Raw genomic sequence first — 98,957 nt, forward strand, 5'->3', positions numbered from 1 at the left:
TGGTCATCGCGACGATCAGCCTCGCTCTGGCGATCATCGAGGAGGCGACCCTCTCTTATCTTGGGGTGGGCGTGCCGCCGACCCAACCTTCGCTCGGGACGCTGATCCGCATCGGCCAGCGCTTCCTCTTCTCCGGCGAGTGGTGGATTTTGTTCTTTCCCGCTCTGATGCTCATTTTGCTCGCGCTTTCGGTGAATCTCCTCGGCGATTGGCTGCGCGACGCCCTGAACCCGAAGTTGCGCCAATGACAGAGACAGACGCCCAGACGCCCGTCCTTTCGGTGCGCGACCTCGTGGTGGATTTCCCCCTGAGGCGCGGGAATTTCCGCGCCCTGCATGGCGTGAGCTTCGACATCGCGCCCGGCGAAGTGCTGGGCGTGGTGGGGGAATCCGGCGCGGGGAAATCCATGACCGGCGCGGCGGTGATCGGCCTGCTGACGCCTCCGGGGCGGATCACCAGCGGCGAGGTCTATCTGCAAGGCCAGCGCATCGACCAGCTGCCCGAAGCGGAGATGGTCAAGCTGCGCGGCAAGCGGATCGGCATGGTGATGCAGGATCCGCTGACCAGCCTGAATCCGCTCTTCACGGTGGGCCAGCAGCTCATCGAGACCATCCGTCAGCATCTGCCGCTCAGCGAGGCCGAGGCTCGGGCGCGGGCGGTCTCGCTGCTGGAGGAGGCGGGGATTCCCCGCGCCGCCGAGCGCATCGATTCCTATCCGCATCAGTTTTCGGGCGGCATGCGTCAGCGGGTGGTGATCGCTCTGGCCATCGCGGCGGATCCTGAGCTGGTCATCGCCGACGAACCGACTTCGGCGCTGGACGTCTCGGTGCAGGCTCAGGTGATCAAGGTGCTGAAGAAGCTCTGCGAGAGCCGGGGCGCGGCGATCATGCTCATCACCCATGACATGGGCGTCATCGCGCAGATCGCCGACCGCATCCTCGTCATGAACGCCGGACGCATCGTCGAAAGCGGGCCGGTGGGGCAGGTGATCCGTCATCCGCGCGAGCCCTACACCATCAAACTCATCGACAGCATCCCGACCCTCAACCGCGAATCCGAGGCGCCCGTCCCCGCCGAAGCCGCGACGCCTGAGTCCGCTCAGGACGCTTATGTGCGCGTCGAGAACCTCACCCGCGATTTCAGTCTGGGCGGCGGCGGCTCCTTCTTCGGGCGGCTTTTCGGCGGGAAGGATAAGATCTTCCGCGCGGTGAACGACGTCTCTTTCTCCATCCGCCGGGGCGAGACCTATGGCCTTGTGGGGGAATCGGGCTCGGGGAAATCCACCTGCGCGAAGATGATCGCGGGGCTGATTCCGCCGAGTTCAGGCCGCATCTTCGTCGACGGCGCCGACGTCTGGTCCGCCGAGGGCGCGGCCTCGCGGCGGCGCAACGTGCAGATGATCTTTCAGGATCCCTACGCCAGCCTGAATCCGCGCTGGCGGGTGGGGAGCATCGTCGCCGAGCCGATCAAGGCGCTGAAGCTGACCTCCAATCGTTCCGAGATCGAGGACCGCGTGGCGGATCTTTTGCGCAAGGTGCGGCTGGATCCGGTGGCGATGCGCAAATATCCGCATGAATTCTCCGGCGGCCAGCGCCAGCGCATCGCCATCGCGCGGGCGCTCTCGACGCAGCCGGCCTTCATCGTCTGCGACGAGCCGACTTCGGCTCTGGACGTCTCGGTTCAGGCGCAGGTTCTGGACCTCATGAGCGGGCTTCAGGAGGAATACGGCCTGACCTATCTGCTCATCAGCCATAACCTCGCGGTGATCCGCCAGATGGCCAACGACGTGGGCGTGATGCGTCAGGGCGTTCTGGAGGAAAGCGGCCCGGTGGACGAGATCTTCGACCATCCCAAGGCCGAATACACCCGGATGCTGCTCGACGCCGTGCCGGATCTCGACAAGGTGGCCTGAGGCGAGGCGAGCCCCTTATTTTGGCAGGAAATCGCCCTTCATGGCGAGGATCTCGGCGCGGATGCGCGCCGTCGCCGGGCTGAGCGGCGCGGCGCGCGGCCGGACGAGCCGCCATTGCCGCACCAGAGGCAGGCCCGGCGCCCGCACCAAGGCGAGGCGTCCTTGGCGCAGCTCCTCCATGGCCGTATGCAGCGAGAGGAAGGCCATGCCCAATCCCGCCATGGCCGCCTGTTTGATGGATTCGTTCGAGCCCATTTCGATCAATTCGAAGCCGCGCCCGTCGGCCAGAGAATCCAGATAGCGCGCCATCAGCAGCCGCGTGCCGGAGCCCTGTTCGCGCGAGATGATCGGCTCGCGGAGCAGATCCTCCGCCCCGACCTCCTTCAGCTTCGTCAAAGGATGCTCCGGCGCGGCGATCAGCCCATGCGGATGAGGCCCGAGAATATCCTCCTCGATCTCCGGCGCCCTCGGCGGACGCCCCATGATCGCGAGATCCAATTCTTGGCGCTCCAGCCCCTCCAGCACCCTTTCGCGGTTGGATTCGCGCAGGACCACCTCGATCTCCGGCAGGATCTCCCGCAGGCGCGCCACCAGACGCGGCGCGAAATATTTCCCCGTCGAGACCGCCCCCAGCACCACGCGCCCGGTTTTCCCCTGAGCCTGAGCCGCCAGATCCGCGGCGAGGCGTCGCAGGATGTCTTCGATCCGCCGTCCGGCCTCTATGGCCATCTCGCCTTCAGGGGTGGGGGAGGAGCCTGCGGAATCGGCCCGCCTCTGCAAAAGCGCCACGCCTAAAACCCCTTCCAGAGCGCGGATTTGCGCATGAACGGCGGGCGGCGTCAGTCCGAGGCTCTCGGCGGCGGCGGCCAGAGATCCCCCCCGCGCCACGGCGGCGAGCGAGCGCAATTGACGCAAGGTCAGGGCTTCGGGACGGCTCATTCGATTTTCCTGAATGCGGCTTCTGATTTTTAAAATTTCTTTTTGGCCTCTCATCCGCAAGCTTAAAGGCGAGACGGGGAGATCGAAAAGGATCTTCTGAAAATCGCCTCTCAAAAGAAAGGCTTAGATCTTTTCTCCGAGCCCTCGGGCGCGGCGGGATGAGCTAAGCCCGAGAAGATCAAGGGACCGGAAAACCGGCCCGTCCATTGGTTTCCAGGGAGGAGACCCCCCATGCGCGACGCCCCTAGGCGCGATATGACGAGAATCCTCAGGGATTCCGCGATCCCCGAGGCTTTCGACGACCTCATCAACCGCATCGCCCTGGTGGCGACGGGGCTTTCCCGGCGGATCGCCCGCGGCGGGCTCGACGAGGATCTGGCCGGAGCGCGCGGCCAAAACGCGGGCGGCGACGGGCAAAAGGCCCTCGACGTGATCGCGGACGAGGCCTTCATGGAGGCTCTGCGCGGCTCGGCGGTGCGCTTCTACGCCTCCGAGGAGCAGGATGAGGCCGTGGACCTCAACGGCGCGGGCGAGTTCGCGCTGGCGATAGACCCTCTGGACGGCTCCTCCAACATCGACGTGAATCTCTCCATCGGCACGATCTTCGGCGTCTATTCCGCCGAGGCGACGGCTCAGGCGAGCTTTCTGCGGCCCGGCCGCGATCTTCTGGCCGCGGGCTATGTGGTCTATGGGCCGCAATGCCTGCTGGTCGCGACTTTCGGACAGGGCGTGCTGCATTTCCTGCTCGACCCCGAGGATGGGCGTTTTCATCGCCTCGACCGGAATTTCGACCTTTCGGGGAAATTCGGCGAATTCGCGATCAACGCCTCGAACCACCGCCATTGGCCCCGGCCCATCCGGGCCTATGTCGAGGATTGCCTCGCGGGCGACCAAGGGCCGCGCCGCCGCAATTACAATATGCGCTGGGTGGCCTCGCTCGTGGCCGAGACCCATCGCATCCTGACGCGCGGCGGGGTCTTCCTCTATCCCGGCGACGCCCGCAAGGGCTATGAGCGCGGGCGCCTGCGCTATCTCTACGAATGCGCGCCCATCGCCTTCCTCATCGAGCAATCGGGCGGCGCGGCCACCGACGGCGTGACGCCGATCCTCGCGCAGACCCCCGACGCCTTGCACGCCCGCACGCCCTTCGTCTTCGGCGGAGCGGCCAATGTGGCCCGCGTCGCGGCCTATCACGAGCTTTCGCATGAAGAAACCTCGGCGCTGTTCGGCGGCCGCGGCCTGTTCCGGAGCTGACCCCTATGAGCCGTCTGCATCCCATCATTTCGGTCACCGGGTCTTCGGGCGCGGGCACCTCCACGGTGAAGCACACCTTCGACCAGATTTTCCGCCGTGAGGGCGTCAAGGCCGTCTCCATCGAGGGCGACGCCTTCCACCGCTTCAACCGCGCCGAGATGAAGGCCGAATTGGCCCGGCGCACCGCCGCCGGAGACTTCACCTTTTCGCATTTCTCCTATGAAGCCAACGCCTTGGACGAATTGGAGCGGGTCTTCCGCGAATATGGCGAGACCGGAGAGGGCCGCACCCGCCATTACGTCCATGACGACGGCGAGGCCGAGCGTTTCGGCGTCCCGCAAGGCGAATTCACCGACTGGACGTCCTTCGACTCCGGTTCGGACCTCCTCTTTTACGAGGGGCTGCACGGATCGGTGATCAACGACGAGGTGAATCTCGCGGCTTTGGCGGATCTCAAGGTCGGGGTGGTGCCGGTGATCAATCTCGAATGGATCCAGAAGATCCACCGCGACCGCGCTCAGCGCGGCTATTCCACCGAGGCCGTCACCGACGTGATCCTGCGGCGCATGCACGCCTATGTCCATTGCATCTGCCCGCAATTCGCCGAGACCGACGTGAATTTCCAGCGCGTGCCGGTGGTGGACACCTCCAATCCCTTCATCGCGCGCTGGATCCCCACCGCCGACGAAAGCCTTGTGGTGATCCGCTTCAAGAATCCGCGCGGGATCGACTTCGCTTATCTCACGCAGATGATCTCCGGCTCCTGGATGAGCCGCGCGAACTCCATCGTCGTTCCCGGACCCAAGATGGATCTGGCGATGCAATTGATCCTCACCCCCCTCATCGAGCGGCTCGTCTCCGCCAAGCGGCGCGGCTGAAAGGAGAAATCCATGAACCTGCATGATCCTCGCGCCGCTCAGGAGAAGCTCATGGCCGACGCCTTGCGCGCTCTGGCGATGGACGCGGTGCAACAGGCCAATTCCGGGCATCCCGGCATGCCCATGGGCATGGCCGACGTGGCGGCGGTGTTGTTCAACCGCTTCATGAAGCTTGATCCGGCCGCCCCCGGCTGGCCCGACCGCGACCGCTTCGTCCTCTCGGCGGGCCATGGCTCGATGCTGCTCTATGGGCTGCATCATCTGCTCGGTTACGCCGACATGGACATGGCGCAGATCCGCGCCTTCCGTCAGCTCGGCGCCCGCACGGCGGGACATCCGGAATATGGCCACGCCCAAGGAATCGAGGTCACCACCGGGCCGCTCGGACAGGGGATCGCCACCGCCGTCGGCATGGCGCTGGCCGAGCGTCTGGAGGCGGCGCGCTTCCCCGGTCTGGCGGATCACTTCACCTATGTGATCGCCGGAGACGGCTGCCTCATGGAGGGCGTGAGCCAGGAGGCCATCGATCTCGCGGGACATCTGAGGCTCTCGAAGCTCATCGTGCTCTGGGACGACAACCGCATCACCATCGACGGCTCGACGGAGCTTTCGACCTCCGTGGATCAGGCGGCGCGCTTTCGGGCCAGCGGCTGGAACGCCCTCGAAGCCGACGGCCATGACGTCGAGGCCGTGGCCGCCGCTCTGGAGCAGGCCCGCGCCTCGGAGAAGCCGACCCTCATCGCCTGCCGCACGATCATCGGCTATGGCGCGCCGAATAAACAGGGCGGCCATGACGTCCATGGCGCGCCGCTCGGCGCGGAGGAGATCGCCGCCGCCCGCAAGCAGCTCGGCTGGAGCCATGGGCCTTTCGAGATCCCGGAAGAAGCCTACGTCGCCTTTCGCACGGCGGCGTCTCGCGGCGCCGAGGCGCATCGGATCTGGCGCGCGCGGCTGGAGGCTTCTCCCCAACGCGCCGCCTTCGAGGCGAACCGCGCGCAGGATCTCGCGCCTTTGACCAAGGCCATGGCCGCCCATAAGGCGAAGCTTCTGGCCGAGCGTCCGAAGATCGCCACCCGCAAGGCCAGCGAACTCGCCATTGGGGTTGCGAATGAGGCTCTGCCTTTCCTGATCGGCGGCTCGGCGGATCTGACCGGCTCGAACCTCACCCGCAGCAAGGGCCAGCGCTCGGTCACGGCGGAGGATTTCGGCGGAAGCTACGTCCATTACGGCATCCGCGAGCATGGCATGTCCGCCGCGATGAATGGAATCGCGCTGCATGGAGGCTTCCGGCCTTTCGGCGGCACCTTCCTCGCCTTCGCCGATTACGCCCGTCCCGCGATCCGCCTTGCGGCGCTGATGGGCGTCCCGACGATCTTCGTCATGACCCATGACTCCATCGGCCTCGGCGAGGACGGCCCGACCCATCAGCCTGTCGAGACCATCGCGAGCCTGCGCGCCATTCCCAATCTGACCGTGCTTCGTCCCGCCGACGCTCTGGAGACCGCCGAGGCTTGGGAGATCGCCTTAGCCAACCGCAACGGCCCGACGCTTCTGGCTTTGTCGCGGCAGAATCTGCCGCTCCTGCGCCGCGAGGAAGGGCCGAACCGCTCGGCGGAGGGCGCCTATCTTCTGCGCGGCGGCCCCGATGCAGGCGAAAGCCAGCGCGACGCGACGCTGATCGCCACCGGCTCCGAGGTCGAGATCGCCATGAGGGCGGCCGAACTCCTGAGCGAGCAGGGTTTGCGCGTGGCGGTGCTCTCCGTCCCGAGCTTCGAGATCTTCGCGGCGCGTCCCGCCGCCGAGCGCGCGGCGCTCTTGGGGGAGGCGCCCCGGGTGGGCGTGGAGGCGGCGATCCGCATGGGCTGGGATCTGCTGCTGCGGCCCGAAGACGGCTTCGTCGGCATGACGGGCTTCGGCGCTTCGGCGCCCGCCCCGGCGCTCTACCAGCATTTCGGGATCACCGCGGAAGCCGTCGCCGCCGAGGCGCTGAGCCGCCTGCGCAAAGCCTGAATCAAAAACTGAAAGGGAGGATCGCGCGATGGCGCTCATCACGCTGAGACAGCTTCTCGACCACGCCGCCGAACAGGGTTACGGCGTCCCCGCCTTCAACATCAATAATATGGAGCAGGGCCTCGCGATCATGGAGGCGGCCCGCGCCGTGGACGCTCCGGTGATCATGCAGGCCAGCCGGGGCGCTCGCGGCTACGCCGGAGACGTCATGCTCGCCAAGATGATCGAGGCCATGGCCGCGACCTATCCCGAGATCCCGATCTGCATGCATCAGGATCACGGCAATAATGAAGCCACCTGCCTGACCGCCATCCGCCATGGCTTCACCTCGGTGATGATGGACGGCTCGCTCGAAGCCGATATGAAGACCCCCGCGAGCTACGACTATAACGTGGCGATCACCGAGCGGGTGGCGCGCATGGCCCATTGGGTCGGGGCTTCGGTCGAGGGCGAGCTTGGGGTTCTCGGCAGCCTCGAGACCGGAGAAGGCGAAGCCGAAGACGGCCATGGCGCAGAGGGCAAGCTCGACCATTCCCAGCTTCTGACCGATCCGGATCAGGCGGTGGATTTCGTCGCGAAGACCGGCGTGGACGCTCTGGCCATCGCCTGCGGCACCTCGCATGGCGCCTATAAATTCAGCCGCAAGCCCGACGGCGAGATCCTCGCCATGGGCGTGATCGAAGAGATCCACCGGCGGCTTCCGAACACGCATCTCGTGATGCATGGCTCCTCCAGCGTGCCGCAGGAGCTTCAGGACGTCATCAACGCCCATGGCGGCGAGATGCCTCAGACCTTCGGCGTCCCCGTCGAGGAGATCGTGCGCGGCATCAGACACGGCGTGCGCAAGGTCAACATCGACACCGATTGCCGCATGGCCATGACCGCCGAATTCCGTCGGATCGCGACCAAGAATCCCCGCGAATTCGATCCGCGCAAATTCCTCAAGCCCGCCATGGACGCCATGGCGAAGCTCTGCACGGCGCGTTTCGAAGCCTTCGGAACCGCCGGACAGGCCCATAAGATCCGGCCCGTCTCCCTCGACGAGATGGCCAAAAGCTACGCCGCCGGAAGGCTGGCCCGGCCTCAGGCGAAAGCCGCCTGAGTCTCCCGCTTCCGACCTCATAAAAACGACTTCAGGAGGAGACCCCCATGGCCGACACCCCCATCTCCGACAATAAGGAGCTCCGCGGCAAAGAGCGTTATAAGGCCGGCGTGCTGAAATACGCCCAGATGGGCTATTGGGACGGCGATTACGAGCCCAAACCCACCGATCTTCTGGCGCTCTTCCGCATCACGCCGCAAGAGGGCGTGGACCCCATCGAGGCCGCCGCCGCCGTGGCGGGCGAAAGCTCGACGGCCACCTGGACCGTGGTCTGGACCGACCGCCTCACGGCCTCGGACCAATATCGCGCCAAGGCTTACCGCGTGGAGCCGGTTCCGAACAATCCCGGCCAGTATTTCGCCTATGTGGCCTATGATCTGATCCTCTTCGAAGAGGGCTCCATCGCCAATCTGACGGCCTCGATCATCGGCAACGTCTTCAGCTTCAAGCCGCTGAAGGCCGCGCGTCTGGAGGACATGCGCCTTCCCCCCGCCTATGTGAAGACCTTCAAAGGCCCGCCGACGGGCGTCGTCGTCGAGCGCGAGCGTCTGGATAAATTCGGCCGCGCCTTGCTCGGCGCCACCACCAAGCCGAAGCTCGGGCTTTCAGGCAAGAATTACGGCCGCGTCGTCTATGAGGGCCTCAAGGGCGGCCTCGACTTCATGAAGGACGATGAGAATATCAATTCTCAGCCCTTCATGCATTGGCGCGACCGCTTCCTCTACTGCATGGAGGCCGTCAACAAGGCCAGCGCCGAAACCGGCGAGGTCAAGGGCCACTACCTCAACATCACCGCCGGAACCATGGAGGAGATGTATCGCCGCGCCGAATTCGCCAAACAGCTTGGCTCGGTGATCGTGATGGTGGATCTCATCATCGGCTGGACGGCCATTCAGTCGATCTCCGAATGGGCGCGCCAGAACGACATGATCCTGCATATGCATCGCGCGGGACATGGCACCTATACGCGCCAGAAGAACCACGGCATCAGCTTCCGCGTCATCGCGAAATGGCTGCGTTTGGCGGGCGTGGACCATCTGCACACCGGCACGGCGGTCGGCAAGCTGGAAGGCGACCCGATGACGGTGCAGGGCTATTACAACGTCTGTCGCGAGATGCGGAACGAAGTCGATCTTCAGCGCGGAATCTTCTTCGAGCAGGATTGGGCCGACATCCGCAAGGTGATGCCCGTGGCTTCGGGCGGCATCCATGCGGGCCAGATGCACCAGCTGTTGAGCCTCTTCGGCGACGACGTGGTGCTTCAGTTCGGCGGCGGCACCATCGGCCATCCGATGGGCATTCAGGCCGGCGCCACGGCCAACCGCGTGGCTCTGGAGGCCATGACCCTCGCCCGCAACGAAGGCCGCGACATCGCCAATGAAGGCCCGGAGATCCTGCGCGCCGCCGCCAAATGGTGCAAGCCGCTGGAGGCCGCCCTCGACACCTGGGGCGACATCACCTTCAATTACGCCTCCACCGACAGCTCCGACTTCGCCCCCACTCCCAGCGTCTCCTGAAGGAGGATTCAGACATGCGCGTCACTCAAGGCTGCTTCTCCTTCCTGCCCGATCTGACCGACGAGCAGATCACCGCCCAGATCGAATATTGCCTCGGCAAGGGCTGGGCCATCGGCGTCGAACATACGGACGATCCTCATCCCCGGAATATCTATTGGGAGATGTTCGGCCATCCGATGTTCGACCTGCGCGACGCCAAAGGCGCGATGATGGAGCTGGAGGCTTGCCGCAAGGCTTTCCCCGATCATTACATCCGCATCAACGCCTTCGACTCGACCCGCGGCTTCGAGACGGTGACCATGAGCTTCATCGTCAATCGCCCGAAGACCGAGCCGGGCATCCGCATGACCCGCACCGAGGTGGACGGGCGCTCCATCCGCTACACGCACAGCGTTCAGCGGGCTTGAGCTCAGAGGCCGGGCGGCTTTTCCCCCGCCGCCCGGCTTTCCTTTATTCATCTTCGGGCAGGGAGGCCGCCCATGACCGACCATCCGACTGTCGAAGCTCCCCAAACCGCCCCGCAAACCATAGACCTGAAGGCCGAATATGAAGCCTCGGGCGTGCGCGAGGTGCTGGAGGAGCTGGATCGCGAATTGATCGGCCTCGCGCCGGTGAAGCAGCGCATCCGCGAGACCGCCGCGCTGTTGCTGGTGGATCGCGCCCGGCGCAGCCTCGGACTCTCACAGGAGACGCCTACGCTGCATATGTCCTTCACAGGCAATCCCGGCACGGGCAAGACCACCGTGGCGCTGAAGATGGCGGGCCTGCTGCATCGGCTCGGCTATGTGCGCAAGGGGCATCTGGTGAGCGTCACGCGCGACGATCTGGTCGGGCAATATATCGGCCACACCGCGCCCAAGACCAAAGAGATCCTCAAGAAGGCCATGGGCGGCGTCTTGTTCATCGACGAGGCTTATTACCTCTATAAGCCCGACAACGAGCGCGATTATGGGCAAGAAGCCATCGAGATCCTGCTGCAGGTGATGGAGAACAACCGCGACGACCTCGTGGTGATCCTCGCCGGATACGCCGACCGCATGGACCGCTTCTTTCAGGCCAATCCGGGCTTTCGCTCGCGGGTGGCCCATCACATCGACTTCCCCGATTACGAAGACGGCGAATTGCTCCGCATCGCGGATTCCATGCTGGACGGCCAAGGCTACGGCTTCTCGCCCGAGGCCCGCGAGGTGATGACCCGCTATATCGCGATCCGCCGCGCTCAGCCCCATTTCGCCAACGCCCGCTCGATCCGCAACGCCCTCGACCGCGCGCGCCTGCGTCAGGCGAACCGGCTCTTCAGCCGCGACGCCCCGGTGAGCGCGGCGGATCTCTCGACCATCCTGCCGGAAGACATCTCGGTCAGCCGGGTGTTCACGGGCGGGTTGAAGACCGGCAGGCCGGAGGAGGACGCATGATCTGGCCTGCGGCCCTCATCTTCGACGTCGACGGAACCCTCGCCGAAACCGAGCAAGCCCATTTGCAGGGCTTTAATCTGGCCTTCGCGGCGGCGGGTCTGGATTGGCGCTGGAGCCCTGAAGCCTATCGCGCTTTGCTGACCACCACCGGCGGCAAGGAGCGCATGGCGCGCTATGTTCGGGAGCAAGGCGGAGATCCGACGGCTTATCCCATCGCGGATCTGCATCGGGCGAAGACCCGCCTGTTCACGGAGATCGTCGCGGGAGGCGGCTTGCAGCCGCGGGCCGGAATCCGCGCCATCCTCGCCGAGGCCCGCCGCGATGGGATACGCCTTGCGGTCGCCACCACCACCTCGCCGGAGAACGTGGCGGCGCTCTGCCTCGCGCTCTTCGGCGCGCCCATGGAGACGGTCTTCGAGGTCGTGGCGGCGGGGGACATGGTCGCGGCCAAGAAGCCCGCGCCGGACGTCTATCTGCTCGCGCTGGAGCGGCTCGGGCTGCCCGCCTCCGCCTGCCTCGCGCTGGAGGATTCCCGCAACGGCGTCCTCGCGGCCAAGGGGGCGGGGCTCAAGGTCGCCCTGTCGCAAAGCTTCTTCACGCGGGGCGAGCCGACGGAATCCCCGGATCTTCAGGCGGCGGAGTTTTCGGAGCTGCTGCCTCTCGCGCGATTGAGCGCGGCTGTTTCGTGAAGCGCAGCAGAGAAAGATCATAGCCCAGAGCCTGAGCGCGTTCGAGCAGCAGCGCCCGCGTGGCGGCGTCAGGGCGCGGCTGACGGCAGAGCAGCCAGAGGAAGCGTCCCGAGGGCTCGCCGACGATGGACCAGCTATAATCCTCGGCGCGGTCCAGCACCCAGTAATTCCCGTAGAAGGGGCCGAAAAAGGCGACGCGCAGCTTGGCGTTCAGGCCGCTGGGCTCCTTGACGACATAAGCCCGGCCTATGGCGCTTTTGAGCGGCCCCTCAAGGCCGCCCTGACGCCCCGAATTCACCACCTTGACCTTGCCGCTCGGCTTGAGGCTGTAATGAGCGGTCACGGCCTCCATGCCGCGCTGAAAGCCGTTCTCATAGCGGGCGATCTCATGCCAGAGGCCCAGATAGCGCGTCAGATCCACGGGCTTCGTGGGTTCGGGGACGTCGTCGTTGCCCACCGGCCCGGCGTCAGGCCGCCGCACCGAGAGCCATGATGCTAAAGTCAGGCCGCCCGCCAGAAGAATCCGCGTCGTCAGCCGCATGACGAATCTCCTCTTGAAGGGGCGGCTTCATCCGCGCCCTTCAGGGATTTTGGGGCGGGAGACGCCAGCTTCAAGGGGCTCAGCCCACCTGTCGCAGGATCGCGCCCGAGAGTCCCGCCAAACGCAGCTTCAGCGACCAAGGGCGACCATCCGCCGGAATCGGCTCCGCCACGACGAAGCGCGCCGGACCTGCGCCGCCGCCCTCATAAACGGAGTCGTCCGTATTGATCACGGTCTCCCAGCGCCCCGGACCATCCACGCCCAAACGCCATTCGGGGCGCTCGACGGGGGTGAAGTTGAAGACGCCGATGGCGGAGGCGCCGTTTTTGGCCCAGCGCTGGAAGGCGTAGACGGATTCCGCGGCGCGGTCGGCCTGAATCCAGCGGAAGCCGCCTTCCTCGCAATCGCGCTCGTAAAGCGCGGGCGTGGCGCGATAGACGAGATTCAAATCCCGCACGAGGCGCCGCACGCCCTCATGAGCCGGCGCCCCGAGCAGATGCCAGTCCAGAGACCGATCCGCGTTCCATTCGTTCCGCTGGGCGAATTCGCCGCCCATGAAGAGCAGCTTCTTGCCCGGATGCGCCCACATGAAGGCGAAATAAGCGCGCAGATTATCGAATTGCGCCAGCCCTTCGCCGGGCATGCGGCTGAGCAGCGAGCCCTTGCCATGAACGACTTCGTCATGGCTCAGAGGCAGGATGAAGTTCTCGGAGAAGGCGTACATCATCCCGAACGTCATCTGATGGTGATGATGGCGCCGGTGGATCGGATCGCGCGACATATAGCCGAGCGTGTCATGCATCCAGCCCATGTTCCATTTATAGCCGAAGCCGAGCCCGCCCATGGAGGTCGGGCGCGAGACCATCGGCCATGAGGTGGATTCCTCGGCCATGGTGGTCGCGCCGGGGACGCGCCCGTAAACGGTCTCGTTCAGCCGTTTGAGGAAGGCGACGGCCTCCAGATTCTCGCGGCCGCCTTGGGCGTTGGGAATCCAGCCCCCCGCCGGACGCGAATAATCGCGGTAGAGCATCGAGGCCACGGCGTCCACGCGCAGCCCGTCGAGATGCATCTCGTCGAGCCAGTACAGCGCGTTGGCGATGAGGAAATTCGCCACCTCGCGCCGCCCGAAATTATAGATGTAGGTGTTCCAGTCGAGGTGATAGCCCTCGCGGGGATCCTCATGCTCATAAAGCGCGGTGCCGTCGAAGCGCGCGAGGCCATGGGCGTCGGTGGGGAAATGGGCGGGCACCCAATCGAGGATCAGGCCCAGATCCGCCTCATGGCAGGCCTCGACGAAGGCGCGGAATTCGTCGGGCGTCCCATAGCGCGAGGTGGGCGCGTAAAGCCCGATGGGCTGATAGCCCCATGAGCCGTCGAAAGGATGCTCGGTGATGGGCAGAAGCTCCAGATGAGTGAAGCCCATCTCCTTGGCGTAGCCGACCAATTGGCGCGCATGCTCCAGATAGGTCAGCGGGCGCCCGCCTTCCTCCAGATTCCGCCGCCATGAGCCGAGATGGACTTCATAGATCGACACCGGGGCGTCCAGAGCCTGAGCCGCCGCGCGCCCGGCCATCCATGCGCCGTCCTTCCATTCATGCCGCGAGGGCGCCGCGAGGACCGAAGCCGTCTCCGGGCGCATCTGAGCTTGCAGCCCCACCGGATCCGCCTTGAGGCGCAAGGCTTCGTCCGGCCCGACGACCTCGTATTTATAGGCCGCTCCGGGCTCGACGCCGGGAATGAAGATCTCCCAGATTCCCGTCGAGCCGCGCGGGCGCATGAGATGGCGCCGCCCGTCCCAGAGGTTGAAGCCGCCCACCACCGAGACGCGCTTGGCCGCAGGCGCCCAGACCGCGAAACGCGCGCCGCTCACGCCTTCATGTTCGGTCGGGCGTCCGCCCAAAACCTCCCAGAGCCGCCAATGGGCGCCCTCGGAGAAGAAATACTCGTCCCATTCGCCGAGCAAAGGCGCGAAGCGATAGGCGTCTTCAAAGCTCCATGCGTTTTCGCCGCGCCGCGCGCGCAGGCGATAGGCGGGGCGTTCGGCCTGAGGCCAGAAGCCTTCGAACAACTCGGGCGCATCGGGATGCGGCGTCAGACTCAGCAGGATTTCGCCGCTCTCCGGCGCGAAGGCTTCGAGGCTTTCGGCGCCGGGCTCGAAGACGCGGATGCGCCAGCCGCCCGCGACCGGATGCGCCCCCAGAGCCGCGAAGGGGGCGGCGTGGCGGCCCTCGACGAGGGCGCGGGCCTCGGGCGTCGGCAAAGGCGGCGGGGGGAGCCGCTCCGCGGACGTCTTCGGCGTCGCCTTCGCCTTGCGGGGCTTCGTCTCGGGCGTTTTGGCTGCGGCGGGCGGCTTCTTGGCCGCCGCCTTCGCAGGCGCGGCTTCAGGCGTCTTCGCCGCTTTGGCGGGCTTGGCCCGGGCTTTCTTCGGCGCGGCCTCGGCGGGCTTCTCCGCTTTGGGGGCCGCCTGCTTCTTCATGGGGGCCTCCGGAGTCTTGGCTTCCGGCGCGGCGCGGGCGGGGCGACGTTTGGACGTCTTCGCCTCGGGCTTATCCTCTGCGGTCATCTCGTCTCCCTCCCTGGATTGATTTTCGCTGGCCGCGCCCCCGGCTCGCAGGGGCGCGGCGGATTTGAGGCGGCTCAGAAAGCCGTGTCGGCCGTCCAGACCTCCCGCGCATAGCTGCGGATGGTGCGGTCGGAGGAGAACCAGCCCACGCGCGCGGTGTTGGTCGCGGCCATGCGCGCCCATTCCAGCGGCTTGCGATAGGCTTCGTCCACGCGGCGCTGAGCGGCGGCGTAATCGTCGAAATCCGAGCAGACGAGGAAATAATCATAGCGCCGCAGATTCTCCGCGATGGCGGAGAAGCGATGATGATCGTCCGGCGAGAAGACGCCGGAGGCGATCTGCTCGATGGCCTCCTGAAGCGCCGGGCTGGCCGAGATGGCCGCCGCCGCATGATCGGGGCGCTTGCGCTCCTCGACGGCCTCCTCGGCGGTGAGGCCGAAGAGGAAGAAGTCGTCCGCCCCGACCAGATCGCGGATCTCGACGTTCGCGCCGTCCAGCGTGCCGATGGTGGGGGCGCCGTTCATCGCGAATTTCATATTGCCGGTGCCGGAGGCTTCTTTGCCCGCCGTGGAGATTTGTTCCGAAAGATCGGCGGCGGGGATGATCACCTCGGCGGCGGAGACGTTGTAATTCTCCGGATAGGCGATGACCAGCCGCCCCCTCATCAGCGGATCGGCGTTGATGACTTTCGCCACGTCGTTGATCAGCTTGATGATCTGCTTGGCCAGAGCATAGCCCGGCGCCGCCTTGCCGCCGAAGATCCGGACGCGCGGAATCCAGTCGCGGTCAGGCTCGCGGCGGATGGCGTTCCAATGGGCGATGGCCTCCAGCAGGTTCAGATGCTGGCGCTTATATTCATGGATGCGCTTGATCTGCACGTCGAAGAGCGCGTCCGGATCGGCCTCGACGCCCGTGCGGATCTTCAGCCAATTCGACAGCCGGACTTTATTCTCGCGTTTAGCGGCGGCGAATTTCTCAAGGAAGGCGGAATCCTTCAGATGGGGCTCCAGATCCTCCAGCTTGCCGAGATCCTCCGTCCAGCCGTCGCCGATGGTCTCCAGCAGAAGATTGCGGAGCGGCGGATTGCAGGCCGTCAGCCAGCGGCGGGGCGTCACGCCGTTGGTCTGGTTGACGATGCGGTCGGGATGCATGACGTGGAAGTCGTGGAAGACGGTCTTCTTCATGAGGTCGGTGTGGAGCGCCGAGACGCCGTTGACCTTATTCGCCATGACGAAGGCCAGATTCCCCATGCGCGTCTCGCCATGGTCGATGAGCCAGGTCGAAGGCGGACGCTCCACGCCCCGCGCGCGGTTCTGGCGGATATGCCAATCGTCGATGCGCTCGATCAGGCGCATATGGCGCGGCAGAACGCGCCACATCAGGCTCGTGGACCAGCGCTCCAGAGCCTCCGGGAGGAGGGTGTGGTTGGTGTAGTTCAGCACGCCCCGGGCGGTTTCGATGGCCTCGTCCACCTCGAAGCCGTTCTCATCCACGAGGATGCGCACCAGCTCCGGCGCGGCGATGGTCGGATGGGTGTCGTTGAGCTGGATCGCCACCTTCTGAGGCAGCTTGCGCAGATCGTCGCCATGCTCGTCGCGGAAGCGGGCGAGGATGTCGCGCACCGAAGCGGCGGTGAAGAAATACTCCTGCTTCAGACGCAGCTCGCGGCCATGCTCGGTGGTGTCGTCGGGATAGAGCACGCGGGAGAGCGTCTGCGCGAGGCTGGCCTGCTCGGCGGCGCCGAGGAAGTCGCCGCGGTTGAAGCGCTCCAGATCGAAGATGCGGGTCGGCTTGGCCGCCCAGAGCCGGAGCGTGTCGGTCCAGCGGGCTTTCCAGCCGACGATGGGCGTGTCGTAGGCGGCGGCCATCACGGTCTCGCCGGGCGTCCAGACGGCGCGGCCGGAGGCGTCTTCGCGCATCTCGCCGCCGAAGCCGATGACCTGATTATCCTCCGGGCGCTCGAACTCCCAAGGATTGCGGCGCTTGAGCCAATCCTCCGGAGATTCGACCTGCCAGCCGTCATGGAAGCTCTGGCGGAAAAGGCCGTGGTCGTAGCGCACGCCGTAGCCCATGGCCGGAAGGCCGATGCTCGCCATGCTCTCCAGAAAACAGGCCGCCAGACGCCCGAGCCCGCCATTGCCGAGCGCCGCGTCCGGCTCCTCGGCGACCACGGCGTCGTAATCCTGCCCGAAGCTGGCCAGAGCCTGACGCGAAGCCTCCTCAAGCCCGAGATTGGTGATGGCGTCGGAGATCAGACGCCCGATCAGAAACTCCATCGAGAGATAATAGACCCGCTTCAGCCCCTCCTCGCGGACGCGGCGACGGCTGGCGAGCCAGCTGTCCACGATCCGGTCGCGCAGCGAGAAGGCCAGCGCCAGACGCCAGTCGTTGAGGGTGGCGCGTCCCGGTTCGCAGCCGATCACATAGCGCATGCGGCGGTCGATCTCGCGGCGCAAAAAGGCCACGTTGTCCACCAAGTTTCCTTGGCTCAGATCCTGCGGAGTCATCGGCTCTTCTCCTCTCTCGGTCCCCTCCCGGCGGGGAGGGCGTCCTTTTCAAATCGTCATGTGCGCACGTCCGGGCCCTCGCGCCCGGAGCTTGCGCGCAAATGGGTCAGGGCCTCCACGGCGGCGGCGAGATCCGCGAGGGCCTCTTGCGGGTCTTGGGCGTGGCGGGCCGGATCGGGCTCGAAGCGCTCCAGATAGATGCGGAGCGTGGCGCCCTCGGTGCCGGTGCCCGAAAGCCGCAGCACGGCGCGGGCGTCTCCGGCGAAATAAATCCGGATTCCCTGACGCTCGGTCAGAGAGCCGTCCACCGGATCGCGATAGGCGAATTCATCGGCCTTCTCGACGGCCAATCCGGCGAAGCTCTTCCCCGGCAAAGAGGGCAGGGCGGCGCACAGGTCGTTCATGAGGCCCTCGGCGAAGGCGGAATCCAGCGCCTCGTAATCATGGCGGGTGTAATAATCGCGGCCGAATTCGCGCCAATGGGCTTGCAGGATCTCCGCGACGGATTGGCGCCGCGCCGCGAGGATGTTCAGCCAGAGCAGCACCGCCCAAAGCCCGTCCTTTTCGCGGACGTGATCCGAGCCGGTTCCGGCGCTCTCCTCGCCGCAGAGCGTGACCTTGCCCGCGTCGAGCAGATTGCCGAAGAACTTCCAGCCGGTGGGAGTCTCGAAGAAATTCATCCCCCGCGCGGCGGCGACGCGGTCGGCGGCGCGGCTGGTCGGCATGGAGCGCGCCACCCCCGCCAGACCCTCGGCGTAGCCCGGCGCGAGGGGCGCGTTGGCCGCCAGAACCGCGAGGCTGTCGGAGGGCGAAACGTAGCAGCTCCGGCCGACGATCATATTGCGGTCGCCGTCGCCGTCGGAGGCGGCGCCGAAATCAGGGGCTGCGGGGCCATACATCTCATCCATGAGGGGCTTGGCCCAGACGGGATTGGGGTCGGGATGCCCGCCGCCGAAATCCGGCGAGGGCTCGCCGTTGATCACCGTCCCGGCGGGGGCGCCGAGGTCGCCTTCGAGGATCGCCTTCGCGTAAGGCCCGGTGACGGCGTGCATGGCGTCAAAGCGCATCTGGAAGCCGGAGGCGAAAAGCGCCCGGATCGCCTCGAAATCGAAGAGCGGCGCGACGGTTTCGCGCCAGCATTCGACGGGATCCACCACCTCCACGACCATCTCGCCGAGGCGGCTTTCGCCGAGCCGCGCAAGATCGACGTCGGGGGCTTCGAGGATGAGATATTCGGAAAGCTTCTTCGTGAGGGCGAAGATGGCGTCGGTGACGCTCTCCGGGGCGGGGCCGCCGTTGGCCATATTGAACTTGAGGCCGAAATCCGCGTCGAGGCCGCCGGGATTATGGCTCGCCGACATGATGAATCCGCCCTGAGCCCGACGCGCCCGGATCAGAGCCGAAGCGGCGGGCGTCGAGAGGAGCGCGCCGCGCCCGACGACCACGCGGGCCGCGCCATGGGCCGCCGCCATCTTGAGCAGAATCTGAGCGGCCTTGTCGTTGAAGAAGCGCCCGTCGCCGCCGAGGATCAGCGTCGCGCCTTTGACGCCGACCGCCTGAAGCGTGGCTTCGGCGTAATTCTCCAGATAGCCCGGCGTCATGAAGACGCGGGTCTTCTTGCGCAGGCCCGAAGTGCCGGGCTTTTGCCCTTCGATGGGCTGCGTCGGAACGCGGCGAACGGCGGTCATGTCAGGTCTCCTCCGCAGGACGTCCGGCTTTTTGCTCGGATCTTCCGGCCGCGGCCATGAGGGCGGCGGCCTGATTCACGCCGGGGGCTCCGGCGATGTCTTCGAGGCTCGCGGCGGAGCGGCGGCGCCAATTGGGATGGCGGTCCACGTCGCCGGGCAGATTGGGTTGTTCGATCTGGAGCAGCAGATCCTCAAGCTGGACCGCCGCCAGAGCGCAGGGCGTGCGCGCGAGGAAGCCATGGGCGCCCTCCGCCGCTTCGAGGTCATGGCCTTCCGGCTCCTCGCCGAGGACCGGGACGCGCTCCGGCGCGGCGACCGCCTCCGCGAAGCGCCAGCGCTCATGGGCGCGCTCCTCGCGCATCAGGGCGGCGGCCTCCGGGGTTATGTCGCCAAGCTTTGCGCGCCAGTCGATTTCGCGCCCCCGCCGCCAGCCCGCGAGGGTCGGCAGGTCATGGGTCGAGAAAGCCGCGAGAGCCGCCTCCGGATAGCTCTCGGGCGGCAGGAACTCGCCGCCCCGGATGGTCTCGCCGCGCTCGAAAAGCGCCAGCCGATAGCCCATCAGCCCCGCCCCCGCGAGGCTCTCGCGCAGGCCCTCCGGCAAAAGGCCGAGATCCTCGCCCACCACGGCGCAGCGCGCCCGATGGGCCTCGATGGCCACCACCGCCAGAAGCTCCGGCAGAGGCTGGCGCAGATAGGCGCCGGGCAGGCCGTCCGGCAGCCAGAAGCTGCGGTCGTAGCCGATCATATGGTCGATGCGCAGAACGCCCGCCCCCCGCATGGAGGCCCGCAGAGTCTCGGTCAGGGCGGCGTAGCCCGTGGCGCGGGCGCGCAGAGGATCGAAAGGCGCGAGGCCCCAGCGCTGACCCGTCGGGCCGAGGGCGTCGGGCGGGGCGCCGAGCGAGACGCCGCGCAGGAAGGACTCCGGATCGGCCCACACCTCGGCGCCGTCGGGGCGCACCCCCACCGCGAGATCCAGATAAAGCCCCAGAGCCATGCCCGCCGCTTTGGCTCGCGCCTGAGCCTCGGAAAGCTGGGTCTCCGCGATCCAGAGCCAGAAGGCTTGGCGCGAAACGACATGGGCGTGGGTGCGGGCGAAGGCGAGGGCCTCCGGCGAATCCGGGCGGCGCAGAGCCTCGGGCCAAGTCGGCCATGAAGGGCCATGGGTCTCGGCGAGAGCCTCGTAAAGCGCCATGCGCTCCAGAGCCTCGCCGCGCGCCTGACGCCAATCGGCGAAGGCTTGGCGCCGCTCGCCGGAGGCTTCGGCGGCGAAAGCCTTATAAAGCGCGGTCATGCGCGGCGCGCGCCAGGCGTGGACGGCGCGATAATCGATCAGCTCGCCGGAGGCGGGGGGCGGCTCGTTTTTCAAAGCTTCGGGCAAAGAGGCCCATTCGGGCGGAAGATCTAGCGCGACATGGGCGGCGTTGACCGCGCGGCGGCTGCTCGGGGAATAAGGCGCGTAAAGCCCGCCGTCGCTGGAGCCGAGCATATGGACGGGATTGATCCCGAGGAAGCTCGCGCCCTTCCCGGCGAGGATCTCGGCGAGGCGGCCCAGATCGGCGAAATCCCCGAGGCCGCCATTGCGCCCCGAGCGCAGCCCATAAAGCGCGCCCGTCGCGCCCCAGAGCCTTGCGCGGCCCGTCAGAGCTTTGACCGAGGGCGCGCCTTCGGGCGGCGGAACCAGCAGCCAGACGCGATCCTCGCGGCCCGCGCCTTCGAGCAGGATCTCATGACGCCCGACCGGCAGCCCCGAAGGCCGCACCGAGCCTTCGCCGCGCCGCTGCTCCCCGCTTTCGCAGAGGATGCGCCAGCGCCGCACGCGCGGATCCAGCGTCAGGGGGGCGTAGGCCGAAGCGAGCAGGGTCGGCGGCGCGAGCCGGGAAGCCTCCGCCGTCTCCAGCCCGGCGAGTTGGTCGCGGGCGTCGTCTTCGGTCTCCGCCGCCAGCCCCAGAGCCGCGAGGATCGCGCGGCGCGTCTCATCCGGCGCGACATGCTCCAGACCGGTGGAATCGGCGAAGCGATCCGTCAGGCCGATCCAGTCGCAAAGGGCGTCGAGGGCGGTGCGGCTCATGGGGCGGGGCTTTCAGGAAGGCGCAGGAGGGTCAGGGATTCGGGGGGCAGAAGCCATGGATCGGGCGGAGCGGGGTCGGCGGTCGAGATTTCGCGCCGCCAGTCCCCCGCCAAAGGCGCGAAGGCTGCGGCTTCGGTCGTTCCATTGATGAGAATGGCGATCTCCGGCCCCGTCTCCGCGCGGAGGATCAGGCCGAAAGCGCGGAAATCCGGCGCGTTCCAGTCCTCAGGCGAGGGCTCGGCGCCGTCGGGGCGCAGCCAAGAGACGTTGGGCGCGCCGTCTTTGGCGCGGGGCTCGCCATGGAGGAAGCGGCTCTGGCGCAGAGCGGGAGTCTCGCGGCGGAGCGCGGTCAGGCGGGCGATGAAATCCGCCATGGAGGCGTCTTGGTCTTCGGCCTCCCAATCGATCCAGCCGAGGGCGTTGTCCTGCGGATAGGTGTTGTTATTGCCCTGCTGGCTGCGGAGGATCTCGTCTCCGGCGAGGATCATCGGAACGCCTTGCGAGAGAAGCAGCGTCGCCATGAGCGCCCGCGCCCGCGCCTTGCGCCGGGCCGCAAGCTCAGGGTCTTGGGTCGGGCCGTCGGGGCCGATGAGGAGGTTGATTTCTCCGCTATTGCCGTCGCGGTTCTCCTCGCCGTTGGCGTGGTTGCGCTTGGCGGCGTAGCGCGTGAGATCCGCCAGAGTGAAGCCGTCATGAGCCGTGACGAAATTCACCGAAGCCTGAGGCGGACGCCTGCCGCGCGCATAGACGTCCGCCGAGCCGAGCAGCCGGGGCGCCAGACGCGCCGCGCCGACCTCTCCGCGCCAGAAACGGCGGGTTTCGTCGCGGAACTGGTCGTTCCATTCGGCGAAGGGCGCGGGGAAGCCTCCCACCTGATAGCCGCCCCACCCAATGTCCCAAGGCTCGGCGATGAGGCGAAGGCGGCTCAGAATCGGATCTTGCCTCAAGGCGGTGAGGAAAGGCGCATCCGGCGCATAGCCGCTGCCGGGCAGGCGGGCGAGGGTGGTCGCCAGATCGAAGCGGAAGCCGTCCACGCCCCAGACTTCGGCCCAATGGCGCAGAGAATCCAGCGCCAGCCGCGCCCCGAAAGGATGCGCGAGGTTCAGCGTGTTTCCGGTGCCCGCGTCGTTGAGGTAATAACGCGGATTCTCAGGGTTCAGGCGGTAATAGGCGGCGTTGTCGAGGCCGCGAAAGCTCAGCGTCGGGCCGAGTTCGTCGCTTTCGGCGCTATGGTTATAAACCACGTCGAGGATGACCTCGATCCCCGCCGTCTGAAGCGCCCGGATCGCGGCCTTGGCCGCCGGGACTCCGCCGGGGCCTAAATAACGCTCCATGGGCGCGAAGAAGCCGAGCGTGTTATAGCCCCAATAATTCCTGAGGCCCTTCTCGACGAGAAAACGGTCGTCGAGGAAGCTGTGCACCGGCAGAAGCTCCACCGCCGTCACGCCGAGCCTCAGAAGCCGCTCGATCAGCCGCGGATCGCCGAGGGCCTCGAAATTCCCCCGGAAGCGCGGCGTCACGCCCGGATCAAGCTGCGTCAGGCCCTTGAGATGGGCCTCGTAGATCACGCTCTCCGCGAAGGGCCGCAGCTTCGGGCGCTCGCCTTGGGCGGGGCGCTCCTCCTCCGGCGCGAGGATCACGCCTTTGGGGACGAAAGCGGCGCTGTCGCGGTCGTCGCGCCGGAGATCCGCCTCTGGTCCGCCATAAACATGGCCGTGAACCGCGTCGTTCCAGATCGCTTCGCCGTCCAGCCGCCGCGCATAGGGGTCGAGCAGCAGCTTGGCCGGATTGAACCGCAAGCCCCGCTCGGGCGCCCAAGGCCCAAAGGCCCGATAGCCGTAGCGCATCCCCGGAGTCGCGCCGGGAAGACGTCCATGCCAGACCTCGCCCTCGCGCTCGGGCAGATCGACGCGCCGGATCTCCGCGCCTTGGGCGTCGAAAAGCTGAAGCTCGATCCGTTCGGCGCCGGAGGAGAAGAGGGAGAAGCTCACGCCTTCCGGATCGGCCCAAGCGCCGAGGCGCTGCGGGTCGCCCGGCTCCATTCTCCCCAATCCCCCCCGAGCCTTGGTCATCCGCCGCGCAAGCCTCCTTGAGCGAGCCGCGCGTAATGCGCGGCGTAGATGGGCGCCGAATCCGTCCAGCCCACCGGATGCCCCATGGCCCGACGCACCGTCTGCGTCCAAAGCTCCGGCCGGGCGTAGAGGTCGCAGGCGCGGCCTATCGCGAGGGACAGAGCCTCCATGGAGTTCGGATCATGGGTGAAGCCCGTGGCGGCGCCCGCCCGCAAGGCGGCGTCGTTGGCGTCGATGACGGTGTCCGAGAGGCCGCCCGTGCGGGCCACCACCGGCAGAGTCCCATAGCGCAGGCCGTAAAGCTGGGTCAGGCCGCAGGGCTCGAAGCGCGAGGGCGCGAGCACCGCCTCGCCGCCGCCGAAGAGCCGATGCGAAAGATCCTCGTCATAGCCGATCCGCACCGCGACCCGCCCCGGATGGCGCTCTGCGAGGTCGCGGAAGGCGCGCTCCAATTCGCTCTCGCCCGAGCCGAGCAAGGCCAGCCTGCCGCCCCGGCCCAAAAGCCGCGGCATGGCCCCGAGCAGCAGATCGAAGCCCTTTTGCCAGGTCAGGCGGCTGACCACCACGAAGAGCGGCCCGCCCGTCTCTTGCTCAAGGCCGAGTTCGGCGCAGAGCGCCCGCGTGGCGGCGGCCTTGCCCTTGAGCTTGCGGAGGGAATAGGGCTCCGGGAGGCGCGGATCCGTCTCGGGATTCCATTCCTCCAGATCCACGCCGTTGAGGATGCCGAAGAGATCGGCCTCGCGGCTGCGGATCAGGCCCTCCATGCCCATGCCGAATTCCGGCGTGGTGAGTTCGCGCGCATAGGCCGGGCTGACGGTCATGACCGCGTCGGCGTGGACGATCCCCGCCTTGAGGAAGCTCAGGCGACCGTAATATTCAAGGTCGTCGGGGGTGAAGCGGGCCTCCGGCAGGCCGATGCGGGGCAGGATCTCGCGGTCGAAGATCCCCTGAAAGGCGATGTTGTGGATCGAGATCGCCGTCGCCGGACGCGGGCGTCCGTCGAAATCGAGATAGGCCAGCGCGAGGGCGCCTTGCCAGTCATGGGCGTGGACGACCTCGGGCCGCCAGCCGTCCGAGAGCGCGCCGAAGCCGATCTCCGCCGCCGCCTTGCCGAGCGCCGCGAAGCGCAGGGCGTTGTCCGGCCAGTCGCGGCCGTCCGGTCCGGCGTAGATCCCGCCCTGACGCGCGAAGAGGCCCGGGGCGTCGAGGAGCAGCAGATCCAGCCCCTTCGCCTTGCCGCCGAGGATGCGCGCCGCCTCGCCATGAAGCGCGCCGCTCCAGAGGACCGTCGCCCCCGTCAATTGCTCCGCGAGTCCCGGATAGGCGGGCATGAGGAGGCGCGTCTCGACGCCCAGAGGCTTGAGCGCCTTGGGCAAGGCCCCGGCCACGTCGGCGAGGCCGCCGGTCTTCGCGAGCGGCGCCGCCTCCGAGACGACGAAAAGGACTTTCCGGCTCATGAGCGCCTCCCCGTTCATGAGCGCCCCCGGGTCCAGCGGTCGACCATGCCCTGCGTGACGAGGCAGACGCCGGAATCGGTGCGCCGCCACCAGCGGGCGTCCTCCTCGGCGTCCTCTCCGACCACGAGCCCCTCGGGGATCTGCACGCCGCGGTCGATCACCACGTCGCGCAGCCGCGCATAGCGCCCGACGGTCACGTCGGGCAGAGCCACCACGCCCTCCATCCGCGCCCAGCTATGGACGTGGCAGCGCGTGAAGAGCAGCGAATTGCGCACCTGTCCGCCCGAGATGATGCAGCCGCCCGAGACCAGCGAGCTGATGGCTTCTCCGCGCCGCCCGCCCGGCTCGTCATGGACGAATTTCGCCGGAGGCGTGATCTCGGTGTGGGTCCAGATCGGCCAGTCGCGATGATAGAGATCCAGCTCCGGCTCAATGGAGGTGAGGTCGATGTTGGCGCGCCAGAAGGCGTCCACCGTGCCGACGTCGCGCCAATAGGGCTCCTTCTCGGAGCCGCTCATGATGCAGGATTCGGCGAAGCGATGCGCCACCGCCTTGCCTCCCGCCACGAGGGCCGGGATGAGATCCTTGCCGAAATCATGGCTGGAGTTCGCGTCTTCGGCGTCCTTGAGCAGCAGATCGCGCAGGAAGGGCCATGAGAAGACGTAGATGCCCATGCTGGCCAGAGAAACCTCGGGATTCTCCGGGGTGCCGGGGGGATCGGCGGGCTTCTCGACGAAATCGAGGATGCGGCCCGCGTCGTCGACCTTCATCACGCCGAAGCCGACGGCCTCCATGCGCGGCACTTCGAGGCAGCCGATGGTGACGTCGGCCTCGGTGCTCACATGCTGCTCCAGCATGATCTCGTAGTCCATTTTATAAATATGGTCGCCAGCGAGGATCACGAGGTAGAGCGGCGCGTAGGAATCGATGATGTCGATGTTCTGCGTCACGGCGTCGGCGGTGCCCGCATACCATTTCTCCTCGGAGACGCGCTGCGAGGCGGGCAGGATGTCCACGAATTCGTTGCGGCCCGAGACGAAGCCGCTCCAGCCGCGCTGAATATGCCGGATGAGGCTATGGGCCTTATATTGGGTCGCCACGCCGATGCGGCGGATGCCCGAATTCACCGCGTTGGAGAGCGCGAAATCCACAATGCGGCTTTTGCCGCCGAAATAGACGGCGGGTTTGGCGCGGTTGTCGGTCAGCTCCTTGAGGCGGCTGCCCCGTCCGCCGGCCAGCACGTAGGCCATCGAATGTTGCGCCAGTCTGCGGCGCGGCGCGTCGAGTTGCATGGGCATCCTCCCTGATCGCCCGCGCCTCGCCTGGGTCGGCTTCGGCGCGAAACGCGGGCTGAAGACGCGGCCGAGGCGCGCTTCGCTTGTTCCAAAGCGTTATGAGCTTCCGCACAATCGGGCGCCGCGCGAACGGCGTCAATGGGATTGTCGAAGCGGTTTGAGGCGGAAGGGCCGCGAATTCCCTCCCGGAAAACCCGGAAAGGGGGAAGCGGGCCCGACCGGAACCCTTGCTTTACGCTTTGAGCCTATGCCTGAAGCCGGAGACGGAGCGAGGACGCTTCTCCGCGCGCCCGCCGTCCAGCGGGCCAGCCCGCCGGACGACGATGAAGAAGACGAAACGCCGATCTTCTTTCCGCACGAAGATCCTCGGGGTGGCCATGCTCGCCAGCCTTCTGGCGGTGCTGTCCGCGACGGCGGCCATGAGCGTGCGCGACTACATCTCGCAGAATCTGAGCTTTCGCGACCATCACAACCGCCTCGCCCAGAGTCTGGCCCTGACGGCGGCGGTCGGCATGGCCGCCCGTCCCGACGCCCAGATGCACGAGGCCTTCGCCATGATGGCCCGCGCGCCGGGCGTGGACAGCGTCAAGCTGGCGGCGCCGGACGGGACGATCCTCTCCAGCTTCGTGCGCAATCCCGACGGCCTGAACGAAAAGCCGAGCGTGTTGTTCTATGCGCCGGTGATCTCGCCTGAAGGCCGGGTTCTGGGCTCGGTGCGGCTGATGGCGCGGCGCGTCCAGCCGATGACCCTGTTGCAGAATCATCTGATCGTGGCGGGGATCATCCTGACTCTGGCGAGCGGGCTGTCCTATCTGGCGGCCCTGCGGCTCTGGCCGACGGTGGGCGAGCCGCTGCGTGAATTGCGCCGGGCCATGCGGCGGCTGGCGGAGACGAAGGATTACTCCAGTCGGCTGGACCGCTCGCCGGACGGAGAAGTGGACGATCTGATTCAGGCCTTCAACGCCATGATCGCCGAAATCGAGCGGCGCGACCTCGCTTATGACGCGGCCATCGGCGAACTGGCCTCCGCCCGCGACGCCGCCAATCGCGCCAATCGCGCCAAGACGCAATTCCTCGCGGTGATGAGCCATGAGCTGCGCACGCCTCTGAACGCGGTGATCGGCTACGCCGAGCTCATCAAGGAGGAGCTGCGCCACGGCGCCGATCCCCATGAGCTGATCCCCGACGCCGACCGCATCCGCAGTTCGGCGCAGGGCCTGCTGGAGATGATCAACGGCATCCTCGACATGACCACCGCCGAGGGCGGCCGCATGCGGGTCAACTGGTCGCCGGTGGACGCCGGAGATCTCGCGCGCGACGTGACCGAAACCCTCGCGCCTCTGGCCGCCCGCAAGGGCAATCTTATGACCGTCGAGATTCTGGAGCAGCCGAAAGGCTTCGTCACCGACGAGCAGCGCCTGCGCCAGTGCCTCGTGAATCTGCTCGGCAACGCGGCGAAATTCACCGAACAGGGCGAGGTCGGGCTGCGGATCTCCATGCGCTACGTCCCCGGGGCCGCGCCGCGCGTGATCTTCGAGGTGGGCGACACCGGGCCGGGCATGTCGCAGCAGCAGGTGGAGAGCCTTTTTCAGCCCTTCGCCCAGCTCGACAGCTCCAGCGCCCGCAAGCATGAGGGCGCCGGGCTGGGGCTCGCCATCAGCCGCAAGCTCGCGCGGCTGCTCGGCGGAGACATCCATGTGCGCAGCGTCGTGGGGGTGGGCAGCGTCTTCTCGATAGACCTGCCCCTCGCGCCCCCGGGATACGCCGCCGCCTCGCGCGAAGAGCCCGAAGCCGCCGCTCCCGCGCGGAGTTCGGGCTTCGGGCCGGGAGAAGTCGAAGATGCGGCCTGATCCGCGCCATCTCCAGCCGCCGAGGGCTTCATGACGGCTTTCTCTCCCCAAGCCTCCAATCAGCCGGCGAGGCTGCTGGTGGTGGACGATTCCTTCGAAAGCCGCGACATGCTCGCCCGGCGCCTGCGCCGACGCGGCTACGCCGTGGCGGAAGCCGCCTCCGGCGCCGACGCTCTGGCGCTCATCGAGCGCTCGCCGCCGGACGTGGCGCTCTTCGATTATATGATGCCCGAGATGAGCGGGCTGGACGCTTTGAAGATCATCCGCCGCTCCTGGGGGCGTTCGGATCTGCCGGTGATCATGGTCACGGCGCGGGCCGATCAGGAAAGCATCGTCGAGACGCTGAACGCGGGCGCCAACGACTACGTGGCCAAGCCCGTCGAGGTGATGGTGGCGGTGGCCCGCATCGAGGCCCAGCTGGAGCGCCGTCGGGCGGCTTTGGCTCTGCGGAGCATGAACGCCCATCTTGAGGCCCTCGTCGCCGAACGCACCGCGGCGCTCAGCGCGGTCAACGCCGAATTGCGCCGCGAGATCGCCGCCCGGACTCTGGCGGAGCAGGCCCTCCGCGAGGCCAAGGCCCTCGCGGAGGAGGGCAGCGCCGCCAAGACGCGCTTCCTCGCCAATATGAGCCATGAGCTGCGCACGCCTCTGAACGCGGTGATCGGCTTCGCGGAATTGCTCTCGGACCAATCCCCGACCGACAGCCCTCAGGGCGAATATTCCGAGGCCATTCTGGAGAGCGGCCGTCAGCTTCTGGGCCTGATCAACAGCGTGATCCACTTCGTGCGGGTGGATTCGGGCGCCGATCCTCTGCATGAGGTCGAGACGAGCCTTGGCGATTTCCTGACCGACATGGCCCGCGCCGCGACTCCTTCGGCGATGCGGGCGGGCGTGGAGATCCGCACCCATCTGGCCGAGGGCCTGCCGCGGGCGCGGGTGGACGTGCGGCTGCTGGCGGAGGCTCTGGGCAAGCTGATCGACAATGCGGTGAAGTTCACGCCTCCGGGCGGCGAGGTGCGCCTCTGGGTGGGCTACGCCCGCGAGGGCGTGGAGATCCGGGTGGAGGACGACGGCCCCGGCGTGGATCCGGCTCTGGCGGAGCAGATGATGAAGCCCTTTTCGCTCGGGGATGAAAGCTACGCCCGGGCGCATGGGGGGCTCGGGCTTGGTCTGCCGACGGCTCTGCGGGTGATGGAGCGCCACGGCGGACGCCTGATCGTCGAGCGCCGCGAGGGCGGCGGCGGAGTGGCGCGGGCGATTCTGCCGATGGACCGGCTCAGCCCCTCGACCGAAAGCGCCGCCTGAGAGTTGTGGTTTCGGATCTTGAGGCGCTGAAAACTCCGCCGCCGGAGTTTTCGCGCCTGACGGAGTCGCAGGCGCTGATTCTCTCCTGCGCCTCCGTGAGCGACCTGACGCCTCTGGCCGGGCTGAGGGAGTTAAAAGAACTCAACCTTCCCGCCTCCGCGACCTGTGGCCTCGCGCCTCTGGAGCCGCTGGCCGCGCGAGGGCTCAGGATCGGAAGACGCGAACAACCCCATCCGCGGCTTTCGCGTCACATCGGGCGCCATATGGGGGGCGGCGGGCGGCGGGCGGGCCTCGACGCGCTGCGGAGAAAGGCGCATAGGGGGCGGCCTGTCCCTCCCCACTCGCCGGACCTCCTGAATCATGTTGATTCCGCTCATCATCGCCTGCGCGCTCTTCATGGAGAATCTCGATTCCGCCGTGCTCTCGACGGCCCTTCCGGCCATCTCGCAGGATCTCGGCGTCGATCCCATCGCGCTCAAACTGGCCTTCACGAGCTATCTGCTCTCCATCGCGGTCTTCACGCCGATCTCCGGATGGTGCGCCGACCGCTACGGCTCCCGCACCGTCTTCCGCACCGCCATCGTGATCTTCACGGCGGGCTCTGCGCTTTGCGGCTTCGCCAGCTCGCTGGAGGGCTTCATCGGCGCGCGCGTGGTGCAGGGGCTCGGCGGGGCGATGATGGTGCCGGTGGGGCGTCTGGTGCTGCTGCGCTCGGTGGAGCGCAAGGATTACGTCCGGGCGCTCTCATGGCTGACCATTCCGGGGCTGCTCGGGCCGGTGATGGGCGCGCCGCTCGGCGGATTCATCACCACCTATTTCGAATGGCGCTGGATCTTCTGGATCAACATTCCGATTGGAATCCTCGGCTTCGTTCTGGCCACGATCTTCATCCAGAATTTCCGCGAGGAGAACCCGCCGCCCCTCGACGGGACGGGCTTTCTGCTTTCGGCGCTCGGCATGACGGGGCTGGTCTTCGGCGTGGCGGTGAGCGGCGTCGGGATGCTGGCGGGCTGGATCGAGATGCTGATCATCTTCGGCGGCGCCGGATTCCTCGCGCTTTACGCGCGCCACGCCTTCCGCACGCCGCATCCTCTGGTGAATCTGCGGATTCTCAACGTCCAGACCTATCGCGTGAGCGTCACGGCGGGGTCGGTCTTTCGTCTGGCCATCGGAGGCTGGCCTTTCCTTCTGCCGCTGATGCTGCAGCTCGGTTTCGGCAAGACGCCCATGGAGAGCGGCCTTCTGACCATGGCCGGAGCGGCGGGCGCGCTCTCGATGAAATTCGCGGCGCCGCCTTTGCTGCGCCGTTACGGCTTTCGGCGGGTGCTGACGGTCAACGTCTTCCTGACGGCGATTTCTCTGGGCCTCTACGGCGCGATGAGCGTCGAGACTCCCGCCTTTCTGATCTTCGGCCTGATCTTCGCGGGCGGCTTTCTGCGCTCGCTGCAGTTCACGGCCTTCAACGCCATGGCCTACGCCGATCTGCCGAATAATCTGATGAGTCAGGGCACCAGCCTCTCCAGCGTGATGCAGCAGGTCTCCATCGCCTGCGGCGTGACGCTCGCGGCGCTGCTGCTGGAGACGAGCCGCGGCCTCGACGGGCGGACGGAGCTTGCGGTGTCGGATTTCTCCTTCGCCTTTGTGGTTTTGGCGGGGCTGGCGCTGCTCTGCGCGCCGATCCTGCTGCGTCTGCCGCCTTCGGCGGGCGAGAACGTGTCCGGGCATCAGGAGAATCCGCGCAACGCCAAGCTGCCCCATCTGCGCGAGCCGCCGCATTAGAGCGTTTTCCAGCGAAACCGATCAGGTTTCGCGTCGCGAAAGCGCGACAGAATAAAGAGTTGGAGCGTTTGAACGACCCGATTAGGTCGGAAAACGCGCTAAGAGGAGGCTTCGCCGATCTCGCCCTTCAGCGCCGCCCTGAGCGCCCGCACCCGAATGGCCGAAGAGAGATTGAGCTCTCCCTCTTTCAGGCGCTCGGCGTCGATGCGGGCGGCCATTTCGCCCAGACTCACGCCCTCGGCGGCGGCGAGCGCCCGGAAGGCCGCCCAGAAAGGCGCCTCCAGAGTCACGCTGGTGCGGTGCCCCCGGATGCTCAGGGAATGTTTGACCAGCTTCAGGCCGCCGCTCACGCCTTGAGTCCGATCCAGCGCCCGAAAGGCAGATGCGGAGTCGTGAAGGCCCAGAAACAAGAGGCGAGATAAAGCGCCATCGTGACCATCAGGCTCAGGGGCGGCAGTCCGGAGGAGGAGAGCGCCGCATCCGGCGAGACGTCGCCGCCCGACAGGAAGAGCAGCAGAAAGACGATGTAGTTGTTCATCGCGTGAAAGCCGACGGCGCCTGAAATCCCGCCTTCGGCGCGGGTCATGGCCAGAGTGATCGCGCCCATGCCCGCCGCGAACAGAATCTGGACCCAGACCATGCCGGCCTCCGTCTGAGAGCTCACGCTGGTGATGTGGAGCCCCGCGAAGAGGAGCAGCGGCAGGCTCGACCAGAGCCCGACCCAAGGCCGCCAGCGCGCCGCGAGAATTTGCGTCATATGCCCGCGAAAGAGCATCTCCTCCGCGCCGGATTGCAGGATCGCCATCGGAAAAAGCAGAACGGCGAACCAGAGAAGCCCGTCCGGCGGGCCGCCCGCCTGCGCCGGAGCGGCGCCCGTCGCCATCGCCGCCGCGAGATGTCCGGAGGCGAACAGATAGGCCCAGAGCAGAGGAAGGAAACCGATCCGCCCGAGCACGGCGCACAGGACTCCGCCCCAGAAGGGCCGCCATTCGAATTGGCGGCTCCAGCCCCAGATCGTCGAGGGCGTCAGGCCGTGCAGCCAGAAGCGCAGGGCGAAGACGCCGATCCAGATCCCCGCGAAGGAGAGCAGCAGAATCGTCGTGCTGGCGAAGCTGGAGAATTGTTCGAAGCCGCCGGGGCCTGCGCCCATCGCCAGCAACAGGGCGATGGTCAGCAGCATCTGACAGGTCAAGGCCGCGGCCAGCGACAGGATCACGCTGAGGCCGATCCTCCATCCGCCCCCCAGACGCGCCGCGCGGGCCTGATCCAGCCAGATGTCGAAACGGTCGCGCGCCATGGGCGGGCCTCCTGCGTTCAGGGCGGACCGCCTCGGGCGCGCGAAAACGCGCGGCCCGTGCAGGGCCGCGCGCCTTGTCGGTCCGCGTCTTATACTGAAGCTCGCTCCGCCTGAAAAGAGGCGGAGCCCAAGGCTCAGCCCAGAGCCTTCTCCAGCTTGGGCGCGATGTCGAAAAGGTCGCCCACAAGGCCGTAATCGGCGATCTGGAAGATGGGGGCCTCCTCATCCTTATTGATCGCGACGATGACCTTGCTGTCCTTCATGCCCGCCAGATGCTGGATCGCGCCGGAGATGCCCAGAGCCACGTAAAGCTGCGGCGCGACCACCTTGCCGGTCTGGCCGACCTGCTGGTCGTTGGGGGCGTATCCGGAATCCACCGCCGCGCGCGAGGCGCCCACCGCCGCGCCCAGCTTGTCGGCGAGGCTCTCGATGATGGCGAAGTTCTCCTTGGAGCCGACGCCGCGTCCGCCCGAGACGACGATCTTCGCCGCCGTCAGTTCGGGACGCTCGCTCTTGACCGTCTCGTCCGAGATCCATTCCGAGCCGCCGCCCGAAGCCGCGGCCGAAGCCGCCTCGCTCGGCGCGGAGCCGGTCGCGGGGGCGGGATCGAAGGCGGCCGTGCGGAAGGTCACGATCTTGATCTTGTCGGAGCTTTTCACGGTCTGGATCGCCGCGCCCGCATAGATCGGGCGCTCGAAGGTTTCGGCGTCCACCACGCCGATGGCGTCGGAGACGATCATCACGTCGAGCAGCCCCGCCGCGCGGGCGAGGATGTTCTTGCCGTTGGAGGTGGCGGCGGCCACGATATGCGTGTAGCCCGGCGCCAGAGCCGCCAGCAGAGCCGCCAGAGGCTCGGCGAGGCCATGCGCGTCTCCGGGGGCGGTCAGAACCTTGGCGACGCCCTGAAGCTTGGCGGCCTCGGCGGCCTCGCCCTGTCCGGCGACGAGGACATGGACCTCGCCTCCGAGCTTCTGGGCGGCGGTCACGGCCTTGGCGGTCGCGTCGAGCTGCGCGTCGGCGAGCAGAAGAACGGCCATGTCAGAGCACCTTCGCTTCGGTCTTGAGCTTCGCCACCAGCTCCTCGACGGAGCCGACCTTGATTCCGGCCTTGCGCGCGGGCGGCTCGGAGACCTTCACCACCGTCAGACGCGGCGCCACGTCCACGCCGAGATCGGCGGCGGTCTTGACGTCGAGCGGCTTTTTCTTGGCCTTCATGATGTTGGGAAGGCTGGCGTAACGCGGTTCGTTGAGGCGCAGATCCGTGGTGACCACGGCGGGCAGGGCCACCTTGATCGTCTGGAGTCCGCCGTCGACTTCGCGGGTGACCTTGGCCGCGCCGTCCTCAAGCTCCAGCTTGGAGGCGAAGGTGGCCTGAGGCCAGCCGAGCATCGCCGCGAGCATTTGTCCGGTGGCGTTGCTGTCGTTGTCGATGGCCTGCTTGCCCATGATGATCAGATCGGGCTTTTCGGCCTCGATGATCGCCTTGAGGATCTTGGCCACGGCCAGAGGCTCGACGTCCTCGTCGACGCTGGCGGCCGCCTGCACGAGGATCGCGCGGTCGGCGCCCATGGCGAGCGCCGTGCGGAGCGTCTCTTGCGCTTTATCCACGCCGATGGAGACGGCGATGATCTCCGTGGCCTTTCCGGCCTCCTTCAGACGCACCGCCTCCTCGACGGCGATTTCGTCGAAAGGATTCATCGACATCTTGACGTTGGCCAGATCCACGCCCGAGCCGTCGGCTTTCACGCGCGCCTTGACGTTATAGTCGATCACCCGTTTCACGGGCGTCAGAATCTTCATGACGGAGCCTCCCAATCGCAAGATTGCGTCTTGTCCCTTGCGCCTGTCACTAAGACGCGAGGCGCCGGGCGTCAATATCGACGCTGCGGCGCCCTGAAATCGAAGCTCACCACCAGCGGGCGGGCTTGGCCGAGAATTCCGAATCCCGCTCCAGAACCTCGGCGAGGGCCAGAAGGCCGGATTCGTCGAAAGGCCGCCCGATGAGCTGAAGCCCGAGCGGCGTGCCCTGCTGCGCCAGCCCGGCGGGCAGGCTGACGGCGGGCAATCCGGCGAGGTTCACCGGAACGGTGAAGACGTCCTCCAGATACATCGCCACCGGATCATTGGTCTTCTCGCCGAGCCCGAAGGCGGGCGAGGGGGTGGTGGGGGTCAGGATGGCGTCGACCTGTTTGAAGGCCTCGTCGAAATCGCGCTTGATGAGCGCGCGGACCTTCTGAGCGCGCAGATAATAGGCGTCGTAGAAGCCCGCCGAAAGGGCGTAGGCGCCGATCATCACGCGGCGGCGGACTTCGCGGCCGAAGCCCTCGGCGCGGGTCTTCTCATAGAGATCGGCGATTCCGTCGCCCTGCGCGAGCTTGGCCCGACGGCCATAGCGCACGCCGTCGTAGCGGGCGAGATTCGAAGAGGCCTCGGCGGGCGCCACGATGTAATAGGCCGCGAGGGCGTATTTCGTATGCGGCAGAGAAACCTCGACCAGCTCCGCCCCGGCCTCGCGCAATTTCAGCGCGCCATGGTCCCAGAGGCTCTGGACCTCGCCGGACAACCCGTCGACGCGATATTCCTTCGGGATTCCGATCCGCTTGCCCCGGATCGAACCGCCCAGAGCGGCCTCGTAATCGGGCACCGAGATCTCGGCGCTGGTGGAGTCCTTGGGATCGAAGCCCGCGAAGGCCTTCAGGAAGATCGCCGCGTCGCGGACGGTCTTGGTCATCGGCCCGGCCTGATCCAGCGAGGAGGCGAAGGCCACCACGCCCCAGCGCGAGACGCGCCCATAGGTCGGCTTGAGGCCCACGATGCCGGTCAGGGCGGCGGGCTGACGAATGGAGCCGCCCGTATCCGTGCCGAGCGCCGCCAGCGCCAGATCCGCCGAAACCGCCGCCGAGGAGCCGCCCGAAGAGCCGCCCGGAGTCAGAGGCTTGGTTTCGCCCTTGCGCCGCCAAGGCGAGATCGCGGGGCCGTAGACGCTGGTCTCATTGGAGCTGCCCATGGCGAATTCGTCCATGTTCAGCTTGCCGAGGAAGACCGCGCCCGCCGCCCGCAGCTTGGCCGTGACGGTGGAGTCGTAGGGCGGGAGGAAGCCTTCGAGAATCCGCGAGGCCGCCTGAGTCGGCACGCCCTCCACGGCGAAGAGATCCTTCACGCCGATGGGCAACCCGCAGAGGTCGGGCGCCTCGCCTTCGGAAAGGCGCGCGTCGGCGGCTTCGGCCATGGCCAGCGCCGATTCCGGCGTCGGATGGACATAGGCGTTGAGCGCCTTGGCCCCGGCGACGGCGGCGTTATGGGCCTCGGTCAGCTCGACGGCGCGGAAATCCTTGCGGCGCAGGCCGTCGCGGGCCTCGGCGAGGGTGAGCTTGGTCAGGTCGGTCATAACGCTCACTCCACCACTTTAGGCACGACGAAGAAGCCCTCGCGGGTTTCCGGGGCGTTCATCAGGATCTTCTCTTGAATATTCCCGTCGGTCACGACATCGGGGCGCTGACGGGCGTCGGCGACGTTGGGGGTGGTGAGCGGCTCGACGCCCTCCACGTCCACCTCGTTGAGCTGTTCGATCCAGGTGAGGATGCCGTTCAGCTCGGCGGCCAGAGGCTCCAGCTCCTCGGTCTTCACGGCGATGCGCGCGAGCTTCGCGGCGCGGCGGACGTCTTCAGCGTCGACGGACATTCAAAGGGTCTCCCAAGGAGGGCTTTTGCGCAGGCTGGGGTCTTTTAAGCCCATCGGGCGGCCTTTTCCAAGCCGCCTTATTCGTCTCGCCCCTGATCAGCCCAGCAAAGCCTTGCGCAGCATGTTCAGCGCGATCAGCCCGAGGAAGATCGCGAAGATCCGCTTGAGCGGCTTGACGTCGAGCTTATGGGCCAGCCGCGCGCCATAGGGCGCCAGAAGCGCCGTCAGAGGCGTGATCAGCAGGAAGGCGGGGATGTTCACATAGCCGAGGCTGTAGGGCGGGCGGTTGGGCTCGCCCCAGCCGGTGAGGATGAAGAGCAGCATCGAGGGCAGGGCGATGATGAAGCCGAAGCCCGAAGCCGTGCCGATGGCCCGATGGATCGCCACGCCGTACAGCGAGAGGATCGCCACCCCGAAGGCGCCGCCGCCGATGCCCATCAGCGCTGAGAGGAAGCCGAGCCCCAAACCCCAAGCCGCCCGGATTCCGCCGGCGGGGGGCGCCTCGCCGAGCCGGGTCTTGGGATTGCCGAGGCCCATTTGCGCGGAGGTCAGCAGAGCCAGCGAGCCGAAGACGATCATCAGCCCGCGCGTGTCGAGGCTCCCCGCGACCAGCCCGCCGAGCGCCGCGCCTCCGGCCACCCAAGGCGCCCAGGCCTTGAGCAATTCCCAATCCACCGCGCCCTTGCCGGAATGCGTCCGCACGGAGCGTTGCGAGGTGAAGACGATGGTCGCCAGAGAGGTGCCCACCGCCACATGCATCAGATGGTCCTGCGGAAAGCCGAGCGCCGAAAACACGTAATAAAAGGCGGGCACCAGAACCGCCCCGCCGCCGATGCCCAGCAGCCCCGCGATCAGCCCTGCGAAGACCCCCACCGCCGCCAGAAGCGCGAACAGCGGCGCCAGAGTCGCAAAATCCATCGTCATTCCCGCATCCCTTCGCAGTTGCGGGAAAAGATTCGGCCCAGCCGCGCGGATTGGCAAGCGAAAACCATAGGCCCTTTCAGGGCTCGGCCCGGAGCCGGTTTTTCGTGCGCCGCAAGACGAAAGGAGGGCCATGACGAGAAGATAAAATTCGAACGAAATGGATCGTGCCGCGTAATATGGCCGTCGTCCTAGAATTCAAGACGAGATTTATAAAATCCGGTGCGAAATTTGGCGGAATTTTGGCGAAGCCATAGGAAGTTCTCGGAAATTAACGGGTTTTCGCGCCGACTTGGGCGTATTCCATAAAATTGGAGCCAAGCATCTATAGTTTTACTTTGAAAAACTTCCGGCGTTTAGTTTCGATTGAGAGTTTCGGCCCAAGCTCCGGATCAAGACCTCGGGGGGAGGTCCCGCAAGGAGGGATCCATGTCGTTCAAGAAGGCTCTGGGCTTGGCCCTTGGCGCGAGCGTGTTGGCGACGAGCGCCGTTCAGGCGCAGTCCGCGCCGCGCTCCAGCCTCACCGGGCTCAACGCCTACGCCTGCGGCGCGCCCAATACGGGCCTGCGCACTCAGGCGGGTTCGTCGGAGGTCGGCCAGCGCTATCGCCGCGACCGTCCCGAGCGCATCGGCGAGCAGCGCGATCCGATGTTTCCCTGGATCGCGAAGCTCAACATCATCCATCGCGAGACCGCCAGCGCCGGGGGCGTCAGCACCGAGATGGTCAATTGCGGCGGCTCGATCATCGACTCGCGCTGGATCCTGACCGCCGCCCATTGCGTGGCGGAAGGCGGCTGGTCGCGCATCGAGATCATCTCCGGCTCGCATGACATCGAAAGCGGCGTGGTCATGCGCACCGCCGTGGACGCCGTCTGCCATGCGGGCGCCAATACGGGCACCCTCGACCATGACGTGGCGCTGATCCGGCTCAACGAGCCGCTGCCGCAGACTCTGGTGGACACCGCCGCGAAGCTGCCGCCGCAAAGCGCCGAAGTGGTGCGCGCGGGAGATCTGGCCCACGCCGCGGGCTGGCGCGTTTCGGGTCCGGTCGATCCGGCCCATACGCTCCGCCGCGCCGAGGTCAAGGTCACCGAGGTCGAGCCGCGCGGCTTCGTCACGGTCTCTTCGGTCAACGGGGCTTTGCGGGGCATCTGCCGCGGCGAGAGCGGCGGCCCGCTGCTCACGCGCAAGAACGGCGTCGCGCTGACCATCGGCGTCTTCTCGGGCGTGGATCCGGGCGGCCGCGACGCGCGCAGCGGCGCTGCGCTCGGCCCCTGCTCCGCGCCGGGCTACAACATGTATTTCACGCCGGTCTCGCGCTATCGCAACTGGATCGACCAAGTCCGCCTGCATTGCGACGCCGATCCCGACAGCTGCCGCGCCCAAGGCCGGTATCAGGCCGCCGCCGAGCGCAGCTTCCCGTAATCATTCAGAGGTCTTGGGGGAGGAGGAGGCGCGGCCCGGACCGATTCTGCGGCGCGCCTCCTCCAGAAGACCGTCGGCCGCCGAAGCGCAGAGGTCGAAGACCTCGGCGAAGCCTTCGGGGCCGCCGTAATAAGGATCCGGGACTTCGCGCGCGACAGAGGAAGCGCCCGGGAGGAAATCCAGAAATAACTTCAGCTCCGCCATCGCGCTCGGCGGAGCCTTTTCTTTGAGGTCGCGCAGATTGGCTGCGTCCATGGCGAGGATCAGGTCGAAATCCTGAAAATCCGCCGCCCGGACCTGACGCGCCCGCAATCCCGAGACGTCCACGCCGCGCCGCAAGGCTTCGGCCTGGCTCCGCCGATCCGGCGGATGGCCGACATGATAGCCCGCCGTCCCCGCCGAATCCGTCTCGACGCGGCCCAGAAGCCCCGCCTCCCGAAGCTTATGGCGAAAGACGCCCTCCGCCGTGGGCGAGCGGCAGATGTTGCCGAGGCAGACGAACAACACCCGAAAAGCCGGAGCCATGGCGCTCACTCCAGAATCTTGCTGAGAATCTCATAGAGATTCTTCGAAGGCTTGCGCTCGGCGCGCAGCATGTCGTTCATGGCGGCGCGGGCTTGAGCCTGACGCGTCTCGTCATAGCGCTGCCAGGTCTCGAAGCCCTTGGCGATGCGGGCGGAGATCTGCGGATTGAGCAGATCCATCCGTCCGATCCAATGGGCCGCGAAGCGATAGCCCGAGCCGTCGGCGGCGTGGAAGCGCCAGTGATTCGCCATGAAGCCGCCGATCAGCGCCCGGAAGCGGTTGGGCGTGCGCCATTCGAAATCCGGATGGCGCGTCAGAGCCTCCATGCGCTCGACGAGATCGGCGCGCGGCGCCAGAGCCTGACGCAGAAACCAATCGTCGAGCAATTGCGGATCCTTGCGCCAGCGCTCATGGAAGCGGGCGAGGGCGGCCTCCGCCTGAGGCGCTCCGGCGGCGACGAGGGCGCTCAGGGCGGCGGCTTCGTCGGTCATATTGGCGGCGGAGTCGAATTGACGGGCGGCGAAATCGCCGTCGAGCGCGGCGAGATAGCCGAGCGCCGCGTTCTTCAGCGCCCGACGTCCCGCGCTGGCGGCGTCGGGGGAATAGGGCTCGGGCGCGCCGAATTCGGCGTAGGCCGCGCGCAGCTCCGGCTCCAAGCGCCGCGCCAGAAGCCGCGCGAGGCGGGTCTTGGCGGCGTGGATGGCCTCGGGATCGGCGGTTTCGCCGCGCTGGGCGGCCTCGGAGGCCATTTCTTCGGCGGGGGGCGTGGCGAGGAGCAGAGCCTTATAAGCGGGCTCCAGCCGCGAATCGGCCAGAGTCGCGCCGAGCGCCCGCGCGTAATCCTCTCCGCCGGTCGGGTCTCCGCCCGCCTGAATCTCGCGAATCAGGCCGCGCAGGGTGGAGCGGGCGAAATCGCGCCCCGCCTCCCAGCGGTTGAAGGGATCGGGATCATGAGTCAGCAGAAAGGCGCGCTCGGAATCCTCGACCTCGCGCTCGACGATGACCGGCGCCGAGAAATCCCGCAGGAAGGAGAGGGTGGGCTTTTCGGCGATCTCCTCAAAGACGAAGACCTGCTCCGGCGCCGTGAGTTCGAGGATCTTCGTCTGAGCCTCGCCCTCGCCGCCGATCTCCAGAGGCGCGCCGTTCGCGCCGAGCAGCCCCACCGCAAGCGGGACATGCAGCGGCTCTTTCTTCGGCTCGCCGGGGGTGGGCGGAACCTGCTGCGCCACGGTCAGCGCATAGCGCCGGGCCTCGGGATCATAGGCTTCGGAGAGCTTCAGGCGCGGCGTTCCGGCCTGAGTCCACCAGCGGAAGAATTGCTGGAGGTCGCGGCCGGACACCTCCTCGAAACAGGCGAGGAACTGCTCCAGCGTGGCGGCCTCGCCGTCATGGCGGCTGAGGTAAAGATCAGTGGCCTTGCGGTAAAGCTCCGGCCCGAGCAGCCGATGGAGCATGCCCACGATCTCGGCGCCTTTCTCATAGACGGTCGCCGTATAGAAGTTGTTGATCTCCAGATAGCTGCGGGGGCGCGGCGGATGGGCCAGAGGTCCGGCGTCTTCGGCGAATTGCCGCCCGCGCAGCGCGATGACGTCGGCGATGCGATGGGCCGCCCGCGAGCGCTGATCCTGCGTGAAGCATTGATCCCGAAAGACGGTCAGGCCCTCTTTCAGCGTGAGCTGGAACCAGTCGCGGCAGGTCACGCGGTCGCCGGTCCAATTGTGGAAATATTCATGCGCCACGATGGATTCGATATTGACGTAAGTCGCGTCCGTGGCGGTCTCGGGGCTGGCGAGGACATATTTCGAATTGAAGATGTTGAGGCCCTTATTCTCCATGGCGCCCATGTTGAAGTCGTCCACGGCGACGATCATGAAGAGCCCGAGATCATATTCGCAGCCATAGGCCTCTTCATCCCATCTCATCGCGCGTTTCAGCGAATCCATGGCGTAGGCGCATCGGTTCTCGTCGCCGGGGCGGACGTAGATCCTGAGGTCCACCGGCTTGCCGGAGGCGGTCGTGAACCGATCCTCATGCGCGATGAGATTCCCCGCCACCAGAGCGAAGAGATAGCTCGGCTTGCGATGGGGATCGCGCCATTCGGCGAAATGGCGGCCTTCCGGCAGATCGCCCCGCGCGAGGGGATCGCCGTTGGAGAGCAGCGCCGGACAAGAGGATTTATCCGCCTCGATCCGCACCTCATAGGCGGCCATGACGTCGGGGCGATCGAGGAAATAAGTGATCTTGCGAAAGCCCTGCGCCTCGCATTGCGTGCAATACATGCCCTTGGACATATAGAGCCCTTCAAGGGCGAGGTTGTCCACAGGCGCGATCTCGGTGACGCATTCCCAGAGGAAGGGCGCATCTTGAGGGACCAGCGCCGCCGGGACGCTCAGGCTCTCCTCGTCGATCCGCAGATTGGCGGCGGGCAGAGGCCGCCCGTCGAGCGAGGCGGCGATCAGCTTGAGGCTTCTTCCGTCGAAGCGCAGATCCTGCGGCGCCTCGACCAAGGCCGCCGGATTGCGCCGCATGGCCAGAGCCGCCGTCACGCGGGTCGCCTGAGGCTCCAGCTCGAAGGTCAGGCGGACCGTGTCGATGAGATAGGGCGGGGGCGCGTAATCGGCGAGCAGGACCGGAGCGGGCGTCGGGGCGGAGTCGTCGGGGCGCATGGCGGCTTCCTCAGCTGGGGGCCTTCGAGCCATAGCGCCCGCCGTCCGGAAAGAAAAGCGCGGGGGCTCCTCCCGGCGCGATCACGAAGCGCGGAGGCGGGATGTTCGGCGGCCGGAGAATCCGATAAGGAGACTCGGATTTCTTGTCCTTGGAAAAACTAAGGTGGCCCTATGAACGATCTCGCCCTGAAGCTCAACGGATTCCGCCCGCAGGTCTTGAGCCTGCTGCGCATCATGGCGGGGCTGCTGTTCCTCGCCCATGGCACGGCCAAGCTGCTCGGCTTTCCCGCGACCGGGATGAGCCCTTCGATCACGTCGATCTATGGGATCGCGGGCGTGATCGAGCTGATCACCGGCGTCTTGCTGACTCTCGGCCTGTTCACGCGCCCGGCGGCCTTCCTCGCTTCGGGCCTCGGCGCGGCCGCCTATTTCATCGGGCATCAGACCCCGGAGAAATTCTTTCCGATTCAGAACGGCGGCGACGCGGCGGTTCTTTATTGCTTCGTCTTTCTCTATTTCGTCTTCGCCGGCCCCGGCCCCTGGAGCGTCGATGCGGCGCGCGGGCGGGAATAAGCCTCGCCCCCTCTGCGGCGAAGCCTGATCTTTCCTTCGCCAAAGCCTTGAATTTTCAGAGCCTCCGCCGCAGAGCCCTTGCGGCGGGGGCGTTTTTTCGACCTCAAGGTTTGACGCGGGCCTCTTGAGAGGTTACATCTCCGTCATCTTTCAGCGCGCCCTACGCCGGGCGTCGCTCTGGAGCCGCCTGCGCCGACGCGCGCAAAGGCGGCTTTGGTTCTCGCCTTCCTTCGTCTTTTCGGAACGGGCGAGGCCGCTTCGCTCGGGCGTCGGCGATTCCGTCTTGCGTCCAGACCCTCAACGAGCGTCGGTGTTGTCGTCAGCGCCGGCTCTTGAGCTTCGCTTAGGCGGGGCGACGGAGTTCACAATGCGATTTTCTCACAAGGCCGGCGCGCGCGTCGCGCTGGGCTTCTTCTCTATTCTGGGCGTCTCCGCGGCTTCTCAGGCCGAGGCCTGCGAATTGAACCGCCCCATCGTCTTCGCGGGGCTGGACTGGGATTCCAACGCCGTCCACACCGAGATCGCCCGGTTCATCTTTGAAAAGGGCTATGGCTGCCGCACCGACGTTCTGCCGGGCACCACCGTGCCTTTGCTCAACGGGCAGATCCGCGGCGACGTCGACGTGACCATGGAGATGTGGCGCGACAACGTGCGCGACATCTACGACCCCGCCATCGAAAAGGGCGAAGCCGTGGATCTCGGGGTGAATTTCCCCGATGCGATTCAGGGCTGGTTCGTGCCGAATTACCTCACCGCCGAGGGCGCGCCCGCCGAGGGCCTGAAGTCGGTGGAGGATCTGCCGCGCTTCAAGGAGGTCTTCCGCGATCCCGAAGAGCCCGGAAAAGGCCGCTTCTACAACGGCGTGCCCGGCTGGGGCGCCGAAGGCGTCTCGACCAAGAAGCTCCACGCCTATGGCCTGACCGAGGATTATGTGAATTTCCGTCCCGGCTCGGGCGCGGCGCTCTCGGGGGCCATCGAGGCGGCGGTCCTGCGCAAGCGGCCCATCGTCTTCTATTACTGGGGCCCGACTTGGCTGCTCGGCAAGCTGGGCGATCAGGTGACCATGCTGGAGGAGCCGCCCTTCGATCAGGCGATCTGGGACGCCATGCAGGCCGAAGAGGATCCGGAGAAAGTGACCGCCGCCACGGCCTTTCCCGTGATCGAGGTGACGATCAGCGCCAATCCGAAATTCGTGGAGGCCGCGCCGCAATTGGTCGAATTCCTCCGCGCTTATGAGACGACCGGACAGCAGGTCTCGAACCTGCTCGCCTGGATGCAGGAGACCGACGGATCCGCCGAGGAGGCGGCGCTCCAGTTCCTGCGCGAGAACAAGGACCAATGGCGCGCCTGGACGCCTGAGGAGGTCGCGGCGCGGGTCGAGGCGGCGCTCTAAAAGCGTCCTTCTCTCCTCGCCGGGATGCGACGCGGAGCAGGGTCCGGCCTGCTCCGCGCCGTTCCTTTTGCTTCTCCGCAGGCCTCGGAAGGATTCCTCCATGTTCGTCGATCTGGGCAAACCCATCGCGGATGGCGTCAATCAATTCGTCCGCTATCTGATCGTCAATTACGGGGACGGCTTCGAAGCCGTCTCCAATTTCATTCTCAAGATCCTGTTGTTCATTGAAACGGGCTTGCGGGATCTGCATCCGGCGATCCTGCTGATCGTGGTCTTCGGGCTCGCTTGGGCGAGCTCGCGCCATTTGCTCATGGCGGCGGGGCTGACCTTCCTCATGTGGCTGATCGGCTGCTTCGGGCTCTGGGAGCAGGCGATGCAGACCCTCGCCATCGTGCTGGTGGCGGTGTTGATCTCCGCGCTGATCGGCTTGCCGCTCGGAGTCTTTTCGGCGCGTTCGGCGCGCTTCCGGGCCGTTCTGAGCCCCATCCTCGACCTCATGCAGACCATTCCGAGCTTCGTCTATCTCATTCCGGCGGCGATGCTTTTTGGTTTGGGCAAGGTGCCCGCCGTGCTGGCCACGGTGATCTACGCCGCGCCGCCGCTGATCCGTCTGACGGAGTTGGGAATCCGGCAGGTCGACGCCGAGGTGGTCGAGGCCTCGCGGGCCTTCGGCGCGACCCGCTGGCAGATGCTGCGCGGGGTGCAATTGCCTTTGGCTTTGCCCTCGATCATGGCGGGTCTCAACCAGACCATGATGATGGCTCTGGCCATGGTGGTCATCGCCTCGATGATCGGCGCGCGGGGCGTGGGCGAGACGGTGCTGCTCGGCTTGCAGCGCAACGACGCCGGACGCGGATTGATCGGCGGCTTGGTCATCGTGATCCTCGCCATCGTGCTGGACCGTATCACGCAGAATTTCGGGCGGCGGATGCAGATCCGCAGCGGAGAGGGCTGACGCCATGAGCATGATCGAAGTCAAGAACGTCACCAAGATCTTCGGCGAAAACCCGCAGGAGGCTCTGCGCCTCCTCCGCGAGGGGGCGGCGAAAGACGAGATCCTCGCCAAGACCGGCTGCACGGTCGGCCTGCGCGACGTCTCGCTGGAGATCAAACGCGGCGAGATCTTCGTGATCATGGGCTTGTCCGGCTCGGGCAAATCCACCTTGATCCGCCACTTCAATCGGCTGATCGATCCCACGGACGGACAAATCCTTTTCGAAGGCGAGGACATCCTCAAATATGACGCGCGGCGTCTGGAGGCCTTCCGCCGCGAGAAGCTCGGAATGGTGTTCCAGCGCTTCGGGCTCATGCCGCACCGGACCGTGCTGGAGAACGCCGCCTATGGGCTTTCGGTGCGGGGCGTCCCCCGCGCCGAACGCGAGGCCAAAGCCATGGAATGGCTGAAGACGGTGGGGCTCGAAGGCTTTGAAAAGCAATATCCGGGGCAGCTTTCGGGCGGCATGCAACAGCGCGTCGGGCTGGCGCGGGCTCTGGCCAACGACCCCGACGCCCTGCTGATGGACGAAGCCTTCTCGGCGCTGGATCCTCTGATCCGCGGCCAGATGCAGGACCAGCTCGTCGAGCTTCAGGCGCAGCTCAAGAAGACCATCGTCTTCATCACCCATGATCTCGACGAGGCTTTGCGCCTCGGCGACCGGATCGCGATCCTCAAGGACGGCGCGCTGGTGCAGGTCGGGACGCCGAATGAGATTCTGCTTGAGCCCGCCGATGATTACGTGCGGGCCTTCGTGCGGGATGTGAATCGCGCCAAGGTGCTGACCGTCGAGAAGCTGATGAAGCCTCCCGCGCATCGCATCGCGCATGACGACCTCGACCGCGCTTTGCTCGACATGCGCAAGGCGGGCGAGACTTACGGCTTCGTCTATAAAAGCGGGGCTTTTCAGGGCGTGCTGACCGAGGCGGCGCTTCAGGTGGCCGTGGCCGAGGGCTCTTCGGCCAGTCCGGCGGATTTGGCTCAGGAGCCGCCGCGCATCGAACAGGGCTCGCCCCTCGCCGAGGCTCTGCCGATGGCCATGGGCACGGATCTGCCTTTGGCGGTGATGGAGGAGGACGAATTGCGCGGCTTCCTGCATCAGGAGAGGATCGGCGAGGTTCTGGCCGTGGAGCCCGCGCCGGAGCCCATCCCTGAAGCCGCGCCCCCCGCGCCCCTCGCAGCGAAGGAGACGGAGGCCGCCAAGCCCGCCGCCTGATCGGGAAGGGGGCCTTGCGCGGCCCCCTCGCCCTTTAGAGCGCTTTCCGATCATATCTGATCGTTCAAACGCTCTAAGCTTTGACGTGGCCGCATTTTCGCGACGCGAAGCCAGAAAGGCTTCGCTGGAAAATGCTCTAGTCGATGTCGAAGACCACGCCCTGAGCCAGCGGCAGGGCGTCGGAGTAATTGATGGTGTTGGTGGCGCGGCGCATGTAGCCCTTCCACGCGTCGGAGCCGGATTCGCGTCCGCCTCCGGTCTCCTTTTCGCCTCCGAAGGCCCCGCCGATCTCGGCGCCCGAAGTGCCGATATTGACGTTGGCGATGCCGCAATCCGAACCCGCCGCCGAGAGGAACCGCTCCGCCTCTCGCAGATCCCGCGTGAAGATCGCCGAGGAAAGCCCCGCCGTCACGGCGTTTTGCGCGGCGACGGCCTCCTCAAGATCGGCGTAGCGCATCACATAGAGGATCGGAGCGAAGGTCTCCTCCAGAACAGGGCCGACTTGCCCGGAGATCTCCACGAGGGCGGGGCGCATGTAATAAGCCGCCTCCGGCCCGACCGCCTCGCGTCCGCCGCCATGCACGATTCCGCCCGCCGCCTTGGCCGCCTCCAGCGCCTTGACCATGCCGTCATGAGCCGCCTTGTCGATCAGCGGCCCCACGAGGGCCTCCGTCGCCAGAGGATCGCCCACCGAAACCGAGGCGTAGGCTTTCTTCAGACGCGGCACGAGGGCGTCGTAGATCGAGTCATGGACGAAGAGCCGCCTCAGGCTGGTGCAGCGCTGGCCCGCCGTGCCCATGGCGCCGAAGGCCACGGCGCGCAGAGCCATGTCGAGATCCGCCGTCGGCGCGACGATGGCCGCGTTATTGCCGCCCAATTCGAGGATGCTCCGCCCGAAGCGCGCCGCGACCTTCGGCCCGACGATCCGGCCCATGCGCGTCGAGCCTGTGGCCGAGATCAGCGGAACGCCGGGATTCTCCACGAGGGCCGCGCCGATCTCCGGCCCGCCGATGAGGATTTGGCTCAGATGCTCCGGCGCCGAGCCGAAGCGCGCTAAAGCCTTCTCCAGCACGGCCTGAGAGGCGAGGGCGGTCAGAGGCGTCTTCTCCGAGGGCTTCCAGATCACAGGATCGCCGCAGACCAGAGCCAGAGCCGCGTTCCACGACCAGACCGCCACCGGGAAGTTGAAGGCCGAGACGATCCCCACCGGGCCCAGCGGATGCCACGTCTCCATCATGCGATGTCCGGGGCGTTCGCTGGCGATGGTCAAGCCGTAAAGCTGGCGCGAGAGGCCCACGGCGAAATCGCAGATGTCGATCATCTCCTGAACCTCGCCGAGGCCCTCGGAGCGGCTCTTCCCCGCTTCGATGGAGACCAAAGCCCCGAGATCCTCTTTGGCGGCGCGCAATTCCTCGCCGAGGAGCCGCACAAGCTCGCCCCGGCGCGGCGCGGGAACCTCGCGCCAGATGCGGAAGGCCGCCTGAGCCCGCTCCACGGCCTGCGCGGCCTCCGCGAGGGAATGGGGCGTCAGCCCGCCGACGACCTCGCCAGTCAGCGGCGAACGGCTCTCCAGAGGTCCGCCCTGAAAGGCGGAGGCCGCGACTCCCAAACGAGCGAGAATTTCGGCGGTCCGGGCGGCGAGAGGCGAGGACGACATGGCGGGCCTTTCTTATCGAGCATTTTCCAGCGCAGCCGATCAGGCTTCGCGTCGCGAAAATGCGACCACATAAAAGCTTAGAGCGTTTGAGCGATCCGATGGGATCGGACAACGCTCTCAGGCGGGGAATCGCCGCCAGATTAAACATGGAGGGCGTCGCAAAGCCACCCCGTCCAGCTTGCGCGAAGCCTCTGGCGCGGGGCGGGAATCCGCGCGAGAAGGAAGCATCCTCTCCCTTTTTCGGGTCGCGCCATGTCGCTTTTGACGAAAGATCCCCGCAGCCATGGACTTTGGGCGCGCAGCGCTCCGCCCGCGCCCGAGACGCCGCCTCTGGCCGGAGAAGCGGAGGCCGAGGCTCTGGTGATCGGGGCGGGCTATACGGGGCTTTCGGCGGCGCTGCATCTGGCCGAAGGCGGAATGAACACCCTCGTTCTGGAGGCCGAAGAGCCGGGCTTCGGCGGGGCCGGACGCAATGTCGGGCTGGTCAACGCGGGCATGTGGGTCATGCCGGAGGCGGTGCTTGAAGCCTTTGGGCCGGAGCGCGGCGGGGCCTTGCTGGATCTGCTCGGGGCGGGGCCTGAGCGGGTCTTTCGCCTGATCGCGCGCCATGACATCTCCTGCGAGGCGGTCCATGCGGGCACGCTCCATTGCGGCGTCGGACGCAAGGGGCTGGCGGAGCTTCAGGCGCGCGCAGGCCAATGGAGGGCGCGCGGCGCCGACGTCGAGCTTCTCGGCCGCGAGGCCGCCGCCGGACTGATCGGCTCCGGCGTTTATGAGGCCGCGCTTCTGGATCGCCGCGCCGGGACGATCCAGCCTCTGGCCTATGCGCGCGGTCTGGCGCGGGCGGCTCTGGCGGCGGGAGCGCGGATCTGCGGCGGCTCGCCCGCCCTCGAAGCCCGTCATGACGGCGAGGCTTGGGTGGTCCGCACGCCGGAGGGCTCGGTTCGGGCGCCGCGCCTGATCCTCGCGACAGACGCTTATGGCCATGATCTCTGGCCCGAGGCCGCCGGGCAACAAACCCGCCTGCCTTACTTCAACTTCGCCACCGCCCCCTTGCCGGAGGCTCTGCGGACGAAGCTCCTGCCTCAGCGCCAAGGCGCATGGGACACCAAAGAGGTTCTGACCTCCTTCCGCATGGACGCCGCCGGAAGGCTGGTGGTGGGGAGCGTCGGGGCGCTTCAGGGGATCGGCGCGCGGATTCATCGGGATTGGGCGCGTCGGGCCATGGCGGCGATCTATCCCGATCTCGCGGAGATCCCCTTCGAAGCCGAATGGTTCGGCATGATCGGCATGACCGACGACAGCTTGCCGCGCCTGCATCGGCTGGGGCCTCAAGCTCTGGCGATCTGCGGCTATAACGGGCGCGGCATAGCTCCGGGCACGGTCTTCGGGGCGACTCTGGCGGCGCATCTGCTCGGAGATCTGCCGCTTGAGGGGATTCCTCTGCCGGAGAAGCCCCTCGCGCAGGCGCCTTACCGGGCCTTGCGCGAGGGGTGGTATAGCCTCGGGGCGCAGATGCTCCACGCCGTCGAGAAAAGAATTTAAGCGAGGCCGCGCTTCTTCATCATGGCTTCGGGGGCGGGCATCCGGCCCCGGAAGGCGGTGTAAAGCGCTTCGGGGTCTTTGGAGCCGCCCGCCGCATAAATGTTGTCGCGCAGCTTCTTGGCCACGGCGGGATTGAAGACGTCGCCCGTCTCGGAGAAGGCTTCGAAGGCGTCGGCGTCCAGCACCTCGGACCACATGTAGGAGTAATAGCCCGAGGAATAGCCCTCGCCCGAGAAGACATGCAGGAAATGCGGCGTGCGATGACGCATGGCGATGGTTTCAGGCATATCAAGGCGCTTGAGGGTCGCGGCCTCGAAGGCGGCGGGATCCTCGGGCGCCTCCTCCTCGGCGTGATAGGCCATATCCACCAGAGCCGAAGCCGCGAACTCCACCGTCGCGAAGCCTTGCCCAAAATTCCGCGCGGCGAGCATCTTCTTGAGCAGATCCTCCGGCAGAGGCGCGCCCGTGTCATGGCGCAGAGCATGGGCCTTCAGCACTTCGGGCGTGGTCAGCCAATGTTCGTAAAGCTGCGAGGGCAATTCGACGAAATCGCGCGGGACGGAGGTGCCCGCGATGGAGGGCCAGCGCACTTCCGTCAGCATCCCATGCAGAGCATGGCCGAATTCATGGAACAAGGTGCGGGCGTCGTCGATGGAGAGCAGCGCGGGCTTTCCGGCGGGCGGCTTGGCGAAATTGCAGACGTTGTAGATGATCGGCGTCGAGCCCGCCCCGAGGCTATAGCCCGATTGCAGCGAACTCATCCAAGCCCCGGAGCGCTTCGAGGGACGGTTGAAGTAATCGCCGAGGAAGACCGCCCGATGGGAGCCGTCGGCGTTCGTGACCTCATAGACCTTCACGTCGGGGGTCCAGCCTTGAACGTCCTTGCGCTCCTCGAAGCGCAGGCCGAAGAGCTTGCCCGCCACGTCGAAGGCCGCCGCGATCATGCGGTCGAGCTGAAGATAGGGCTTCAGCTCCGCCTCGTCGAAGGCGTAGCGCTCGGCGCGGAGCTTCTCCTCATAGAAGCGCCAATCCCAAGCCGCGAAGGGGTCGTTGGCCCCCGCCTCGCGCGCCAGACGCTCCATGTCGGCCTGATCCTCGGCGGCGCGGGCGCGGGCCTTCTCCCAGACGGGATTCAGCAGATCCAGCACCGCTTGCGGGGTCTTGGCCATGGTGTCGTCGAGCTTATAGGCGGCGTAAGTCGGATAGCCGAGGAGCTTGGCCTTTTCCGCCCGCAGCGCGAGGGTCCGTTTGACGATCTCGGCGTTGCGGGCCTCGCCGCGGGCGATGAAGCCGCGCCAAGCCTTTTCCCGCAGATCGCGCCGCGTGGAGCTTTGCGAAAAGGGCTCGTAGATCGAGCGCGAGAGGGTCAAGGCGTAGCGGCCTTGGGCGCCGCGCGCTTCGGCGGCTTCGGCCATGGCCTCCCTGAGCGCCTCCGGAACGCCGTCGAGATCGGCCTCGTCGAGGATCAGGGCCCATTCGGCTTCATCGGCGAGGACGTTCTGAGAAAATTGCGCGCCGAGGCCCGCCGCCTCCTCGTTGATCGCCGCGAGCCGGGCCTTGTCGGCCTCGTTCAGCTTGGCGCCGGATTTGACGAAGCCTTTCCAGCTTTTCTCCAGCACCCGCAGAGTCTCGGAGTCCAGCCCGAGGCTCTCGCGCTTCTGATACAGCGCGTCGATGCGGGCGAAGAGCGCCGCGTTCATCGAGATGGCCGAGCCGTGACGCGCCATTTTCGGCGAAATCTCGCGCTCCAGAGCCTGAATCTCCGGGGTGGCGTCGGCGCCCGCCTTGAGCCAGAAGACGGAGGAGACGCGGTCCAGAGCCTCGCCGGAGAGGTCCAGAGCCGCCAGCGTGTTGTCGAGGCTCGGCGGTTCGGGATTTTGCGCGATGGCCTCGATCTCCGCCGCGTGGGCCTTGATCGCGGCCTCGAAGACCGGGCCGAAATCGGCGTCCTTGATCGCTCCGAAATCCGGCAGGCCGAGCGGCCCGGTCCAATGCGTCAGGGGTGAGCGGGCGAGATCGGTCATGAGAATCCTCGGAGAACAGAGAGAGTCGGGGGGAGGGAATCCGCTTCCCTTTTAGCGCTTTTCGGCGAAAGGCCGGAGCCTTTTCAGCAGACGCCCCCAGAGAGGAGGCGGCGCGGCGAGAAACCTCCGCCGCAGCAGCGCCGCCGCAGGCTCCAGATCGGCGTAGGTCAGCCGCAGCCGCAGCAGGGATCCCGCCAGCTTCGCCATGCGCGCCGCCGTTTCGGGCTGAGGAAAGCCCATGCTTTGCGCCTGAAGATGGGCGGCGGCTTCCTCGGAGGGCATCAGGCTCAGGGTGGGGCGGACGCCTCTGCGGCGCTCCAGCACCACCAGCGCCGCCAGAGGCGCCCGCGCGCCGAAAGGCGCGAGTCCCGGCGCGGTCAGATGGGCGTAACGATCGTCCCGAAAGCCGCCGTGCCGCGCCAGATGCGCCCGCAGCGCCGATCCGGCTCCGGCGGGCAGAGGCAGCCGCAGACGCGGCGCCGCGCCTAAGGCCAGCCCCTCGCCCTGAGGCGTGAGCGGCAGAACGTCGTCGCAGAAGATCCGCAGGCCGGGCTCCGCCGAGAGCCGCGCGATGAGCGTGCTTTTGCCCGCCTTCTGCGGCCCGAGCAGCAGCGCCAGCCCTTGCGGCGCGAGGAAGGCCCCGCAATGCAGCCCGAGGAACCCAGGGCGGCTTTCGTAAAAATCCTGCGCCAGATCGGCGACCAAGGCGCTGACCGCGCTGGCGAGCGGCAATCCGGTCAAAGGCCGCTCCAAGGCTCGGGAAGCGATCTCATAGCCGCCCGCGTCGGGACGGGCCGCCGCGAGCGGGGCGGCGAAATCCTCCGGCCGGGCGGGGCGCAATCTGGGCCGCCAGCCCTTGAGCGCCTGAGCGAGTCCTCCGGCGATCTCCGGCGCGCGGGTCAGAAGGATGGGGGCCGAGGCGCCGGGAAACAGCAGCGCGAGGCTCTCGCGGGCCGTCTCCGAAGCGGCGGCGTCGCAGTTCCATCCGGGAGTCTCAGGCACGAAGAGCGGATCCTCTCTGAAGCGGGGGAGGGGCGATCAGACCATCAAACCCGCCCGAGGCCGGGGCGTCAACCGCGCCCGTCTGCGCATAAGCGCGGCGGCCCCCTTTCGGAGGCCGCCGCATCGTCATCTCCGGAAAGGAGCCTCAGGCCTTGGCGCCGCCGTCGCGGTTCTTGCCGATGATCTCTTCGATCTCGCCGAGCACGGCGGGATCGTCGATGGCGGCGGGCATCTCCCAGGGCAGGCCGTCGGCGATCTTCTGCATGGTGCCGCGCAGCACCTTGCCCGAGCGCGTCTTGGGCAGGCGGTTCACCGGCAGAGCCATGCGGAAGGCGGCCACGGGGCCGATCCTGTCGCGCACGAGCTTCACCAGCTCCTCCGCGATCTGCGCGGGCGGGGTGGTCACGCCGTTGTTCAGCACGAAGAAGCCCGCCGGAGACTGGCCCTTGAGCGCGTCCTGAACGCCGATGACCGCGCATTCGGCCACCGCCGGATGGCTGGCGAGGACCTCCTCCATGGCGCCCGTCGAGAGGCGATGTCCCGCGACGTTGATCACGTCGTCGGTGCGGGCCATGATGAAGACATAGCCGTCCTGATCGACCATGCCCGCGTCGGAGGTGGCGTAATAGCCGGGGAATTCGGCGAAATAGGCGCTCTTGTAACGCTCCTCGGCGTTCCAGAGCCCCGGGAAGACGCCCGGAGGCAGCGGCAGCTTGATCGTGATGTTGCCCAGCGTGTTGGGCGTCGCGATCGGATGGCCCTCGTCGTCGAGCGCCACGATCTCATAGCCCGGCAGCGGCACGCCCGAAGAGCCCGGCTTGATCGGCAGAACGCCGAGGCCCACCGGATTGCCGGTGATCGGCCAGCCGGTTTCAGTCTGCCACCAGTGATCCACCACCGGAACCCCGAGCTTGTCCTGCGACCAGTGGATGGTGGCCGGATCGGAGCGTTCGCCCGCGAGGAAGAGCGCGCGCATCTTCGAGAGGTCGTATTTCTTGATGAATTCGCCTTCCGGATCTTCCTTGCGGATGGCGCGGATGGCGGTCGGGGCGGTGAAGAAGGTGGTCACGCCATGCTCCGCGACGACGCGCCAGAAGGCGCCGGCGTCCGGGGTGCCGACCGGCTTGCCCTCATAGACGATGGTCGCGCAGCCGTGGAGCAGCGGGCCGTAGCAGATATAGGAATGGCCGACCACCCAGCCCACGTCCGAGGCCGCCCAGAAGACTTCGCCCGGATTGGCGCCGTAATGATTGCTCATGGTCCATTTGAGCGCGGTCATATAGCCGCCGGTGTCGCGCACGACGCCCTTGGGCTGGCCCGTGGTGCCCGAGGTGTAGAGGATGTAGGAGGGGTGCGAGGCCTCGACCGGCACGCATTCCGTGGTCTGTCCGGCGGCCTTGGCGGCGCCCACCACCTGAGCGTAATCGAGATCGCGGCCGGGGATCAGCTCGCAGGGATGGACTTCGCGCTGGAGGATGACGCAGGTCTGCGGCTTGGCGGTCGACATGTCGACGGCTTCGTCGAGCAGCGGCTTATATTGCACGACGCGCTTGCCCTCGATGCCGCAGGAGGCCGAGATGATCGCCTTCGGTTTGGCGTCGTCGATGCGGACCGCGAGCTGCTTGGAGGCGAAGCCGCCGAAGACCACCGAATGAATCGCCCCAAGCCGCGCGCAGGCCAGCATGGCGAAGACCGCCTCAGGGACCATCGGCATGTAGATGACGACCCGGTCGCCCTTCCCGACGCCCTGCGCCCGCAGCACGGAGGCCAGAGCCCCGACCTCGGCCAGAGCCTCGGCGTAGGTGAATTTGGTGGTTTTCCCGGTGGCGGGGCTGTCGTGGATCACCGCGAGCTGATCGGCGCGCCCGTCGGCCACATGACGGTCGATCGCGTTATGGCAGAGATTGCAGAGCGCGCCTTCGAACCAGCGCCCCCAGACGCCCGCCTGCGGATCGAAGACCTTGTCCGCAGGACGGAACCAATCGATCTCCTGCGCGGCCTTCCCCCAGAAGCCCACCGGATCAGCTTGCCAATCGGCGTAGACCTGACCGTAACGAGACATGCTGACGCTCCTCCTTGATGTCGACCATTTGAAATATCTTTGCGCGCGAAGCGAGTCGACTAACGTCGAAATAGCGGGCGGCGCGGCGCTGCGCAATAAAACAATCAAAGGGAATCCGACGAAGCTCTCATTCGACCTCGCCGCCCCGCGCGCGGGGCGGATTCCCGCGCGAATCCAGAACCCGGAGAAGGCTTCCCGAGCGCAGGCCGGAAAGGTCGGGCCGGGGGCCCAAATGATTTCGCCGCGCTGGAGGGGCGCGGCGAAGATAGGCTCCGAAAACAGGCGGAGGGGCTCAGGAGAGCCAGCGCTTGCGGCGTTTATAGCTCTTGAGGTCGCGGAAGGATTTGCGGCCCTCGCCGCCGACGCCGAGATAGAATTCCTTGACGTCCTCATTATCGCGCAGGTCGTCGGCGGCGCCGTCCATGACGATGCGGCCCGTCTCCATGATATAGCCGTAGGTGGCGTATTTCAGCGCCATATTGGTGTTCTGCTCGGCCACGAGGAAGGAGACGCCCTGTTTGCGGTTGAGGTCTTTGACGATCTCGAAGATCTCGTCCACCACCTGCGGCGCGAGGCCCATCGAAGGCTCGTCGAGCAGGATCATGCTGGGACGGCTCATCATGGCGCGGCCGATGGCGCACATCTGCTGCTCGCCGCCGGAGGTGTAGCCCGCCATGGAGCCCTTGCGCTGACGCAGACGCGGGAAATAATCATAGATCATCTCCAGATCGTCCTTCACGGCCTTGGAGCCGTCGCGCCGGGTGAAGGCGCCTGTGAGGAGGTTCTCCTCGATGCTGAGATGGCCGAAGCAATGGCGGCCCTCCATCACCTGAATGCAGCCGCGCCGCACGAGGTCGTTCGGGCTGAGCTTGTCCACCCGCTCGCCCTTGAACTCCACGGAGCCCTTGGTGACTTCGCCGCGTTCGGCGTGGAGCAGATTGGAGACCGCCTTGAGCGTGGTGGTCTTGCCCGCGCCGTTGGCGCCGAGGATCGCCACGATTCCGCCCTTGGGCACGGTCAGCGAGACGCCTTTGAGCACCAGCGCCACGCGGTCGTAGATGACTTCTATGTTGTTGACCTTGAGCGCGATCTCCGGGGCGACCTGAGCGGCGGTCCCGGCGGCGGCCTGCTGCGCGGCTTCGGACATGAGGGCTTCCCTCCCTGAGGGGGCTGAGGGCGCCTTTCGCGGCGCTCCGGTTTCTTAGAGCGCTTTCCAGCGAAGCTGACCAAGCTTCGCGTCGTGAAAGCGCGACAAAATAAAGGCTGAGAGCGTTGAAACGGGCCGATTTGGTCGGAAAACGCTCGAAAGGATCGGAAGGCGGCCCCCTCCCCGCAGGGAGAGGGCCTGAAGGCGGAGCCTTAATTATCGCAAGGCTCGGTGCGGGCGGGCCAAGGCGCGTTGCGCTCGGCGAAGGCTTTGGCGTCCTCCTCCAGCAGCGGCATGACGTATTGGCTCATCGGCGGGGCGTAATCGGTGATCTTCTCGTAGCTGTCGCCGTCCCAGCGCTGAACGAAGGTCGGGAAATGGCCGTTATGATCGGCGCAGGTCAGCTTGACCGGGCTGGTGAAGCCGCCGAGTCCGATTTCCTCAAGCCGCGCCTCGTCGATGTTGAGGTTTTCGAGGCCCCGGCGCACGTCCTCGCCGGCGACGACCTTCTTGCCGGTGATCTCCTGCGCCTTGCGGATGGCCTCGGCGATCAGCATGGAGTTATAGACGCCGCGGTTATAGAGCACCTGTCCGAGCTTCGCCGGGTCGGTCTGGCTCAGGCCCTTGTCGACGACATGGGTCTTGATGTCCTGAATGAGCGGGAAATCCGCGCCCACGGCGTGCCAGTTGAGGGTTTTGAAGCCCGCCGCGCCCGGACCCGCGCCCGCCGCGTCGTCTTCGCCCGGCCACCAGATGGAGATGAATTTCTCCATGGGATATCCGGTGCGCACGGCCTCGTTGATGGCCGTGGCGTTGAGCGCGCCCCATCCGTAAAGGATCATGTAGTTCGGGCGGTCGCGGCGCACGCTCAGCCATTGCGAGGACTGGTTCTGCATGTCCGAGGCGGCCACGGGATAGAGCTTCGCCTCGAAGCCCAGCTCCTTGGACAGCTTGTCGATCAGCGGCAGAGGCTCGCGGCCGAAGCTGGCGTCGAGGAAGATATAGCCGATCTTCAGGCCCTTGAGCTTCTCGACTCCGCCGCCTTCCTGCTCGGCGATATATTGCAGGATCTGGGTGAAGCCGTCCCAATAGGTGGCGGGCGGATTGAAGATCCACGGGAAGACGTCGCCCTTGGCCGAAGAGGACAAGCCATAGGCCATGGAGAGCACCGGGATCTTGTCCACGCCCGCGCGCGGGATCAGCGGCAAGGTGGTGCCGGTGGACCAGGGATTGACCATCACCGGATTCTTGGGCTTCACGGCTTCATAGCATTCGAGGCCCTTTTTGGCGTCATAGCTGGTTTCGCATTCCTCGATGACCAGTTTGACGCCGCCGATTCCGCCGTCGCGCTCGTTGAGCAGCGTGAGGTAGTCGCGCATGCCGTTGGCGATGGGAATGCCCGAGCCCGCGAAGGCGCCCGTGCGATAGGTGAAGAGCGGCACGTAGATCGTGTCCGCGCTCTGGGCCGCCGCCGGGGCGGGGGCCGCCAGAGGCGCGCCCGCGACCAAGGCCGCGCTCAGCAGGAAAGCCGCTTTGGACAGCTTCATTCTCAATTCCTCCCACACTCCGCTTCGCCGGCCCTCAATAGGGGAAGGGCCAGACGCGGAGCTTTTGCTTCAACAAACGCCAGAGCTGCGCGAGCCCGTGAGGCTCGACGATCAGAAAGAAGATGATGAGCGCGCCGACCAGAAGGAAGGTCAGATGCTCGACCATCGCCGCGTCGCCGCCGAGCGGCAGCATGCGGATCAGGATGGGCAGCACATGGATCAGAGCCGCTCCGAGGAAACAGCCGATCAGAGAGCCTAAGCCTCCGATGATCACCATGAACAGGATCTTGAAGGACAGGTTGATGTCGAAGACCACCGGCTCCGCCGCCCCGAGCCAGAAGAAGACCATCAGCGCCCCCGCGACTCCGCAGAAGAAGGAGGAGACCGCGAAGGCCAGCAGCTTGGTCGGCAGCAGCCGGATGCCCATGAGCTGCGCGGCGATGTCCATGTCGCGCACGGCCATCCAGCTGCGCCCGATCCGCCCATGCACGATGTTCGAGGCGATGAGCGTCATGAAGACCACGATGCTCAGCGTCACGAGATATTGCGTCAGCGGCGTGGCGTGCGGCCCGGTGATCGGCAGGCCGAAGAGCGTCCGGGCCGGGATCTGGATCGCGCCGGAGGGGTCGTAATTATAGAGCCAGCCCACGCGCACGAAGGACCATTGCAGGAAGAACTGCGCCGCGAGGGTCGCCACCGCGAGATAGAACCCCTTGATCCGCAGCGAGGGCAGGCCGAAGACCGCCCCCACCGCCGCCGCGAAGAATCCCGAGCACATGACCCAGATCAGCACGTTGACCTGCGGAAAGCTCGTGGTGAGCTTATAGGCGGCATAGGCGCCGACGCCCATGAAGGCGCCCGTGCCGAGCGAGAGAAGCCCCGTATATCCCACCAGAATGTTCAGTCCGATGGCCCCCAAAGCCATGATGAGGAAGGGGGTCATGATCGAATTGAGGAAGAAGGCGTTCCCCAGCATCGGAATGACGAGGAAGGCGACCGCGAGGATCACGCCTAACCCGATCCGGTCCTGAAGGATCGGGAAGATGGCCCGATCCGCCGCATAGTTGTCTTTGAATTGACCTGCTTCGCGATAAAACATGGGCTATATCCGCTCGATGATCTTGTCGCCGAAGAGGCCTTGCGGCCGGAAGAGCAGGAAGACCAAGGCGATCACATAAGCGAACCACGCCTCGATTCCTCCGCCCACCAGCGGCCCCCAGTAAAATTCCGCGAGCTTCTCGCCCACGCCGATGATCAGCCCGCCCACGATGGCGCCGGGCACCGAGGTGAATCCCCCGAGGATCAGCACCGGCAGAGCCTTCAGCGCGATGATCTGCAGCGAGAAGGAGACGCTGGAGCGCGCGCCCCACATGATCCCCGCCACAAGGGCCACCACCCCCGCCGCGAACCAGACGATCACCCAAATCTGATTGAGCGAAATGCCCACCGAAAGGGCGGCCTTATGGCTGTCGGCCACGGCGCGGAGCGCGCGTCCGATGCGGGTCTTCTGAAAGAACACCGCCAGAGAGGCGATCATCAGCGAGGCGATGACCGCCGCCGCCACGTCGAGCTTCTGGAAGACCACCATCCCGCCGAGCATGTCGACGTTCCAGGAGCCGCGCGGCAAAAGCAGTTGATCCGAGATCATGGCTTTCGGCTCGCCGCCGAAGATGATTTCTCCGAGGCCGATCAGGAACCAGGTGATCCCGAAAGTGGCCATGAAGAGGATGATGTCCGGCTGGTTCACCAGCGGCCGCAGAACGATCTTCTCCACCGCCACGGCCAGCAGGAACATCACGCCTATGGCGCCGATCAGCGCCACGAAGGCCGCCAGATGTCCCGAAAACCCGTTGCGCGCGAGGAACTGATAGATCCCCACGAGGCTCAGCGCCGAGAACACCACCATGATGCCCTGCGCGAAGTTGAAGACTCCCGAAGCCTTGAAGATCAGCACGAAGCCCAGCGCGATCAGCGCGTAGAGCACCCCTGAAACCAGACCCTCCCAGAGCACCTGAACCAAGAGGTCGGGCATCTGGACCATCTGGACGAAGGGATCGATGAAAACGTCATACATGCGCCCGCCCCCTAATGCGCCACGCCGAGATAGGCGTCGATGACCTTGGGATCGGCTTTGACCTCGTCCGGGACGCCGTCGGCGATCTTATGGCCGTATTCCAGCACCACCACCCGATCAGAGAGATCCATCACGACGCCGATGTCATGTTCGATCAAGGCGATGGTCACGCCGAATTGGTTGTTGAGATCAAGGATATAGCGGCACATGTCTTCTTTTTCTTCGAGGTTCATGCCCGCCATGGGCTCGTCCAGCAGGAGCAATTCCGGCTCCATGGCCAGAGCCCGGCCCAGCTCGACGCGCTTCTGAAGCCCGTAAGGCAGCTTGCCTACCGGAGTCTTGCGGATGGCCTCGATCTGGAGGAAGTCGATGATGTCCTCGACCACGCGCCGATGCGCCACCTCCTCCTCCATGGCGGGGCCTTGGCGGAGCATCTGCCAGAACAGCCCGCGCTTCATCTTCAGCGTGCGCCCCACCATGATGTTGTCGAGGGCGCTCATGCCTTTGAACAAAGCGACGTTCTGAAAGGTGCGGGCGATGCCTTGGCTGGCCGCCTGATAGGGCTTCATCCGAGCGCGGGCCTCGCCGCGATAGGAGATCTGGCCCTGTTGCGGATGATAAAAGCCGTTGACCACGTTGAGCATCGAGGTCTTGCCGGCGCCGTTCGGGCCGATGATGGCGCGGATCTCGCCTTTGCGGATGTCGAAGGAGACGTTGGTGATCGCCTTCACCCCGCCGAAGGACAAGGAGACGTCGGAGACCTTCAGCAGAATCTCGCCCTTGGCGAGGTTCGAGCGCGCGGAGGGATCGCCGTAAAGCGTGAGCGGCGCGGTCATGCCGCCTCCTTTCGAGCGCCTGCGGCGCCTTCTGGGGTTGGGGCGTGGGTTTTGGCCTCGTCGATGCGCAGACGCCCGGAGATCACGCCTTTGCGGCCGTCCTCGAAGGTGACCTCCGTGGCGACGTCCACCAGAGGCGAACCGTCGTAAAAGGCCGTGATGATCGGGGCGTAGCGCTCGGCGATGAAGTTGCGGCGCACCTTTTGGGTGCGGGTCATCTCGCCGTCGTCGGCGTCCAGCTCCTTATGCAGGATGAGGAAGCGCCTGACCTGAGCCGCCGCCATGCGGGGCTCTTCGGCGAGGCCGCGATTGGCCTCGGCCACATGGCCCGCGATCAGCTCATAGACTTCAGGTCGGGCGGCCAATTCCTGATAGGAGGCGTAGGAGAGCCCCCGACGCTCGGCCCAATCGCCCACCGCCGACATGTCGATGTTGATCATGGCGGTCGCGTAGTCGCGATCCTGTCCGAAGGCCACCGCCTCCTTGATATGCGAGAAGAACTTCAGGCGGTTCTCGATGTATTTCGGCGCGAAGAGTTCGCCCGAGCGGAGTTTTCCGACGTCCTTGGCGCGGTCAATGATGTTGAGTTCGCCTTGGGCGTCGAAGAATCCGGCGTCTCCGGTGCGCACGAAGCCGTCTTCGGTCATGGTCTCGACGGTCTTTTCGGGCTCTTTGAAATAGCCGACGAATTGCCCCGGCGACTTATACAGCACCTCGCCCGTGTCGGAGAGCTTGATCTCGACGTTCGGCAGAGGCGGGCCGACGGTCTTGGCCGCGACATGGCCGTCCTTATGGGCGGTGACGAAAAGAAAGGCCTCGGTCTGGCCGTAAAGCTGCTTCAGGTTCATCCCGAGCGCGCGATAGAAGGAGAAGAGTTCAGGGCCGATGGCCTCGCCCGCAGTGTAGGCCACGCGGATGCGCGAGAAGCCCAGCACGTTCTTCAGCGGCCCATAGACGAAGATATTCCCCAGCCCATAGGAGAGCCGCGCCCCGAAGGGGACTTGCTCGCCGTTGAGGATCTTCTCGCCCCAGCGCTTGGCGACCTCAAGATAATGATGGAACATCCGGCGCTTGAGCTTGCTCGCGTCCTCCATGCGGATGAGGATGCGGGTGAGCAGATTCTCAAAGACGCGCGGCGGCGCGAAATAATAAGTGGGGCCGATCTCGCGCAGATCGATCTCGACCGTCTCGGCGCTTTCGGGGCAGGCGACGCAAAACCCCGCCACCAGCGCCTGAGCATAGTTCATATAATGATCGCCCACCCAAGCCAGCGGCAGATAGGCGAGCAGCTCGTCCTGATCGGTGAGCTTGTCGAAAGCCACCGTGTCGCGGGCGGCGGCGATGCAGCCTCCGGCGGTGAGCATCACGCCCTTGGAGCGCCCCGTGGTGCCCGAGGTGTAAAGCATGATCGAAATGTCGTCCGGCCCTCCGGCCTGACGCTCCGCCTCGATCCAGCGGGCGAAATCGGGATCCTTCAGACGCGCGCGGCCTTGAGCGACCGTCTCCGCGACGGCGTGCAGGCGGCTGTGGTCGTAATCGCGCAGGCCTCGCGGCTCGTCATAGAGGATGGTTTGCAGGCGGGGCGCCTTCTCCTGAATGGAGAAGAGCTTGTCCACCTGCTCCTGATCCTGCGCCACCGCGAAGGAGGCCTCGGCGTGATCCAGCACATAGGCCATTTCTTCGGCCACGGAATCCGCATAGACCGGCACCGGAATCGCGCCGAGCCATTGCGCCGCGAGGATCGTCCAATAGAGCCAAGGCCGATTGGCCCCGACCACCGCGATATGATCGCCCCGCTTCAGTCCGAGGGCGCTCAGGCCCGCGGCGTAGGCCCGCACTTCGGCCTCCGCCTCGGCCCAACTCCATGTGCGCCAGATGCCCAGATCCTTATGCCGCATCGCCGGACGCGTCGGCCGCAGCCGCGCATGTTCCCCCAGAAGTTTCGGAAACGTGTCCGCATGCGCGTGGTCGCTTGCTTGCGCCAAGGCCGCCTGTTCCTTCCCTAAGATTTTCTTGTCTGGCCGAAGTCGCGCCCGGCCTTGGGCTCAAGTTCTCAAGCTTATGGGGTTTTGACAAGCCCGCGCTTGACAGACTCGCGCCGTGGGCTTCAGATAAGATGGTCCGGCGAGCGCCGTCGGGAGACCCCGCCGTCTTCGTCGGCGGTCATGGCGGGGCCGAGGCGGATTTCAGGCGCCGTAATGGCGCAGCCGGGTCCAGTCCAGCACCCGCAGGCCGCCGCGCTCCGCCCGCAGCACGCCTTGAGCCTCCAGATCGCGCAAGGCGCGATTCGCCGTCGGGCGGGACACGCCCGCCAAAGCCGCGATCTCCTCCTGATTGATCTCCAGCCGGTCGCCGACGAAGGGGCTGATGACCGGATTGAACAGCCAGGCGAGGCTGCGCGCCACTTTGCCGGTTCCGTCCAGCATGCGGTCATGTTCGATGGAGGCGATGAACTGCCCGAGCCGCTCGTTGAGCAGCCGCACGAGCAGCCGGTTGAAGGCCACGCTGTTTTCATAAAGCCAGACGAAGGCGCTGCGATGAAGCCATGCGGTTTCGGTCTCGCGCAGCGCGACGACGTCATATTGGCGCGGCTCGTCCTTGAGCAGCGAGCCCTCTCCGAACCAGACGCTGGAGGGCAAGCCGGCGTAAGTCACCGCCTTGCCCGCGTCGGTCACCGAGCCGAGTTTGAGCAGCCCGTCCATCACCCCGATCCATGCGTCGATCTTATCGCCGCGATGGATGACGGCGGCGCCCGGCGCGAAGCGCCGGAGCGTCACGCCGCGCCGCGCCCGCTCGCGCTCTTCGGGCGGCAGCTCGCGCGCCCAATGGACTTTGGCCTCGAAAACGGCTGGATCCATGCTTCAGAGCGCCTGCTCGACGAGCTTCAGCGCCGCCGCGCGGTCGGGCTTGCCGTCGGCGCCGCGGGGCAGGGCCTCGACGAAGACGACATGGCGCGGCTGTTTGAAGCGGGCGATGCGTCCCGCCACGAAGGCCGAGAGATCCGCCGCCGAGACCTCCGCGCCGGGCTTGCGCGCGCAGAGCGCCGCCACGGCCTCGCCCCATCGGGCGTCGGGCACGCCGAGGACCAGCGCCTCTGCGAGATCGGGATGGGCGAGGAGGGCTTTCTCCACCTCGGCGGGATAGACGTTTTCGCCGCCGGTCTTGATGAGCAGCTTCGTCGGCGCGCGGCCCGCATAGACGAGGCGTCCCTGAGCGTCGATCCGCCCGAGATCCCCCGTATGATGCCAGCCATGGCGGAAGGTCTCGCGATTGACCTCCTCCAGCCCCCAATAGCCGAGCATCACCAGAGGGCCGCGCACCAGAATCTCGCCGATGGTCTCCGGCGTGGTCGCGGCGAGGGGCGCGCCCGCCTCGTCGGCGAGGGCCAGCTCCGTGAGAATTCCCGGAACCCCCGCCGTGCCCGCGAAGAGATCGCCCCGGCCATAGGTCACATAGCCCGAGGTCTCCGTCTGGCCGAAGCCGAGCAGGAATTTCGCGCCGGGCCAAGTCCGGTGCAGCCGCTCGATCATCGGCGGCCCCTCCAGCCCGACCACCGCCCGCAGGCTGGAGAGATCGGCGCCGATCTCGTCGGCGGCGTCGAGGATCTGTTCGAGGATCGGCGGGAAGGAGCCCGCCAAAGTGACCTTATGTTCGGCGATTCCCGTCGCGGCGGCTTTGGCCTCGAAGCGGGGCTGAACCAGCGTCGCGCCTCCGGCGAGCTGGACCGCCGCCGCGAATCCCACGCCGACGATGTGGAAATTCGGCAAGGCGCCGAGAAAGACGTCGGATTCGCCGAGTCCCGCCGCATGGGCCAGTTGCGCGCCGCCCGCGATGAGGTTCGCCCCGGAGAGCGTCGCGCCGCGCGGCTGGCCCTCGACGGCGGCGGTGTGGATCAGACAGAGCGGGTCATCCGGCCCCGAGGGCTCCAGCGCGAGGGCGGCGGCGGAGTCCGGCGCGATCTTCTCGAAGGGGAAGGCGTCGGGGCCGTCGAGCGGATGGACGGCTTTGAGGCTCGCAGGGCGGATTCCCTCCGGCAGGGGGGCGCCGTGGAGGAGGACTTCCGGCGCGCAGCCGCGCAGAATCTCCGTGGTCTCCTCGGGGCTGAGCCGCCAGTTGACCGGCGCGAGCGCCCAGCCGCCGAGCGCGCAGGCGCCGAGCAGAAGATGCAGCTCCGGGCGGTTCTCCGAGATCACGGCGATTCGCGCCCCGCGCGAAATCCCCATCGCGCGCAGAGTCGCCGCCGCGCCGAGCGCCTTCCGGAGGAAATCCGCATGGCTGACGGCGCCTCCGGCGCCCAGCAGAGCCGGAAGCCGCGGGCGGATCGCGGCGTTGCGCCGCAGGACGCCGGCCCAGCCCGCGCCGCGCAGAACGGAAGCTTCGGATGTTTCGAACATATCTGCGTCTTCTCCCCAAAACCGCGGCGCATCTCCCGGCGGAGCCCCTCGAACGCCCGCCGAACGCCTGCGCGCCATAGAGACGGGAATTCGGCGCGGATGTCAAAAGCCGAAGCCTCTGCGGGCGCGGCGGGGGAGGGGGCGGGGAGGGGCGGAGCGATACCCCTGAACAGGATTGCGGCGCGGCGCCGAAGGCGTCACAATTCTGAGACGCAGGCGGGTTATCTCCGGCTCTGTCCCCTATCGAGGCGCGCCCTTCGCGCGACCGATCCCGTCCGGAGGCCCGGTCCTGCTTTTCGTCATCCTGCGTTTTCGCCGCCCGGCGGCTCTGGGTTCCTGATTCATGACCGAAAATTCCGCTGCGCGCGTCGAAGACGCGCTGAATCTCGTGTTTCTCGCGGCCGGCAAGGGCACGCGCATGGCCTCCGCGCGCGCCAAGGTGCTGCATGAGGTGGGCGGGCTGTCTCTGCTCGGGCATGCTCTGGCGGGGGCGCGGCCTCTGAATCCTCAGCGCGTGGCGGTGGTGGTCGGCCATGACGGCGATTCCGTCGCGGCGGAGGCGGCGCGGCTCTGGCCGGGGGCCGCCGTGGCGCGTCAGGAGGCGCAGTTAGGCACGGGCCATGCGGTGCTTTCGGCGCGCGGGCTTCTGGAGGGCGCGACGGGCGACGTCCTCGTGCTCTACGGCGACTCCCCCTTCGTCTCAGCCGGGACTCTGCGGCGGCTGATCGCGGCGCGGCGCGCGGGGGCGGCGGTGGGGGTGCTCGGCTTCGAGCCGGAGGCGCCGGGCGGCTACGGGCGGCTCAAGCTCGGCCCGGACGGCGGCCTTGAGGCCATCGTCGAGGCCAAGGACGCCACGCCGGAGGAGGCGGCCATCCGGCTTTGCAACTCGGGGGTGATGATCCTCCCGGCGGAGAAGATCTTCGGCTGGCTGGAGCGCCTGACTCCCTCCAACGTCAAAGGCGAATATTATCTCACCGATCTGGTGGCCATGGCCCGCGCCGAGGGCCTGCCCTGCGTCGCCGTGCGCGCCGAGGCCGAGGAGGTTCTGGGCGTCAACAGCCGCGCCGAGCTGGCGGAGGCCGAGGCTTTGTTCCAGCAGCGCCGCCGCCGCGAGATTCTCGACTCGGGCGTCACGATGACCGCGCCGGAGACGGTTTTCCTCAGCTATGACGCGCGCATAGAGCCGGATGTGGAGATCGAGCCTCATGTGGTCTTCGGGCCGGGCGTCCATGTGAAAAGCGGAGCGCGGATCCGGGCCTTCTCCCATCTGGAGGGCGCGGAGGTCGCTTCGGGCGCCGTGGTCGGCCCCTATGCGCGGCTGAGGCCGGGCGCGAAAATCGGCGAAGGCGCCCATGTCGGGAATTTCGTCGAGCTGAAGAACGCGACCCTCGGTCCGGGCGCCAAGGCCAATCACCTCGCCTATCTCGGCGACGCGACGGTGGGCGCCAAAGCCAATATCGGCGCCGGGGCCATCACCGCCAATTACGACGGCGTCTTCAAACATCGCACCGAGATCGGCGAAGGCGCCTTCATCGGCAGCAACGCCGTGCTGATCGCGCCGATTTCGGTGGGGGCGGGGGCTTTGGTGGCGGCGGGCTCCGCGGCTTCGAAGGACGTGCCCGCCGAGGCGCTTTCCGTCACGCGCTCCGAGCAGAAGATTCTGCCGGGGGCCGCGGCGCGTCTGCGGGCGCGGCTCAGGGCGGCGAAGGCCGCGAAATCTTAAGACGGGAGCCTGCGGGGCGTCGAAACGTAAGCTTTGCGTCAATCGGCGCCTTTTATGCTTGTCCCGTTCCGCTTATCCGGCGCGACGCGCGAGACGCCCGCGCCGGGAAGCTTGAAGGGCGCCGAAGCGCGCATGATGTTCGTCGCTGCGGTTGAGACGCGGCTTATGCGGTCAAGGAGCGTGCTATGTGCGGGATTGTCGGAGTGATCGGGCGGGAGGATGCGGCCGCGACCGCGCTTGAGGCGCTCAGACGGCTGGAGTATCGCGGCTACGACTCGGCGGGTCTGGCCACGCTGGAGGAAGGGCGCCTGACGCGCCGCCGCGCTCCGGGCAAGCTTTCGGCTCTGGCGAGCCTGCTGGAGAGCTATCCGCTGCATGGGGCTCTGGCGGTGGGCCATACGCGCTGGGCCACCCATGGCGCCCCCACCGAAGCCAACGCCCATCCGCATCAGGCGGGACGGGTCATGGTGGTCCATAACGGCATCATCGAGAATTTCCGCGAACTCCGCGCCGAGCTTCAGGCCGAGGGGCGCGTCTTCGAATCCGAGACGGACACCGAAGTCGCGGCCCATCTCTGCGACAGCTATATGGCGCGGGGCCTCTCGCCCGCCGACGCGGCCGCCGCCACGCTCGGCCGGATTCAGGGCGCCTTCGCGCTGTGTTTCCTCTTTGAGGGCCATGAGGATCTGATGATCGCGGCCCGGCGCGGCTCGCCTCTGGCTCTGGGCTACGGCGAGGGGGCGATGTACGTCGGCTCCGACGCTCTGGCGCTCGCGCCGATGACCAACCGCATCGCTTATCTTGAAGAAGGCGACTGGGCGATCCTGCGCCGTCAGGGCGCCGAGATCTTCGACCGCGAGGGCCGTCCCGCCGAGCGCGCCGTCCGCACGGTGGCCGTGGAGTCGGTTCTGGCCGACAAGGGCGAATATCGCCATTTCATGGCCAAGGAGATCCATGAGCAGCCGGGCGTTCTGGGCTATGTGCTGGGGCGCTATCTCTCGGCGGACCGCCGGAGCCTCGCCGCTCTGGATCCGGCGGTGGATTTCGCCGCCGCCAGCTCGATTCAGATGGTGGCTTGCGGCACCGCCGCCTACGCCGCCCAGACCGCGAGCTATTGGTTCAATCAGATGGCGGGCTTGCCCGCTCATGTCGAGGTGGCTTCGGAGTTCCGTTACCGCGAGCCGCCGCTGCCTGAGGGCGGGATGGCGCTTTTCGTCTCGCAATCGGGCGAGACCGCCGACACTCTGGCGGCTTTGCGCTACGCCAAATCTCAGGATCAGAAGATCCTCGGCGTGGTGAACGTGCCGGAAAGCTCCATCGCCCGCGAGAGCGACCTCGTGCTGCCGACCTTGGCCGGCCCCGAGATCGGCGTGGCCTCGACCAAGGCCTTCGTCTGCCAATTGACGGTTCTGGCGGTCCTGGCGGCTCAGGCGGGGCGGGCGCGCGGCAAGCTTTCGCCGGAGGCCGAAGCGGAGTTCGTCGCGGGTTTGAACGAACTTCCGCGCCTGATCTCGGAGACTCTGGCGCTGGAGCCGCAGATCGCGAAGATCGCCCGCGAGATCGCCGAGGCGCGCGACGCGCTTTATCTGGGGCGGGGCGCGATGCATCCTCTGGCGATGGAGGGGGCTCTGAAGCTCAAGGAGATCTCTTACATCCACGCCGAGGGCTATGCGGCGGGCGAGCTGAAGCATGGCCCGATCGCTCTGGTGGATCCTCATGTGCCGGTGGTGGTGATGGCGCCGCGCGACGCTTTGTTCGAGAAGACCGTCTCGAACATGCAGGAGGTGATGGCGCGGGGCGGCAAGGTTCTGCTGATTTCGGACGCCGAGGGCGTCGCGGAGGCGGGAGAAGGCGTCTGGGCGAGTCTGACTTTGCCGAAGGTGCATCCGCGTCTTGCGCCGATCCTTTACGCGGTTCCGGCGCAGCTTCTGGCCTATCATGCGGCTCTGGCCAAGGGCGCCGACGTGGATCAGCCGCGGAATCTGGCGAAATCCGTCACGGTGGAGTGACGGGAGGCGGCGGCGTTTTTTCTTGTGTCGAGTTGGAATAAAGTTTGTACCTGAGGAATAGAGTCCGTACCTGAGTAATAAAGTTCGTACCTAAAGATCCATCCATGGTAGAATTCCTGCGGTCGAATCGCCGGGCAGGATGCTATGAGATCTCGCAGTGGGTTTGATGAAGTCAGGATCGCGCGCTTCCGCAAGGAGGGGCGCGGCCTTGGCCACGGCGACAAATATAAGCCTTGGCTGACCATTCGCGACGTTCCCTCACAGGGAAGGTCGCATCGCCTCCTTGGCGTCGTCACGGGCAGGATTCATCACCTCCTGTCCGACATCGAACTTGGCGCCTTCCTCATCTATGATTTCCGCGACGACATGCAGGACATCCGGGAGCAATTCCCTCTTGATGTCGAGGTGACGCGGCGCATCTCTCAAGAGATCGGAATCCGCCACCCGGTCGACGTCAGGAGCCGGACGGAGCTTGTCCAGACGACAGATTTTCTGCTGGACCTGCAACGCGGCGATCGGATCGTCACGCTCGCCCGAACGGTCAAACCCTCCGAAGCCCTGAACGATCCCCGCACGGTCGAGAAACTGGAGATCGAGCGGAGATATTGGACCTCGCGCGGCGTGGATTGGGGAATCGTCACGGAACGGGATCTCCCGCCGATCCTGCTGAGCAACCTCAAATTTCTTCAAGGCTGCGCCTCGCTGGAGGATCTTGAACAGTCCTATCCCGGCCTTTATCAGGAAAGAGCGACGCTCGTCGATGGGGCTCTGGCGCAGCACCCTGACCTGAATCTTCAGGAGTTTTCCCGGAGGATCGACAATCTCCTGAGTATGAAGCCAGGGGAGGCCCTCCTGCTCGTCAAGCATCTTCTGGCGATCAAGGTCTGGAGGACGGACATGGAGCAGCCAATCACAGAAACGACTGTGATGTCAGCTTTTTGGCGCGAACCCGCATCCGCCGCACGGAGGGTTCAATGATGACGGATTTGCTCATTGGCCAGGTTGTCCGCTTCTCTGAAGACGAGCATCGCGAACGCCTGCTCTGGAAGCTCCCGGAGGGGCGAGGCGGCTGGTTCATCGACATCGACGACGACCGGGCCGCGCCGATCCTGCGCATCCGCAGCGAGGTCGAGGATCTGCTCGCCGAGGGATTGCTCGCACTCTCTCAAGATCCCTGGTCCCTGACAGGTGAAGCTTTGAGCGAAACCCAACGTCTGCGCTGCGATGAAGCCTGGGAGGCGATCCGTCCCCTTACTCTGGCGCAGCCGGAGATCTTCAACCCGAGGAGCCGGGCGGCGCTGGTTCAAAAGCGGGTCGTGGAGACAGGAATCACGCGGCAGAGGCTCTATCGTCTGCTCCGCCGCTGGTGGCGTAGAGGCATGACCATCTCCGCCCTGACGCCCGATTACGCCCGCTCCGGCGCGCCTGGAAAGCCGAAGCCTGAAGGAACGCGCAAACGGGGCAAGCCTGCCCACATCGGGCCGGTCGGCATGAACGTCGATGAAGAGGTCCGTGCAGCCTTTCGGGCCGTAGTCACGACCTATTTCGCCAAAAACAGAAAGATCGACGTCGCGGCCTGCTATCACCAATGCCTGAAGGACCATTTCTCCGATCTTCGTCTTGACGAAGAGACAGGGCGTCAGGAGCTTGTCCTGCGGGAAGCGCATCCCAGCCTCTGGCAATTCCGCTATTGGCTGGAGCAGGATAACGATCTTTTCGCCCTCGCCCGTAAACGCCGCACGCCGCGCGTCTATGACAAGGACAACCGCGCTATCCTGGGAACCTCGACCGCCGAAACGCTTGGTCCCGGCTCGCGTTATCAGATCGACGCCACTATCGCCGACGTCTATCTCGTCTCGCGCTTCGACCGGACGAAGATCATCGGCAGGCCGGTGGTCTATGTCGTCATCGACGTCTTCAGCCGGATGATCGCCGGGCTCTATGTCGGATTGGAGGGGCCAAGCTGGGTCGGAGCCATGACGGCTCTGGCCAACGCCGCCTCTCCGAAAGCCGAATGGTGTCGGAGCTTCGGCGTGGAGATCTCTGAAGCCGACTGGCCCTGCCGCAGTCTTCCCACCGCGCTGCTGGCGGATCGCGGAGAGATGCTGGGTTCGGCCGCCGAGACCCTCGTCCAGCGCTTCGGGCTGCGCCTTGAGAATGCGGCGCCTTATCGGGCTGATTGGAAAGGAATCGTCGAACGTCGCTTCGGCCTCCTGCATTCGGCTTTCAAACCTTATGTCCCCGGCTTCGTCGAGCCCGATTTCCAGGAGCGGGGCGCCAGGGATTACCGGCTGGACGCCACGCTGGATCTGGAGCAGTTCACCGCCGTGCTCATTCACTGCGTTCTGCACGAGAACAACGAACACCCGATCGATTCCTATCCCCGCGACCCGGCGATGATCGCCGAAGGCGTGAATCCCATCCCCATCGAGCTTTGGGAATGGGGCGTCCAGCGGCGTACGGGTTTGCAGAGAGCTTTCCCGGAGGATTTGCTCAAACTGACGCTTCTGCCGTCGGATGAGGCGACGGTCACGGCGCAGGGGATCCGATTCTACGGCTGTTATTACAGCTGCGACCGCGCCATCAGGGAGCATTGGTTCGAGAAGGCGCGCCAGACCCGCAGCTGGAAAATCCCGATCAGCTACGAGCCGCGCCTCATGGACCGGATCTGGCTGCGCGACCCCAAAGGCCGTGGTGAGCCTTTCCTTCCCTGTTCTTTGACGGAGCGCAGCGCCGGAATGCGGGGCATGAGCCTCTGGGAGATCGACCAGTTGCGTAAGGAGGACAGACGCCAGAGGGCCGCCCTGACTCCGCGTCGACGTCAGGGGCGGATCAACCTCAACGAGGAGATTGAGAGGATCGCCGCCCTCGCCGCAAGCGCCCGCCCGGAGGATCCGCGCTCCAAAGCCGAACGCCTGCGCGACATCCGCGGCAATCGCGCCGAAGAGCGGGCCGCCAATCGCGCTCAGGAGGCGTTCCGCCCTCATCTGGAGCAGGGAGAGCCTGCGCAGGTCTTGCCCTTCAAGGGCGAGCCCAAACCCGCGAAGGGGAATTATGATTTCCCGGACATCATGCAAGCCCGCAAGCACCTCGAGAGAGAGAAGGAGAAAGGCGGGGATGATGACGGATGAGCCGCTGCTGCCCGAATACGCCGCGAATCCCTTCGTCGCCCGCCTACCGCCGCCGCTGTCGGTCGAGGCGGCCCTCGCCGCGCTGACCGACCTCCCGAGCTTCAACGCAGAGGAACGTCTCTATCCCGCCCATCTGCGAGCGCATTGCATCCAGCGCCTTGGCCAATATTTCGATCCGCTGATCCGTCATCTCACACTGGAGCAGAGGATCGGCCTGCTGATCTGCCAAGGCTATCTCGGCCGCAATCCCATGACGACGGATTATATTCATCGCCTGCGCAATAATCATGAGCGCATCATGCAGAGGGATCTGGACGCGCCGCCGCCCCATCCGGTCGAGACCACCGCCTCGGGATTCGCGCTCATCGGGGCCTCGGGGATCGGCAAAACGCGCAGCGTCGACCGCATCCTGCGCCTTTATCCGCAGACCGTGGCGCATGACGAGCCCATGGCCTTGACGCAGGTGGTCTGGCTGAAGCTGGAATGCCCACATAAGGGATCACCGAAACAACTTTGCATCAGCTTTTTCAATGAGATGGACCGTCTCCTCGGGACCCGGTTTCAGGCCCGGCACGGCTCAGGACGCATAGCGCTCGACGAGATGGTGATCCATATGGCGCAGATCGCCGACCGCCATGCGCTCGGGATTCTGGTGATCGACGAGATCCAGCATCTCACGCAAGCCCCCGGCGCGGGGCGTGAGGATCTGCTCAATTTCCTCGTCACCCTGATCAACAAGATCGGGCTTCCGGTGATGATCATCGGCACGCCTGCAGCTTTGCCCCTGCTGCAAGGGGCCTTCCGTCAGGCGCGCCGCGCCAGCGGTCTGGGCAGCGCTATTTGGGAGCCGAACACTCAGGACGGAGACTGGGACAACTTCGTTCAACGCATGTGGGACTTCCAGTGGACGCGGGAGGCCGCCCCGCTGGATGCGGAGATCCGCGCGGCTCTGGCCGATGAGAGTCAGGGCGTCGTCGACGTGGTGGTCAAAATCTATATGCTCGCTCAAATGCGCGCCATCCAGCTCAGCGCTTTGGATGGTCGTGAGGAGATCATCGACGCAGGTCTTATTCGTCGCGTCGCGCAAACCGAATTAAGCCTGATCGCGCCGATGATCGACGCCCTGAGGCGGGGCGATCAACGCGCGCTGCAGCAATATGATGACCTGAGGCCCTTTGAGGATTTCGTGCGCCAGACCCTGAGCGACGCCGTCGTCCGGCTGGGCGGCCGCATGACGCCGCCTGCGCCCACGCCCGCTCCCACCTCATCCATGACAGATGATAAACTGATCGTCATGCTGGCGGAGATGGGACTCGGCCCCGACATCGCCGCCCTCCTGCTGGCGGAGGTCCGCGCCGATCTGCCTGAAGCCGCCGGGCCTCTTGATCTCGTCCGTGAAATCGCGGAGCGTCTGAAGGGGCGCGGCCCGGTCGCCAAGCCCGCCCGGCGCAAACGCAAGGCGGCGGCCCCGAAGACCGCCGCTCCATCGCCCGCGCCGCAAGAAGATCCGCAGGACCTCCGCCGCCTGCTGACGCTGGAGACGACCGACGCCTATGCCGCATTTCGCGAGGCGGGCTGGATCAAACCGCCCGCCGACGACGCGGCGTGAAGAGAGGAGGGAGAGATGCTCAGCTATTTCCCTGCGTCTCTCCCCGACGAACTCCTCTTTAGCCGCATCGCCCGCTATCATCTCCATATCTGCTCCCGAAGCTCCAAACAGACTCTCGACGATCTTTTCGGCGACCGCTCCGTCCGGGCCTCGGTCGATCTGCAATGCCGTTTGAGCGCTCTGGCGCGGAGACTGCCCCCTTCGCTCGGCGCGACGGCGGAGGATCTGGCTCAGGCGACGCTCTTCGGCTATCACGCGGCCTTCCAGCCCGCCGGAACGCGACGCCTTGCGCTTCGCTCCATGCTCGGCGGGGAGGCCGCAGGGCTGCACGCCCGTCTCGGGATCGCGGCGGGGCTGCGCGCTCCGGCCCATCGCCTGCGCTGGTGCGCGGCCTGCCATGAGGAGGCGCTCGCCGCCTATGGCGAGCCCTATTGGCGGCGGGCGCATCAACTGCCCGGCGCTCTCCTCTGCCCCGCCCATGGCCTGCCGCTGCGCCCGGCGATCCTGCCGCCCGTCGACCAGCATGGCTTCCTCGCCGCCACGGCGCAGACCTGCCCCGCTCAGGAGACGTCCGCGCCGGATTGGGCGCGGGACCGCAGGCTCATGGAAATGCTTCTGGCCTTGGCCCGCCGCAGCGCGGCCTTGCTGGACGTCAGCCCCGCCTTCGCCAGCTTCGCGGAGCTGACGAGGCGCTGCCGCGCCCGCTTCGTCGCAGCGGGCTTCGCTTCTCCCTCCGGTCGTTTGCGCGTCAAGGCCCTGACCGACGCCGCCGAAATTCGGCTGGGGAGGCTCCAAAACCTCTTTCCGGAGGCCCGCTCCATAGATTGGCTGATCGCCATGGGGCGCAAACATCGCCACGCCTTCAGCCCGCTCCAGCACCTGCTGCTCGATCTGGTTCTGGAGGATCGCGCAGCGCCGCCCCCGCGGAGACGGCCGCGGACACGACGCTTTCTCGCCGAGGACGTCGCCTTCGAGGAGCGCCTGCGCCGCGCCGCCCTGAAGGCGCGGAGCCTGAGGGAGGCGGCGCGCTTGCTCGGCGTCGATCCGCAGACGGTTCTGAAACATGCGAACCATCTGCGGCTGGAAGGCCCATGGGTTTTGAAGCCGCCTCCCGAGCCTGAGGCCTCCGGCGACGAGGCCAAAAGAGAAGAGGTCCGGCGGCTCTGGCTGGAGATTCAGCGCCCCGGCCTCTCCCGAATGGCCCTGCGCCGCGAACGCCCGGCGCTCTGGGTCTGGCTCAGGCGCCATGATCCGGAATGGCTGGAGGCGAATTCTCCGCCCGCCCTCCGGCGTCAGGGCGGCGGGCCACGCAAGGATTGGTCCGCGCTCGACGTAGAGCTGGCCGCAGAGATCAGGGCTGCGGTCGCCGCCATACGAACCCTCAGCCCGCCCCGGCGCGTCACCCGGGGCGAGATCGAGCGACAGCTTCAAAGGCGAGCCTGGTTCGGGCCGCGCCTGAAGAAACTCCCTCTCTGCGAAACGGCGCTGGAGGAACACTGCGAATCTGTGGAAAGTTTCAGGCTGCGCCGGATCCATTGGGCGCGCGCGGTTCTGCGCGCTCAGGATCTGGAGCCGGCCGACTGGCGCATCCAGCGTCTGGCGGGGCTGCGGAAGGGGGATCCGCGGCCATCCGCTCTGAGTGCAGCCCTCACGAAGGAAAGGACGCCATGAGCTTGCGAATCAAGGCCTTCGCCGATCTGGGCGAATCCGTGACGCTGCGCTGGCTGCGCGGCCTTCGTCAGGACGAGCGGGGCGATTGGTGGATCGAGGCCGCCCTCCAGGGACACGCCTCGAAAGCCGCTCATAACGTGAGCCTCGCCTTCGGGCATGCGCCGCTTCTCGCGCCTGGACGGGTGTTCCATCAGGGCAAGCCCGCTGCAGTCTCTGATTTCAGCGCTGTCAGAAGCGTGGAGATCGCCTCTTTGCGGCGACCTGCGCAGGTTTCTCTCGCCGAGGTGCCGCCTTCGGTCTTCTCCGATGGGAAGCGCCGGAACTCCGACCAGCCGCTGCTCCTCTACGCCACGCCGCAACTGGATCTCTACGTTCCGCCTCTGGAGATGGTCCGCCGTCTGTTTCTGCACGACAAACTCCTTGCGAACGCCATCCTGCGAAGAGGGGCCCTGGCTGAACTCTGCCTGCCGGTTGCGCCCAGCTTCCATGACGATCTGACTCTGGAGTTCACCGCCGCCATGGCCCCCGGCGTTCTGACCCGGGCTTTCGTGCGCGACTACGCCTGGCTGGCCGTCCATCCCACCGGAGCGCGCGCCTGGAACAGCGTGGCGCGGCTCTCCAGCGCCCGCGAGGGGATTCTGCTCGACCCGCCCGAGATCAGGGATTGCAGCCTGCAGTTTCGCGGCCTCTTCGGCGACGGGGCGGCTCTGGTCCTTGAGATTCTGGAGATCCCCGGGAAGGTCGATCCGTTCAGGCGGCTGGAGTTCACGCATCCCACCCTGAAAAAGCGCATCGCCGTCCCTTCGCAGGAAGACCCCCGGGAACGAAAGGCGGCGCAGGCGCGTCAGAGGGCGAGAATCGAGAAAGAGCATGAGATCGACTCTCAACCCAGCCGCGTCGGCAGCCGTCCCGACGTCGTCGACGACCCGCGAACAGGGAGCGATTTCATCGGCGACCGGGGCGCGATCGACCGCCGTTATATCCTGCAGGAGGTCGCCCAATCTTCAAAGACGCCGACGGAGGACCCTGCCTCCGGGAAGGAGGCCCCCGAGCCTACGCCGCCGCCGGAACCCCAGCGCCGCATCATTCCGGCGAGCGTGGCCGAAATTGCGGCTCTGGCCAAGCTGCCGCCGCTCTCCTTCCGCATTCTGGAGCCTGCGGAGAAGGATCATACGGGCGGCCTCAGGGCGCTGACGGAGACGCTCCGGCGCATGCAGGCGCTGCTGCCCTCTGTGGCGATCTCCTCCGCCCTCTGCGTGCTGCCGGAGAGGAAGCGCATCACATGGACAGGGCGCTATCGGCGGGCCTGCCTGATCGCGCTTTTCCTCTCATCGCAGAAACCGCCGGTCGTCCTGCTCGACGTGGATCATTCCGACGATGTCTCGCTCGCCGCTCTGGCGTTGCATTTCCGGAAAGCCTCTGACTTGGAGGAGGTCGAGCGCGCCGTCGCATCCATTCTGGGGCGCATGGACAAGCAGGGGCGCTGGCCGCCGGACCTGGAGGCTATGGACGTAGAAAGTTTCCGGCTTGACCGGATCAAGCGCCTGCTGAGGAGCGAGAACCCGCCAGATGCGGCGGCCTATCAGACCAACTGGGCGCATCTGCTGATCGAGAGGCTCGGGCTGAAAGGCTGAAGAGAAGACCTCCGACGGATCAATCCGCTTCGCGGGGCAGGACGCCAAACCCCTGCGGGGAGAGCCATCTCCCCAAGCCGCGCTCCTTCGGTTAAACTCAAGGCGAGAAGGGGAAGAACGCCCATGACGCCGAAACGCAAGACATACAGCACGGACTTCAAGGTCAAGGTGGCGCTTGAGGCGTTGCGCGAGGATGCGACCTTGGCCGAATTGGCCAATCGCCACGGCGTGCATCGCACCCTGATCGCCTATTGGAAGCGTCAGGCGTTTGAAGGGCTGACGGACGCCTTTGCAGGAAGATCCGAGTCCCCCTCAGAGCGCAGCGGCGAGATCGAGAAGCTCCATGCGAAAATCGGCGAACTGGTGATGGAGCGCGATCATTTGCGCCGCGCCTATAGGCGATGACTGGGAAGCATGAAGATCATTGACGCATAGCACCCAGTGAAGCCGCCCTGAAGGAATTGGGTGATTTTATAGATTATTCAAATCTTTGATCTTGATCGCGACTCTCTTCTTGCTCTTACAATCTCATTCTCTCTATGTCTCCCCGCGAAGCGCTTCGAGCGCGACCTTCGCCTTGAAATCAACCTGAAGGCCTCTATTAACCCCTCACACTCTGAATTACGCTCCATGAAAATCAATGACTTGAGCGGGTGGGTGAGGCGGATTTTGGGGGTTAATAGAGGCCCTCACCTGATGACGTTTCCGTTTCAAAGACATCTCAAAGTCCTTCCATGCTCATATCTATAGCTTAACAGCATGTCCGGATTCCGGAGGCTACCTCAGATTACCATGGCCAGAAAAGGCGCGGCAGGGGAAAAAAATGATTCTTTTCGTCGTCATCCCCGAAAACATAACTGAGTTCTTCATCGGTTAGTGACAACTGTGAGACGACGGAACTGACGTCAATGGCGTCACGGTTGGCTTTCCGCAAGACCTTGAGCATCCGCTTGTTGAGGTCCCATCTTTCGCCGATTGACGGCAGGTGCCTCTCGAGCAACGCGCGCGCGCCAGACGATAGCATATTATGGACCGCCATGTATCTAAGCCGCGGAAGTGTCTTGGCTAGAATCGGGATTGTCTGTGCGACCCCATCCCTCAGGCACAACCCTAAGAGATAAGCATCAACAGTTGATCGGTCCTGAGACCGATCGTCATTGGCCGCATCGCCCAGACCTTTGTCCCATACTGCCGCCGACGGAGAGCCATGAATCGGAAAATCGAGCAGTGACAAGCCGAGAGCCGCACGATCAGAGCCACCTGCGAGCGTTGCGATGCCATGCGGTAGGATGTCGCCGACAAACTGCTCGAACATACCCTCCCAACCCTCGGCGAGATCGCCGCTGATCGACAGATTGATCGCCTGGCCGAAAGCAAGTTCTGCGTGCTCTGCGACCGTGGCGCTTGCCTTCTGGCTCGGCGGCAACGATAGAATTCGGCGCAACAGATTAGAAATCGCTTTCGAGGATGAAGCAACGCTGATCAGATCAAGGACCTCGGGTGGCGTGAGAAGCTTGACGTCGAAGGTCTCAAGCAGATCGGGTCGACGCTTCAGAACCTTCAGCTTGATCGGCTGGCACAGATTTGTGGCTTCGACCACGTCGACGTCGAGCATAGCCACCAGCGCATCCATGGCAATCTCGACCTCCCGAGAGAAGGGCTGTTCTATCTCGTTTAAACCTTGGGCCATCGCGATTAGATCGTGCTTGTCGAAGCTGGCGACGACACGACTCAGTTGGTCAGCTTCAACAACGCCTTCGTCAATCGCATGCCACTTCGCCAGAAGCCTGAACATATCCGACGGCCGCGCCCTAGGCATAATCGCCAGAGCAGGCAGCGATACTCCAAGAAGATCACGCTTGAGGGTCAAAGCGTCAGAGGCCTTGGGAAACTGAGCCAGAACCTGTTCGGCGACAGCAAAAGCTATGCCGGAGCGCGCCTGCGACGAAGCCTCATGGATCTCGACGAGATGCGGAAACGACCGACGCGGAGCTGCAACGTCTTTGCCGTACCGCCATAGAAAGCGCCGTAGCGATGTGATGGTCTGTGAGGTGGCGTCCTTGACCGCAGCCTCGACCCACGCCTGTTCCGGCCTGCCCGCTCCGGCACCTTCGCGCGCGTTCAGTGACACCTTGAGCGTCAGGCCCTTGTCCCTCACCGACTCCGAGGACTGGACCGTCCGAAACGAAAATTCCGAGCGCAGGCGCGGCCATTGCTGCGACCACACATCAAACACCGCACGTTCGAAAGCCTCATTCGGCGTGTCGTTGAGCACAACTGGCTCGTTGCGGTAGTAGGATGAAATGATTTTCGTGGCGTATTCGCGGGAAGACGCAGGTGACTTGGCCATGCGTCTCACCTTGAGCGTCAGATTGTAGGTGTCGACATCAACAGGCCCTGCGGGGCGACGGAAAAGACCCTCAAGGACTCCAAGATTCACCTGCTTGCTCAGGAACGAACGCGATAGCAGAAGCACATGGCTCCAGACACAGCCCGGTCGAGGCATCTCCGGCGCGGGCCATGTCTTTATCAAGGCATAGAGGCGAGTCTCAGGCAGTTGGAACCCGCTGATATAGCTCTTAGTCTCTGACAGATTAGCGCCAGGTGTCAGATCGGATCGCATTGAAAGCTCGTAGACGTCTTTCGAAGGCAGGTTGATCGACGACGCCAGCTGCCGATGGCCCTCCGAATAACCGTAAAGCGCTTGTTCTACTTCGAGATTTTCCGGCAGAGACATCAGCTTTCTACGCCGCTCAACCAAGCGATCGGATGAGTGAGATCATGGCCTCCTGCGCCATGACCGACCACCCTGATACGCCTACTCGCCTCAGGTTGCCTCAGTAATTCATCCCGATCGCTCGGTTCTGTAGGATTGTCCTTTGGCGGAACATGGCCTCCCTGTGCCGATACTCCGTAGATTCTGGTTTCGAACTCGTCTGAATGCGTCACCAGATACTGAAAAAGTAGTGGCATGTGATCTTCCAGCCAAGACTCGGGAGTCAGCGCTCCGTGCGCTCGGTCCCAAGCTGATATAATCACCGCAATACGCTTGGGGCGCATTTCCAGCGGCTCGTCAGCGAGGGAGTCGAGTAGATCGACCAGCTGAACCTGTTGTGGCGTTGCTTCGATCTTGAACGGCATGGCCTCGCCCAGACCGGCTGCCGAAGCGGTGCTTCCGACCTCGGTCGGCTCATCAGCAGGCTCGGGCGGGGCCTCGTCGGGAAACTCACGGTATAAGTCGACAATACTGTCATCGTCTTTTGGGCGGAGCGCACTGACGAACAGCAAGAGCCCAGACGCATCACGGATCAGCGGCTCGACACGTTCGTCAACTTCGCGGGTCACAAAGATCCGTTCAACCGTTTCGCCCGCGATGTCGACGAACGACAGCCTGATGTCCGTCTCTGGAACAACTCGCCGGAGATTAATCGCGATCGGCCTCCATTCCTCTGACAGTGTTCTGCCGACGACCCACCCCCCAGCCCAAGCCGCAGATATCTCATCAAGATACCGGAAGTCGCCGTTGTGCCTGCCCATTACAAGCGCTGTATCGTTGATCTCGCGGGAACCAACCAGATGCCAGAGGGCGGCCGCGAATGTGGTCTTGCCGGACGCTTGGAAGCCCAGGACCATGATCTCTTGATCCGACATCGATTAAGCCTCGTTCCAGTTTTCGAATACCCGATCTAGGTGACGGACCGGTGCCCGTGCGGCGATCAGACGTGGATATTCTCTCTCGCGCGGCGCAAGCCAGCTTCTCAACATATCATCCAAGCCGACCACGCCGACCTCGTAATTGGCTCGCGGTAGCGCGCACACCCGCCTTGCCGTCAGCGACACCTCAGAAAACTCCGCAAGCGTCGCGGCCTCAAAAGCGTCTAGTTCTTCGATCAGAGCGCGACCTTCCATCTGCGGCGTCAGCTTGTCTAGCTTGGTCGTCACTATCTCAAGGGCTGTGCTGGGAGACAGCGCGCCGTTGTCGAGAAATGCGTGGATCTGCTGCTTGAAAGCCCGCTTATAGCTATGACGCTGTTCGGCATCGGCCATTCGGGCGCTATCCAACAGAAAGCAGATACGGTCAGCAGCTCTGAGCTCGATCAATTCGCCGATAAGTGATGTGTCCGAACGCGCGTCTGCGTAAGTTTCACCGGATCGATCTCCGATCAACAAATTGTGGTCACCACCTGCTTCGTTGCGCAAGCACAGATGGAAGAACCCAAGCCCATCCTGACGGCTTGTGCGCAACGTCACCGGCGATTTTCGTTTCGAAAGAAGAAGTGCGTCATGGTGCCGTCGCGCAAAAGCCGTCAGTGTGCGGCTTGAGCGAAACCTGTATCCCGCGAGCGGACCCTTAAGGAACGAGGCGTAAAGTGCAGAGATCAAGGTCGTCTTCCCAGCCCGAAAATCCCCCACTAGGGCGACCGTCCTGATTGGAACCACCTTCTGCAAAGGCCAGATTTGCTCCGGTCGTAGCAGATCGCTGGAGCGCAGACGCGTCAGCGCCGCCGTTTCAACGTGATCCTCGGGCTCATCGTCATCGCCAAAGTCGAGATCCGCTTCCGCCGCGCCATACTCTTCGCAGCTGTCCAGCAACTCGTGACTGAGTGCACACTTACCGGTCGTAGCGACCTCACAGTCGGGATTACGGCAAGCCGGCGCGGTTTCCGACATCAGAGCCACCGTCCTTTGATGAACAAGCGCTCGAAATAGGCTTGGGCGGCGATCTCGAACCTCGTCAGCTTGGTATCGGGCGTAAGCGCAGTGCGTTTATGGAAGGTTTTCGTGAACGAAGTGGCAGTCGCTTCGTCATCAAGCAGGCCGAGTCCGTAGTGGAGCGAGGCGATTACGTCCTTATCTCGAGCGCCGTCCAGCAGCTTAAACCGGTCACCCGGCTCCACGGCCCTCAAAGTAGCCGCTATGGTCTGCCGCTCATCCGCACTGGTGCCGAGCGCTCTTCTGATAATACCCAAGGCACCGTGCGGTCCAGGAAGGTCGTTGACCATCTGCGCTACATCGCTTCCGATCACGAAAGGCAACGATGCGGCTTCGATAGAATCCAGCGGGCGTTTCAAGATGTAGCTCCAGCCACCCAAGTGCCACCAGAGCAGATCAACTTCTTCGGCAAGCCGGACATTCTCGACCGTCAATTGGTTGAGCGTCACATTGAACTTTTCGATAGCCCGCTCTTCAGCTGCCTTGGCTTCGGCGACGACCGCGTCTAACGCGGTCTTGACGGTTGTGGCGTCAAAAGTTGCTGCGAAACCGGCGATAGCTTTTGATGTGTCGCGCCACTGGCTTTTCGAGATCCGAGTGCTGAACTTCAGACCCCGGTTCCGTGCCGAATCCGAGAAGATGTCTCTAGCAGCAAGCTCGAGCTTGCCGGTGCCCGGCGCGCGGCGCTGATCAGCAAATGTTGCCGCCAAGAGCAACGTCGCGACGTGGTCACGATTTCCTGCTTGGAGGGTGCTCTCGAGGACTATCGCACTCATGATCCTGGCGTCTTCGCGGTCCCGGCTCAGCGAGAAACCCGCTTCCTTCTCACGAATGGTCGCCTGCAGCCACTCGCCCGTTTCTTCGCCTTCCGAGAGCGGAATGCCGTAGGCGATATGTGTAAGCCCGACGATCTTCTCGACGGAGTTGCGTGCTTCGGTCGATAGCTTGGCCAAGGCGGCGACCCGGGCCTCAACCAGTGACCGTTCAGCCGTAGGCTGAAAATCTCTAAAGGCATCCGCGAAATCAAACGCGTCATCGTCGGCCATGATACTCTATTCCTTCTTTGCGATGAGCTTGATGACTTCGTCGTTCAGGACGTTCAGAAGCCCTTTCTCCTTCGCCCGACTGACGGCGGCGAGCACGAACTGCCACCGTTTCAGTCCTTGGTCGCCATCTTGGTCCAGTCCAAGCTTGCCGATGATTCGACGCTGATCGTGTTCCGACAACTCGAGCAAGTTTCGAATGACGGTCGTCGAGTGCAACGGTTCGTCTGGTTTTACGGCTGCGGTCGAGTCGTCGTCAGTCATGGCGGGCGCTCTTTTATCGGCGATCGCCCCTGCTGTTGCGACAGGCGCGTCAGCAGGCTTTGTCCATTTCGGCAGCTGATGCGGAACAGACCACTGTTCGTTGTCGACCAGATCTGGCACTGCAATGAACCGCTGTCCTTCCCACTTGCGAACCCAGATGCCGACATTGAGCTGCCGTTCCTCATCCGGCTTAGCCTCAACCGAGAGCTCGATCCAATTGTATCCCGGATCCCAATTGGGGCCGTCTCTTTCGGGTTGAATCGCGCCTGCCCTGATCGTCGTGAACCATCTGCCTTCTTCGATACGCCGAGTATGTTCATGTCCGAACAACTGGAGATTGGTGATTGCTTCAAGTCGATCTTTGAAAGCGCCGCCGTTACGCAGCCAATTATACGGATGATGGCACATGACGGCGTGGATTACACCATCCTCGCGCTGGATCTGTGCGCCCATCGGATCGACGAACATTTTGTTGACGTCGTCGAACTGGTCAGAAACTAGCACCGAGCTGAAGCCCCAGAATTTCAGGGTCGATCCGTCATTCAACGTCCAAGACCGCCTAACATACGGCTTGATCTCGGGATGCTTATCATCATATGGCCCAATCGCGCATTCGAACTGCGCCGCGAAGGCGTTATAGTTGTCAAGCGGCGCGAAGATCAGCTGTGATGACTCGGGCTCGCTTAGATACTCGCGAAGTCTGCTGTCGGCTGCGTCTACATCGAGCTGCCGAAGGGTCTCGCGGGCGTCTTTATGCATGCGTGCCGAGGCCTTGCCACGATCCACGTCGTGATTGCCCGGAATGACAAAAACGTCCTCCATCCCACAGCCCGCCGCGGGGCAGAGCAAATCCCTCAACCAGTCTGTGGCGAACTGGTATTCGTCCTGCGCTCCTGCAAAAGCAATGTCGCCGGAAATCAGAACCGCGTCAGCTGGGCGACCAATCTTTGCCCGCATTTTCTTTACGTCGTCGATAATATCGTCACGAAGAGCGCCGTTCGGATCGTCGTCTCTACTGACTTCCTTAGATCTAAAGTGAATGTCCGACAAATGTAGAAAAAGCATCTTGCCCCGCAATATAGCTATGCACCCCGTCGAGGATCACGCTGCAGCCTTGATGCCTCGTTTGCTCGTATATCTAAGGCCTAGCGACTTTTGAACGGCTTTCGGGCGTTCACGGTAAAAAGGGCAAGCTGAGGGCCTCTATCAACGTCTTTGATCTTGTGATTCCCTTCTCCTTGGATCTGGAGGCTTGAGGGGGGGCGAATGTCGTCGCAGCGGGGGTTTTTCGACGTCGACGAGCGGCTGACGCGCCTGAGCGCCTTGGGCGACCGGCTTGAAGGCGCTGCGGGGGCCGTGGATTTCGAAATCTTCCGGACGGATCTGGAGCGGGCCTTGGGTCATCGCTCCGGGGCGCAGGGGGCTGGCCGCCCTACGACCCCGTGATGATGTTCAAAATTCTGATCGTCCAGACGCAGCACAGCCTCTCGGACGATCGAATGGAGTTTCGCTTCGCGTCCCTTCGGGGGCTGATCAACGACCGTCTGTCCTTCATGCAGTTTCTGGGCCTGGGTCTTGAGGGCAACGTCTAGGACGCCAAGACGATCTGGGCCTTCCGCGAACGCCTGACCGAGGCGAAGGCCGTGGAGGCGCTCTTCTCGCGCTTCGATCAGGCTCTGCGCGAGGCGGGCTTCATCGCCATGTCGGGGCGAATCGTGGACGCCTCGCTCGTGGCCGCGCCCAAGCAGAGAAACAGCGAAGAGGAGAAGCGGCGGGTCAAGGCGGACGAGAGCGCCAAGCGGATCTGGGGAGACAAGCCAGCCAGAGCCAGCCAGAAGGATGTCTGCGCCCGCTGGACGCTGATTTTCGGTCGGGGGCGCAAGCAGCCCGACGGGACGCGCGGTCCTGACATCGCCATTCCCTTCTTCGGATATAAATCCCATCTCAGCATCGACCGGGGCTCGCGCTTCATCCGCAAATGGGCGGCGACCAGCGCCGTCGATCATGACGGCCGGATGCTCAGGCGTGGCCTGATCGACCGCAGCAACACCGCCTCGGGCGTCTGGGCCGACAGCACTTATCGCAGCCGCAAGAACGAGGCCTTCCTCCAAAAGCGCGGCCTCGTCAGTCATATCCACAGGCGCAGGGCGCCCGGCAAGCCGTTCCCCGCGCATATGCGCAAAGGCCAGGTCACCCGCTCAAAGCATCGCGCGCCAGTCGAGCATGTCTTCGCCTTTCAGAAGGACCTTTGCGGTCTGCTCGTCAGAACCATCGGGATCGAGCGGGCCAGAATGAAGATCGGCCTCGCCAACATCCTCCACAACATCAACAGGCTCGCCATCCTCCGAAGAAAGAAGGCCGCCTGAAACAAGGCAGCTGGCCCGGAGTAAAGCCCAAAATCACCGGCAAAACCGCCGGGAAAATCAGAAAATCAACCACAGAGGCAGCCTCACCCACGGCCGAGCGACGACACGCGCGGAAAACCGAACCTCAGAGACGTTGATAGAGGCCCTCAGGCGCGCGAGCGCGCGGTGCGGCTGATATTCGCTCAGGAAGCTGATGCTTCTTCACGCTGAACTGCCCACCAGTCGATATCGGCAAAAGATCTGCTGCTCGGCGCACAGGCTGCTGGATTGGGTAAAGAGGGCAGATGGTCGATGCTAGCGAGAGGGCTGGCTTGCCGACGGACGCGGCCGAAAAGATCAAGGCTCTTGAGCGGGAGAAGCACGAGCTCCGGCAGGCCAATGAGATTCTGCGCAAGGCGAGCGCTTATTTGGCCCAGGCGGCGTAGGTCCGCCCACTCAAACGATGATCACGTTCATTGACGATCACCGCGAGGCGCATGGGGTCGCCCCGATCCTCAAGACGCCGCAGCCGTCATCCCTCCCTCGCTCGACAAGCGACGCCAGCGGTCGAGGAGATTGGCGGCCACGCCGTTGCGACGCGCGACAGAGGAAACTGTCTCCCCCGCCTCGAAACTCTCCTCGATGATCCGCAGCTTCGCCGCCGTCGACCAAGACCGCCGACGCGCGGTTCCCGTGATCACTTCGACCTGTTCATAATCGTCAGACATAAGCCTGTCCTCAAGGATATCCTTGAGCCTTTCATGCTTACGCCAGATGTCCGGTCAAAACGGGGGGCGCTTCACTGCGCTCTGGCGGTGAAGGCGCACAGGTCTACGCATTCATATTTCAACGAATGACCTGCGACCGCTTCTCCACGTACAAACTTTATTGCAACGCTTGTAGCGCTTTGCAGATGGCAATCCGCTGTTATGTACGATCTTTACCTTTGCCCTCATTTTCTGGTTATTATTTTTCAATGGGTTGTGTGGATTTTAGGTGCAAACTTTATTCCAACTCGACAGGAAGAAGCGCGCTGAATGCGCATCCTTCTGATGGGAGGCGCCGGATATGATGACGTCAGGACCGCGCCTTTCCGCAGGGAGGAGCGCGGCCTTGGCGCCGCTTTTCAGCTGCGCCCGATCATTCGGGACGTTTCTTCATGGGAAAAGTCGCATAGCCTGCTTGGGGTCTCGCCGGGCGCATGCATCGCCACGGCGCGCATCGCAGTCAGATCTGTTGTGGAGACGCCAGACGTTTGAAGGGCTGGCGGACGCCTTCGCCGGAAAATCTGCGCCGTTTGATATCCGCCTTCGCTTCACGGTCGAGCTTCGACGTCAATCGGGACAGGCAGCCAGATCTCATAAAGGACGTCGCCGAAGGCCCTGTGTCTTAAGGATCTCTGCACGTAAATTCTCAGAGCCTTGCGAATATTCGGGATCTTCTTGATCCTGAAATCGCCGCTCGACTCGCCGCCTTCATGCTCGACCGCAAGCACGCTGAGGATCTCCTGAGGGAGGTCGTCGTTCAGGCGAAACATCAGCGTCTCGCGCGCATGCCAATCGGCGTCGCCCGCATCCGAGACGTAACCCGCGACATCGCCTTCATGGATCAGGCGCCTCACGCGCGCGGGCGCAAGATCGATATATTGCCGGAAGGGGTCGGGATAAGGCGTCGAAGATCGATAGGCCGTCGAGGCGTAGCCGCGAAAATGGATTCTGACTCCATCCCGCACCAAAGCATGCGGACTGAACTCACACTCCATGAGGCCGGATTTCGCCGCGTAATCCAGACGCACCGCGCGCCTTCCGACGCAGGCGGCGTAAAGGCGCTGGAACACGTCGGGATCCGGCTCGCTGAAGCCGAAGGTCGAAATCTCCTCCAGAGGCGGACCGAAACGAGGCTCTTCGCCGGAGGCCTCCGCCAGACGATGCTCGCCGCGGATCACATCCAGCAGGGCCGATGCGGAGGTCGGAGCGAACGCCAATCCTCCGGTCGCATCCGCGAATTTCTTGAGGCGGCCGCTCGGGACCAGTCTTCCCGGGTGGGCTTTTTGATAGCCTGAGATGATCCGGCGCTGGGCGTCTTCGCGCGACCTCGCCGTCAACTCCGCCAGACGTCGGGCGCTTAATTCGCCCTCCCAGCAAGCCAGATACTCCAGCATGGATTTCTCCCTTTTGGAAGGTTCAGGCCATATCCCAAGAGAATTTTTATCTGTGATCATTTGCGCTGAATATTGCCTTTTATGATCCTAAAAATCATGCTTAATCAAAACTACATTCAATCGCGCGGAGGCTGCAATGCGAATCAGACTCGATTTCAGGATGCGTCCCCAATTGGTCCAATATACGGACAGCCTCAATGCGGCCTTGGTCGCCATGTTCACCGAGGCCGGGCTGACCTCCGAGCAAGTCGTCGGCGAGCAGGCTTTCCCCTGGACCTTCGGCATGGAGGCCTTTTCCGCTCCAGGCCGCAAGCGTCGCGTCAATTCCGTGGTGATCTCCTCGCCGCATCCGGCCTTCAGAGAGGCTCTGCCCCGGCTGGAGGCCGCCAAAGCGCGGGTGAGATCCTGCAACGGCGACGTGATCGACGGCGCCGAGGCCCGCATCCAGCCTTGCGACGATCTCGCGCCGGGCGCGAACGAGATCATGATCGGCTTCATCAGCCCCTTCATCCTGCCAGCGGCGAAAGAGGGCAAGGCCAAGACCCGCTTTCATGAGGAGCTGCCCGTCGCCGAGGCCCCGGCGGCGCTCAAAGCCGGACTTAATCGCCGAGCCGGACGCGAACTCGACCTTGAGATCGTCATCGACCCCCTGACGGCGCGCACCGACGGCCGCAGGAAGCATCTGATCCATATTCGCCGTTTTCCGAACGGACGCAGCATGATCCTGCCCGGCTTCGCCGCCCCCCTGACGCTTCGCGGCGATCCCGAAGACGTCCGCTTCGCCTATCTGGCGGGCTTCGGCGCCAAGACCCGGGCGGGCAACGGCTGCCCCGCGCTGATGTCGTGAGGCCGCCATGCTGACCCATGCCCGAGACCTTTTCGATTCTTTCATGGAGATAGTCGTTCGGCGGGGAGCCTTCGGCTCGGCTGAGCGGGATTTCCAACAGGGGCCGCTCACCGAGAAGGCCGCCAAGGACGTGGCCGCCGGCAAGCGGATCGATCCTCGGACGCCTTGGCTCTGCCGCATCTCCGGCAAGGGCGGCTATGCGGAGGGCGAGGCCTTTGAAAAGCGCAAGCTCTTCCGCAACGTCAGCCTGCTCGATCATCTGGTTTCGGTGGCGCGCGGGGCGGCGGTCTTCGCGGAGTTGGATCTGCGCGCCGCCAAGGCGTCGGAGGATCAGATCCGCAAACGCGTCGCTCGTCAGATCGCGGTCGGCTTCCTGCATGACGCCGACAAGATGCTGGACAAGAGCCGGGTGGACGAACTGACGGTTCAAGACGTGGCGGGTCTGATGACGCGCTATCGCGTCGACGTTTTTTTGCAGGAAGCCGGCGTCGAGCTTGATCCGGGGGATCTCCTCTCGATGATCCACGCGGTGGAGGTCAGCCGCAGCAATCTGACCGCGCCGGGCATGAGTCTGCTCTCCAACGAGGCGCAAAAGGATTGCCTGTATGCGCGCCTCGCGGATCGGATGGAGAGCAAATTCCTGAAAACGCCGAACGGCGTGCGGGACATGCTGGAGGAATGGGCCTCATTCGAGGGGCTGCGCGCGAAAGCCGCTCTGGGCGCGTGGCGCGTGGTCCATCTGCGTTCGGCCCATACGCCCTTTCTGCTGAACCAGCTGCAGATCGGATTGTCCCACGCCGTTCAGAGGTTGGCGGGCATGCCGCCGCTGATCGAGATTCATCATGACGGCGAATTGCTCGCTCTGATCCCTGAGGCCGTCGCCGAAGTCGCCATAGAGGAGGGGATCGCCCAAGCGACGAGGCGCCTTCGGCTCAAGATGCGCGTGATGACCAATCCGCGCGGCGCCCGCGACATCCTCGAAGGCGGCTCAGGGATTCACGACCTGCTGAGCGTGCTGGAGGATAATCCGGACGAGGCTTCGAAGGCTCTTTTCGTTCATGTCGATCTGCTGACGGGCGCGAATTCCCTGCGCGATTCCATCGACGAGCTGTTGATTCCGCTCGGCCTGCCGACGAATTACGCCGGTCTGGAGAAATTCCCCGGCAAGCATTATCAGCCATGGCCCACGCGCGGCGGTTCTCTGGACGAGCTGGAGGTCGCGCGTCGCGGCTACGCCGCCGCCTTGGTCGTCGGCCTCGGCTGCACGGAGCCCGGGGAGAAACGCCTCGCCGAACGCACGCCCGACGCCGCCAAACGCGAAGCCGAGCTTCTCGCCTTGCTGGAGGCCGAGGGCCATGCTCCGCCCGAATGGCTGGGCGCGCTTGAGCATAGGCTCAGCCGCCAGACCTTGCTCGCGGGCTGGGCGGCGGGCCTCGCCGGAGAGGATTCAGAGCTTTCAGACAGGATTTTCGGAGAAGACGGCCTTCTGAAGCTCTGGCTCTGCGGCGACGGCGTCGAAAGGGCCGGACTTCTGGAGAAGATCGGCGATCCCGGCGCGGCCCTCGCCGGAGCCGCGACGATCTGGCTCCGGGCCGCCCTGAACCGCCGATTTCTCTCGGCGGATGAGCAGGCCCCCGGTCGTTGCCATTTCACCAATACGCCCGTCGGCCTTGACGCAGAGATCGACGCCAAATCCGGCCTTGACGGGCTCAAGGTCAGCGCCTTTTCCGGCCGCGAAGGCCGTCCGGAGTTTTTCGACCGGACGAAATCCCAGACTCTGGTTTCGGCGCCCGCCGCCGCCGAACATCGCCTGCGCTCTTTAATGAGCGAAGGGCGCGGGGGGGGCGACGTTCCGGCCTATGTCTCCACGCCGACGATGATGGGGCTTTTCGCGAGCCTCAACATGGAGGCCGATCAGGATTTCCTCCAGATCGACCATTACGACCTCGCGAGGCTGGAGGCCAAACCCGGCAAGGAGGTCTATCCCGAGACCCAGACCTATGGTCAAAGGGTGATGTTCGCCCGCCATGTCTCCATTCCGCCCAAGACGGCGGACGCCGTTAAGTTGGCGCGGATGATGATGCAGGCGGCCTTGCGTCTGGGGCGCCCGGTGCATGTCTTCAAGGGCCTGCCCACGCCGAACAACGCTTATGTTCATTTCGACTTCCTGCCCGGCGCGATCGAGCGGGGAATGGGCGGCGCCTCGCTGCGTCTGGAGCAGCTCCCCGACGCCCTGCGCCTGCTCGGCCTGATCGAGGATATGGCCGACGCGCCGAACCTCGGACTTGAGCTCGCTTTGCGCTTCGCCGATCCGGCCACTCGTTTCGCCGCCGCCTGCGAGGCGCTCGCCGCCCTCAACCGCCTGCCGGAGGATAAGCTCAAGACGAGCCCCCTCCCGCATCCCCTGAGACACTTCGTGAGGAGCCCCGACATCCCCATGACCAAAAGCGACGAACTTCTGATCGACTACGCCCGGTCGATGACCCGGATTCAGACCGCTCCCAAACGGGAGGCCAGCAATTCCGAACGGAGCCTTGGGCTGCGGATCGCTCTGGAGGCCATCGACGAATGCGCCGAGATCGGCCAGATCGGGCCGGAAAGCTTCAAGGCCGGAATCGCCGGCAAGCTGGAGGAGGAATTCGAACGCTCCTCGCGGCTGGCTTGGCGCGGCAAAGAGAAGGGCCTCCCCTTCCCGCGCAAAGCCGCCATGGAGACGGCGACGCTTTTCGTCGAGCGCCTCTGGCCCGAGGTCTTCAAAAACCGCCAACCCGCCGCAAAGGCCCGGCGCATTTCTCTGGCGATCTATCAGGTCGCCTTCGACAACGAATCCTATCGTCCGCGCGCCAAGCCCCTCGACGAGGAGGCCCAAGAGGCCGCCGCGCAAGACGCCCAGACAACCCCTGCGGAGCAAGACTGATGACCCTCGACGCGATCAAACCCTATCTCGGCGGCCTCGATTCCCTGCTTTCGACCGCCAGCGACGACAAGGGCAAGAGCTACGCCCAGCCTGCGTTGAAGAACCTCGGTTCCGCGGTTCTGGTGGTTCTGCGCGAAGTGATTTCGCCCGCCTCCTTCCGCAACGCCGAGGCGGAGATCACCGACATCGACTCCAAAGGCCGCCGCCACGCCCGGGCCGTCGCTAATAAGTTCAAATTCGGCGAGCGCGCCCGCGGCCTGCAGGTCCTGCGCTATTTCGAGGCGGGCGGGGCCTCGGCTCAGAACAAGACCGCCTTCGTGGGCAAGGAAAAGCCCTCCGCCCGCTTCGACCTCAACACGCTGGTCTTCGGCGACAGCGCCAATCACGGCTCGAAGGTTCTGCCGGTGAAGGCAGCCGCGCAATATTCCGACGCCGTGTCGATCCAGCCCTATGGCGATTGCGTGGACAGCACCTTCCATAACCGCGCCTCCGAAGACGGCTCGCTCTTCGACGCCCAGAGCAAGGCGAATTCGACCAATATCTTCGAGCGCCATTTCCTGCGGCCCGGGACTTTGCTGCTCCAGACCATCGCCTTCAACGGCAAGACCGCCCCGCCGGAGGCGGTGGAGCATCTGCTCTTGAGCCTTGGCCTCGCGGGCGCCTATGGCGGCGCGACCTCGATCTATGGCGTGAACGTCCGCAATCATCCGCTCGGGATCTTCGCCGGACGCTTCGAACGCGACCTGAGCAGCCCCTATGTCGCCATCGACCGGCTTTATGAGCAGGGCGTCGATCCCGACGACGCGGCCGCCGTCTCCAGGGCTCTTTCGGAGTTCTATCGCGCGGCCTGGCCGGTCGAGATCCCGGGCGAGGCGATCCTCGCGACGCAAAAGGATCTGATCGCGCGGCTCGAAGCCGACGACCCCGCCCTGCGCGGCGCCTATAAGGCGACCGCCGGGAAGGTCGGGGCCTATTTCGACGCTTGGTTCGAGGGAGTTTGAGGATGGGCGCGCCGGTCGCGACTCCGGTTCGGGCCGTCTCGCTGACCCCGTTCCATTATCACAGCCTTGCGGTTCCTTCGGGAACCGCGACCCTCTCCAGCTATCTCGCCGACCGCTCCATGTCCTATGCTCTGGCGGGGGCGATGGGCGCCTTGGCGGCCTCGACGGCCCTGCCGCAAAAGGATTACCGGCGCGATCTGGAGGCCTTGCCTTGGCTTTGCTCAGCCTTCGAGGCGCAGAATCCCCGCTTGCTGCCGCCTATCGGCAAGCGGCTGAATCTCGATGCGGAAGGCGGTTATCAGAAAAAGCTGATGGACGCGACCGGAACCGGGAATCTCAAGACCTGGTTTTATATTCAGGAGGTTCCGCCGGGCGTCGCCTATGAGGGCGCGGTCTTCGGCCCCGACCCGTTCAAGCTGGCCTCCGAAGCCGAAGGGCGCAAGATCGAGAGCCTCATTCTGCGCACAGGACGCCATCTCGGCGGCCTGATCGAATTGCGCCGAGCCCCGGAGATCGAAGAGGCGCGTCTCAATCTTCATACGGCGAAGCTCTTCGGCGCGGAGGTCGAGGCGATGCAGGCCGACGTCTTCGCGCTTTACGACATCCAGCTCACGGCGCCGATGAAGCTGGCGGCGGCGGCGGAGATCGTCGGCTCATGGCGCGGCTTCCAGATGGGAGCCTCCGCATGACCGAAGCCCTCTCCTTCGTCATTCCGCGTCATGCGGTTCCCTCCGATCCGCAGACCGGACTTTCGCCGCTTCAGGCCCGCATGATCGAGGAGAAGGCCGCCGTGCGGATCTTCTCCGCGCCGACGGGCGCGGGCAAGAGCTACGCCTTTCAAAAGGCCATGCGGGAACGCGACTCCCGCATCCTCTTCATCGTCCCGACGCGGCGTCTGGCGCAAAACCTCATGGAGGGGCTGCTTCAGGATCTGCTCGACGCCGGTCTGAGCAAGGAGGAGGCTCAGGCGCGGATCTTCCTCTGGACCTCGGACGGGCGCAGGGCGCATGAGGAGGCTCATCCTGAAGTGAGGTTCCGGGATCTGCGCATCCGTCAGATCCGCAGCGAGATCCGCCCGGATCTCGCCCCCGAGGGCCTCGGCTTCATGATCTTCGCGACGCCGGAAAGCGTGGCTTGGTATCTGCTGAACGCTCATCGGCGCGGCGACGGGCAGGACGCCGAAAATCCCTTCGACCTCCTGCGTCTGGATCATATCGTCTTCGACGAATTCCACAGCATCGACGCGCGCGGCATGGGGTTGTCCTGCGGCTTGGCGGCCATCGCCAGCCGCATGGGGCGGACCGCGAAGATCACCTTTCTCTCCGCCACGCCCATCGACGTCCGGACCACCCTGACGGGCTTCGGAATCGAGGCCGCCGCCATCGTGACGGCTCAGGAGACCGTCGTGACGGGGGCGCCGGAGGCGACGTCCGCCATGCGCGCCCTGCATGGCGACGTGCGGGTGAGGCTGGAGCCGGGAACGGATCTCCCAAGCCTGCTGGAGGCGCATAAGCCGCGCATCCTTGAAACCCTCGCGCGGGAGGACGCGGGCCGTCAAGTGGTCGTGATCTACGATTCCATCCGCCAATTGCTGCAGGACAAACAGGCTCTGGCCGTCTGGTTCGACTCCATCGGCGTCCGGCAGGAGGATCGTCTCTCCATCAACTCCTCCGACGACAGCGTTGAGCGCGAGATGGACGGCTTCTTCACCATCGGCCGTCAGACCGATCCGCGCGACTTCAAGGTCCTGATCGCCACCTCCAGCGTCGAGATGGGCGTGACCTTCAAGGCCGGGCTGATCCTCATGGAGCCCGGACATGACGCTTGCTCCTTCGTGCAAAGGCTCGGACGGGCGGCGCGCGGCGACATTTCCGGAGAAGTCGTCGTGCTGCTCAATGAAGCGGCTTTGGCGCGCCCGCGTCAGGCTTGGCTGCGGCATCTGCCCAAGCTGCTCGCCGACGAGGGCGAGCGCATTTCTGTGGACCGCTTCACGGATCTCGTGCTGAAGGCGACCCGCGCGCGCTTCGACGCCAAGCCGGAGGATCTCGCCGCCGATCAGATCGAAACGGACGGCTTATTCAAAACCATGCCGGAATCCGCGATCTGGGGCGCCGGGCTTTTCTGGGCGGCTCTGGAGCGGAGCGCGCATTACAAGGGCCTCGGGAGCGCGCTGGAGAATTTTCGTCCGAAACATGCTGCGGAGATCAAAAAGCGCCTCGACCCCTTGCTGGCGAGCCGTTGGAACTTCACGAAAGCCTGGGCGGAAGCTTTTCTCAATGAAGCGAAAAATCTGCGGATGATTCTGCCCAAAGTGACGCTGGTCGAACCCGGCGGCAAAAGCAAATCCATCCCTTGGCTGCTTTACGCCGCGACGGATGAACTGCTCCGTTCTCCCGCCGTCGTCGACGATAAAGGGGGCGTGACGGTCCATGTCTCGCGCCCCATCGCCTCGCTCGAAGGCGCATTGGGCGGCCAGCGCGCGGAGCGTCGGGAGGAGGCCTTGCTCCCTCATACGGGGCGGCGGATCACTCTGCCGCTTCAGGACATCGCCACCCATTGGCGCCGCAACGCCCGCAAGGAGTTGGAAGGTCCGCTCTCGCCAGATGAGGAGGTCGCTCTCAAAACGGCTCTGGCTCTGGTCAACCGCACGCAGATCGTCCCTTTCGTCCAGAATGAGGCGGGAGGCCATGGCGCGAGCGTCATCGACTGAGCTCGGCGATTGGGAGGCGCCGATCCGCGCCTTCGTCGCGACGGTCGAAGCCTATGAGCTGCATGGGCTTTTGTTCCAGCATCTGGAGCTTTGCGAAAGGCGCGCTTGGTTGCATCTGCATCGGGTGGATTACGCCCATTTAGAGGAGCGCATGAAGCTGGGCGCCGTGGCGCATGAGCTGCATCGCCCGCGCGACCGCTCGGTGGAGGGGCTGATGGGCCTCGCGCCCGACCGCATCGACTGGGCGAGGCGCGAGGTGATCGAGGCGAAGGGCTCGGCGGGCGCGCGGCGGGCGGTCTCCATGCAGACGCTTTTTTATGCGCTGCTGCTCATGGAGGCCACCGGCCGCAGATGGACGGCGGCCAATGAGATCGTCGGCGGGCGCAAGAAATTGCCCGTCGCAGTGGGAGCGGAGGAGATCGCGCGCATGCTGGCGATGGCCAAGCGCTTGGGCGAGTTGGCGGCGGCGCTCTCTGCGCCGAAGACCACGCGCAAGCCGATCTGCGACTCCTGCTCTTACCGCTTTCTCTGCGGGTTCGTCTGATGGAGACGCTGTATCTCACCAAAGACGTCAAGATCTCCCGCGAGCATTCGACGTTGCTCATCCTCACGGCCTCCGGCGCGCGGCGCCGGGCGCCCATCGAGGGGCTGAAGCATGTGATCGTGGCGGGCGAGGCCCATCTGACCACTGCGGTTCTGGGTCTCTGCGGTCGCAACGGCGTGCGGGTGACGGTGCTGGACTGGCATGGGAACGTCGTCGGCTGCTTCGAGCCGAAAGGCTCTCCGGCTTCAGGGCGGGTGCGGCTGCTTCAGGCCGCGGCGGCTCTGGATCCGGAGAGACGGATGCGTTTCGCCCGGGCCTTCGTAAGCGGGGCGGCGCGCAATATTCTGGCTAATCTGAAATATCGCAGCTATCGCGGGAATCGGGCTCTGGAGGGAGCGGTCGTCTCCATCGAAAAACTATCGGAGCGCATTTCCGGGGCCGAGAGCGCGGAAAGCCTGATGGGGATCGAGGGCCAGATCCGCGCCTTTTATTACGAAGCCTGGCCGCTGATCGACGAGGCTCTGGCTTTTGGACCGCGCAGAAGAAGGCCGCCGAATAATCCGATCAATTGCCTGATTTCCTGGTTCAACGGGCTGGCCTACGCCTTGACCCGCAACGAGATCTCCAAAACTCATCTGGATGATTGCGTCTCCTTCCTCCATGCCTCGCGCGAGGCGCGGTCTTCTCTGGCGCTGGATCTCTCTGAAATCTTCAAGCCCGCCATCTGCGACACGCTGATTTTCGAGGCCGTCCTGCGCGGCATGGTCAAGCCTGAGTGGTTTCATGAGGAGGAAGGCATCTGCCGCCTCTCAGAGCGGGGCCGCGTCGAGACGCTGGAGCTTTGGGTGCGCAAGACGGAGGAGCGCGCGCAGGGCGAGGCCTCCTTTCGGGAGATCGTCCGTCAGGAGGCTCTGGGGCTGGAGCGGGATCTTCTGGGGATCGACGATTACAAGCCATGGAGACGGCGGATCTGATGTTCCTCGTGATCACCTATGACGTGTCGTCGGCGCGAACCGAGGTTTACAAGAAGCTGCTGGTGAAATTCCTGACTCATGAGCAGAATTCGGTTTTCGCGGGAGATCTGACGGAATCGCAATATCGCAAACTGAGGGCGGCGCTGCTGAAGGTCGCGGAGCCTGGAGATCGCCTCTTGCAGTTTCAGACGGCCAATCGGCATAATTTGCGGGCTGTGTCTTTGGTGAAGAACGAGGGCAATGGAGCGCTGGAGGAGAAAGAGCTCTTGCGCCATTCCTTAGGCTCTTTGATACTCTGACTACGCTGGCTCATCGTGCGTTTGGCTTGGGGGCGCGTAGTGGTAAAGAGCGGGATTTCAGAGCATTTCAGCGCTTTTTCAACGCCTGCTTTCAGGCTTGCTCATTGAAATTTAGAGGGTCCCGTCACCCCATGAGGGGTTAGGAGGCGAATGGTATGGCGCGGCGGGCGCGAATGCGGGCCTGTCCCGTCACCCCATGAGGGGTTAGGAGATAGGCTCGCCGATAGGCTTCGGCGGCGTTTCCCGTCGTCCCGTCACCCCATGAGGGGTTAGGAGCCGGAGTCTATGGCTCGCGGAAACTGAGACAATCAGTCCCGTCACCCCATGAGGGGTTAGGAGGGAGCTTCCGAGAAAACTGCGGCAGGGCTATGCGTCGCGTCCCGTCACCCCATGAGGGGTTAGGAGGTCGCCTCGCGGGCGGCGGCCTGCTGCTGCTCTTGGGTCCCGTCACCCCATGAGGGGTTAGGAGTTCGCCGTCCGAGTCCAGATCCTCGGGTCGTCGCGCGTGTCCCGTCACCCCATGAGGGGTTAGGAGTTGGCGACGGGCTCTTGCGTCACGGAGCCCTGATAGGCGTCCCGTCACCCCATGAGGGGTTAGGAGGGCGTCGCGGAAGCGCCCCAAGGCGCGGCCACGGCCGTCCCGTCACCCCATGAGGGGTTAGGAGGCCGACAACCAATACGAACAGGATGTGAACGACGTTGTCCCGTCACCCCATGAGGGGTTAGGAGAGCCGCCATCGTCCGGCTTGGCCTCGCCCTTGGGCGATGGTCCCGTCACCCCATGAGGGGTTAGGAGATCTTTTTGACCCAATGCGCAAAGAGCGGCGCCGGGAGTCCCGTCACCCCATGAGGGGTTAGGAGGTCAAGCGTGAGGATCGGGTCAGGGTCAGCCATTGCCGGTCCCGTCACCCCATGAGGGGTTAGGAGTGCTGAACCAGAACATTATCGCGCGCGATCTCGGATTGTCCCGTCACCCCATGAGGGGTTAGGAGACCCGCGCAACTTTCGTGAAGGCCCAAGATCTTCTTGTCCCGTCACCCCATGAGGGGTTAGGAGAAATTCGTTGGGCCTCCGGCCGGACGCCAGCCTGCGAGTCCCGTCACCCCATGAGGGGTTAGGAGAGCGCCGCCGAGCGCCGCGCCAAAGCCGCGAGCATGGAGTCCCGTCACCCCATGAGGGGTTAGGAGGTTCACTGAGATGCGCGGTTTTTCTCTTTCTTTTGCAGGTCCCGTCACCCCATGAGGGGTTAGGAGAGAGTCAGAATCGCCTCATCCTCTGGAGTAATATCGTGTCCCGTCACCCCATGAGGGGTTAGGAGGCCGAAGCCTCGCGGTTGGCCTCTGGCGGCGATCAGGCGTCCCGTCACCCCATGAGGGGTTAGGAGGAGGTGGGAACCTCTAGATCCCAACCTTCCGCGGGGCCGTCCCGTCACCCCATGAGGGGTTAGGAGTTCACGCGGCGGCGCTTTTGGTCGGCGTAGAGCGATTGTCCCGTCACCCCATGAGGGGTTAGGAGATCTGCGGGACGCCTTTCGCGAAGAAAATCAGCGGCGCGTCCCGTCACCCCATGAGGGGTTAGGAGGACGCCCTTCGGAGAGGCCCAGTTGGTCAGCTCCTCGGGTCCCGTCACCCCATGAGGGGTTAGGAGCGCGCTCCATGGTCGCCTCCGAGGCGCGGGAGAAGGGGGTCCCGTCACCCCATGAGGGGTTAGGAGGACGGCCCCTGCGTCGTGACGCTCACCCACGAGCCCGGGTCCCGTCACCCCATGAGGGGTTAGGAGAGCGCCGCCACGCCGTCGCCGCTCATACCGGTCCAAGTCCCGTCACCCCATGAGGGGTTAGGAGGGCGAAGGCTGTGGACATGCTCAAGGCGACGCTCCGCGTCCCGTCACCCCATGAGGGGTTAGGAGTCGCCCGACGCCTATTCGGCGGCCATGGCGAAAGAGCGGTCCCGTCACCCCATGAGGGGTTAGGAGGCCCTGTGACGCTGCAAGAGGCGGCGGAGCAGCAAGGTCCCGTCACCCCATGAGGGGTTAGGAGGGATTCGATCGCCACGTCGGCGGCGACGCCCCTCGGGCGTCCCGTCACCCCATGAGGGGTTAGGAGATCGGCTACAAGGGCCTGATCGACCTCGCGCGACGCTCGTCCCGTCACCCCATGAGGGGTTAGGAGGACGGTAGGCCAAAACTGGCCTAATTTAGGTTCATCGGTCCCGTCACCCCATGAGGGGTTAGGAGGGCGGCCCATGCGTCGGGCATGGCGGACGATGGGGCCGTCCCGTCACCCCATGAGGGGTTAGGAGTTCGTCAAACCAGGTCGGACGACAGAGCGGATCGCTGTCCCGTCACCCCATGAGGGGTTAGGAGAGGCTGGAGGTCATGATCCGCCTCCTTTTTTGCGCCGGTCCCGTCACCCCATGAGGGGTTAGGAGAACGAAGTCGAGCTGCAGGTGGCGGGCGTGGTCGAGGCGTCCCGTCACCCCATGAGGGGTTAGGAGGCTCATGCGGAGGCCTCCATATCCGTCGGGGCGGCGTGTCCCGTCACCCCATGAGGGGTTAGGAGTGGGATTTTTCCCAGATCGTCAATGGGGAAGGTTCCCGTCCCGTCACCCCATGAGGGGTTAGGAGGGTCGCTGAGGGCCGTCAAGGCTATGACGTGGCCGTGGTCCCGTCACCCCATGAGGGGTTAGGAGGTGACGCCGAGCGAGGAAGCCAAGCCGCGCGCGAGCGCGTCCCGTCACCCCATGAGGGGTTAGGAGTTCTCCGAAGGTTTGGCGGGAGTCGCCGAGCGGTTCCTGTCCCGTCACCCCATGAGGGGTTAGGAGATGAAGGGATGATCCTCGCCGAGGCAGCTATGGCCCCGTCCCGTCACCCCATGAGGGGTTAGGAGAGGTCGAAGCCGCCCATAGCCCAGACGCCGCCGGGCAGTCCCGTCACCCCATGAGGGGTTAGGAGAGGCGCTCCACGCCTTTCTCGCCGAATTCGTGGCTCTTGTCCCGTCACCCCATGAGGGGTTAGGAGGACGCCTTGCGCTTCAGGTCTTCGCGAGAGACCTCCAGTCCCGTCACCCCATGAGGGGTTAGGAGGGAGATTATGTCTACCCGAGCGAGGCTAAGGCCCCCCGGGTCCCGTCACCCCATGAGGGGTTAGGAGGCGTCATCGACCAGATCCATATAGGCGGAGGAGTTCAGTCCCGTCACCCCATGAGGGGTTAGGAGGTTGACCTGATAGGACCGGAAGCCGGGCGCTTGGCTCGTCCCGTCACCCCATGAGGGGTTAGGAGTGGCGCGCGTCCCGGCCCCGGTATTTCCGGGCGAGGGGTCCCGTCACCCCATGAGGGGTTAGGAGGCCGGAATCGAGGCGCTCGGGCTGCTCTTCATCGCCCGTCCCGTCACCCCATGAGGGGTTAGGAGGTCGTCGAAGACGGGGCGATCTCGGACAGCAAGCCCGGTCCCGTCACCCCATGAGGGGTTAGGAGGCGCCAAAGCGGCCGCCTGTGATGGGCGGGGCGAATGTCCCGTCACCCCATGAGGGGTTAGGAGCGC

General features: G+C 65.2%; 71 protein-coding genes, 2 pseudogenes, 1 CRISPR repeat array and 1 other annotated feature (1 of these 75 running past the window's edge). Of the genes and pseudogenes, 36 read left to right on the plus strand and 37 right to left on the minus strand.

The window, feature by feature from the left end:
• Positions 1-248, plus strand: the 3' end of a protein-coding gene (locus tag B161_RS0106655; protein ID WP_018632587.1) for an ABC transporter permease. 718 nt of this gene lie to the left of the window's left edge; the window shows 248 of its 966 coding nt (coding positions 719-966); its start codon lies beyond the left edge, outside the window; its stop codon occupies positions 246-248.
• Complete coding sequence (locus tag B161_RS0106660) at positions 245-1,912, plus strand: ABC transporter ATP-binding protein (protein ID WP_018632588.1); 1,668 nt, start codon at positions 245-247, stop codon at positions 1,910-1,912. Before B161_RS0106655 ends, B161_RS0106660 begins: the two co-directional genes overlap by 4 nt.
• Before the next feature lie 15 nt (positions 1,913-1,927).
• Here the strand turns inward: B161_RS0106660 and B161_RS0106665 are convergent, their stop codons facing one another.
• Positions 1,928-2,851, minus strand: a complete 924-nt coding sequence (locus B161_RS0106665; RefSeq protein ID WP_018632589.1) for a LysR family transcriptional regulator — start codon at positions 2,849-2,851, stop codon at positions 1,928-1,930.
• A 255-nt stretch (positions 2,852-3,106) separates the two neighbouring features.
• On the opposite strand from B161_RS0106665, the gene B161_RS0106670 reads away from it, so the two are divergent.
• The 8 genes from B161_RS0106670 to B161_RS0106705 all read left to right on the plus strand — a co-directional run bounded on the left by B161_RS0106670 (position 3,107) and on the right by B161_RS0106705 (position 11,716).
• On the plus strand, positions 3,107-4,105 hold the full coding sequence (locus B161_RS0106670) for a class 1 fructose-bisphosphatase (RefSeq protein ID WP_018632590.1): 999 nt from the start codon (positions 3,107-3,109) through the stop codon (positions 4,103-4,105).
• Between the two features lie 5 nt (positions 4,106-4,110).
• Positions 4,111-4,983 (plus strand): phosphoribulokinase, encoded by an 873-nt coding sequence (locus B161_RS0106675; protein WP_018632591.1) that lies wholly within the window; start codon positions 4,111-4,113, stop codon positions 4,981-4,983.
• A 12-nt stretch (positions 4,984-4,995) separates the two neighbouring features.
• On the plus strand, positions 4,996-6,993 hold the full coding sequence (tkt, locus tag B161_RS0106680) for a transketolase (protein ID WP_018632592.1): 1,998 nt from the start codon (positions 4,996-4,998) through the stop codon (positions 6,991-6,993).
• Between the two features lie 28 nt (positions 6,994-7,021).
• A complete protein-coding gene (gene fba, locus B161_RS0106685) occupies positions 7,022-8,095 on the plus strand; it encodes a class II fructose-bisphosphate aldolase (protein WP_018632593.1) in 1,074 nt (357 codons plus the stop codon).
• Between the two features lie 47 nt (positions 8,096-8,142).
• Positions 8,143-9,612, plus strand: coding sequence for a form I ribulose bisphosphate carboxylase large subunit (locus tag B161_RS0106690; protein WP_018632594.1), 1,470 nt, complete (start codon positions 8,143-8,145; stop codon positions 9,610-9,612).
• A 14-nt stretch (positions 9,613-9,626) separates the two neighbouring features.
• Positions 9,627-10,019, plus strand: a complete 393-nt coding sequence (locus B161_RS0106695; protein ID WP_018632595.1) for a ribulose bisphosphate carboxylase small subunit — start codon at positions 9,627-9,629, stop codon at positions 10,017-10,019.
• Between the two features lie 72 nt (positions 10,020-10,091).
• Positions 10,092-11,027, plus strand: coding sequence for a CbbX protein (cbbX, locus tag B161_RS0106700; protein ID WP_018632596.1), 936 nt, complete (start codon positions 10,092-10,094; stop codon positions 11,025-11,027).
• Positions 11,024-11,716 carry an HAD-IA family hydrolase gene (locus B161_RS0106705; protein WP_018632597.1) on the plus strand — a complete coding sequence of 231 codons (693 nt, stop codon included), beginning with the start codon at positions 11,024-11,026 and terminating at the stop codon, positions 11,714-11,716. Before cbbX ends, B161_RS0106705 begins: the two co-directional genes overlap by 4 nt.
• On the opposite strand, the gene B161_RS17120 is transcribed toward B161_RS0106705, so the two are convergent.
• The 8 genes from B161_RS17120 to glgC form a co-directional block, all read right to left on the minus strand.
• Positions 11,622-12,257, minus strand: a complete 636-nt coding sequence (locus tag B161_RS17120; RefSeq protein WP_018632598.1) for a lipocalin family protein — start codon at positions 12,255-12,257, stop codon at positions 11,622-11,624. The genes B161_RS0106705 and B161_RS17120 overlap by 95 nt on opposite strands.
• Before the next feature lie 79 nt (positions 12,258-12,336).
• On the minus strand, positions 12,337-14,820 hold the full coding sequence (gene glgB / locus B161_RS0106715) for a 1,4-alpha-glucan branching protein GlgB (protein WP_018632599.1): 2,484 nt from the start codon (positions 14,818-14,820) through the stop codon (positions 12,337-12,339).
• 74 nt (positions 14,821-14,894) lie between these two features.
• A complete protein-coding gene (locus tag B161_RS0106720; RefSeq protein WP_018632600.1) occupies positions 14,895-17,327 on the minus strand; it encodes a glycogen/starch/alpha-glucan phosphorylase in 2,433 nt (810 codons plus the stop codon).
• 56 nt (positions 17,328-17,383) lie between these two features.
• Complete coding sequence (locus B161_RS0106725; RefSeq protein WP_018632601.1) at positions 17,384-19,015, minus strand: alpha-D-glucose phosphate-specific phosphoglucomutase; 1,632 nt, start codon at positions 19,013-19,015, stop codon at positions 17,384-17,386.
• 1 nt (position 19,016) lies between these two features.
• Positions 19,017-21,083, minus strand: coding sequence for a 4-alpha-glucanotransferase (gene malQ, locus B161_RS0106730; protein ID WP_018632602.1), 2,067 nt, complete (start codon positions 21,081-21,083; stop codon positions 19,017-19,019).
• Positions 21,080-23,125, minus strand: coding sequence for a glycogen debranching protein GlgX (gene glgX, locus B161_RS0106735; RefSeq protein ID WP_018632603.1), 2,046 nt, complete (start codon positions 23,123-23,125; stop codon positions 21,080-21,082). The genes malQ and glgX overlap by 4 nt, the downstream gene beginning before the upstream one ends.
• 26 nt (positions 23,126-23,151) lie before the next feature.
• Positions 23,152-24,612 carry a glycogen synthase GlgA gene (gene glgA / locus B161_RS0106740; protein WP_018632604.1) on the minus strand — a complete coding sequence of 487 codons (1,461 nt, stop codon included), beginning with the start codon at positions 24,610-24,612 and terminating at the stop codon, positions 23,152-23,154.
• A 14-nt stretch (positions 24,613-24,626) separates the two neighbouring features.
• Positions 24,627-25,904, minus strand: a complete 1,278-nt coding sequence (glgC, locus tag B161_RS0106745) for a glucose-1-phosphate adenylyltransferase (protein WP_018632605.1) — start codon at positions 25,902-25,904, stop codon at positions 24,627-24,629.
• Positions 25,905-26,230: 326 nt separating this feature from the next.
• Here glgC and B161_RS0106755 point away from each other — a divergent pair, with 326 nt between their 5' ends.
• The 3 genes from B161_RS0106755 to B161_RS0106770 all read left to right on the plus strand — a co-directional run bounded on the left by B161_RS0106755 (position 26,231) and on the right by B161_RS0106770 (position 30,841).
• Positions 26,231-27,757 (plus strand): ATP-binding protein, encoded by a 1,527-nt coding sequence (locus B161_RS0106755; RefSeq protein ID WP_083922898.1) that lies wholly within the window; start codon positions 26,231-26,233, stop codon positions 27,755-27,757.
• Between the two features lie 30 nt (positions 27,758-27,787).
• Positions 27,788-29,062, plus strand: coding sequence for an ATP-binding response regulator (locus B161_RS0106760; protein WP_018632608.1), 1,275 nt, complete (start codon positions 27,788-27,790; stop codon positions 29,060-29,062).
• A gap of 360 nt (positions 29,063-29,422) precedes the next feature.
• Positions 29,423-30,841 carry an MFS transporter gene (locus tag B161_RS0106770; RefSeq protein ID WP_018632610.1) on the plus strand — a complete coding sequence of 473 codons (1,419 nt, stop codon included), beginning with the start codon at positions 29,423-29,425 and terminating at the stop codon, positions 30,839-30,841.
• 98 nt (positions 30,842-30,939) lie between these two features.
• Here the strand turns inward: B161_RS0106770 and B161_RS0106775 are convergent, their stop codons facing one another.
• From B161_RS0106775 to B161_RS0106805, 7 genes are all read right to left on the minus strand, one after another.
• Positions 30,940-31,191 (minus strand): ribbon-helix-helix domain-containing protein, encoded by a 252-nt coding sequence (locus B161_RS0106775; RefSeq protein ID WP_018632611.1) that lies wholly within the window; start codon positions 31,189-31,191, stop codon positions 30,940-30,942.
• Positions 31,188-32,138, minus strand: coding sequence for a CPBP family intramembrane glutamic endopeptidase (locus tag B161_RS0106780; RefSeq protein WP_026310254.1), 951 nt, complete (start codon positions 32,136-32,138; stop codon positions 31,188-31,190). Before B161_RS0106780 ends, B161_RS0106775 begins: the two co-directional genes overlap by 4 nt.
• Before the next feature lie 134 nt (positions 32,139-32,272).
• Positions 32,273-33,175: an electron transfer flavoprotein subunit alpha/FixB family protein gene (locus tag B161_RS0106785; protein WP_018632612.1), complete on the minus strand. Its 903-nt coding sequence runs from the start codon at positions 33,173-33,175 to the stop codon at positions 32,273-32,275.
• Between the two features lies 1 nt (position 33,176).
• On the minus strand, positions 33,177-33,938 hold the full coding sequence (locus tag B161_RS0106790) for an electron transfer flavoprotein subunit beta/FixA family protein (RefSeq protein ID WP_018632613.1): 762 nt from the start codon (positions 33,936-33,938) through the stop codon (positions 33,177-33,179).
• A gap of 106 nt (positions 33,939-34,044) precedes the next feature.
• Positions 34,045-35,526, minus strand: a complete 1,482-nt coding sequence (gene gatA, locus B161_RS0106795) for an Asp-tRNA(Asn)/Glu-tRNA(Gln) amidotransferase subunit GatA (protein ID WP_018632614.1) — start codon at positions 35,524-35,526, stop codon at positions 34,045-34,047.
• A gap of 5 nt (positions 35,527-35,531) precedes the next feature.
• Positions 35,532-35,819, minus strand: coding sequence for an Asp-tRNA(Asn)/Glu-tRNA(Gln) amidotransferase subunit GatC (gene gatC, locus B161_RS0106800; RefSeq protein WP_018632615.1), 288 nt, complete (start codon positions 35,817-35,819; stop codon positions 35,532-35,534).
• Between the two features lie 96 nt (positions 35,820-35,915).
• Entirely contained in the window at positions 35,916-36,743 is an 828-nt protein-coding gene (locus B161_RS0106805) for a sulfite exporter TauE/SafE family protein (protein WP_018632616.1), read from the minus strand.
• A 426-nt stretch (positions 36,744-37,169) separates the two neighbouring features.
• Between B161_RS0106805 and B161_RS0106810 the strand changes: the two genes are divergently transcribed.
• On the plus strand, positions 37,170-38,165 hold the full coding sequence (locus B161_RS0106810; protein WP_018632617.1) for a serine protease: 996 nt from the start codon (positions 37,170-37,172) through the stop codon (positions 38,163-38,165).
• On the opposite strand, the gene B161_RS0106815 is transcribed toward B161_RS0106810, so the two are convergent.
• Positions 38,166-38,690 (minus strand): low molecular weight protein-tyrosine-phosphatase, encoded by a 525-nt coding sequence (locus tag B161_RS0106815; RefSeq protein WP_018632618.1) that lies wholly within the window; start codon positions 38,688-38,690, stop codon positions 38,166-38,168.
• A 5-nt stretch (positions 38,691-38,695) separates the two neighbouring features.
• The gene (pepN, locus tag B161_RS0106820; RefSeq protein ID WP_018632619.1) at positions 38,696-41,356 is read right to left on the minus strand and encodes an aminopeptidase N; all 2,661 of its coding nucleotides are present in this window, start codon (positions 41,354-41,356) and stop codon (positions 38,696-38,698) included.
• A 171-nt stretch (positions 41,357-41,527) separates the two neighbouring features.
• Between pepN and B161_RS0106825 the strand changes: the two genes are divergently transcribed.
• The 4 genes from B161_RS0106825 to B161_RS17125 all read left to right on the plus strand — a co-directional run bounded on the left by B161_RS0106825 (position 41,528) and on the right by B161_RS17125 (position 45,532).
• Positions 41,528-41,929 (plus strand): DoxX family protein, encoded by a 402-nt coding sequence (locus tag B161_RS0106825; protein ID WP_018632621.1) that lies wholly within the window; start codon positions 41,528-41,530, stop codon positions 41,927-41,929.
• Positions 41,930-42,296: 367 nt separating this feature from the next.
• Positions 42,297-43,322, plus strand: a complete 1,026-nt coding sequence (locus B161_RS0106830) for an ABC transporter substrate-binding protein (RefSeq protein ID WP_018632622.1) — start codon at positions 42,297-42,299, stop codon at positions 43,320-43,322.
• Positions 43,323-43,422: 100 nt separating this feature from the next.
• Positions 43,423-44,277: an ABC transporter permease gene (locus tag B161_RS0106835; protein WP_018632624.1), complete on the plus strand. Its 855-nt coding sequence runs from the start codon at positions 43,423-43,425 to the stop codon at positions 44,275-44,277.
• 4 nt (positions 44,278-44,281) lie between these two features.
• Positions 44,282-45,532 carry a quaternary amine ABC transporter ATP-binding protein gene (locus B161_RS17125; RefSeq protein ID WP_018632626.1) on the plus strand — a complete coding sequence of 417 codons (1,251 nt, stop codon included), beginning with the start codon at positions 44,282-44,284 and terminating at the stop codon, positions 45,530-45,532.
• A gap of 136 nt (positions 45,533-45,668) precedes the next feature.
• On the opposite strand, the gene amaB is transcribed toward B161_RS17125, so the two are convergent.
• Positions 45,669-47,189 (minus strand): L-piperidine-6-carboxylate dehydrogenase, encoded by a 1,521-nt coding sequence (amaB, locus tag B161_RS0106845; protein ID WP_018632627.1) that lies wholly within the window; start codon positions 47,187-47,189, stop codon positions 45,669-45,671.
• 252 nt (positions 47,190-47,441) lie between these two features.
• Here amaB and B161_RS0106850 point away from each other — a divergent pair, with 252 nt between their 5' ends.
• Positions 47,442-48,734, plus strand: coding sequence for an NAD(P)/FAD-dependent oxidoreductase (locus tag B161_RS0106850; protein ID WP_018632628.1), 1,293 nt, complete (start codon positions 47,442-47,444; stop codon positions 48,732-48,734).
• Here B161_RS0106850 and B161_RS0106855 read toward each other — a convergent pair.
• The 11 genes from B161_RS0106855 to B161_RS0106910 form a co-directional block, all read right to left on the minus strand.
• A complete protein-coding gene (locus tag B161_RS0106855; RefSeq protein WP_018632629.1) occupies positions 48,731-50,758 on the minus strand; it encodes a M3 family metallopeptidase in 2,028 nt (675 codons plus the stop codon). The two genes, B161_RS0106850 and B161_RS0106855, sit on opposite strands and share 4 nt — an antisense overlap.
• Positions 50,759-50,809: 51 nt before the next feature.
• A complete protein-coding gene (locus tag B161_RS17130) occupies positions 50,810-51,760 on the minus strand; it encodes a hypothetical protein (RefSeq protein ID WP_018632630.1) in 951 nt (316 codons plus the stop codon).
• 145 nt (positions 51,761-51,905) lie between these two features.
• Complete coding sequence (locus B161_RS0106865) at positions 51,906-53,822, minus strand: propionyl-CoA synthetase (protein WP_018632631.1); 1,917 nt, start codon at positions 53,820-53,822, stop codon at positions 51,906-51,908.
• A 292-nt stretch (positions 53,823-54,114) separates the two neighbouring features.
• On the minus strand, positions 54,115-54,969 hold the full coding sequence (locus tag B161_RS0106875) for an ABC transporter ATP-binding protein (RefSeq protein ID WP_018632633.1): 855 nt from the start codon (positions 54,967-54,969) through the stop codon (positions 54,115-54,117).
• A gap of 212 nt (positions 54,970-55,181) precedes the next feature.
• A complete protein-coding gene (locus B161_RS0106880; protein ID WP_018632634.1) occupies positions 55,182-56,516 on the minus strand; it encodes an ABC transporter substrate-binding protein in 1,335 nt (444 codons plus the stop codon).
• Between the two features lie 34 nt (positions 56,517-56,550).
• The gene (locus B161_RS0106885) at positions 56,551-57,615 is read right to left on the minus strand and encodes a branched-chain amino acid ABC transporter permease (protein ID WP_018632635.1); all 1,065 of its coding nucleotides are present in this window, start codon (positions 57,613-57,615) and stop codon (positions 56,551-56,553) included.
• A 3-nt stretch (positions 57,616-57,618) separates the two neighbouring features.
• Positions 57,619-58,548 (minus strand): branched-chain amino acid ABC transporter permease, encoded by a 930-nt coding sequence (locus B161_RS0106890; protein WP_205619234.1) that lies wholly within the window; start codon positions 58,546-58,548, stop codon positions 57,619-57,621.
• 53 nt (positions 58,549-58,601) lie between these two features.
• Entirely contained in the window at positions 58,602-59,426 is an 825-nt protein-coding gene (locus tag B161_RS0106895) for an ABC transporter ATP-binding protein (protein ID WP_018632637.1), read from the minus strand.
• Positions 59,423-61,411: an AMP-binding protein gene (locus tag B161_RS17135; RefSeq protein ID WP_040788945.1), complete on the minus strand. Its 1,989-nt coding sequence runs from the start codon at positions 61,409-61,411 to the stop codon at positions 59,423-59,425. Before B161_RS17135 ends, B161_RS0106895 begins: the two co-directional genes overlap by 4 nt.
• 201 nt (positions 61,412-61,612) lie before the next feature.
• Positions 61,613-62,284, minus strand: coding sequence for a Crp/Fnr family transcriptional regulator (locus tag B161_RS0106905; RefSeq protein ID WP_018632639.1), 672 nt, complete (start codon positions 62,282-62,284; stop codon positions 61,613-61,615).
• A gap of 3 nt (positions 62,285-62,287) precedes the next feature.
• Positions 62,288-63,820 carry an AMP-binding protein gene (locus tag B161_RS0106910; protein WP_018632640.1) on the minus strand — a complete coding sequence of 511 codons (1,533 nt, stop codon included), beginning with the start codon at positions 63,818-63,820 and terminating at the stop codon, positions 62,288-62,290.
• Positions 63,821-64,163: 343 nt separating this feature from the next.
• On the opposite strand from B161_RS0106910, the gene glmU reads away from it, so the two are divergent.
• The 8 genes from glmU (at position 64,164) to B161_RS0106955 (ending at position 76,002) form a co-directional block, all read left to right on the plus strand.
• Positions 64,164-65,543, plus strand: coding sequence for a bifunctional UDP-N-acetylglucosamine diphosphorylase/glucosamine-1-phosphate N-acetyltransferase GlmU (glmU, locus tag B161_RS0106915; protein ID WP_018632641.1), 1,380 nt, complete (start codon positions 64,164-64,166; stop codon positions 65,541-65,543).
• 185 nt (positions 65,544-65,728) lie between these two features.
• Positions 65,729-67,552 (plus strand): glutamine--fructose-6-phosphate transaminase (isomerizing), encoded by a 1,824-nt coding sequence (gene glmS / locus B161_RS0106925; protein WP_018632643.1) that lies wholly within the window; start codon positions 65,729-65,731, stop codon positions 67,550-67,552.
• A gap of 144 nt (positions 67,553-67,696) precedes the next feature.
• Entirely contained in the window at positions 67,697-68,530 is an 834-nt protein-coding gene (locus B161_RS0106930) for a heteromeric transposase endonuclease subunit TnsA (RefSeq protein WP_018632644.1), read from the plus strand.
• The gene (locus B161_RS0106935; protein WP_018632645.1) at positions 68,527-70,683 is read left to right on the plus strand and encodes a Mu transposase C-terminal domain-containing protein; all 2,157 of its coding nucleotides are present in this window, start codon (positions 68,527-68,529) and stop codon (positions 70,681-70,683) included. Before B161_RS0106930 ends, B161_RS0106935 begins: the two co-directional genes overlap by 4 nt.
• A complete protein-coding gene (locus tag B161_RS0106940; protein WP_018632646.1) occupies positions 70,670-72,292 on the plus strand; it encodes an ATP-binding protein in 1,623 nt (540 codons plus the stop codon). The genes B161_RS0106935 and B161_RS0106940 overlap by 14 nt, the downstream gene beginning before the upstream one ends.
• Positions 72,293-72,307: 15 nt before the next feature.
• Entirely contained in the window at positions 72,308-73,963 is a 1,656-nt protein-coding gene (locus B161_RS0106945) for a TnsD family Tn7-like transposition protein (protein WP_018632647.1), read from the plus strand.
• On the plus strand, positions 73,960-75,597 hold the full coding sequence (locus tag B161_RS17140) for a hypothetical protein (protein ID WP_018632648.1): 1,638 nt from the start codon (positions 73,960-73,962) through the stop codon (positions 75,595-75,597). Before B161_RS0106945 ends, B161_RS17140 begins: the two co-directional genes overlap by 4 nt.
• Positions 75,598-75,720: 123 nt before the next feature.
• Positions 75,721-76,002, plus strand: a complete 282-nt coding sequence (locus tag B161_RS0106955) for an IS3 family transposase (protein WP_018632649.1) — start codon at positions 75,721-75,723, stop codon at positions 76,000-76,002.
• Positions 76,003-76,384: 382 nt separating this feature from the next.
• Here B161_RS0106955 and B161_RS0106965 read toward each other — a convergent pair whose 3' ends face one another.
• The 5 genes from B161_RS0106965 to B161_RS0106985 are packed head-to-tail and all read right to left on the minus strand — an operon-like array spanning position 76,385 to position 82,682.
• Positions 76,385-78,334 carry a GAP1-N1 domain-containing protein gene (locus B161_RS0106965; RefSeq protein ID WP_018632651.1) on the minus strand — a complete coding sequence of 650 codons (1,950 nt, stop codon included), beginning with the start codon at positions 78,332-78,334 and terminating at the stop codon, positions 76,385-76,387.
• Positions 78,334-79,248: a TRAFAC clade GTPase domain-containing protein gene (locus B161_RS0106970; RefSeq protein WP_018632652.1), complete on the minus strand. Its 915-nt coding sequence runs from the start codon at positions 79,246-79,248 to the stop codon at positions 78,334-78,336. The genes B161_RS0106965 and B161_RS0106970 overlap by 1 nt, the downstream gene beginning before the upstream one ends.
• A 3-nt stretch (positions 79,249-79,251) precedes the next feature.
• Positions 79,252-80,268 (minus strand): TRAFAC clade GTPase domain-containing protein, encoded by a 1,017-nt coding sequence (locus B161_RS0106975; protein WP_018632653.1) that lies wholly within the window; start codon positions 80,266-80,268, stop codon positions 79,252-79,254.
• The gene (locus B161_RS0106980; RefSeq protein ID WP_018632654.1) at positions 80,268-81,356 is read right to left on the minus strand and encodes a GTPase-associated system all-helical protein GASH; all 1,089 of its coding nucleotides are present in this window, start codon (positions 81,354-81,356) and stop codon (positions 80,268-80,270) included. The genes B161_RS0106975 and B161_RS0106980 overlap by 1 nt, the downstream gene beginning before the upstream one ends.
• Positions 81,357-81,362: 6 nt before the next feature.
• Positions 81,363-82,682 carry a metallophosphoesterase gene (locus B161_RS0106985; RefSeq protein ID WP_083922916.1) on the minus strand — a complete coding sequence of 440 codons (1,320 nt, stop codon included), beginning with the start codon at positions 82,680-82,682 and terminating at the stop codon, positions 81,363-81,365.
• Between the two features lie 201 nt (positions 82,683-82,883).
• Between B161_RS0106985 and B161_RS17150 the strand changes: the two are divergent.
• Positions 82,884-83,983: pseudogene (locus B161_RS17150) on the plus strand (IS5 family transposase).
• A gap of 400 nt (positions 83,984-84,383) precedes the next feature.
• Positions 84,384-84,473: a sequence feature (AL1L pseudoknot), on the plus strand.
• Positions 84,474-84,483: 10 nt separating this feature from the next.
• Here B161_RS17150 and B161_RS17160 read toward each other — a convergent pair.
• Both B161_RS17160 and B161_RS0107015 read right to left on the minus strand, forming a co-directional pair.
• Positions 84,484-84,690: pseudogene (locus B161_RS17160) on the minus strand (transposase); the annotation flags it as partial.
• 587 nt (positions 84,691-85,277) lie between these two features.
• Entirely contained in the window at positions 85,278-86,123 is an 846-nt protein-coding gene (locus tag B161_RS0107015; protein WP_018632661.1) for a hypothetical protein, read from the minus strand.
• A 136-nt stretch (positions 86,124-86,259) separates the two neighbouring features.
• Between B161_RS0107015 and B161_RS0107020 the strand changes: the two genes are divergently transcribed.
• Genes B161_RS0107020 through cas2 form a run of 8 tightly spaced genes read left to right on the plus strand, consistent with a single transcriptional unit; the run spans position 86,260 to position 95,415 of the window.
• On the plus strand, positions 86,260-86,970 hold the full coding sequence (locus B161_RS0107020; protein ID WP_018632662.1) for a CRISPR-associated endoribonuclease Cas6: 711 nt from the start codon (positions 86,260-86,262) through the stop codon (positions 86,968-86,970).
• A 43-nt stretch (positions 86,971-87,013) separates the two neighbouring features.
• Positions 87,014-89,887 carry a hypothetical protein gene (locus B161_RS0107025; RefSeq protein ID WP_205619216.1) on the plus strand — a complete coding sequence of 958 codons (2,874 nt, stop codon included), beginning with the start codon at positions 87,014-87,016 and terminating at the stop codon, positions 89,885-89,887.
• Positions 89,887-90,888, plus strand: a complete 1,002-nt coding sequence (gene cas7d, locus B161_RS0107030; protein WP_018632664.1) for a type I-D CRISPR-associated protein Cas7/Csc2 — start codon at positions 89,887-89,889, stop codon at positions 90,886-90,888. The genes B161_RS0107025 and cas7d overlap by 1 nt, the downstream gene beginning before the upstream one ends.
• A gap of 2 nt (positions 90,889-90,890) precedes the next feature.
• Positions 90,891-91,577, plus strand: a complete 687-nt coding sequence (locus B161_RS0107035) for a hypothetical protein (RefSeq protein WP_018632665.1) — start codon at positions 90,891-90,893, stop codon at positions 91,575-91,577.
• Positions 91,574-93,598 carry a DEAD/DEAH box helicase gene (locus B161_RS0107040; protein WP_018632666.1) on the plus strand — a complete coding sequence of 675 codons (2,025 nt, stop codon included), beginning with the start codon at positions 91,574-91,576 and terminating at the stop codon, positions 93,596-93,598. Before B161_RS0107035 ends, B161_RS0107040 begins: the two co-directional genes overlap by 4 nt.
• The gene (locus tag B161_RS0107045; protein WP_018632667.1) at positions 93,576-94,142 is read left to right on the plus strand and encodes a Dna2/Cas4 domain-containing protein; all 567 of its coding nucleotides are present in this window, start codon (positions 93,576-93,578) and stop codon (positions 94,140-94,142) included. Before B161_RS0107040 ends, B161_RS0107045 begins: the two co-directional genes overlap by 23 nt.
• Complete coding sequence (gene cas1, locus B161_RS0107050) at positions 94,142-95,116, plus strand: CRISPR-associated endonuclease Cas1 (protein WP_018632668.1); 975 nt, start codon at positions 94,142-94,144, stop codon at positions 95,114-95,116. The genes B161_RS0107045 and cas1 overlap by 1 nt, the downstream gene beginning before the upstream one ends.
• Entirely contained in the window at positions 95,098-95,415 is a 318-nt protein-coding gene (cas2, locus tag B161_RS17165) for a CRISPR-associated endonuclease Cas2 (protein WP_018632669.1), read from the plus strand. Before cas1 ends, cas2 begins: the two co-directional genes overlap by 19 nt.
• A 118-nt stretch (positions 95,416-95,533) precedes the next feature.
• Positions 95,534-98,954: direct repeats of the CRISPR family, unit length 28 nt; unit sequence GTCCCGTCACCCCATGAGGGGTTAGGAG.
• The last annotated feature ends 3 nt before the right edge of the window (positions 98,955-98,957 follow it).

Source organism: Neomegalonema perideroedes DSM 15528, from assembly GCF_000374145.1.
Lineage (GTDB): Bacteria > Pseudomonadota > Alphaproteobacteria > Rhodobacterales > Rhodobacteraceae > Neomegalonema > Neomegalonema perideroedes.

Coding starts and splice junctions, on each gene's coding strand:
- B161_RS0106695 (WP_018632595.1), top strand. CDS start 9,627: ATGCGCGTCACTCAAGGCTGCTTCTCCTTCCTGCCCGATCTGACCGAC.
- glgC (WP_018632605.1), bottom strand. CDS start 25,904: ATGCAACTCGACGCGCCGCGCCGCAGACTGGCGCAACATTCGATGGCC.
- B161_RS0106720 (WP_018632600.1), bottom strand. CDS start 17,327: ATGACTCCGCAGGATCTGAGCCAAGGAAACTTGGTGGACAACGTGGCC.
- B161_RS0106935 (WP_018632645.1), top strand. CDS start 68,527: ATGATGACGGATTTGCTCATTGGCCAGGTTGTCCGCTTCTCTGAAGAC.
- B161_RS0107045 (WP_018632667.1), top strand. CDS start 93,576: ATGGCGCGAGCGTCATCGACTGAGCTCGGCGATTGGGAGGCGCCGATC.
- B161_RS0106880 (WP_018632634.1), bottom strand. CDS start 56,516: ATGAAGCTGTCCAAAGCGGCTTTCCTGCTGAGCGCGGCCTTGGTCGCG.
- B161_RS0106760 (WP_018632608.1), top strand. CDS start 27,788: ATGACGGCTTTCTCTCCCCAAGCCTCCAATCAGCCGGCGAGGCTGCTG.
- B161_RS0106705 (WP_018632597.1), top strand. CDS start 11,024: ATGATCTGGCCTGCGGCCCTCATCTTCGACGTCGACGGAACCCTCGCC.
- B161_RS0106675 (WP_018632591.1), top strand. CDS start 4,111: ATGAGCCGTCTGCATCCCATCATTTCGGTCACCGGGTCTTCGGGCGCG.
- B161_RS0106660 (WP_018632588.1), top strand. CDS start 245: ATGACAGAGACAGACGCCCAGACGCCCGTCCTTTCGGTGCGCGACCTC.
- B161_RS0106890 (WP_205619234.1), bottom strand. CDS start 58,548: ATGCCCGACCTCTTGGTTCAGGTGCTCTGGGAGGGTCTGGTTTCAGGG.
- cbbX (WP_018632596.1), top strand. CDS start 10,092: ATGACCGACCATCCGACTGTCGAAGCTCCCCAAACCGCCCCGCAAACC.
- B161_RS0106815 (WP_018632618.1), bottom strand. CDS start 38,690: ATGGCTCCGGCTTTTCGGGTGTTGTTCGTCTGCCTCGGCAACATCTGC.
- B161_RS0106895 (WP_018632637.1), bottom strand. CDS start 59,426: ATGACCGCGCCGCTCACGCTTTACGGCGATCCCTCCGCGCGCTCGAAC.
- B161_RS0106955 (WP_018632649.1), top strand. CDS start 75,721: ATGACGCCGAAACGCAAGACATACAGCACGGACTTCAAGGTCAAGGTG.
- B161_RS0106835 (WP_018632624.1), top strand. CDS start 43,423: ATGTTCGTCGATCTGGGCAAACCCATCGCGGATGGCGTCAATCAATTC.
- B161_RS0106810 (WP_018632617.1), top strand. CDS start 37,170: ATGTCGTTCAAGAAGGCTCTGGGCTTGGCCCTTGGCGCGAGCGTGTTG.
- B161_RS0106790 (WP_018632613.1), bottom strand. CDS start 33,938: ATGAAGATTCTGACGCCCGTGAAACGGGTGATCGACTATAACGTCAAG.
- B161_RS0106965 (WP_018632651.1), bottom strand. CDS start 78,334: ATGTCTCTGCCGGAAAATCTCGAAGTAGAACAAGCGCTTTACGGTTAT.
- B161_RS0106855 (WP_018632629.1), bottom strand. CDS start 50,758: ATGACCGATCTCGCCCGCTCACCCCTGACGCATTGGACCGGGCCGCTC.
- B161_RS0106975 (WP_018632653.1), bottom strand. CDS start 80,268: ATGTCGGAAACCGCGCCGGCTTGCCGTAATCCCGACTGTGAGGTCGCT.
- glmU (WP_018632641.1), top strand. CDS start 64,164: ATGACCGAAAATTCCGCTGCGCGCGTCGAAGACGCGCTGAATCTCGTG.
- B161_RS0106875 (WP_018632633.1), bottom strand. CDS start 54,969: ATGTCCGAAGCCGCGCAGCAGGCCGCCGCCGGGACCGCCGCTCAGGTC.
- cas7d (WP_018632664.1), top strand. CDS start 89,887: ATGACCCTCGACGCGATCAAACCCTATCTCGGCGGCCTCGATTCCCTG.
- B161_RS0106885 (WP_018632635.1), bottom strand. CDS start 57,615: ATGTTTTATCGCGAAGCAGGTCAATTCAAAGACAACTATGCGGCGGAT.
- glgX (WP_018632603.1), bottom strand. CDS start 23,125: ATGGAGCCGGGCGACCCGCAGCGCCTCGGCGCTTGGGCCGATCCGGAA.
- B161_RS0106725 (WP_018632601.1), bottom strand. CDS start 19,015: ATGACCGCCGTTCGCCGCGTTCCGACGCAGCCCATCGAAGGGCAAAAG.
- malQ (WP_018632602.1), bottom strand. CDS start 21,083: ATGAGCCGCACCGCCCTCGACGCCCTTTGCGACTGGATCGGCCTGACG.
- glgB (WP_018632599.1), bottom strand. CDS start 14,820: ATGACCGCAGAGGATAAGCCCGAGGCGAAGACGTCCAAACGTCGCCCC.
- B161_RS0106930 (WP_018632644.1), top strand. CDS start 67,697: ATGAGATCTCGCAGTGGGTTTGATGAAGTCAGGATCGCGCGCTTCCGC.
- B161_RS0106690 (WP_018632594.1), top strand. CDS start 8,143: ATGGCCGACACCCCCATCTCCGACAATAAGGAGCTCCGCGGCAAAGAG.
- B161_RS17120 (WP_018632598.1), bottom strand. CDS start 12,257: ATGCGGCTGACGACGCGGATTCTTCTGGCGGGCGGCCTGACTTTAGCA.
- B161_RS0106755 (WP_083922898.1), top strand. CDS start 26,231: ATGAAGAAGACGAAACGCCGATCTTCTTTCCGCACGAAGATCCTCGGG.
- B161_RS0106865 (WP_018632631.1), bottom strand. CDS start 53,822: ATGTCTCGTTACGGTCAGGTCTACGCCGATTGGCAAGCTGATCCGGTG.
- B161_RS0107020 (WP_018632662.1), top strand. CDS start 86,260: ATGCGAATCAGACTCGATTTCAGGATGCGTCCCCAATTGGTCCAATAT.
- B161_RS0107015 (WP_018632661.1), bottom strand. CDS start 86,123: ATGCTGGAGTATCTGGCTTGCTGGGAGGGCGAATTAAGCGCCCGACGT.
- B161_RS0106785 (WP_018632612.1), bottom strand. CDS start 33,175: ATGGCCGTTCTTCTGCTCGCCGACGCGCAGCTCGACGCGACCGCCAAG.
- gatC (WP_018632615.1), bottom strand. CDS start 35,819: ATGTCCGTCGACGCTGAAGACGTCCGCCGCGCCGCGAAGCTCGCGCGC.
- B161_RS0106670 (WP_018632590.1), top strand. CDS start 3,107: ATGACGAGAATCCTCAGGGATTCCGCGATCCCCGAGGCTTTCGACGAC.
- fba (WP_018632593.1), top strand. CDS start 7,022: ATGGCGCTCATCACGCTGAGACAGCTTCTCGACCACGCCGCCGAACAG.
- amaB (WP_018632627.1), bottom strand. CDS start 47,189: ATGTCGTCCTCGCCTCTCGCCGCCCGGACCGCCGAAATTCTCGCTCGT.
- B161_RS0106940 (WP_018632646.1), top strand. CDS start 70,670: ATGATGACGGATGAGCCGCTGCTGCCCGAATACGCCGCGAATCCCTTC.
- tkt (WP_018632592.1), top strand. CDS start 4,996: ATGAACCTGCATGATCCTCGCGCCGCTCAGGAGAAGCTCATGGCCGAC.
- B161_RS0106770 (WP_018632610.1), top strand. CDS start 29,423: ATGTTGATTCCGCTCATCATCGCCTGCGCGCTCTTCATGGAGAATCTC.
- B161_RS0106970 (WP_018632652.1), bottom strand. CDS start 79,248: ATGTCGGATCAAGAGATCATGGTCCTGGGCTTCCAAGCGTCCGGCAAG.
- B161_RS17125 (WP_018632626.1), top strand. CDS start 44,282: ATGAGCATGATCGAAGTCAAGAACGTCACCAAGATCTTCGGCGAAAAC.
- pepN (WP_018632619.1), bottom strand. CDS start 41,356: ATGCGCCCCGACGACTCCGCCCCGACGCCCGCTCCGGTCCTGCTCGCC.
- B161_RS0106985 (WP_083922916.1), bottom strand. CDS start 82,682: ATGCTTTTTCTACATTTGTCGGACATTCACTTTAGATCTAAGGAAGTC.
- cas1 (WP_018632668.1), top strand. CDS start 94,142: ATGGAGACGCTGTATCTCACCAAAGACGTCAAGATCTCCCGCGAGCAT.
- B161_RS0106830 (WP_018632622.1), top strand. CDS start 42,297: ATGCGATTTTCTCACAAGGCCGGCGCGCGCGTCGCGCTGGGCTTCTTC.
- B161_RS0106905 (WP_018632639.1), bottom strand. CDS start 62,284: ATGGATCCAGCCGTTTTCGAGGCCAAAGTCCATTGGGCGCGCGAGCTG.
- B161_RS0106850 (WP_018632628.1), top strand. CDS start 47,442: ATGTCGCTTTTGACGAAAGATCCCCGCAGCCATGGACTTTGGGCGCGC.
- B161_RS0106980 (WP_018632654.1), bottom strand. CDS start 81,356: ATGGCCGACGATGACGCGTTTGATTTCGCGGATGCCTTTAGAGATTTT.
- B161_RS0106665 (WP_018632589.1), bottom strand. CDS start 2,851: ATGAGCCGTCCCGAAGCCCTGACCTTGCGTCAATTGCGCTCGCTCGCC.
- B161_RS17140 (WP_018632648.1), top strand. CDS start 73,960: ATGAGCTTGCGAATCAAGGCCTTCGCCGATCTGGGCGAATCCGTGACG.
- glmS (WP_018632643.1), top strand. CDS start 65,729: ATGTGCGGGATTGTCGGAGTGATCGGGCGGGAGGATGCGGCCGCGACC.
- B161_RS0106780 (WP_026310254.1), bottom strand. CDS start 32,138: ATGGCGCGCGACCGTTTCGACATCTGGCTGGATCAGGCCCGCGCGGCG.
- cas2 (WP_018632669.1), top strand. CDS start 95,098: ATGGAGACGGCGGATCTGATGTTCCTCGTGATCACCTATGACGTGTCG.
- B161_RS0107035 (WP_018632665.1), top strand. CDS start 90,891: ATGGGCGCGCCGGTCGCGACTCCGGTTCGGGCCGTCTCGCTGACCCCG.
- B161_RS0106945 (WP_018632647.1), top strand. CDS start 72,308: ATGCTCAGCTATTTCCCTGCGTCTCTCCCCGACGAACTCCTCTTTAGC.
- gatA (WP_018632614.1), bottom strand. CDS start 35,526: ATGACCGACCTGACCAAGCTCACCCTCGCCGAGGCCCGCGACGGCCTG.
- B161_RS0106825 (WP_018632621.1), top strand. CDS start 41,528: ATGAACGATCTCGCCCTGAAGCTCAACGGATTCCGCCCGCAGGTCTTG.
- B161_RS0107025 (WP_205619216.1), top strand. CDS start 87,014: ATGGAGATAGTCGTTCGGCGGGGAGCCTTCGGCTCGGCTGAGCGGGAT.
- B161_RS0106805 (WP_018632616.1), bottom strand. CDS start 36,743: ATGACGATGGATTTTGCGACTCTGGCGCCGCTGTTCGCGCTTCTGGCG.
- B161_RS0107040 (WP_018632666.1), top strand. CDS start 91,574: ATGACCGAAGCCCTCTCCTTCGTCATTCCGCGTCATGCGGTTCCCTCC.
- glgA (WP_018632604.1), bottom strand. CDS start 24,612: ATGAGCCGGAAAGTCCTTTTCGTCGTCTCGGAGGCGGCGCCGCTCGCG.
- B161_RS0106910 (WP_018632640.1), bottom strand. CDS start 63,820: ATGTTCGAAACATCCGAAGCTTCCGTTCTGCGCGGCGCGGGCTGGGCC.